Below are 115,343 nucleotides of genomic sequence, written 5' to 3'. Positions count from 1 at the left end.
CGTCAATAGTTCCACTAGTTTTCCTTGACGAAAGCTCTCTAATGCACCTTTTCGTGCAAGTTTGTTTTGATCAGATGCCAGAGATGCCACCGGCAAGCCATGAAACAATAGCTTTTCTTCCGCATTCCCCATTGTGCTTAATTCATTGAAGAAAACCAAGGCTTGAAAGTTTGGTAAATGAGCAAAGCGTCTTAAAGCATCCACGATTCGTCGTTGCGGATAGTTCAAATAGTAATGATGGATGACACCTTTGCTCTGATCTTCTTGGGTAACATCAATGATCAGCGGCTCTTTTGACACGAATGGTCGAATCTCATCGATCACTTCGTTCGCGGTTGCTGAAAAGAAACTACGCTGGATTTGTTTTGGTAATGTTTGATTGATCTTGGCTGCCAGGGTGAAGGCCCCTTCTTTCAATAATTGGTCAACCTCATCCAATACCAACGATTGCAGCTGCTGGGTCTTGATTTTTTTGGCTTTGATCAATTCTAACACTCGGCCTGGAGTACCGATCAAGACCTCGGGTTTGTCTTTTAGTTTTTCCACTTGGCGTTTTGTACTTGCGCCGCCAATTAGCGGCAGAACGGTCAAACCAATGGCTTGGGCCCATTCCCGTGCTACTTCTGTGACTTGCATCGCTAATTCTTGTGAAGAAGTCAAAATCAACAGCTGATTGCCTTGCTTTTTTTCAACCTTGGTTAACAATGGTAAGAGATACGCCAACGTTTTACCTGAACCGGTCGGTGAGATTCCTATGACAGACGCGCCGTCTTTTAAAGGACCAAAGGTTTTTTCTTGGATCAAGGACGGTGCGTGATACCCAGCCGCTTGCCATTTTTCCTGCCAGACGTCTGGCAATTGTGTCAATTCAAATACTGTCATAAATGTTCCATTCCTTATTTTTTATCTGCATCAAAAATGATGTCGGCCTGCTTACGCATCAAAGAGACGGTTTCATTGACACTGCGGGCAAGTTCCACCCATTCCTCATAGCGTTGTCCTTGTTTAGGATCATCTTTGTTTTCAATGATGTCTGCAAAATCTTGCGCTTCTTCGATCATCGGATTGTCTAAAGCAGCGACTGCTAATGGATGCGTTTGTTTTGTTTGGCGTTCAAAAAATGCTGCTTCTTCAATAGCATTGACGGCATTCAAATCTAATGTCCCGTCTTCAAAATAAATTTCTGATCGTAACTCTGAATCAGCGATTTTGCCTGTTTGGATCGTAACATCAAAATCAGCATAGCGTAGCACAGCAGTCCCGATACCATCTACACCGGTCGGTATTTTGCGCGCAAAATAATGAACGTCCTGCGGTTTACCAAACCAAGCGACCGCCGCATATACTGGATACACACCCAAATCCGCTAAAGCTCCGCCAGAAAAATGTGGAGAAAAGATATTTGGTTCCTCCCCAGCTAGTACAGCGTCATAACGAGACGAGTATTTCATATAAGAAAAGTTCGCCCCAAGAATGGCACCGCGTGTCGGTAAGAATTCGGCTACAGTAGAAAAACTTGCTTCATGGATGTTGCGAGCTGCTTCAAAAAATAATACCTGTTGCTGATTTGCCAATTCGATGATCTCCGCCATTTCCTCAGGCGTTGAAAAGGCTGGCTTCTCCACAATGACATTTTTTCCTGCTAAAATCCCTTGCTTGGCTTGTTCAAAGTGCAAACTATTCGGAGACGCGATATAGACCGTGTCCATATGAGCTAAGCCAAAAAAAGTGTCCAAATCGGTCGCATATTCGATGTCCCCGTATTTTTCCCCAAAGCGTTGCGCTGTGGCTAATTTCCTTGAGTATACGGCTACCAATTGATACCGTTTGGTTTCGTGGGCTGCTTGTACAAATTGATCGGTGATCCAATTTGTGCCGATAATCCCTAAATGAATCATGTGTTTTCCTTCTTTCTTCTATAGATTGGGGTCGTCAAATTCGACGTTCAAATCAAAAGGGATCGGTTCTTTGACCTCGATCATCCCTTGGTTTACCTGGCAATTATACGCAAACACTTCGACCCCTTTGCTTTGCGCTTCAGCGATCTTATCAGCCAGATCCAGCTGCATCTGTCGATGGATCGTGGCGATTTGCACCACTTCAAATTGGATCATGAACAAAACCGCCGCATAATAGCCGGCTTCTTTGGCATGGATCAATTCATTGACGTGTTTCAAGCCGCGAATCGTTGGCGCATCTGGGAAAGCGCCGATTTGCTTGTTTTCAAGTGTCATCCCTTTAATTTCTATAAACCCTTTTTCTTGTTCGTCTGTTTCAAAATAAAGATCAAACTTAGACATCCCATAGACGACTTCACGCCGCAAGAGGGCAATTTTCCCTTTGATATTTGGCAACTGGATCGTGCCATCCAAAAGGCCTTCATAGCCTAACCGATTGGGTACTTGACTATCAATATTGATCCATTGGTCTTCTTTCTTGACTGAGATCAAATCGTAATTGGTTTTACGTTTCGGATTGTCCCAATATTGGAGGGTCACGAGTGCCCCTTTGTGCAATAGTTCTTTTCCTCGTCCCGTATTTTTCACATGGACGATCACTTCTTGCCCATCGACTAGACATCGGGCAATGAATCGGTTGTCTCGAACGAGAAACGTGGCTAAGAGGGTATATGGATAATTCATTTTCTCACCTGCTCTTTTGAATCATAGCATATTTTGATAAAAACTTCTAAACTTCAAACTAAAGTACCATGCTTTTTTACCTTCTCATGGTATACTTATGGCAATTATTTTCTAGTGTGCAGAAGCGGGCATCTTGTTCACAAGGTGCAACTAGATGAATCGTAAGTGATAGGACGTGTATAAATGAAGAAAAGGTCTCTATTGATTGGTTTATCTCTAGCAACGGGCGTAGTCAGCTCCTTACTGTTGCGAAAGGAAAAACAAAAAAATGAAAACCGTCAAAATTTCATTGGAAATTGGCGTTTTACTTCAAAGACAAAAGAAGATATCATTTTAGAAATTGCCAATGATTATTCATTGACCATCGAAGGCAAACCGTTGCCTGTTTCCATTGTTGAACTGACTCCGACACGATTAGTGTTACTGGACACATTTGGCTATCATTTAGTCCTGGAACAAAAAGGCTCCGTTATTACTTTATATGATGAAGCAGAAGATTGCCACTATTCTTTGACAAAAATCACCTAAGGGACATGAGAAGATCGAGTTCATGTTTTCTTCACATTTTCTTCGGTCAATTCTCAGACTTTTTATCAGCATTTCCTGGCAATCCATGCTATCATTAACTTAACAAGTGGTTGAACAAGGTGTTCCGTTGAGTGATGTTTGATCGTTCATAGATTAAGGTGTAGGTTCGATTCCTACCTTCCACATTTATTTTAAACAGAAAGAAGGGATTTTTATGTTAACGACCTTTATTTCACTCTTTTCCATCTTTGCTTTAGCTGCGTTACTAGCTGGGACATTCTTTTTAGCAAAATTGGCCATGCAACAAGAAACGAGAGCAGTGAAAGTTCCCGTCAGAGCCCAAAACCAAAACCCGAGAATCCATTCCAATCGTCGCTAAGTGAAATCGTTTGACCCGATGTCAATTCAGAAAAACTTGTCTTCTTTATTAAATAGGAAGGCAAGTTTTTTTTGCTGTCTGTTGCCCTTAGGTCTTCTAGTTTGAAATGGTTTAACAACGCCCATTCCCCCTTTGAGCGGCCTTCCTGCAATTAAATGCTAAGTTTTCTCTTAGAGTATTGCAACAGCGGATACTCTTTGTTAAAATTTTTGCTTAGATACAACTTAAAAGGAGCTACTACATATATGCAGAAAATAACCAAGTTCGGGTATTCCTTCGTTGCTGCTTTGGCAATCCTCTTTGCTGCTGTCGGCATCCCCCTCGTTTCATATGCTGATGATACAGCAATGAGCATCGAAGAGATCCAAGATTTTTCGATTGACGCCAAAGCCGCCTACTCCATTGATTTTGACACAGGGAAAGTGTTGTATGATCAAGATGGCGAGACAGCCATGGGTATTGCCTCCATCACCAAGATCATCAGTCTCTACCTTGTCGCTGAGCAAGTAGAACAAGGAACGATCGCTTGGGATGATCCTGTGCCGATTTCCGATTATGCCGCAAATCTCAGCGTGTCCCCTAACTTATCAAATGTCCCTTTGCATCAAGACGTTACCTATACAGTAAAAGATTTGTATGATGCCAGTTATATCCAATCTGCAAATGCTGCAATCGTCGCGCTCGCGGAGCTGATTGCTGGGTCTGAAAGTGCCTTTGTGGATTTAATGCAAGAAAAAGTGCAATCATGGGGCATCACCGATGCAAAGATCGTCAATGCTTCTGGCTTAAACAATGCTTATCTTGGGGAAAATATTTACCCAGGATCAACTTCCACTGATGAAAACGAACTATCCGCAAAAGATGTGGCATTGATTGCCCGTCATTTGTTACAAGACTTTCCAGATGTTTTGGAAGTAACCAGCCTTTCAACGAAACAATTTGGTGAAGGTTCCTATTCGCCTGTCGAGATGGTCAATTGGAACTGGATGCTTCCAGGTTTTACGAATACGAAAGATGGTGTCGACGGTCTGAAGACTGGTACGACAGATATGGCAGGCGCCTGCTTTGTCGGAACCGCCGTTAAAGATGGCCAACGAATCATCACCGTGGTGCTAAATGTCAATGGTCATGCAGAAAATCCTAGTGTTCGTTTTATTGAAACAGGCCGTTTGATGGATTACTCGTTTGACGCTTGGGAACAAGTAGAGATTTTACCAGAAAATGCGCAACTAGAAGATACCCAGACGGTTGCAGTCAAAGATGGGAAAGAATTGAGTGTGCCCGTTGCCTTAAATCAAGGTTTGACCTTATGGGTACGTGGAGATATGGATGCCACAGCCTTTGAAACAACCATTGACTTTAATGAGCATTATCGTGATTCTGCCCTGCAAGCGCCATTGACTGAAGGCACAGAAGTCGGTACCGTAAGTGCTTCGATTCCAGCTGATACGCTTGGTTATATTGATGATTCCGATCATGACGAGACTGCAGGATTGATCACAACACAAACAGTGGAAAAAGCCAACATCTTTGTTCGTGCTTGGCGCGGCGTGTCCAACTTTTTCAGTAATCTTTTTTAACCTAAACGAAAAAATCTGTCCGAAGCAAAGACTGCTTCTCGGACAGATTTTTTTTATTCTACTGTTTCCACCGTTGCTGTTGCCAATGGCTCCACAGGGAAAAACAATTCAACTTCCCCCTCCTTAAAATGAGGAAGATACCTTTCTTGAATGGCTGCTGACAACTGGACGTTGTTTTCTGGTAAAACTTCCATCAGCATTTTTTCAGTCATCATCGTTAAGTTTTTTTCATCCGTTTTTACAACGAGATAGGTCATTGCGGGCATTTCCCAACGGACCCAACCGACAGGAGGAAAATTTTCTGTCTGGACTTGAACGCCTGCCAAGTAGCGACCGGTTTCTTGCCAAGGCTCTAACCAATTGGTGCCATCACTCATCAAGCCCCAAAATTCCAGTTCTTCTGCCTTTTGATCACTTACGAGAAATTCGATCTCTTCAAAATCCTTTGTTGCAAGTTCCCAAAGCGCTGGTACCCAAGAAGCACCTTCTTCTGCTAACCCCTTGCCCTCTTTTCCAATCACATAAAAAGCGGGTCGTTCGACGCGAATCACTTCACCTAATTGCATGTTCCTTCCTCCTTCTTTACTTCATTTTAGCGAATTGCAAGAAATTCAGCAACTTTGACCTTAGCAACAAGCAATTTCTGCCATTTTTCGGTATACTAAGTGTATCGTTAAAGGAGTGAAAAACATGGATTTTACGCAATTGCTGATTTTTGCCATCAGCTATGTGTCGGGCGTGATCGTCGTTCAAAAATGGCGCAAGAAAAAAGATGATCCGGATATTTTCTTTTTTGAATGTTGTTGGACGATCTTAGCCCTGCTGATTTATTTAGCTGTCTCAGAATTACGGACAGGTAGTTTCTTTATTTTGATACCCGTCGCCTTCGCCGGCCTTTTTTTATTTTCTTATCGGCGCAACAAGCACCAACTCATAAATGGCTTACTTTTTAATTTGTTCGTGCTGGCTTTTGGTGGCTACTTAGTCATTAATTTATACCGAACCCAAGACATACTCGTAGGTGGTCTACTCGCTGTATTACTGGCAATCTTCGTTGCTGTACTATTATTCGGTTTGGCAACACTCGTGGTCTTTCTTTACTGGAATTCCATTATCGTACTACGAAGAGAATCGCGATCGATCGCCAATTTGTTAACCCTGATCTTAGCGGTGGTTTTGACCGTTTTACTATTTTCAGATACCCTTTTGCACTTTTTCCCAGATTGGATCCGAACCTTATTCGGCATTGTTCCCCTAAGTCTTTTGTATCTGTTTGTAGTCTTTTTGAACTTTTTATCCATTTCAGTCATTTATCAGTTCAACCATCCTCGCTATAATCAGGACTTTATCATCGTCTTAGGTGCAGGCCTTTTGAATGGCACCACGGTCTCCCCTTTATTGGCAAAACGCATCAATACAGCGATCTCGTTCTACGAATCGCAATTTAAAGCGAAAAAAACCGCGCCTCGATTACTGATGTCAGGCGGACAAGGAAGCGATGAGCAGCTGCCGGAAGCTGTTGCTATGAAAGAATATGCGATTGCCCAAGGCGTACCAGAAGGTGAGATTTTAGTGGAAACAAATTCCACGACTACTTATGAAAACATGAAATTTTCGAAAGAAATCATGGATTCGCTTAAGCCAAACGGCTACAAAGCAATCTTTGCCTCAAACAATTACCATATTTTTCGTGCTGGTCTCTATGCAGATCAAGCCCAACTTAAAGCGGATGGTATCGGAGCACCTACTGCCTTTTACTATTTACCGAATGCCTTTTTAAGAGAATTTGTGGCAATACTTTTTATGCACAAAAGACGACATTTAACGGTATTGATCACCTTACTGATTCTCTATGCAGGAGCAGCGATCCTCCAACTTATTTTTGGCTAAACAAACAAAAAAAGTTCTTTGAACCAGTTGGTTCGAAGAACTTTTTTCTTATTGAATCGTGCGATGTTTCTTCCAGAAGCGTTGTTGCCATTTTTCTTTCATGCTGTCTGTAAGGGGTTCTGATGCTTCTTTGATCGCACAATATTTGTCCACCATCGTGACGATATAGCTTTCTTTATAGCGTGGCGGTGCAATCGTTGCTCCCCACATATGTTTCAAGATGATATCTTTTTCAAGATCACTAAGTTCAGTGATTTTTTCGGCATTTTTTACTGCGATTCGTGGATGCATGTACGCATGGGTACCTTCGTCAAACTTTGTAGTACGCCAATCGTAATAAAATAAATCATGAAGGAGTCCTGCACGAGCTGTTGCACGAGCATCGCCGCCCCATTTCTTGGCCAATTTGTAACTATAATAAGAGACGCTGATCGAATGTTCCAAACGTGTGGAGTTCATATGCTGCACAAAATTGGCTAATTTTTTTACAGCTTCTGTTTCTAACAGGTCAGCCACGTAAGACATATATTCGCTATCTTCTTGCCATTTTTCTGTCATAAATTTTTGTCTGCCACCTTTTTTGATCTGCTTGATTGTTACAAGACAAAGTATAGCACCTATTCCTGCAAGTTTCTAGGTGAGGTGCAATAGATTCAAATAGTTTAACAGTTCCTTAAAAATCTAGCTGACAGCAAAATACATCAAAATACCTGCCGCAATGGCGACATTCAATGATTCCGCCTGACCATAGATAGGAATATATAGATTTTTATCGGTCAATGCCAACAGTTCCTGATTGACCCCTTGCCCCTCGTTGCCTAAAATGAAGGCAGCCGCTTGTCCTTTAGGAAGCTCGGTATAAGGGACTGCTTCTTTGTTTAACTCGGTGCCATAAATCGCCACGCCAGCTGCCTGCAGCTGCTTTAGAAATGGCGGGATCGCTCCTTCTACGATCGGCAGATGATAGTTGCTACCTTGCATGCTGCGCAAGACTTTGGTGCTGTAGAGATCGGCTGTTCCTTCGCCGAGAAAAACCCCGCTGAATCCAGCGGCATCCGCTGTTCGAATCATGGTGCCAACGTTTCCAGGATCTTGCACATTATCTAAAATCAGCCAATTGCCCGTCAGTGTCTGTAAGTCTTGTTCTTGCTTTTCCACCACGGCAAAAATCCCTTGTGGTGTTGGCAAATCAGAAAGCATCGCTGCGATCTCCTCTGTGATCAAATAGCTTTCTTCCTGATAATCATCGAGTTGCCCGTTGGCTTCACTTAACCCTCGCGGGGTCACCAACAATGCTTTGATGGGTACTTGTGCATGCAATGCTTCTTGCACCAAATGCCAGCCATCGATCAAATAGCTATTGGTTTGTGTCCGATGTTTTTTTTGTGTTAGTTTTTTGATTTCCTTGATAAAGGTATTTTTTTTCGATTGAATTTCTTTCATCTTGTCACCTCGATTCATTATAGCATGAGTCAATCGATCTAACTTGTTCTTTTACTGAAAAAACGCTATCATATAAAGCAGAGGAGGGATTGTCCATGAAGAAACTACGAATCCATGTGCAAGGACGTGTCCAAGGCGTCGGCTTTCGTTATACCACAAAAATGCTTGCCGATCAGTTGGGCGTCACCGGATCTGTAAAAAACGAAGCGGATGGTTCTGTTTCGATTGAAGCATTTGGCGATGACAAAGCCATCGATGCCTTTGTTGCTGGGGTTAAGGATTCTCCTTCACCCGCTGGGAAAGTAAATCAGATCGACGTCCAACCAGACGATGCTATCAAAGAGCGTAGGAGTTTTGATGTAGTGTACTATTAACAATTGAATGTTTTCTAAGTCGAAAGATTGATTTTTCAATGAATTTCTCTTTGTACATTGAAATAGTCGGTCTTTTTTAGTATAGTTATTTTTGTCTAAATTTATTGTGAAGAGGAAGAATAGAATGTCTAAAATGAATAAATGGCTGCTTTCATCAGGATTATTTGGCCTGTTATTAGCATTATCAGGCTGTGTCAGTACCAATGCTGATGGTACGCCGAAAGAAACAGGAATGATTTATCGCTTTTTGGTGAAACCATTAGGGGATATGATCACGATGCTCGTAGAAAACTTCAACTGGTCTTACGGCTGGGCGATCATCGCCGTAACGATCGTTGTCCGTGTCATTATCTTACCATTAGGGATCCATCAGTCTCGAAAAACGATGGTTCAAAGTGAAAAAATGCAGTTTCTGAAACCTCAAGTGGATATTGCACAAGCCAATTTGAAAAAAGCAACCACTCGGGAAGAACAAATGCAAGCGCAAGCGGAGATGCAAAAAATTTACTCTGAAAACAACGTCAGTATGTTTGGCGGTATCGGATGTCTCCCTTTGCTGATTCAGATGCCGATTTTCTCTGCTCTTTATTTCACCGCTCGTTACACACAAGGAATCCAAAACTCTGAATTCTTTGGCGTATCTTTAGGCGACCCAAGCATCCTCTTTGTGGCGATTGCTGGTCTTTCCTACTTGGCACAAGGATATATCTCAACCATCGGGATTCCCGAAGAACAGAAAAAAACGATGAAAACCATGTTGATCGTTTCTCCATTGATGATCGTTTTCATGTCCATGAGTGCACCAGCTGGTGTGACACTCTACTGGGTAGTTGGTGGGGTCTTCAGTTGTATCCAAACGTTTATCACGAATGTCATCATGAAACCAAAAATTCGTGCCCAAGTCGAAGCGGAAATGAAAGCAAATCCGCCTAAAACGGTAGTTACGCCTCGTAAAGACGTAACGCCTGAAAAAACAGAAGCTGTCAAAAAAGCGTTGAACACGACAAAGCCTAACGGAAAAGGTCGTAACGCTGGCAAGCAGCAACGGAAGTAATTCTTGACCAAATCGCTCATTGGGCGGTTTGGTTTTTTGTTGTTTTCAAATGGGAATCAGTTGCTTCTTCTATTGCCTTTCGCTATAGTAAATGAGAGGTGAGCGCATGTTTCAAGCATATATCAATATTTTTGTCATTTTCAGTCTCATGTTTATCGGTTATTGGTTGTCTTACAAACAATGGTTTTCTAATCGAACCGCCGACACGTTTTCAAAACTGGTGTTAAATGTCTCATTACCTGCCAATATGTTTTTGACGATCATTAAAAACTTTACGAAAGACGAGTTTCTCTCATTAGTTTCCGGGATGATCATCCCTTTGCTTTCCATGATGATCACTTACTTCGCCGGTTATTTATGGCGCCGTTTCGCGCAAGTTGAAACCAAACACCAAGGGGCATTTTCCGCCATGTTTACCTTTTCCAATACGATCTTCATCGGCTTACCGATCAATTTAGCCATTTTTGGTGAAAAAGCCGTTCCCTATGTGTTGTTGTACTACATCGTAAATACGACATTATTTTGGACCATCGGTATTTTTGAGTTAGCAAAAGATAACCCCGATTTCGGCGAAGCCCGCATTTCCTTTCATCCATTGGTCATGCTAAAAAAGATTTTTTCGCCAGCCTTGATTGGTTTCATTATCGGCTTGATCTGGATGCTGTTCACATTCCCACTGCCCTCCTTTGTTGATGGACTTGGAAGCTACCTAGCAGATTTAACGACGCCTCTATCAATGTTTATTATCGGGATCATCGTGTACTTTGGCGGGCTCAAGAACTTGCGAATGACCAAAGACATTGCTGGTGTCCTGTTTGGTCGCTTCGTTCTTTCGCCCCTCGTGGTATGGCTATTAAGCAGGATCATCCCTGTTCCTGAATTGATGCTTTCTGTGTTTATTATCCAAGCCTCCATGCCCGTCCAAAACTCTGTCCCAATTCTTGTGAGAAACTATCAAGGGGATGAAGAATTTGCAACTTCTTGTCTGGGCTATTCCGTCTTACTGTACATGGTGTATCTGCCTGTTTTGCTTTTTTTCTTTTTTTAGCTAGTTAACGAACTTTGTCGAAAAATACTCGTTACCAAAGGCATTCGCTTCTTTCGGTAACGAGTATTTTTCTTCTCTTTGTATGGTAAAGGTTCGATTGATTCGCTGTCCGAGCGGCAACTCCCCTTATGATTTTTCACTATAGATCAGATTTTTCTGATTTTCGTCAGATTGTGGCTGCTTAGGTCGATTTCAATCCGTCCTTCAATGGAAATGCGTTCGTCGATTTTTGATTGCTTACTTTGATACAGATTAACCTGCAATTCATCCTTATTGGATTCGATATAATAGGCGATGTTTTGTGGATGATCTACTGTGAGATAAAGTTTGTCCTTTTTCACCTCTACTCGCTTTATTTCCTCTTCTTTGAAATTTGTCATCGGGAAATGATTAGCGACGCTTTCATGGGCAAAAACAATTTCAGGTTTCCTCGTCAAAAATAAATAGATGATCGAACTGACGCCGATAAGTAACAAGAAGACCAAAAGCTTATTGACTTTCTTTAGCTGCTCTTTCTTCTTGTTGTCTTCAGCGAATTTATTTACTAGATCGATATCATCATAAAACAATTCATCCAAAGAAACTTGATACATTTGAGCTAGCTCGATCAATGTAGTGATATCCGGGTAATTTCTTCCAATCTCCCAGTTTGAAATCGCTGAGCGACTGACATTCAATTCTTTCGCTAACTCTTCTTGCGTCATTCCTAATTGTTTTCTTCTTTCTTTTATCATCTGATGGAATGCCATTTTTTCCTCCTTCTGATCTTTTCTTTTCTTATATTAAAACACAAAATCCCTTCTCTTTTGTTGCGAAAATGAAGCATTGACGATTGCCACATTTCGTGACATCCTTGATAACTGCCTAAAGCCTGTAAAAATAGTGACCTTCTTTGTTCACCCCTTTCATACACAAGACAAAAAAAGCCCATCAAGCAGAAACTAGCTATACTAGATGCTGCGATGATGGGCTTATTTTTTTTAAGTGAGCAGCCGTTGGCTTACAACATATCGAACAACGACAACTGATTTTCATCTGGTAGATCTTTTAGAACACCGTTATCCGTCATGTATTCAATCAATGTCTTAGAAACTTTCCCGCGATTGGCGAGGTCTTCTTTCGATAAGAAGGGACCATCTTTTCGTGCTTCCACGATTTGTTTCGCTACGTTCAGCCCTAAACTCGGTACTGCTCGGAACGGTGCGATCAATTTTTTCCCGTCGATCACGAAGTTTTCTGCATCGGATTTATACAGATCGATCATCCCAAATTCATAACCGCGCTCCAGCATTTCATTGGCTAACTCCAGAACCGTCAACAGATTCTTTTCTTTCGTTGACGCATCCAATCCTTTGTCAGTGATTTCTTGCATCCGTTCTTTTACGGCGTCTTTTCCTTTTGACATGGCAATCAAATCAAAATCGTCTGCTCGGACAGAGAAATAAGCACAGTAATAGAGAATTGGGAAGTACACTTTAAAGTAAGCCACCCGCAACGCCATCAAGACATACGCCGCCGCATGGGCTTTCGGGAACATGTACTTGATCTTCGAACAAGAATCGATATACCATTCTGGGACATTGTTCTCCCGCATCGCTTGCAAGTAAGTATCCCGCAAGTCGTCAGGGATCTTGTTCCATTGTCCTTTACGGACCGTTTCCATGATTTTAAAGGCCATGCCGTCATCTAAGCCAGCGTGGATCAAATACACCATGATATCATCCCGACAGCCGATTACTTCCGCTAGGCTGGCATCTCCGCGACGGATCAATTCTTCCGCATTGCCCAACCATACATCGGTACCATGGGAAAGACCAGAGATCTGCAGGAGTTCAGCAAAGGTCGATGGATGGGTTTGATCCAGCATCCCCCGCACAAAGCGGGTACCAAATTCCGGGATGCCTAATGTACCGGTTTTCGAATAGATTTGCTCTTCGGTCACGCCTAACACATCCGTGCCACCAAAAATACGCATCACTTCTGGATCATCGGTGGGGATCGTTTTTGGATCGATGCCTGATAGATCCTGCAGCATCCGAATGACTGTCGGATCATCGTGTCCGAGGATATCCAGTTTCAAGATATTGTCATGAATCGAATGGAAATCAAAGTGGGTCGTTTTCCACTCCGCATTTTGATCATCCGCTGGGTATTGGATCGGGGTGAAATCATAGACATCCATATAGTCGGGAATAACGATGATCCCCCCCGGATGCTGACCAGTCGTCCGTTTGACGCCTGTGGCACCTTTTGCCAGGCGATCGACTTCGGCTGCTCGATAATGAAGATTATGATCGCGCTCAAAGCCTTTTACGAAACCAAAGGCTGTTTTGTCGGCTACGGTACCGATCGTTCCTGCACGATAGACGTATTCTTCACCGAAGAGTACTTTCGTATAGTTATGGGCTTCTGGCTGATATTCCCCTGAGAAGTTCAAATCGATATCGGGTACTTTATCGCCGTGGAAACCAAGGAACGTTTCAAAGGGAATATCGTGGCCATCTTTGTTCAGACGGGTTCCGCATTTTGGACATTTTTTCTCTGGCATATCATAACCAGAACCATACGAACCGTCTTCGTAAAACTCCGAATACTGGCAATCGGGACAATAATAATGAGGAGCTAATGGATTGACCTCAGTGATCCCCGTCATGGTTGCCACGAAACTAGAACCGACTGATCCCCGTGACCCTACTAGATAGCCGTCTTCATTGCTTTTATGAACGAGTTTTTGTGAGATCAAATAGATCACGGAAAAGCCGTTCCCAATGATCGAATCAAGCTCTTTTTTCAAACGTTTTTCCACGATCTCTGGTAACGGATCGCCGTATAACTCTTTGGCACGGTTGTAACTTAAGTCGGTGATCTCTTGTTCTGATCCGGGAATCTTTGGTGTATACAGATCATCTTTTACCGGAATGACTTTTTCACAAAGATCGGCGATTTTATTCGGGTTCGTCACCACGATTTCTTTCGCCGCTTCTGGACCTAAAAATTGAAAAGCGGTCAGCATCTCATCCGTAGTACGGAAGTGCACGTCTGGTAGGCTATGACGATTCAACGGATTGGCGCCTCCCATTGAATTGATCAAGACCTTGCGATAAATGGCGTCTTCTTCGTTTAGGTAATGGGCATTCCCAGTAGCCACAACGATTTTCCCTAACTCTTCCCCCATTTTTACCAGATTCCGAATGATGTCTTCTAGGTCTTTTTCACTTTTCACGAGTTCCGTTTCCAAAAGATGGGCATAAACTGCTTTGGGCATGACTTCGATGTAGTCATAAAACTTGGCAAGTTCTCGTGCTGCATCGACCCCTTTTTGCATCATTGCGACAAAGACTTCTCCTTTATCACAGGCGGTTCCGACTAACAATCCTTCCCGCAATTTCACCAATTCTGAACGTGGGATTCGTGGGACTTTATCATGGAAGTACTTCACATTCGACATCGAGATCAGCTTGAATAAATTCTTCAATCCTGCCTGTGTTCGAGCCAAGATCGTGGCATGGAAAGGTCGAGCGGCTTTGTAGGAGTTCTCGCCCCCCACGTGTCGGTTCAACTCTTCGTGCAGCAGCATCTCATGTTTTTCCATTGCTTCTTTGACAAAGATCCATGCTAAATGACCGGTTGCCTCCGCATCGTAGATCGCTCGGTGATGTTGTTCTAAGCTGACACCGAATTTTTTGGAAAGGACACCTAAACCGAATCGCTTAAACTCTGGATACAAATAACGAGCGAGTTCCAATGTATCAATGACGGGATTTTCCGCTTCTGGAATACCGTATTTTCGATAACTGGTATTTAAGAAGCCCATATCAAATGACGCATTGTGGGCAACTAAAATGGCTCCTTCAGAAAACTCACGGAACAAACGTAAGACTTCTTCTTCTGATTTTGATCCGCGAACCATTTCATCGGTGATTCCCGTCAGTTCTACGGTCGTTCGCGATAAGGGATGACCTGGATCGATAAATTCATCAAAGGATGCCTCCACGTTGCCTTTATGCATCCGCACAGCAGCCAACTCAATGATGGTGTCGTATACTGCAGACAACCCAGTGGTCTCCACGTCAAACACGATATAAGTAGCATCGGTCAGTGGAACAGGCTGAGGATTGTAGGCAACCGCTACGCCGTCATCCACGATATTGGCTTCCACACCGTAAAGAATTTTAACACCAGCTTTTTCTCCTGCATGATGGGCATCAGGGAACCCTTGCGCTCCACTATGATCGGTGATCGCAATCGCCTTATGGCCCCATTTGCCTGCTTGAGCGACAAAATCCGCCACGTTGTTGGTGGCATCCATCGTACTCATATTGGAATGCAGGTGGAGTTCGACCCGTTTCTCGCCTTCAGGTGCATAGTCTTTGCGGTCTTCGTGTTTGACTTCCAGCAAATCTTGCGCATTCATAACGAGATCTCGCATGAAGGTATCTTCTTGGACGCTACCGCGTACTTTGACCCAACTACCTTTGGTGATGGCATCAAAAACTTGTTCATCTTTTTCATTGTTGGAGAATTTTTTCACACTAAACGATGACGTATAGTCGGTGATTTTCAAGATCAAAATCTTCCGTTTTGAACGCAATTCGCGGACTTCTTTATCAAAGACATACCCTTGGATCGTAACTCGGCGTTCTTCCTCGATGATATTGATCATCGGTGTCACAGGTTCATCGGCAGGAATATTACGTCCCAAGGCGATTGGTCCGTCAAATTCGACTGTTTTGACTTCTTTTTTGCGTTGCTCGTGCGCCATTAAGTTCTCAGCAGCTTGTTGTTGGAACGCTGCTGTTTGCTCTTCCTTGCGTGCTTCAAGTTCTTTTAAGGCCGCCTCCGCTTGCTCTTGGTCTAGCTGCGGCAAGATCCGAAATTTTTGAAAGCCGAAGGTACTATAATTTTCCTCAATGATCGGCAAGTACTGCTGCTGCAAAATCGTGATGACCGCATCATTGTTGACTGGCAAAATCACTTTGTTCTCTTGCAGCACAGGCATTTGGTTTTTGATCACTTGATGAACCAATGGTCGATCACAATTTTGATTGGCTAACGCTAATGGCCAATATTCTTGAATGAATTGCTCATCAAAGGAACCATCTTGAGCTTCAATGATGATACGAACTTCCGCAATCTCTTTAAACGCCAATTCAATATGTTGTTTAAAGGACTGATACACCATCACCGGTAATAAACGTTCAAATTGGAAATAAAACGTCCACGCTTTTGATTGTCGATGCACGGTCACTTGTTTGATTTGGGCAGTCTGCATCAACGGATGCTGCCGAAGATTTGGGGCAGCTGCAATTTGGTCTAATAATATCTCAAAGGTCTCTCTTTCTTTTGACAATTGAAGATCCTCCTTTTCTCAGTACTCACTAGTATACCTCTTTTTGCCCTCATTTTCATTAAAAAATCGAGAAAGGATTTCCTCTCTCGATCTGCTATTCATTCTTGTTCGTTCCTGTTTATTCCTGATTGGCTAACAAAATCGTCAGGGTCGAAGCGACTTCTTCTTTTCTCACTTCAACGGTCGCACCAGTATGCTTGATTTTGATCTCTACGATGCCTTCTACGGCTTTTTTACCGATAGTCAAGCGAATCGGACAGCCAATCAAATCGGCATCTGCAAATTTGACCCCTGCACGTTCATTGCGGTCATCTACCAGCACTTGATAGCCGACTTGGTTCATCATTTCTTCTACTTCTTCACTTAAGGCATTTTGATAGCTATCTTCAATCGACGTTTGAATGATATGCACATCAAATGGGGCAATTTCTTGGGGCCAATCGATCCCAAATTCATTGCCGTATTGTTCGACGATCGTTGAAAGCAGCCGAGAAACCCCCAGCCCATAACAGCCCATGATGATTGGTTGCTCATCGCCGTTTTCATCGACAACCGTCGCTTCTTGCGCCTCACTGTACTTGGTTCCTAACTTGAAGATATGGCCAACTTCGATTCCTCGCGTAAAGGTTAAGGTTCCCTTTCCATCTGGGGAAGGATCACCTTCTTGAACCAAGCGAAAATCGGCAAAGGCTAATGGTTGAAAATCACGCCCCACATTCGCATTGAGATAATAGCTTTGTTTTTCTGCCGCTGGAACGATCAGATTCGCCATATCTTGGACATGCTGATCGGCGTACAACTGGATCGAATCAGCAAGCGCAATGGGACTGCGCAGCTGCGTCTCACTCGTCAGATAAGACTCCGCTTCCTCAACAGTCAGCACCTTCACTTGATCAGCGGCTAAGTAATGCTTGACCTTTGTTTCATTGAGGCTGTGATCGCCTCGTAATAACACCATAATGACTTGCTCGTCAACGAGTAATAAAGATACTTGAACGATTTTTTGCAAGTCTGTTTCGTATGCCTGCGCCAGCTCCTCTAACGTTAAAGGCTCATCCTGAACGACTTTTTGTAATTCTAAATAGGTCTCGTGAGATTTTTTGGCGATGTATTGACTGGTTGCTAATTTCCAATTGGCGACATAATCGCTTTCGGTCGAGTAGCAGATCAGCTCTTCGCCGATCCCCGACAATGCCAAAAATTCTTTCGAATCTCTGCCACCCATCAAGCCATTGTCCCCGACCACTGCCCGATACTCGATCCCACAGCGTTTCAATATTGCATGATAAGCCATTTCGTAACGATTATAGGTTTGATCTAAGCTGGCTTCATCGGCATGAAAGGAATAGCCATCTTGCATGATAAATTCGCGGCTGCGGATCAATCCAAAGCGCGGCCGCTGTTCGTCCCGATATTTCGTTTGGATCTGATACAAGCTCAATGGCAGCCGTTTATAAGACGTGATCTCGTTTTTGATCAATGTCGTAAACGGCTCTTCATGAGTAGGTCCTAAAACGATCTCTCGTTCGTTTCGATCTGTTAATCGATACAAGGATTCACCATACAATGAGGCACGTCCTGACTCCTTCCATGGCTCATACGGAAGCAAAGAAGGCATCGCCATCTCTACGGCATCGATTTGTGCCAATTCTTCACGGATGACCCGCTTGATCTTTTCTAACACCCTTTGTGCTAGCGGCAAGTAAACATAAATGCCTGCCGCCACTTGTCGAATATACCCTGCCCTAACTAACAGTTGATGACTTAACGTCTCCGCATCGCTGGGGGTTTCCCGCAATGTCGGAATCAAACATTTTGACTGTTTCATTTTTTTCTCCTTTGCTACAAAAAATCATGTTCACCCGATCAACAATTGATTTGCTTGTGCGTCTTATTTTTAAAAGAAGAAACGTTGGATATCATTCCAGGTAACGAGAACCATCAGCAGCATCAAAAACCCAAACCCAATCAGAGTAATGATGCCTTCTTTTTCTTGGCTGATTGGCTTGCCTCGCAAACCTTCTAAAATATTTAAAACCAGCTTACCGCCATCCAATCCAGGAATCGGTAATAAATTAAAGATCCCCAAGTTGATAGAAATCATCGCCATCATCGCGATCACCGTTGTTACCCCTTGCGATGCAGCTTGAGAAGACAGTTGGAAAATCGCTACCGGTCCACCCAATTTATTGATATCTGGTTGGGCAATCAAGTTGCCGACTGCTCTAAAAATCACCAGTGAATTGTCAATGGTCGTTTGCAAGCCGCCCAGTAAGATATCTCCGATCCCAGTTTTTAAGGAAGCGGTGATCCCTAAGAAACCAATCGTGGTCTCCCCTGATTCTTGACTCGCAGGAGTTGCCGTCAAATCAAGTGTTTCTGATCCTCGTTTGACTGCTAGAGCAATCTGAGTATCTGGGTACTTTTGGATCTCAGTCGTTAATTCTGACCAGTTAGAAACATCGACACCTTCGACAGCTAAGATTTCATCGCCATTTTGCAGCCCTGCTTCAGCTGCCGGTGTTCCTGCTTCGATTCCTGTCACGATGGTTGCATCTTGATTCGCAACACCACCTTGTGCAAACACCAACCCAGTGAATAAGACCAAGGATAAAATAAAGTTGTTCATCGGTCCAGCAAAATTCGTCAGCATTCGCTGCCAAAGCTTTGCGGACTGGAATTGAACGTCTTTAGGTGCGATCCGAACTTCAACGCCATCTTCATGGATGATCGTTGCATCATGATCCACAGCGTACGTAATCGCTTCTTGTTCATTGCCATTGATGAACCCTGTGATCGTCAACTTCTCCTCCAAGTCAAAGTCGGTCACTTCCATAGGGATCGCTTGCGGCAATTGGATCTTTTTGCTCGTATTGATTTTGATAACTTTGCCAGTTGCATCTTGAACCAAGGAGACTGGCATACCTGGTGTTAATTCTGTTTCATCTTCACCCCAGCCCGCCATTTGGACATACCCGCCTAATGGCAGCATCCGAATCGTGTAGGTCGTCCCATCTTTCGCTTGATGCGCGAACAATTTAGGCCCCATACCGATGGCAAACTCTCTTACTAAAATACCTGCCCGTTTTGCAAAGAAGTAGTGTCCAAACTCGTGAATCACTACCACTACGGAAAAGATAATGATAAATACAAGTATCGTTTTCATGCTCGTTCCTCTCTTTCACAGCATCCCTCTCATTCAGGGCAGCCTTTCCTTATTTTATCACACCGATTCCCGTTGAGGAACTCACATTCCCGTTGTAACAAGAATTTAAAAAAAGAAGCGCAAGCCAAGCCTGCACTTCTAAATAATTTCTAAAAAACACCGAATAAATACATGATTGGAAACACAAACAGCATGCTATCGAAGCGATCCAAGATCCCGCCATGTCCTGGCAAAAGATTGCCTGAATCCTTCACGCCATAATGACGTTTGATTGCCGATTCCACTAAATCACCGAATTGACCAGCGATCGAAAAGAGGACCGTCAATAAGATCATGAGGGCACTACCATGTCCAAAATAATCTTTCCCTGGAAATGCTAGCAGATACAAACCGGCTACGACCACCGCAGCAGCAATCCCGCCTAGGGCCCCTTCGATCGTTTTATTAGGGGAAATCTCTGGCCATAATTTTCGTTGACCGTAACGCCGTCCCACCATGTAAGCCCCAATATCTGTTGCCCACACGATAAACAGACCGAAAACTAAAACGACTAAGCCATCTGTTGCTGAACGTGCCGTCAAGAAACGTTCAAACCCGACACCCGTATATAAGCTGACGATCACTGGAAAACCAGCTTCATCGATAGTATACGTATTTTTAGAAATAACCGCGATCCCTAGTAATAAAAGGACGATTACATAATACAAGGCACTTTTATCTGTGCCCTCTGGCAAAAAGAAAAACCAGCGTTCTTGAGGTAAAACTAAAATCACCGCACCGATGATTGAAAGAATTCCTTCAAAACTGAAAACAGCTAGTCCTTTCATCCGAAATAATTCATAAACACCAATCCCTGCCATCGCTGCTGCCAGCAATTCGACGGCAATGCCGCCAACGTAAATAATTGGCAGGAAAAAGGCTAATGCGACGACCGCAGTGATTACACGTTGTCTCACTCTTCTTCCTCCTTCATTTTCAAACCGCCAAAACGCCGGTTTCGTTGTTGAAAGCTCCCGATCGCATCTTCTAGTAAAGCAGCATCGAAATCAGGCCAGAGCGCTTTCGTAAAGAATAATTCGCTGTAAGCAATCTGCCATAACAAGAAGTTGCTGATACGTTCTTCGCCACTCGTGCGAATCACCAATTCAGGATCACGTAACGCGTTTGGCAAAAAACCAGTCATCAAATGTGTCGCCAGCATGTCTTCCGTGAGCTTGGGCAGGGCTTCCTCCGAAGCTGCAAGCTCTTCATAAAGGGCTTGGACCGCAGTCAAAATTTCTGCGCGGCTGCCGTAATTTAAAGCAAAATTCAAGATCATCCCAGTATTATCTTTGGTTTGGTCAATCGCTCGCTTGACCGCTTCTTGTGTGTGTTCGGGTAAAGATTCCGTGAACCCCATCACTTTGACTTGAACATTTTCTTTGATCAGCTCAGGAACAAACGTGTCGAAAAAGTCGACGGGCAGTTGCATCAAAAAGTCCACTTCTTCATTTGGCCGTTTCCAATTCTCTGTTGAAAACGCATAAAGAGTCAATACTTTCACACCAAGGTGTGAAGCATGTTTCGTGATCTTTTTTACCGTCTCCATGCCTTCTTTGTGACCAGCTACTCTTGGCAAGCGCCGGTTTTGCGCCCATCTGCCATTGCCATCCATAATGATCGCGATGTGTTGGGGAATCGGCAGTGATGGATCAAATTCATGTTCAGCCGCTTCTTTGATATATTTGTCTTTTTGTGGAAAAAAACGCAGCATCGTATTCGCTCCTCTTCCAATTCTTGAAATTCATCTTTTACATTATAACAATAATCAGATTTCTTGCCTATGAAAACCAAGAAAAGATTTCCATATTAAGAAAAAACAAAAAAACAGTCGTGTTATTCAAGTACATACGGCACTTTCGACCATAAAAAAAGAGCCGCTGAAGCGACTCTTCGTCATTCCTTTTAAACCTCAAGTAGCTCTTGCTCTTTTTCAGCTGCGATCGCATCGATTTCTTTGATGCTGTTATCTGTAGCAGTTTGCACTTCTTTTTCAGATTCACGCAAATCATCTTCTGTAATATCGCCAGCTTTTTCTTGTTTCTTGTAAGCTTCCATCGCATCACGGCGAATGTTACGGACCGCGATTTTCGCATTTTCAGCTTCTTTTTTCACGTCTTTGGCTAATTCTTTACGACGTTCTTCCGTTAATTGAGGAATCACCAAACGAATGACTGTTCCGTCATTGGCAGGCGTGATACCAATATCACTTTGCATGATGGCTTTTTCTACTTCTTGGATCATTGTTTTGTCAAAAGGTGTGATCATCAAAATTCTTGCTTCTGGAATCGTAATTGAAGCCATTTGGTTCAAGGGTGTTGGTACACCATAGTAAGTAACCATTACGCGGTCTAAGATGCTCGCATTCGCGCGGCCAGCACGGATTTGTCCTAATTCCCGCTGCAAGTTTTCTGCTGCTTTTTTCATTTTGTCTTTTGCTTCTGTTAAAATTTTGTCAGCCATGTTATTTCCCCCTTACTGTCGTTCCAATATGTTCACCTAAAATGGCGCGGCGAATGTTTCCATGCTCATTCAAGTTGAATACGACTAATGGAATATCGTTGTCCATACTTAATGAACTTGCGGTTGAATCCATTACTTGCAATCCTTTAGAAATGACTTCTAAATGGGTCAATTCTTCAAATTTCACAGCACTTTGGTCCGTTTTAGGATCTGCTGAGTAGACGCCATCAACATTGTTTTTCGCCATCAAAATGACATCAGCGTTGATTTCAGCTGCCCGTAAGGCTGCGGTCGTATCAGTTGAGAAATAAGGGTTTCCGGTTCCGCCTGCAAAAATGACGACCCGCCCTTTTTCTAAGTGACGTTCTGCTCTGCGACGAATATAAGGCTCTGCGATTTGACGCATTTCGATCGAAGTTTGGACACGCGTTGGTACACCAGCATTTTCTAGCGTGTCTTGTAATGCTAAAGCATTCATCACAGTCGCTAACATGCCCATGTAATCAGCTTGTGCTCTTTCCATCCCCATTTGCGCGCCGATTTGTCCACGCCAAATGTTTCCGCCGCCGACCACGATCGCCATCTGTACGCCTAATTCGTGGACTTCCTTGATCTCTTTAACGATCTCTTGGATCGTCGGTGGTTTGATCCCAAAGCCTTCGTCACCCGCTAATGCTTCACCACTTAATTTTAATACAACACGTTGATATTTTGGTTTGCCCATCATGATTCCTCCGTACATTCTCCAATACTATTGTAGCATATTGGTGCTCTTTCGTTGAAAATTATCTACACTATTTCTTTAAAAACCGTTTTTGCTTAAAAAAAGGGAGCGCACTTCCATGCGTTCCCATCTGTTCGAGGAACAGAATTATTTTTTCACTTGGCTCATTACTTCTTCAACGAAGTTGTCTTCGCGTTTCTCGATACCTTCGCCGACTTCAAAGCGGACAAAAGATTTCACAGTTGCGCCTTTTGATGCAACATATTTTTCAACTGTCATATCTGGGTCTTTAACGAATGGTTGGTCAACCAAAGCGATTTCTGCTTTAAATTTCTTCAAGCGTCCTTCAACCATTTTTTCAACGATGTTCGCTGGTTTGCCTTCGTTCAATGCTTGTTCTGTCAAGACTTGTTTTTCATGATCCAATTCTTCTTGAGAGATTTGTGCTTCGTTCACGTAGCGAGGGTTGATCGCTGCAACGTGCATTGCAACATCTTTCGCAACTGATTCGTCAGTTGTTCCTTCAAGAACAGTCAATACAGCAATACGTCCGCCCATGTGTAGGTAACCGCCGAAAGCAGCATTGTCATCTTTTTCAACAACTTCAAAACGACGGAAGCTGATTTTTTCTCCGATTACTTGTGTTGCTTCGATCAACGCAGCATCCATTGTGCCTTTAGAAGTTTCTAATTTTAAAGCAGCATCCATATCAGCTGGTTTGTTTGCTGCGATTACTTCAGCGATTTCTTTTACTAAGTCTTGGAACATTTCGTTTTTAGAAACGAAGTCAGTTTCTGAGTTCACTTCAACGATTGCTGCTGTGTTGCCGTTGATCGCTACAGATGCTAAACCTTCAGCAGCAATACGGTCGTTTTTCTTCGCAGCTTTTGCCATACCTTTTTCACGTAATAAGTCTACGGCTTTTTCGATGTCGCCTTCTACTTCAACTAATGCACGTTTTGCGTCCATCATTCCTACACCAGTCATATCGCGTAATTCTTTTACTAATTTAGCTGTTACTTCTGCCATTTTTTGTTTCCTCCTAAATGTTTTTAAACAAGATTGCTTGTCTTTAAAAAAAGCTGTTTCAAAGGAGAGTGAGGCTTGGCGCCTAGCCTTTGAAACAGCTCCATCATTTATTATTCAGCTGATGCGTTGTCGCCTTCGACAACATCAACGATTTCTTCGATTGAAGTTGCGTTTTCTGTTGATTCAGCAGCAAAATCTTCTTCTGCTACTTGGTCTTCGCCTTGGTTACCTTCGATGAAAGCATCTGCCATTTTCGCAGTGATCAATTTAACGGCACGAATAGCGTCATCATTTGATGGGATAACAACATCGATTTCGTCTGGATCACAGTTTGTATCGACCATAGCTACGATCGGGATATTTAATTTGCGTGCTTCTTGGATCGCGATACGTTCTTTACGTGGGTCAACAACGTACATTACATCTGGAATTCTTGGCATATCAGCGATACCGCCTAAGAATTTTTCAAGACGTTCGCGCTCTTTGTTCAAGCCAACGACTTCTTTTTTAGGAAGAACAGCAAATGTGCCATCTTCTTCCATTTTGTTGATTTGTTTCAAACGAGCAACACGTTTTTGGATTGTTTCCCAGTTTGTCAAAGTTCCACCTAACCAACGATGGTTAACATAGTATTGACCTGAACGGATTGCTTCTTCTTTGATTGCTTCTTGTGCTTGTTTTTTAGTACCTACGAATAATGCAACGCCGCCTTCTTCAGCAACATTTTTCATGTAGTCGTAAGCTGCGTCTACTAATTTCACTGTTTTTTGCAAATCAATGATGTAGATGCCGTTTCTTTCTGTGAAGATATATTTCTTCATTTTTGGGTTCCAGCGACGAGTTTGGTGACCAAAGTGTACGCCGGCTTCTAGTAATTGTTTCATTGAGATTACTGCCATGTTGTGTTTCCTCCAATTTGGTTTTTTTGTTTTCCTCTCTTGCTCTTTTACTCCTTGAAGAACTGAATCGATCAGCACCGCTTCGCAGATGGAACAAGATGTGGGATTGACGTGAAAAACTCACGCCTTAAACAGTATACAGTAGCTAAAAAAGAAATGCAACTGATTCAAATGAAAAACTACGATTCGTGGTCCAGATTTTTTTTAACGTTCTAATTCTTTTCTTATTATATCTAGGTTTTTTCGGCTTTATCTGCTATGATAAGGCTGACTTAATCAATCATGCTTAAAGGAGTTTACCTATGCGAAAAGCTGATCGCCATTTACTTATTAGACAAATCATTACTGAACATACTGTACGCACGCAAGAAGAATTATTGCAGCAATTGGAAGCCCAAGGCGTCTCCGCCACGCAAGCGACCATCTCTCGCGATATTCGTGATTTGAAAATCGTGAAAGTGCCCGATGAAACAGGTCAGACAAAGTTTGTCATTTTTCAAGGAATGCAATCGTCAGAAGATGAAAAAGAAGAAGAGCAGCGGTTGATACAGATGATCGAAGACGTTGTCACTAAAGTAGATCGTGTGCAATTTATGACGTTGATCCATACCGTTGCGGACAATGCGCCTTTGCTTTCGGCAGCGATCGATGAAGTGACTATGCCAGAAAAAGTTTGCTCGTTGGCGGGCTTTGATACAGTAGCGGTGATTTCCCGCAGCGACGAAGATGCCGAAACTTTTTATCAATTTATCAGAAACCACGCGGTCTTATAAGACACCGAACAAATGTGACCTATCTGTATTTTTACTACAAAAAAGCTGTGTCCTTGTCGAAACAAGGATACAGCTTTTTTTGTTACATTTTGTCGGGTGCATGTAAACCAAGCAACCGTAAATCTTCTTTTAATAAGGTCGTTACTGCATAAACTAGAGCCAGACGTGCGTCTTTTTCCGCATCTTCAGCCAAGATTTTCACATTGGCGTAATACTTATTAAAGGCCTGTGCCAATTTGATGGCATGTTTAGCAATGACGGATGGTTCATATTTTTCTGCTGCTTGCAGCACGGTTTCTGGGTAGCGCTGAATCAATTTGATGACTTCCCAGCTCTCAGTATCTGCCAATGACAAACTGCTGACAGCAGCAGGATCAAAGTCGGCTTTTTCAAGAATGCTCATGGCACGGGCATGAGAATATTGCACATAGGGTCCGGTCTCTCCTTCAAAACGGACAACTTCTTCTAGCGTAAAGTCGAAATTATTCAAACGGTCATTTTTCAAGTCGTGGAAAACGACTGCCCCGACACCGACTTGTTTTGCAACTTCTTCTTTGTTTTCAAGGGTTGGGTTCTTTTCAGTGATTTGTTCTTTCGCTGAATCGATCGCTTCATTCAATACTTCTTCTAAAAGAACGATCTTCCCTTTTCTCGTAGATAATTTTTTCCCATCTTTGGTGATCAATCCAAATGGTACGTGGGTCATATCATCTGCCCACTCAAAGCCCATTTCCTTCAAAACAGCTTTTAATTGCTTGAAGTGATAACTTTGCTCATTTCCTACCACGTACAATGATTTGGCAAAATTGTAGGTCCGTTTGCGGTATAGCGCCGCAGCCATGTCCCGTGTGATGTAAAGAGTCGCACCATCGGATTTGCGGATCAAGGCTGGATTTAGGTCATACGCAGCCAAATCAACGATCTCTGCCCCTTGGTCTTCTTTCAACAAGTGTTTTTCCTCTAATAATTCCACGACTTCTGTCATTTTATCATTATAGAAAGCTTCGCCATTCAATGAATCAAAGGAAACTTCCAACATATCATAGATTTTATTGAATTCTTTTAATGATTCATCACGGAACCATTGCCACAAATCCATTGCTTCTTGGTCACCATCTTCTAGTTTCTTGAACCAAGCTCTCGCATCATCTTCTAATTGTTTATCTGTCTCGGCAGCTTCGTGAAAATCAACATACAAACGCAACAGTTCGTTGATTGGTTCCGCTTTGACCGCTTCTTCTGACCCCCATTTTTTATAGGCCACGATCAATTTCCCAAATTGTGTGCCCCAGTCGCCTAAATGGTTGATGCGAATTGGCTGGTAACCGATTTTTTCTAAAATAAAGCCGATTGAGTTACCGATCACAGTGGAACGCAAATGCCCCATTGAGATGGGTTTGGCAATATTTGGTGAAGACATATCGATGGGTACTGCTTGCTGATTGCCGATGGTTTGATCGCCAAAATGATTTTTTTCTTTGAGAACCATCTCTAAGACGTGGGCAGAGATTGCTTTTTTATCCATAAAGAAGTTTAAATATGGACCGACCACTTCAATTTTTTCAAAAGACGCTTGATCGATTTTTTCTGCTAAGTCTGCGGCAATTTGCTGCGGCGCTTTCCGATAGACTTTTGCTAGCGAGAAGGCTGGGAATGCCACATCCCCATGGTCAGCTGACTTTGGATTTTCCAGTAATTGCTGAACTTGTTCGATCGATAGATCTTCTTTTACTACTTGATGGATGGCTTGTGCGACGATTTCTTTGTTATTCATAGTATCCCTCCTATAATGACTGAGCCCATGTTTTGATGAAACGTTGTTTGAAGCAAGCAAACAGCTGTATGTTTTTAACGCAAGAAATGATTGATAAAAACAAAAAAAGCCTCTAGCGCATAACATGCACTAGAGACGAGATTTCCCGCGGTACCACTCTGATTGTCCTTTTCGGACCCACTTTTTTCTGATAACGGCAGAATTCCGTTTGCTTGGCAAATTCTCACAAGTGCGTTTCACAATCTGATCAATTCGGCTTCCACCACCCCGAACTCGCTAACTGATACTCGAATCGCTACTTCTCTTGTTTCATCAAATCAAGGCTATTTACTTCCCAGAAAGTATAGCAAAGAAATGTTTGTTTGGCTAGCGAGATTTTGGCATTTTCAAAAAAAATTATTTTATACTTTAGGAATAAATAGATCTCCAGCAGTCACTGCCATGATCGCTTTGATTGAGTGCAAACGATTTTCGGCTTGATCAAATTGACGGGCATACTTACTGCGAAAGACCTCATCAGTGACTTCCATCTCAGAAATTCCATACGCCTGCGCTGCTTTTTTGCCATACGTGGTCTGATCATCATGAAATGCTGGCAAACAATGCATAAAAATCACTTGATCGTTTTGTGTTTTTTTCATCAACGATTGGTTGACTTGATACGGCAGCAACTGTTCGATCCGCTCTTGGAATTTTTCTTCTTCACCCATTGATACCCAAACATCGGTATACACGACATCAGCGCCTAGAACACCTTGATCCACATCATCAGTCACCAAAATCTTTGCGCCCGATTGCTTGGCATAGGCTTGTGCCTGTGCGATGATGGTTGCTTCTGGCTGCAAGGCCTTCGGGGTGACGACATGAATATTGACCCCTAAGATCGCACTGGTCACTAATAAAGAATTAGCGACATTGTTGCGCCCATCCCCACAGTATGCGATGGTCAAGCCAGTCAGCTCACCAAAGTTTTCTTGAATGGTCAAAAAGTCAGCGATCATTTGCGTTGGATGCCATTCATCCGTTAAGCCATTCCAAACAGGTACACCTGAATAGTTGGCCAGATCTTCGACAACCTGTTGACTAAAGCCGCGAAACTCGATCCCGTCGAACATGCGGCCGAATACTTTGGCGGTATCTTCAACAGATTCTTTAGACCCCAACTGAATATCATTGGCCCCTAAAAATTCCGGATGTGCCCCCAGATCCACCGCTGCAACCGTAAAGGCTGCTCGCGTCCGTGTCGAATTCTTTTCAAACAAAAGTGCAATGTTTTTGCCATCTAAATAACGATGTGGTTGATTGTTGGCCTTTATCCCTTTCAAGTGCTGGGAAAAATCAATCAAATATTGTAGTTCTTCTTTTGTAAAATCCTTTTCTGCTAAAAAACTGCGTCCTTTAAAAACCGATGTCATTGCATACCCGCCCTTCAATTAACTAATAATTATACATGATAATATCAAATGACGAAATAAAATACAACAAAATCTTCTATTTGCTCATAAAGAAACCAAAAAAACACCTAAGAACGGATCTTAGGTGCAATCATCTTAAGAAATCGTATGGGCAAAGCTGACACTTGGATCAGCATTCAATGAAAGATCTGCTAAGCGTTGCTTTTTCAACGCAATATGGGCGTAGGCACCAATCATGGCCGCATTATCTCCGCAAAGACGCAACGGTGGAATCAACAATTCCACTTCCGGCAATTCCTGCATCGCTTTTTGTAAAGCGTCACGCAAGCCTTGATTCGCCGCGACTCCCCCAGCAACGATCAGCTGGTTTACAGGATAAGCTTGGCACGCCCGCAACGTTTTGTGAACCAATACTTCGACAACGCTGGCTTGGAAACTAGCTGCTAGATTTTCTACTGACAAAGCTTCCTCTCTTTGCTGTGCATTATGCACAAAATTGATAAAGGAACTCTTTAAGCCGCTGAAACTAAAATCAAAATTATCTTCTTGTATCATTGCTCGAGGAAAGTGATACGTATCACTGCCTAGATGCGCAAGGCGATCAATTTCTTTCCCACTAGGATAAGGCAACCCCAGAACACGACCGACTTTGTCATAGGCTTCACCAGCGGCATCATCTCTCGTTTCACCGATGATCTCAAAAGAGCCATCTTCTGCCATATACACCAATTCGGTATGGCCACCGCTGACCAATAATGCCATTAAAGGAAAAACCAATGGCTTCACTAGGCGAGCTGCATAAATATGTCCTGCCATGTGATTGACCGGAATCAGCGGTAAGCTGTGGGCCCAGGCAAAGGCTTTTGCTGCAGACAGCCCAATCAACAGTGCCCCAACCAACCCTGGACCATAGGTAACAGCAACAGCTGACAACTCTTCAGGTTGGGTGTCGGCCTGTGTCAATGCTTCTTCGATACATAAAGTAATCTGTTCGACATGGTGACGACTAGCGACTTCTGGTACGACACCGCCGAAGCGCTGGTGGCTCTTGATCTGCGAAGCAACAATGTTACTTAAAATGGTGTCGCCGTTTTTAATCACTGCCACACTGGTTTCATCACAACTGCTTTCAATGGCTAAAATCAATTCATTCATTTGATTTTTGTCCGCCTACTTTCTTTTCCATAATCAACGCATCCTCTTCTGGATGACTGTAATATTTTTTTCTACGACCGATGACTGTATAGCCCATACGTAAATAAAGAGCTTGTGCTTGCAAATTCGACACACGCACTTCAAGATAGATGCGCCGACCATCGGTTTGTTCCACGAGCGATTCCATTTGCTTCAACAATTCTTTCGCCAAACCACGACCTTGATACGCTGGTAAAACCGCTACATTAAACAACTCTGCTTCATCCAGCACTTGCTGAAAACAGAGAAACCCAATCAGCTCTTGATTGGTTTTTCCATAACGGAACAAATAGCGACTGTTGCTGTTTTGCAAATCTTGTTGAAATTGCTGCACATTCCAAGGCGAGCCAAAGGGATAGCTCTGATCTGCCAATGACCAGAGCATTTGCGGTGTCGGGATCGTTTGATCTGCTTGTTCGTTAGTCATTTAAAAATTTCACCATATCCAATGCGTCTTCATTGCCTTCGGTGTAGTACGCCGTTTTGATCGCCTGTGAAACAAACCCGAGGGTCCGATACAAACGTTGCGCATCACGATTGCCCAGGCGAACTTCTAATGTCAAACGGTCGCATTTGTTTTTCCGTGCATAACGTTCGATTTCTCCTAGCAAGAAAGAACCGATCCCTTTCCCTTGATAATCAGGAATGATCGCGATATTGGTGATATGGGCATCAGCGCCTAAAATCCGCACCCCGATAAACCCAATCATCCGCTCATTATGCAAGATGCCCAAATAAAGATGTTTGACCCGTGAATAAAGTTCTGACAAAAAGGCGCTCTTGGTCCAAGGCAGTTCCCCCGCATACACGAGACGCTCCACCTGCAGCAGCTCTTTAATGTCATCTCCGACTAATTCACGAACAACGTACGTTTCCCCTCGTATCTCTTTTTTACGCTCTGGGTATTGAATCTGACGGAAAAGAGCCAGCTTTCCCGTCATCGTTTTAAATTTTTTCAACATAGGCATCCACTCCCGGTTCATGCGAGGCTAACCATTTTTCTTCGGCTTCAACTAATTTTAAATAGTCTGGTACAAAATCATGGATCGAAGCGACCGGCGCTTCTTCTTTCGCAATAGCAGCTAAAACAACGCCATTCGGGTAATTCCATAACGACACTTGATTGATATGGGCTGTCGGCAGTTCCGCCTCGATCATGTCTTCAAATTTGATGGTATCGGCGCCGACAAATAGCACTTCTTGACCATCGACTGCTTTTAACTGGGTCAATAATTCAGACAGTGAGATATGCTGGTCTTTGATCCTTTTTTCTAAGGTCCCATTATGCCATTGGTAGGCACCTGCGTAGACATTTTGACGGCGAGCGTCAAACAACGGCACGATCACTTGCGATACGCCCACACAATTGGCAGCGACTGCTTTCAAACTAGAAACACCAATCAGCGGGATGTTCAATGTTTGCGCCAGCGTTTTTGCTGTTGTGACGCCGATTCGCAAACCTGTATACGAACCAGGACCTTTCGCAACAACGATTTGCTCCAGCTCTTTAGGTGCCATCCCCACCGCTTGCATCAATCCATCAATGGCAGGCATCAATGCTGTGCTGTGGTTTTTGATCGCCATCGTCTGGCTTTGTCCCAACACTTCTTGACCATCGACCACCGCAACCGCCAGCGTTTGGTTTGAGGTATCAATCGCTAATGTTTTCATCTATCTTCTCCCCATTCAAAAAACTCTCTCATATTCTACCATATTCTAATCAAATGCCCAACCAAGTCTCCAAAAAGATGCCTGCGTTTAGAAAAAAAGCGATAGGACAACAATACCCGAACCTTTGAAAAAAGCAAGCGCGGCTGCAGCTGCAAACCGACGAGGCTGTTTAAAGGTTCGGGTAAGGCGATAGTCATTTTTTTGTTATTCCATTAAAACCCAGTTGACGTGTGTAACGACATCCTTCGGTGATTCAACTGGTTGCTAAGAAGATTGGCGCGTAATCAGTTCCGTTGCGATCGTAACTTTGCGAGGTACGGGGGCTGCATTCGTAATGATATCCAGCAAGGTCGTCACTGCCAGCTCCCCCAGCCATTCCGTATGAACTTTGATGGTTGACAGCGTCGGAAAGACGTACTTTGCAACACTGACATCGTTGAAGCCGATAATTGCGATCTCCTCAGGAATCTTGATGTTTTTTTCTTGCAAAGCACGCATAGCGCCAATCGCTAAGGCATCACTGGAAGCAAATAAAGCACTTGGCAACTCTTTGTTTTGCTGCAAATACTCTTTCATCGCCTCATAACCGCCCTCGACTGTAAACGGTGCGCTGAGATGATATTGTGGGTGGTGCAGCTTCAACCGACGGAGCCGTTCCTCAAAAATTCGGCGCCGAGGGTCTTCGATTTCTTGGTGATGATCCTTGGTAAACTCAACGCCTGATAACAAGCCGATCCTTTGGTGGCCTTTTGCAATAAAGTCATCGATCACTAAATCCACCGCTTGTTGAAAGTCCACTACTAGAGAATTGACGCCCTGAGCCAATGCGTCAAAATCGACCATCAACAAATTGGCTTGGCTTTTTTTCAATTGTCGAATCTGGTGATCATCGAATTTTCCTAGTGCAATCGTTCCATCGACTGCGGTATCAGTCAATCCTTCGTAGGGTTCTTTCAGCAAACGAATCCCTAATTCTTCGGTTTTGTTTTCAATCCCGATACGGATCGCTAAATAGTAAAGATCCGCTAATTCTTCCTCGGTATCAAACCATTGGATCAAGCGCATACTACTGGTTTCTGGCTGACTCTTTTTTTTATGTTTTGTGTAATTGAGTGCTTCTGCGGCTTTAAAAATTTTCTCTTTGGTTTCAGAACTGACCGATAATTCTGAATCGTAATTCAGCACCCGTGATACAGTGGCTGGCGAGACGCCAGCCTGTTGTGCAATATCTTTAATCGTTGCCATCTTCCAGCCTCCTTTTTTTGCGGGGAACTTTTTTTATAAAGTAGCTATAAAGCGAGCAAAGGCCGCTTGCCCTGTCTGGTCTCGCTTGAAGACGCCTGCATGCGTCAATACTTGTGTAAAGACTTCCCCTAATGCATTACGTAAAATCTGCGACACGTTTTCGGCATTGCATTCTGGGTGCTGGGCTTTGATCGCATCTGCCCAAGGAATATGGTATGCCGCGATTTGATTGGACTGATCCAATAGATAAGCAGTCACTTCTTCTAGTTCCGGAGCTAAACGCGGCGGGAGAACTGCCAAGCCCATGACTTCAATCAATCCGATATTTTCTTTTTTGATATGCTGCACTTCTTGATGCGGATGAAAAATGCCGTCAGGATGTTCTTTGGAAACATTATTATCCCGCAAGACTAAGTCCATTTCAAACAGCTCTCCTTGCTTGCGTGCGATCGGTGTCACCGTATGATGAGGCGTTCCATCTTCTGAAAAGGCATTGATCGAAACACTTGGATCTGAGTACTGTTGCCATTGGGCTAACACATATTGGCAAGCGGCGGCTAATTTTTGTTTGTTTTTCGCTTGTAGTCGTATCACCGACATTGGCCACTTCACGATCCCCGCAGCGACATCAGGAAAACCAGTTAAAGAAAAGCGTTGCTCGATCGGCGCTTTTGCCATGGCAAACGTGTGCCGTCCTCCTTGATAATGGTCATGAGACAAGATCGAACCCCCAACGATCGGCAGATCGGCATTGGACCCGACAAAATAATGCGGCATCACTTCAATGATCTGCAACAAGCGAGCGAAGGTTTGCAAATTGATTTTCATAGGACGATGGTCTAAAGAGAGAAAAATCGAATGCTCATTGTAGTAGGCATAGGGCGAATATTGAAAGCCCCATGCTTCATTATCCAAATTCATGCGGATGATCCGATGATTGGTCCGCGCTGGATAATTGACTCGTCCTTGGTAGCCTTCATTTTCCAAACACAACATGCATTTCGGATAATCTACAGAAGCAGCAGCTCCTTCTTTCGCTATTTGCTTGGGATCTTTTTCAGGTTTTGATAAATTGATCGTGATCTCGATCTCCCCATATTCGGTATCAACTGGGAACACGATATTCTTTGCGATGGCCCGAGTCTTGATGTAATCATTTTGACGGCACAGCTCAAAGAAATAATCCGTCGCTTCTTTAGGATCATTGGCATAATGCTGCGCAAAAAAAGCATTGACTACTGAAGGCGGTGGCGTCAAAAAGTCCATCAACTGGGCTTCAAAGATTTCTCTTTCTGCGTGAGAATCGCCAATTTGCTGATTGCTTAAAGCGCATGCCACCAGCTCGTCCATCAAATCAGTGGAGGACCGATCGACAGAACGAATTTCGCTGGACTCAAAAACAGCTTCCCCGATCATGGCTAGTACTCGGTTTTGCAAATAAATACGATCCATTTCCATCCAGCCGCCAGCCTTGATTGCTAAAGTGACGAAATCGCTGATTGTTTGGCTGATCGTCATTGGTTATTCCTCCTGCCCTTGATACCCATTTGGATGGCTGACATGCCAATTCCAAGCAGTCTCGATGATTGCTTCGACGTCGGTATAGACTGGTTTCCAGCCTAAAACCTTTCGTGCTTTTTCACTCGATGCCACTAAGGTACTTGGATCACCGGCACGGCGAGGCGCCACTCTGGCTGGGATCTCTTTTTTCGTTACATTGCGAGCAGCTTCCACCATTTCTTTCACAGAGTACCCATGATTGCTGCCTAAATTGAAGACATTGCTCTCATTGCCTTTTTGTAAATATTCTAATGCCAACAGGTGAGCAGCGATCAGATCTTCGACATGGACATAATCGCGAACACAAGTACCATCTGGAGTATCGTAATCCTCCCCAAAAATCGCTACCTCTTTACGTTGTCCTAAAGCAGCTTGCAAGATGATCGGTACTAAGTGTGTTTCTGGATCATGGTCTTCACCAATCGAAGCATCCGACTTCGCGCCAGCCACATTGAAATAACGCAATGCGACATACTTCATTCCATAAGCTTCATCGCACCAACGCATCATTTTTTCCATGATCAACTTGCTTTCGCCATATGGATTTTTAGGATTTGTTGGGGTTTCTTCCGTGATTGGACTATGGTCAGGTTCCCCATAAGTTGCTGCTGTAGAGGAAAAGACGATATGTTTCACTTGATGTTCCTTCATCACTTCTAAGAGGACCTGCATCCCATACACATTATTGTTGAAATACTTCAATGGTTTTTCCACAGATTCTCCCACCAAAGAGCTGGCAGCAAAGTGAATCACGCCATCAATCGTTTCTTTTTCAAATACCGATTGTAAAAATGCTTTGTCGCGAATATCTCCTTCATAAAAGGTTGCTGCTGGATGGATCGCTTGGCGATGTCCTGTCAGCAAATTGTCAACGACAACGACTTGTTTTCCTTGTTCGATCAATTGATCGACTGCATGAGAACCGATATAGCCGGCTCCTCCTAATACTAAAATCGCCATATTTTCAGCCTTCTTTCTTCATTCCTTCATCGTTTCTTATTCTACAGTTTTCGTGCACCATCATCAATACTTGCTTGATAAATGTCGGTTGCGTAGCCGATTTCTACTAAATAGGCTGCTTTGACTGACGCTTCGAAATCAGCCCATTCACTTGCTTTGACCAATGCGATCCCGCAACCGCCAAAGCCCGCACCAGTCATCCGCGCACCTAGAACAGCAGGGTGCGCTTGAGCGGCTGCGACTAGTGTATCTAGTTCATGCCCTGTCACTTCATAATCATCTCGCAATGAAGCATGGGAGGCATTTAATAACTGGCCGAATTCTTCAAGATCACCAGCAGTCAAAGCAGCTTTTGCTTTCAATGTCCGTTGGTTTTCCGTCACCGCATGTTTCGCCCGTTTGATCAAGCGTGGATCATCGATCAATGCTGTATTTGCAAAAAAGGTTGCTTCGTCTAATGCGCCCAATGAATCAATGGCTAATGATTTTTGCAAACGAGCCAATGCTTCTTCACATTCTGCACGTCGTTCATTGTATTTAGAATCAGCCAATTCGCGTCGCTTATTGGTATTCATGATCGCTACGACATAATCGCCAAATGCCGCTGGTACGACTTCATAATTTAACGTGTTCGTATCTAAAAGCAGTGCATGGTCTTTTTGACCCATTCCGATCGCAAATTGATCCATGATCCCTGAGTTAACGCCAATAAACTCATTTTCGACTTTTTTGCCAATTTTAACTAAGTCCAAGGTCGTCAGGGTTAAATCAAAGAGATCTTTTAGACAAACCCCCGTCAGCAATTCAATCGATGCCGAAGAAGAAAGACCTGCGCCATTCGGAATGTTGCCATAAAAAGCGATGTCAAAGCCTCGATCGATCACTTGCCCCGCTTCTTTTAGAAAACGAACGACTCCTTTCGGATAGTTTGTCCAATCATCTTCTTTTCGGTAATCCAGCTCATCTAACGAAAAGGAGATCACGCCTTTTTCTGGAAAGTTCTCTGAATAGAGTTGGATCAACTGGTCTTCACGTTTTCGCGCTACTGCATACGTCCCTAATGTGATCGCCGCCGGGAAAACATAACCGCCATTGTAATCCGTGTGTTCACCGATCAAGTTGATTCTCCCTGGTGCAAAATACATGCCTGTGCCTTCTGTTCCAAATTTATCAATAAATATCTGTTGCAATTGCTCCATTTCTCTCACTCCCACTTTCTTTTTAGTAAACTTATTGTAAAATATTTACTAAATTATTTCAAGCGTTTTCAATCCCAAAAGTGATTTTTTTTGATATTTTTTCCGTTTTCATTCATAATGAACCTATAACTAAAGGCGAGGTGTTTAATGATGAAACGATTTCTTTCAGGATTTTTAGTAGGAACAGTCGCAACGGTTGCTGCAGCTGCAAGTGTTGTTATGACGGTCAAGAAACAAGTGATTGATCCAATTGATGAACAACAAGCGGATCATGATGAAAAACGGAAACGTGCGATGCGTAAAAGCGTTGCCCGTTAATCATTTGCTACAAAAGAGCCGTCAGCCTTCAATAGGCTGGCGGCTCTTTTAGGTAATCATTCTTCCTTCTCCAGTAAGTCCTGCAAAATCACGGCTTGATTTTGTTCTTCATTTTTCGCTCCGTATAGTAAGGTCACGGTCTCTTGTTCAGCAACCAACGCGTTTAACTGTGCCAAGGAATCTTTAGCGGGCGCTTTCTCTAATTCTTGTAGATAGCGGTCTTTAAACGCATCAAAACGTTCAGGATCATGCCCAAACCATTTGCGCAATTCAGTACTTGGTGCGACTGCTTTGAGCCATAGATCGATCTGAGCTGTCTCCTTTTTCATTCCTCTAGGCCAGATGCGATCCACCAATACCCGATAGCCATCTGTCGTTTCCGCCGCTTCATAAATTCTTTTTCGCTTGATCAACGCACACTCTCCTTATTGATAGACCTAAGTTCAAATAAAGGCAAAAGCCCACAATGTAAATTGAACAATGACTTACTTGAAACACTCCGTTTGGTGTTTCGTCACTCATTCAAATTTGCTTGTGTTCTTTTGCCTTGAGTTCTCTGTTTTACAAACTATTTTTCTTTTTCGTCTTGCCGCTCCAGCCTTCATATCCTTCTTTTAGGATATAGACATTGGTAAAGCCTTCTTTACGTAATTTATTCGCTGCGCGAATACTCAACGATTTACGCGTGTCATATAAGTAAATCGGTTGATCTTTACGAAATGCGCTGAAGGAATTGGTTAAAACAGTAAAGGGAATATTACGCGCCCCTAAAATATGTCCACTGTCAAACTCATTTTTTTCCCGAACATCGATCACTTGGGCTTTCTTCATTCCTGCTTTGAATTCATCTTCTGAGATGATCGTTGCTGAACGGCGTCCCATGATTTGAAAATACGCCCAGTTCAAAGCGATTGCTAAGATGATTAATCCCAAAACCAAGTTTAGCCACATAATTGGTGTCATTTCTTCTATTCCTCTCTATTGTAACAATCATTCTTTTTTTGATTTATGCTGCTTGAATGTATCATTGCCTAGCAGCTTGGCATCTAAGCTTTTGCTGCAAATTGCAAAGCTAATGATGCTGCCCCGATCACACCGGCATCATTCCCAAGTTCTGCCAATTTGATTTCGGTACTTTCCGTTACCTGTGGGAAGGTAAACTGAGCAAAGTAGGCAGCAACCCGTTCACGTAAAAATTCACCGGCTGCTGATACGCCTCCACCTAAAACGATACTTGATGGATTTAATGTGTTTCCTAAGTTTCCGCATGCCAACCCAAGGTAGAAGCACACTTTATCAACGACCATCAAGCCAAATGGATCGTTTGCTTGAGCCGCTTCAAAAATATCTTTACTTGAAACATCCTCCCCATTGTCCAGCTGCTGTTTCAATGCCGAATCGCCAGCATATTCTTCTGCCAACTGTCGAGCAACTCGCACAACACCCGTCGCACTAGAAACCGTTTCTAAACAACCACGTTTGCCGCAAGTACATTCAAACCCTTCTGGATCAACAGTGATATGACCGATTTCTCCAGCACAACCAGCAACCCCATGAAGCAATTGCCCTTCCATGATGATACCGCCGCCAACACCTGTACCTAGTGTGATAAAGATGACATCAGGATTGTTATCCCCTGCCCCTTTCCAGCGCTCACCTAAAGCTGCTACATTGGCATCGTTATCGATGGCAAAGGGGATTTTTGTGCCTTTTTCAATCAGTTCTTTGACTGGCTGAAGTGTTTTCCAGTTCAGATTGTAGGCACCGATGACGGTTCCTTTGTCACGATCGACACTTCCTGGTGTCCCCATACCAATACCGATAAATGCTTCTGGCTGTAAGCCATATAATTCTAGGCGATGATTGATTGATGCCACGATTTCTGGCACGATATGTGAGCCTTCATCAAGAATATTGGTGTCAATACTCCATTTTTGCTGAATCTCGCCTTCGCTCGTTAAAATAGCGAATTTCACCGTTGTTCCGCCTAAATCAATTCCGATGATTTTTTTGTCCATCACTTGTTTTCCTCCCGGCTTTCTTCAATTCGATGCTCCCGCGTAAGAATTCGCCGGGCAGTCAGATATACATCCCGATCTATCAAGCGACTGTCATAAAAGTTTTTCAGCTCGATTTGCATCAGTTCTATATCGTAGATCCGCTTGCCGACATATACGTAAACACCAAATTGTTTCAGTAATTGTTGTACGTCATATAACGTTTCCATTTAACCACTTCCTGCTTATTATACAAGTAATTAATATTTTTTAAAACCATATATCACAAAAATAGCCAATAAGAAAACAAAGAGTACGCCAGAGAGGATTCTGGTGTGGATCGAATATTTTCCGTAGTTCTTTGGCAATGCCAAAAGATTCCCTAGCAATAACCCACCGAGGATCCCCCCAATGTGTCCCCACATATCGATCGTTTGATCAAACACACCAAAAACCAGGTTCAATCCAACGAATAGGGCAAATTGCCGTACCATTGCTTGGATGCGGTAATCATTTCTAAAATGCCAACCTAAAATCAAAAATGCCCCGAAAAGTCCGAATAAAGAAGTACTAGCGCCTGCTGATTGAACCCCTATTTGGTTGAAGGCAAAACTCATGGTATTGCCCATGATGCCACTTAGCAAATACAAGGCAAAAAAACGGCTATGACCATAGATGGCTTCTACTTGCTGCCCCATATAATACAGAATCACAGAATTGATCGCAAAATGAGCCAAACCGAAATGTAGAAAGATCGGGGTAACGAAACGCCAATATTCATTTAAATAAACGACAAACGGACCAAACATCACCCCGCCTGATTGAATAGAGGGACTAAAATAACCTAAGATAAACACAATTGTTTGGATAGCTAAAAACAGATACGTGAAGACCGGCTGATTCAGCCATCTTTTCATTTGAGAATTCATTGACGTGCTCCTTTACGTGCGAATAAGAGAATCCGTATAGATTTTATCGATTGGGATGTCGAATACATCTGGTGTCCATTGATCGTTGAATTGCTCTCCGAAGACCAAAGAAACGGTCTTGCCATCGAAAGCTGACAAGAAACGATCATAATAGCCGCCGCCAAAGCCGATGCGATAGCCGTTTTTAGAAAACGCCAAACCGGGAACAATCAGCAAATCCAAGTGATGGGCTTCTTGCTCACTGATCGGCTCTTCAACCCCAAATGCGGACGCTTCATAACGCGTTGTCGGCTCCACATGATAAAACTGCAATTTTTTCTGTTGTGCTTTCGGCACTGCGATTCGTTTGTTTTGTTCAAATCCTTTAGCAAAAATAGCCGCTGTGTCAAATTCAAATGGCAACGAACGGATCACACCTACTGACTCAGCTGTTTGCCAAATCTGAGAAGAAAACAGCAACTGCAAAATCACCGTTTCTTTCTGCTGCTTTTGTTTGATTGGCATTTGTTTTAATGTTTGGATCATGTGCTCTCTAATGACTGGTTTTTCCATTGGATCACTCCTCTCAGAAATAGTACCAAAAACTGTGTCCAAATAGCAAACTAGAATCGCACATTTCTTGACAAGATCATGACTAGTTGCTCATCCTTCTTTACGTCGGATCAGCAAAAAGACAAAGTATGGTGCCCCTACGATAGAAATGATGATACCAGCTGGGATCTCGCCGCTTGTCAATAGCAAACGACCGATCGTATCACTGACTAAGACTAGCAGACTGCCGATCATTCCCGCTAAGAAAAAGGCACTGCGAGATTCTCTGCCGATGAGTCCCTTAGCGATATGAGGCGCCAATAAGCCCACAAAGGCTAAATTACCAGTATAGCCAACCGTACTGGCAGCCAAACCAACCGCGATCACTAAAAACCACGTCCGCAAACGGGTCAAAGAAACCCCTAAGCTAATTGCCTGTTCCTGGCCAAAGCCAAGTAAGTTAAGCTTTGGTACGGTCCAGAAAGCTGCGGCAGACAATACGATGACCCAAGGAAGCAGACTGGTGATTTGCTGCCAAGAAGTTCCCCAAATCGAACCAGAAAGCCACGCTGTTACAAAGCGATAGCGGTCTTTTGATAATTCCACCGTAAAGAGTAAGGTAGCCGCCGCCAGCCCTGCATTGACGGCGATTCCCGCCAGCAGTACTCGCTCCATCGATAACAATTGGCGGTGCTTATAGGCAATTAAATAGACCAGTACAGCAGCTAATAAACCACCGATGATCCCAACGACAGGCAAAAGCTGCGATCCTTGGGTATAAAAACCTAAGTAGATCATCACAAAGAGCCCTGCCCCATTGTTGATTCCTACGATACTTGCATCAGCCAACTCATTTCTCGTTACTCCTTGCAAGATAAACCCAGAAAAACCAAAGGCACCACCAGCGATCAGCGCTAGACAAGCCCGTGGTAGTCGAAACTCAGTAAAAGTCAGTACTTGACTCGAAGATGCCGTTCCTTGAAAGATTGCCCCTAATGCCTGAAAGGATAAAATTGTTTTTCCCACCATGACACTTCCTAAAAAAGCGACCATCAGAAGTAGGAAAAAAACAGAGAGTGTTTTTTTCATCAGCCTTCCCTCCGTATCTTGATCAATAGAAAAGGCACACCAATCAATGCCATCAATATCCCAAAGGGTGTCTCAAAGGGCGGATTGATCAGGCGGCCAGCCAGATCAGCGGCCATCACCAGTGTTCCCCCTCCAAGGATCGTCAAAGGCAAAATCAGTTGATAGTTTTTGCCCACCATTCCCCGCACGACATGAGGAACCATTAAGCCGACAAAACTGACCGGTCCAACAAGCGAAACCGCCATTCCTGCCAAAACTACGACTAACAGTAAGGCAGATGCCCGAATCAGATGCGGGTGCTTGCCTAATGAAATGACGGTGTCATCTCCTAGGGCTAACAGATTCAACGCTTTTCCTAGACGTAGCACAAAAACGATGGCAATCAGATAGATGGGGCCCACAAAACGCAGTTGCTGCCAAGTCACATTTGCGGCACCACCGATAAACCAAAAGGCTAGCTCTTGATTTAAATCAAATTGCAGTGACAGGGTCTGACTGATGGCTGAGAAAAAAGAACTTAGTGCCACACCAGCCAAAATCAAACCTGTAGGTGACATACCCAATTTGGCATAGCGAGTCAATAAAAAAAGCAGCGCAGTTGCCGCAAAGGCACCAAAAAACGAAAATAGCGCCGCTTGACTCGGTTGAATACTAGGAAATAGGATAAATGCGATCGCTAATCCCATCGCAGCCCCACTGTTGACACCTAAAAGACCGCCATCTGCCAGAGCGTTTTTCGTAATTCCCTGCATGATAGCTCCCGTAACAGCAAAACAACTTCCTACTAGAAAAGCAGCCAACACACGGGGCAATCGGATATTACGCAAGACTTGATGCAGCTGATTCTCATAGTCAAAAGCAAAAATAGCATGCCAGATCGTTTCAAAGGAAAGGTCTGCAGCGCCTTGGGTGATCGCCAAAAAGAAACAGATAATAAAGCAGCCGCTAAAAAGCAGCAGCAACCAAGGAAACTTTTTCATGCTTGGGCTCCTAACTCATAGGTCAAGAGCAATGGCTTTGTGCTATTAGGAAAGGTTCCTAACATGGCGTCGATCTCAAACAAACGCTGCAGCCACTCTTTGGTCAGCACTGTTTCTGGTGTACCAGAGACCAACAGTTCTCCACCTTTTAATGCATAAATATAATCAGAAAAACGAGAGGCATGATTCAGGTCATGAATCGACATAATGATCGTTTTTCCGTAGGTTTTATTGATTTGCTGTAATAAGAGCAAAATTTCTAATTGATGCGCTGGATCTAAAAAGGTCGTTGGTTCATCTAAAATCACGATATCCGTATCTTGCGCAAGTGCCATGGCGATCCAAACGCGCTGTTTTTGTCCCCCTGACAGCGTGCTGATCGTTTCATCTGCTAGTGCCGTCAAACCCGTTGCCTGCAAAGACCATTCGATCGCCGCAAGATCTTGTTCCGATAAACTATTTAGTCCTTTTTGATAGGGAAAACGACCATAAGAAACAATTTCGCGAATCGTCAAGCCAATCGATGAATCGCTAACTTGTGAGAGCAGCGCAATCTTTTTCGCTACTTCTTTGGTTTTGATGTTTTGCAGGTTTTGTGCATCTAAGAGGACCTCCCCAGACAATGGCTGTAAAATTCGGGCAAGTGCCTTTAAAAACGTCGATTTCCCACTGCCGTTCGGACCAATCAAGCCGATGATTTTCCCTTCTGGCATCTCAATTGTTAGATTTTGCACAATTTTTTGTTTTTGATAGCCGACACTCAAGTCAACTGTTCGTAATTTCGCCATATTCGTCCCCAAAATAAATGATTGATAATGCTTATCAATTATGAATGTAATCCTACTATTCGTCAATAGTTCTAAAAAAAGGAAATAAAAAAATAAGATTGACAAAGGCGCGTTTCTTCGTGATAATAGCTATCAGCAAATGAGAACTATTCTCAATTAAAATAATAATTGCTCAACATGTAACAAAGGAGGAAGTGTTTCTATGAAACAATGGTCAAAAAGAAGTACTTGGCTTACCCTGCTAGCTGCCTGCTCCCTTACCCTACTGGGTGCTTGCAGCACGAATAATGACTCAACGGATAGCAGTGGATCAGCCACTACTTCTTCAGAAATAGCAACAACCTTTACCGATGCGATGGGAAATGAAGTCACTGTTCCCGAAAACCCACAGCGGGTGATCGGTAGTTATTTGGAAGATTATTTGGTCGCTTTAGGGGTAACACCGGTTGCTCAATGGACCGTCGGCAATGACAGTGATCAAGCATACTTGCAAGACAAACTGGCGGAGGTTCCAAGGATTAACTACGATCTGCCCTTTGAAGATGTCTTGAGCTTTGAGCCAGACCTGCTGCTGATGGATAGCAATTCCATGGTGGAAGGCGACAAATATGATCAATACAGTAAAATCGCGCCGACCTATGTGGTCACAAATGGCGAAGACGTGACCTGGCGGGAACGTCTGACAGATATCGCAAAGGTGTTACACAAAGAAGAGCAAGCTGCCCAAGTAGAAGCTGATTATGATGAATTAGTCGCTGCTACCAAGGAAACGTACGCTGATCAAATCCAAGGCAAGTCGATCGCTGTTTTATGGGTGGTCAATAACTCTGTCTTTATGGTTTCAGAAACAAAATCAAGCGGTCAGCTGCTGTATCACGAACTCGGGTTTGAAGTTCCCGCACTGGTTTCGGAAATCAGTGAGAGTGCCACTGCTGATTGGTCTGCCGTTTCTCTGGAAAAATTAGCAGAATTGGATGCCGATTACCTGATTTTAGTGAATAGTGATAAAGGCGCTGATTTTTTCAGTGAACAAGTATGGCAAAATCTTGATGCAGTCAAAAACAATCATTTATGGGAATTCGGCCCTGAATCAAGCTGGCTCTACAACGGTCCGATCGCCTATACCAAAATGATCGAAGATATCCAGAGCAAATTGGACTAATGCGTTTCAAGAAATTCGTCAAGTAAAACTACTTAACAAATTTCAGGAAAAAGCTAGCATTCCCTCACGAAACATGCTATTATATTTTAGTCTGAGAGATTTCTTAGAGGATTCTTGTATCGTTAGGGGGGAAAATCATGCGCGTAAACATCACATTAGAGTGCACTTCTTGTAAAGAACGCAACTACTTATCAAACAAAAACAAACGTAACAATCCTGATCGTTTGGAAAAGAAAAAATATTGCCCACGCGAAAGAAAAGTTACTTTACACCGCGAAACAAAATAATGCTATTTAAGAAGTTCGCAAACGCTGATAACCAAGGCGTTTGCGAACTTCTTTTTTTGTAAAAACTAGCTTTGAGGTGATGGTTTTGAATGGAACTCCCCTTCTATTAGCCCTTGTTCTTTCAAACTTAGATAGTAATTGCATCGTCTCCTTGATTACTCTTTGTTTTAGCTGCTTCTTGACTTCTCTTCTTTGGACTTTTAAGCCAATTCTTTGTAAAGTCACAAAAATAAATTTTAATGTATAATGTATAGAAAAAAGGAGAAATTAAATGTTTAACAAAGAAGGAAAAGAGTTTCGTTGCAACCATTGCAAAAAAGTGATCGACACAGGGGAAGTCGTTTGGACAAAATGGCCGTTTCCGCCGAAAGCTTCTGCTTACCAACTAAAACCCAGAAAAGAATTAGCACTGATAAACGCGCCGATCCTTTGCCTAAATTGCTCAGAAAAGCTTCTCCTGGAACACCTCGAGTAACTATTCTTTTCATCGTTTTATTGTCTCTCTTTGTCCATCATAAAAAAGAGCAGGCAGTAGCCAAATTCACTTAGTGAATGTATTGCTGCTTTTTTGAATAAGCATCAGGAGAACGCATGAGCAGCAACAAAGATTTCAGGGGCGATTAAGCGGCAGCTTTATTTTCCGAAATTTTTTGCAGTATCTCTCCCGCGATTATGCGCGAGATGATTTTGGCAATAACCATAATATGAGCCGCTCTCTCCCGTTGCCACCTTTTCTGTACACTTTGATCTCCGATCGACCCTTTCATGCTATACTGCCTATAGGAGGTGAACCCATGCTTGGCAATTTTGCGTATCTACCTAGTAACTATCGTCTGTTTTATGGCGCTTTTCTTTTTGCACTTATTGGAAATATGCTTTTCATTTTCATCAAACACCCTGCTTGGACCTTTAGCCTACCGACGGTGATTGTCCTCTTCTTGATAAATGTCTTCTTTTGGACAAAATACACGAAGAAACTTATTCCTTGCGCAACAGATGCACTGTTTTATGTTCTGCTCTTCCTCTTGGTATTTCACAATCACTAACATAATGCTTCTTTTGATACTGATTGTTTCTCTTTCCCCTATTTCGTCATAACAAAGGAGTGTTGATGCGATGGAGATTTCCCATATCACGTTGATCGTACAGAATTTAGCAAAGACGACAACGATGCTGGAAACATTGTTTGATGCAGAGGAAGTTTATGATAGTCAGGACCAGGCCCATTCTTACTTCCCAGAAAAATTCTTTTTGATCGATGGCTTATGGCTTGCTGTTATGGAGGATGCCTCCCAGAAGCTGCCAAAAACGTATAACCATATTGCCTTTAAAATCGATCAAGCTCAAATCGATTCCTTGATTACGCGCATCCAAGGACTAGGATTGAAGATCGAAAAAGATCGTTCCCGCAGCAAAGGCGAAGGTGCTTCTATTTATTTTTATGACGATGACAACCATTTATTTGAATTGCATACTGGTACGTTGGCTGAACGGTTGCACCATTACCGTCTGACAAAAACGAGGTGATCTTCATTGCTAGCAACTGCATTGACTGTTATGTAAAGAACGCCCACATGAAAGGAAGAAAACAATGAAACTAGATATGGTCGGTATTATCACAAAAAACATGGAACAGGCACTGGCTTTTTATCAAGTACTTGGCTTCACGCCATTAGGTCAGCACTCAGAAGATTATATGGAATTAGCAAACGACGGGGTTCGCATCTCCTTGAATAGCCGCCAGATGGTTGCTGGGATCTACGGACATGCACCAATGACTGTGGGTGATACGATTGAATTAGCCTTTTTATGTGATTCTCCTGAAGAAGTTGATGCCCTTCATGCAAAAGTCGTTGCTGCCGGGTATCAGTCTTTCAAAGAACCTTGGTCTGCCTTTTGGGGGCAACGCTATGCCATTGTCAAAGATATAGACGGCAATCTCTTAAGTTTGTTTGCAACCCTACCTGCCGAAAATTGATTTAAGCTACGACAGTCGGTCCAATGGAGCGGCTGTTTTTTTATCCGTTTTTCGGGTAAAAAGACAAAACCCCGTATGTATGTCCAATCGAATTCTGATAATCTGAAATGAATGTATTCCTTATAAACCAACGTTTCCCATCATTATAAAACAAAAATAACTTCTCTATAAAAAAACAAATCCCCCTCATCCGCTCCTGTTCGCTTGACAAAAAAGAACAAACGTTCGTATAATTTCGGTAAGGAGTGATAAAAATGGGTGGTTTTAATTATGCGCTCGAGCCAAAACGCGATATCTTATTTATTGATGTCAAAAGTTTTTATGCTTCTGTAGAATGCATCTCTCGTGGATTAGATCCTATCCAAGCGATGCTGGTCGTCATGTCACATTCTGACAATACTGGTAACGGCTTAGTCTTAGCAGCTTCCCCAAAGGCAAAATCGGTATTGGGAATTTCAAATGTGACTCGCAATGACAACCTGCCGACACATCCCGATTTGTACAAAGCATCGCCGCGTATGAGTTTTTATATCAAAGAAAACACCAAAGTCAATAATGTCTTTCGCAAATATGTTGGACAAGACGACTTGCTGCTCTATTCGATCGACGAAACGATGATGGATCTGACCCGTACATTGGATCTTTTCATTCCCGATAAAACGATCTCTCGCGAAGAAAAACGTTGGTTGATTGCCCAGCAAATTCAAAAAGACATTTACGAAACAACGAAATTGTATGTCACCATCGGCATTGGCGACAATCCGTTGTTAGCAAAACTAGCTTTAGATAACGAATCCAAACACAATCGTTCCTTGATCGCTGAATGGACCTATGACGATGTACCGACAAAAGTTTGGCAGATCGCCCCTATGACAGAGTTTTGGGGGATCGGTCGGCGCACAGAAAAACGACTTCACTTGATGGGGATTGAAACGATCGAGCAATTGGCTCACGCCAGTCCTGATCTTTTACGCAGTCGCATGGGGATCATTGGCGAGCAGCTCTATCATCACGCCCATGGCATTGATCGCACGATTTTATCTGAACCGACACCACAAGTGATGGAAAAAAGCTACGGCAATAGCCAAGTCCTACATCGCAATTATTATTTACAAGAAGAAATCGAGATCGTCATCAAGGAAATGGCGGAACAAGTTGCCGCTCGGATTCGCCGTCATCATTGTCAGACCGCTTGTATCAATGTTTACATCGGCGTAGCCTTTGGTGAAACTGCCTCTGGTTTTTCCCGACAAATGAAGATCCCGCCAACTGACAATACCCGCAAACTTGTAGCTCATTGCCTGTTTCTCTTTCGAAAATTTTATACGGGGCAAGTCGTTCGCCACATTGGTATTACCTATTCAAAATTGGTTTATACAGAAAATGTCCAGCTGGATCTTTTTGAGCAAGCAGAAGCGCAGTTGCGCCAGCGTAAATTAGATTTGATCATCGATAAGATTCGTGAGAAATATGGCTTCACTTCGATCGTTCATGCCACAAGCCGAATGGAAGGCGCTCGCGCCATTGCTCGCAGCAAATTAGTCGGCGGACATGCCGGTGGTCTAGATGGGATCGCTAATATAGGACCCGTCCATCAGCAAAAGGAAAAAGAACCGTTTGCTGATGGTTCGAAAAATACTGGCACTTGATTCGTTTTTCTTTCCTTTTTGCTGACAAATCTTAAGATAACATTAACAAACGGTCCATTTTTTAAAGATTTATGTAATTTCGATTCGCCCACCTCCCCCTTTGTTCTTTTCTAAGGTACTTTAATAGCAAGGAGTGTGAGCAGATGAAAATTGACAAAATCGAATACAAACGAGTCATCAACGGTGCGGGACACCTTGAGTACGATTTGCTGCAATATTTAGAAAAGAATCGGGCGACTGCTGCACAAAACCTGAAACAGTCTGAGATCGATTACCTTTTAGAAAAAGATATTCAGCATCGTATCATCCAACATGCGCGTAAGAGTTTCTTTGGCGATACGATCGTTTTAAAAGATGAATATGCCGAAGATTATCTTTTATTAAAAAAGTATACGGATATGTTCCAAGAATCATTCTAAAAAAAAACGCAGAACCAACTGGTTCTGCGTTTTTCTTATTCTTCGAAATGTTCTTTATAAACATCATCGACTGTCTGGTTCGGGTCGATCACGATATAAAGGCTCTTCGTTTTCTCACTGATTTTTGTTGATTGGTATACGTTATCCAATCCTTCCGTATCTTTGTCCTTATATGGGAAATACACAAGATCCGGTGTACCGTTACGGTAAAGAATTTCCATCCGTTCGATATCTTCATATTTCAACGCACGGGCAAACATCCCTAATTCAAGCCCACCTAAGTTGATGTCATGCGTTGCCACATGATCGCCTTCTTGGAAGATTTCAATTTTGAACCCAGCACATGGATGAATCTCAACAAATTCGCTTCCGTGGATGCGGCCAAAACTGGTCGTGATTTGTTTGATCCACAAGTCACCGATGTAACGGCGCTCAATCGTCCATGTTTCTCCATTACGGAAATAAAATTTTAAAGCTTTCATTTCTCTAGCCATGACAAAACGCTCCTTTTTATTAGTAATACACTTTAATTCTAACACATAGTCGCCATCGGGACACAAATTAACTTTGTTTTTCGTTGACTTTTTTCATGAACCGAGAGATTTCCACTGCTGCTCGTTGATGCGTCCCATTGGCAATGATCTGTTGTTTCGCGTCTATTACCTGATAATGAAATTGGAGCCCCTGTTCTTTTTCCCACTGCACAAGAACTGTGATTGTCGCTCCAACTGGTGAAGGCTTCAAATGATTGATCGAAAACTTTGTACCGACGGTAGTAAACCCTTTATCTAAAGTAGGCTCAAGGGCTTCCCAACAGGTGTTTTCCACCATTGCTACCAATCGTGGGGTTGCTAAAACGTCTAATCCCCCAGAACCCAAAACAGCCGCAGTGTCTTGCTGTCCCACGATAAATTCTTTTTTGCTTTCCATTTTTCAGTTATCCCTCCTTTGCTAAATACGCTTGGACAAACGCTAATAGTGCTTCTTTTTCATTAGGGATTTTTCGTGTGATGACTGCAGCTTCGGCAGCGGTCAAGACTTCTTTGAGCCACGGACCAGAAGAACGATCGATCGTTTGTAGTAAATCACGTCCATTGATCGCCAACTCCTTCAGTGAATGGATCGGCAGCTGCTGATAGCGCTGACTGATTTTTGCTGGATCGTTGGGCTGATTGTCATAACGCAATAATCCTTCGGCTAAACAGGTTGCTTCTAGACCGAACTGATACAACACTAGGTCATTCCATTCGCCGTTTCGACGCGCGAGCAGTGCTTGATAAGCCGTGTGTACTTGGCGGATGCAGTCATTGGAACATTTCCAAGCTTTTAAAAAGCTGCGGACTGCCTCTGGCGCTAAACCCATTTGGTCAATGAGCAAAACCCAGGCCGCCGTTTCGTTTTCTAATGGGATCGCTGGCAGGTCTGCCATCCGCAGTAACGCCTCACCGTATTCCCGCAAGCCTGGGCAATAGATATAGCATTCGGTTTCTACTAGCGCCCGTAGTGCTTGGTTCCGATGATTGCCTAACAGCAATTTCACGAATTCAATCATGATCCGTTCAACAGAGATTTTTCCCAACAAGGCATGATTCGCATGGATAGCAGCCAATGTTTCTGTTTCTAAAACAAAGCCCAATTGACTGACAAAACGCAGCCCCCGCATCATTCGTAAGGCGTCCTCATGGAAACGTTCCTGGGGGTGACCCACTGCTCGTAAGATTTGATTATCGATATCTGCCAGACCATCGAAAAGATCAATGATGACACCATCTTCTTGAAGTGCCAACGCATTGATGGTAAAGTCCCGCCGTTTTAGATCTTCTTTCAGGGAACGGACAAAATCCACTTTGTCGGGTCTGCGGTAATCTTGATAGGCTGCTTCCGTTCGAAACGTAGTGATCTCATACTGCGCCTGCTCCCACAAAACCAACACCGTCCCATGCTCGATGCCAATGTCAATGGTTCGAGGAAAAAGCGCCTTGATTTCGGCTGGAAATGCACTGGTAGCAATATCGACATCATGAATCGGCTGGCCTAAGATCGTGTCTCGCACGCTGCCGCCGACAAAGTATGCTTCATAGCCTGCGGCTTCGATTTTTTTTAAAAGCGGTGCAGCTTCTGCAAATTCTTTTGGTAGTTTAGTCAGTTTCATTTACTTTCCCATCTTTTCTTTCAAAACGATACGCATCCCGCTGATTGAATTTTGCCATATTTTCCTCAAACACTTCAGTCAGGTCGATGTCTAGTGAATTGGCCATGATCATCGTCACAAAGAGTACATCACCGAGCTCTTCTGCCACTGTTTTTTCAACTTCATCGCTTTTTTTATTTTTTTCCCCGTAATAGTGATTCACTTCTCGCGCCAATTCGCCGACTTCTTCGGTCAAACGAGCCATTTGGGCGAGGGGGCTGAAATAGCCAGTTTTGAATTGCTGAATATACGCATCGACTTCTTCTTGCATCGATGCCAAAGAACGTTTTTCTGTCATTTTCTCCACCCTTTCTCGTTTATCTTACCAAAAGAATGGCTGCCTGCCTAGATAGAGCCCCCTTCAGGATTTGTTGTGCATTCAATGATTTCGTGCTACATTGATACTTGTGGAAGTTGAATAACGGAGGAAACAGGATGCGGGCATTTTTTTCATGGCGAACGATTCGCGATATTGTTTTGATTATTTTTGGTACAAGTATCTATGGCTTCGGTCTAGTCTATCTAAATATCCCAAATGACTTAGCAGAAGGCGGTGTGACGGGGATCACCTTGATCATGCGAGCCTTATGGGGAATCAATCCTGCCATCAGTACACTGATCTTAAATATTCCGATCATTTTGATCGGTGGCAAAATTCTTGGGCGACGCTCATTAGTGTATACGATTTTAGGAACTTTTGGTTTGTCTTTTTGGTTGGCATTATGGCAGAGTGTTCCCCTGTTGATCGATCTGCAGCACGATCTGCTGATCGTTGCGCTCTTGGCTGGTTTGATTGCAGGGATCGGTAGTGGGATCGTCTACAAAGTCGGGGGAACGACTGGCGGAGTCGATGTATTGGCACGTATTTTAGAGAAAAACTTTGGGGTGACGATCGGTCGTTCGCTTTTGATCTTTGATGTGTTCGTCCTGTTGCTTTCTTTGACTTATATAGATTTGAACCGCATGATGTATACCTTGATTTTTTCTTATGTCTTCACTCGCGTGATCGATTCGATCCTAGATGGCGGCTATTCAGCCAAAGGGATCTTAGTGATCAGCAATCACAGCGAAGAGATGGCTCCTGTTTTAATGGATGAATTAGAACGAGGCGTCACGTTTTTACAGGGCGAAGGGGCTTACTCAAGAGTGTCGAAACAAATCATTTATATGGTGGTCAGCGGGCGGGAGATTTCTGAAGTCAAGCGCATCGTTCATGACTTTGATCCGCAAGCGTTTGTTTCTGTCATTAATGTCCATGAAGTCGAAGGTGAAGGCTTTACCTACTTAAGACCTAAGTCGCGGTTCTTACAGCGCAAAACCGCTGTTTCTAAAAAAAAATAGAGACTGAAAAAAGCAGCCCCGGTTAAAGGGCTGCTTTTTGCTTGTTACCGGCTTTCTTCTTTTTGCTGGAGCAAGTGTCGATTTACTTCATCGGAAAGTTCTAAGAAGGCATCACGATCCCCATTTTCCAAGGCTAGATCGATTTGCCGATACAAGGTATCGATTTTGGTTTTTGTTTCTTCTTTTTCAAGATACTGAGTAACATGTTGGGTCATTTCTTGATCCAAGTGGTCGTTCCAACGTTCATAAGGATTGTCTTCTAAAACTGCTAAATAAAAGGATTGCGACCAAGAATCTGGGAAGAGACATTCAAGATACAAGGGTTGTTTCCAATTCATGCGAATCTCATGAAAAATCTGATCAATGTCATAAAAGGTCTGCCCTTCGATGCTCAAGACAAACGGTTCGCCCCCAATTTCTGTACTGCGGACACTCAAGCCCCGTTTGGCTGCGGCTGCCCCTTCTACAAAATGAACATTGGTCAAGATCGCTTCATGGTTCGCCAGATAGTTTAACACCCAAGAGACTTCTCGGCGGCTGAAGGAAACGGTCGAAACTAACCAATTAAGAAACTTTTTCTTTTCTTGTACATTGATGTTCATTTCTCTCACCTATCTTTCTAATAAGTCCTCCACGATCGACTGTACTTCTAAATCACCTGGCTCATGCGCCAAATAATGTTGCAGCAAATGAAGTGCTTCAGGTAAACGCCCTTCTTCACGTAAGAAAATGCCATATTCTTTCATAAATGCTGGCTCATGGTGCAAATCAGCATTGGCTTCTTCGTAATAGTTTGCTGCTTTGTCAAAATCTTCCAGCGCATTATACGCTTGCGCCAAATTCCAAAGGGCATGCGGCTGCTCATTGTCTTCCATTCGTTCGATGGTCAAGATCGCTTCTTGCCAACGCTCTTCATTCAAGTATAAATTACTTAAGGTCAGTAACGTATCATCTTCTTTGTCACCAGTCTCCAATGCTTTTAGTAAAAATGATTCTGCTGCTTCACTGTCATGAAGTCGGTAAGCATTCTCGGCAGCAAAATGATAGAAATCCACTTGATATGGATCTTCATGAATCCCTTCTTCGATCACACGCTGCGCTTCTTCCAGCTGCTCTTCTTCTTGCAATGCTTCTGCAAGATAAAGATACAAGGCACGGTATTGCGGATTCATGACCCGCAACTGCTGCAAGTAGCGAATCGCTTGTTCATTTTCTTTTAGCTGCAAATAGACTAAAGCTGTTTGAAAAAGACGCTCATCGGTCTGTTCGTCTTCTAGGCTTGCTTCAAAATATTCCAATGCCTCTTCAAACTTGCCCGCCATACTCAATGATGTACCAGTCCGTTCAACGATCGAGATCCCCGAAATATCCGTGATTTCTTCTTCCAGCAATCCTTGATAAAGGTCGACGGCTTCTTGATAGCGATCAGTCGAAAAGGCTAACTCAGCTAAGGCAAACCGTATCAAAGGTTCATCTGGCACAATGCTTTGCGCTTCTTTTAGTTTGGCTTCACTAACTTCAGGGATACCGATCAATTGGTAAAGATCCGCACTCAATAGCAAGGCTTGCAAATACGCTTCACTGGTCGGTGGTATTTGATCAATATAGGCAAAAGCCGTTTCGATCTGGTCTTCTTCCATCGCAATTTCTGCTAAAGGAAGCAGCAAAGCTTCATTATCAGGATGTCGTTGCTGCAAGGTTTCAAATAACGTTTTCGCCTCTTCCAAAAAGCCGATCTGCAATAGTTCATCACCTAAAGCGCCTAATGTCTCATCATCATCTTTTTGCAGAGCTTCGGTAAAATTTAATTGTGCTTCAGCCAGTTCTTCCGCGGCTAATGCTTTTAACATTTTTTCACTATATGTTTCCATTTAAACCCCTCGAATCTCATTGATTAATCGCTGATAAGTCTCCATCGTCTGGACGAGATCTTTTTCCTCGATTTTCGTTCTGCCCCCTATTGTACCAACTTTTGCCAAAAATAACAGTTTTTTTTCTTTTTGCTGCAATTCTAGTACATGACTGAAATATTCGCTTAATGAAAAAGACTCGGGCAATTCGATGGGAAAGCCTAATCGGGCAAGCCATTGGCAGAACACGGGCAGATCGACAGTCAATTGCTGCTGCTGGACGGTCCACATAAAATGAAACAAAAAGCCAAAGAATAATTTCATTGCATCAGACAGCAAGTGCCCATTTTCCGTTCGATAAGCAGCATCAGCAAAAAGTTGGCCAAACTCCTCCAATTCGCTGCCTGATTGCTGGTATAGTTGGATCAACCGATCGGTATACGCAGCCAACGAATGTCTCATCAACGCCTGATGACTGGGATAGGTTCGATAAAGCTCTTTTAAAAACTCACTATCGGCCAGCACGCCACAACGAATCAGAGTCAAAAAATCGACCAATTTCCCATCGATCTGTTTTTCTGCGATCGTCTGATCGTAAATAACAAATTCGGGTGTATTAGGATTTTCCAGCATCGGGATATCTGGCTTTTTCACAACGATCGCTGTTTCTTTCACACTTTTAGCTAAGGCCCGCAAGGAAACGGGAATCAGCCAAAGCTGTGTCGTCAGAACCGACGTCGCGTGGATAAAACTGCTCAATGCCAACACGCCTTCATTCCCAAAACCGACGATCAACAGCGGCTCTTGTTTTGAAAAGCGACCGAAGAAATCCATTGCAGCTTTAAACTCGCTAAAGTTGTTGCAATACATTTGATTGGTACAAATATACCAATTGACCTCTCGTGGCAAAAACAGGCGGGTCAATTTTTCTGAAAAGCGGTCATAATAGCGCTGATTCGTCAAAATGATCACCTGCTGCGGCTCGATCGACTGTTCTCTCATGACCGATGCTAGTGTTTCACCATAAGAAATTTGGGTTTCTTGTTCATTTCGGAAAAAAACAGCTTCCATCGGCTCACTCCTTTGCTACTACTTCCTATTATAACAAGAAGCCGCTTAAACACCTACTAAATCGCTAATGATTAGGAAGTATTTTCCTGTGATTGGTTCAATGATCCGATAAAAAGCAAAAAACATGATTTCCTCTTCTTCCAAAGGAAAATCATGTTTTTTCTTAAACCAAAAGTGAGTAGAGTGATTGATTTTGCTGAAGGTTGATATAGTTTTTGTCAAACTGTTCAATTCGTGACAGTAATGCGGGGAGATCTTTTTTGTGTTTCAACAAGATTCCCAGCATTACTGGTCCTGTTCCACGATTGATTTTTTTTGTATATTCAAACCTAGTGATATCATCATCGGGACCTAATACATGGCTAACAAATTCCTTCAACGCACCGGGACGTTGTGGGAAATTGACGATAAAATAATGTTTCAATCCTTGATAGATCAGTGATTTCTCTTCGATCTCTGCCATACGGGAACTATCATTGTTACCGCCACTCACAATACAGACGACTGTTTTGCCTTTGATTTGCTCTTTGATCAGATCCAAAGCTGCCACACTCAAGGCACCAGCTGGTTCAGCGACGATCGCTTGCTTGCTGTACAATTCCAGAATCGTTTGACAGATTGCGCCTTCTTCCACAGCTACCAATTGATCCACGTAGCGTTTGGCATGGGCATAGGTTTGAGCTCCGACTTGTTTGACCGCTGCACCATCCACAAAGGTTTCAATATGCTCCAGTGCCACTGGTCCTTGATGATCAAAGGCGGCTTGCATCGAGGCTGCCCCTACAGGTTCTGCTCCAACAACTTTTATCTTCGGTTGCTTTTCTTTCAAATAGGCTGCGGTTCCGCTGATCAAGCCGCCCCCGCCAATCGCTGCCACGACCAGATCGATCGTTACTTGTTTTTTTTCAGCATCGGCCAGCATCTCCACAGCAACGGTTCCTTGTCCTGCGATAATATTAGGATCGTCAAAGGGAGCAATGAAGGCCATTTGCTGTTCTTTTGCAAAGTGTTTAGCCGCTTGGGCTGCCGCATCAAACGTATCTCCCACCAATTCGATTTTGACATAATCTCCACCGAAAAAGAGGACTTGCGCGATTTTTTGCTGTGGCGTCGTTGTCGGCATGAAAATAACCGCTCGGATCTGCTGTTCTTGACAGGTATAAGCAACACCTTGCGCATGGTTTCCGGCACTGGCACAGACGACGCCACGACGAGTCAGTTCAGGATCTGCCTGGGTGATCGCATAGTAGGCACCGCGTAATTTGAAGGAGCGGACTTTTTGCAAGTCCTCTCGCTTCAACAAGACCGTCGCTTGATACTTCTCAGATAAAAAGCGATCATACTGCAGCGGCGTATGACTAACTGCTCCCCGCAGTCGCTCGTAGGCTTGTTCGATTGCAGAAACTGTCACCAACAAACGCGTCCCTCCTAATCTTTCGCAACAAACGGCATCATTTTCCGTAACTCGCTGCCGACTTTTTCAATTTGATGATTGCCGTTTTCCTCACGCATTTTATGGAATTCAGGGAAGCCGTTTTGATTGTCTTCAATGAATCCTTTCGCAAATTGGCCGTTTTGGATGTCTGTCAATACGGCTTTCATGTTTTCTTTGGCTTGTGCAGTGATCACCCGAGCACCAGAAACGTAGTCACCATACTCAGCCGTATTCGAGATCGAATGGCGCATTTTTTTGAAGCCTCCTTCATAAATCAAATCAACGATCAGTTTCAATTCATGACAAACTTCAAAATAAGCCAATTCCGGTTGGTACCCCGCTTCTACCAATGTTTCAAAGCCCGCTTCGATCATACTGGTCAAACCGCCACAAAGTACGGCTTGCTCACCGAAAAGATCGGTTTCGGTCTCTTCTTTAAAGGTCGTTTCCAAAACGCCGACCCGTGTGGCACCAATGCCTTTTGCATAGGATAAAGCCGTTGCTTGTGCGTTACCAGTCGCATCTTGATAAACTGCAAACAAGGCTGGTACCGCAAACCCTTCGGTAAAGGTTCGACGCACCAAATGACCTGGTCCTTTTGGCGCAACTAGAAAAACATCCACCTCTTTTGGTGGCGCGATCACATCAAAATGAATATTGAAACCATGAGCAAATGCCAATGCATTGCCCGCAGAAAGATTCGGTTCGATCTCATTTTTATACAACGATCCTTGGATCTCATCGGGTGCCAAGATCATGACTACATCCGCTTTTTGAACGGCTTCAGCTACTGGGAAAACCTCAAATCCATCGTTTCTTGCGGCTTCCGCTGATTTTCCTTCACGAATGCCGATAAAGACTTCATGACCTGTGTCCCGTAAATTTTGCGCATGAGCGTGCCCTTGAGAGCCGTAGCCGACGATCGCAATCTTCTTGTCTCCTAAATTATCTGTAACTTCCTCGTTGTAATATACTTTTACCATACTTGTTTCCTCCGAATTCTTTCTTTATTTTAAGCAATTCAAAATTGCACTTACCCTCTTGTAAAGCCAGTGACACCCGTCCGTGCCAATTGTTTGATGCCGTATGGACGTAAAACCTCGATGCACGCTTCTACCTTTTTCGTATCGCCAGCAACTTGCACAACGATTGTTTTTAGTGCCACATCGACAATGTGTGCTCGAAATGGATCGATCACTGCTTGGATCTCCGAACGGCTTGTGGTTGGCGCATTGACTTTGATCAGCACCAGCTCCCGTTCGATATGAGGAACTTCTGTAATATCAGAAACCTTCAAGACATCGATCTGCTTGTTCAGATGCTTAGTCACTTGTTCTGTTTCTGCCAAATCGTTCACGTTGACAATGATCGTCATACGTGAAAACTCTGGTCGTTCTGTCGTACCGACAGAGATACTCTCGATATTGACTTGACGACGGTTCAAGACACTCGTGATACGGCTCAAAACACCTGCTTCATTATGGACGATTGCTGCTAATACCCGTTTCATCCTCTTAGACCCCCATCATTTCATGATTGGCTTTCCCCGGTGGGATCATCGGCAGCACATGCTCAGATGGCGAGACCATTACTTCGATCAGCTGCGGCCCTGCTTGAGAAAAAGCTGCTGCCAATTGATCAACCAGTTGCTCTGGGGCATCGATCCGACAGCCTTCAATGCCATAAGCCTGTGCCAGTTTGACAAAATCAGGCTGCTGCGCAAAAACGGAGGCAGAGCGCCGCTTGCCATGGAATGTTTCTTGCCATTGGCGAACCATTCCTAAAGAGCAGTTGTTCAATAACACAAATTTGACATTCAAGCCATACTCATTCAAAATCGCAAATTCTTGGTTCGTCATTTGAAATCCACCATCGCCAACGAACACCACGACCATTTTTTCTGGATGAGCAAATTGAACGCCGATTCCTGCAGGGATGCCATAGCCCATCGTCCCTAGTCCGCCACTGGTGATCAATTGTTTGGGAAAGTGAAAAGGATAATACTGCGCGACCCACATTTGATGCTGACCAACATCGGTGATGACGTAAGCCTCTCCTTTGGTCAAACGCCCTACTTCTTCGATGACTTTTTGAGGTTTGATCTCTTGTGTCTGAGTGCGATCATAGCGATAAGGTTTTTCCTTTTTCCGTTTTTGGCATAGATCCAACCAAGTCGTCCAGGTTCCTCTTGTTGGTGGGTACCGCAGCATTTGCTGCAAAGCAGCCTTGGCATCGCCGACGATTGGGATCTTTGTCGTTACGATCTTGCCGATCTCCACTGGGTCAATATCGATATGAGCAACGATCGCCTGCTTGCCGAACTGACTGCCGGCCGTTGCTAGGCGATCATCGAAGCGAGAGCCGATATTGATAATCAAATCGGCTTCTGATAAAGCCATGTTCGCCGCATAGGTGCCATGCATACCGCCCATGCCTAAGAAAAATTGATGATCACTTGGCAGTAAGCCTAAGCCAAGCAACGTTGTCACTGTCGGCAACTTGTACTTGGCAATAAATGCATTTAGTTCAGTTGCAGCTTCAGCAGCGATCACGCCTGCACCCGCCAGTACCACTGGTCGCTGAGCTTTTTCCAAGACTTGCATCAGTTTTTCGATTTGCAGACGGGATGGCTCTGCCGTCGGCTGATAACTTTTCCTTGTGATCGGCAATGAGCAGGTTTCAGCGGTTTCTTGCAATGTAATATCTTTCGGAAGGTCGATCACAACAGGTCCCTTACGCCCAGTTGAAGCGATGTGAAAGGCTTCAGCGATCACTTTCGGTAAGTCATCCACACAACGGACTTGGTAATTGTGTTTCGTGATCGGCAACGTGATACCTAGAATATCCGCTTCTTGAAAAGCGTCTTTGCCAATTCCTGGTACGGCCACTTGCCCCGTGATAACCACCAACGGTACGGAATCGCTCATAGCATCGGCAATGCCCGTGACGACATTTGTAGCACCTGGTCCGCTAGTCACTAAAACGACCCCAACATGGCCAGTAGCTTTGGCATAGCCTTCAGCGGCGTGGATCGCGCCTTGCTCGTGACGCGTCAAAATATTCGGAATCGCTGCATCATATAATTGATCATATAACGGCAGGACGGCGCCGCCGGGATAGCCAAAGATCATTTCGACGCCTTGCTCTTGTAAGCTGTCCACTAATACTTGTGCGCCAGTCCTTAGATGCGATGCTTGATACTCGATATTTTCCATTGCTACTCCTCCTCATCAGGTACTCGCATAATCCCGCCCGTATTGGCAGAAGTCACTAAAGCGGTATAACGTGCAAGCCATCCTTTTTTCACTTTTGAACGAAACTTCGGTCGTTCTTGCGCACGCTGGGCAAGCTCTTCATCAGATACTTGCAGATTCAGCGTTCGATTTGGTAAATCGATAATGATTTCATCGCCATCGTTGACAAGGCCTAATGGACCGCCTGCAGCGGCTTCTGGCGAAATATGGCCAACGGCGATTCCTCGGGTCGCTCCTGAAAAGCGACCATCGGTGATCAAGGCGACATCTTTGCCTAACCCACGTCCAACGATGCTTGAGGTAGGCGCCAACATTTCTGGCATACCTGGTCCTCCTTTTGGTCCCTCATAGCGGATCACTACAACATGTCCTTTTTGTACGGTATGATTGTCGATGGCAGCAACTGCTTCATCATGTGAATCAAAACAGATCGCTTTGCCTTTGAACACTTGGACACTTGGATCGACCCCACCGACCTTGATGACACTGCCTTCTGGGGCGATATTACCGTACAAGATCGATAGACCACCCACAGGACTATACGGGTTTTCTTTGGGATGAATAACTTCTTCGTTGTGGATCTTCGCTTCAGCGACATTTTCTCGTAACGTCTTGCCTGTGACAGTCGGTCGATCAGGATGAATCGCTCCCTCGATATCACAAAGCTCCCTTATGATTGCGGAAACGCCGCCAGCTTCATGAACATCGTGCATCGAATAGGCTGATGATGGCGCGATTTTTGAGAGATAAGGCACTCTTTTAGCGATTTCATTGACCCGTCTTAAGTCATAATCGATCTCAGCTTCATTGGCGATCGCTAAGGTATGCAGCACTGTGTTGGTGGACCCCCCCATCGCCATGTCTAAAGCGAAGGCATCATCAATAGCTTCTTTGGTCACGATGTCTCGAGGTTTCACTTGTTTTTCAACAAGATCCATCAACTTAAAGGCGGCTTGTCTAACTAGTTCTCGTCGTTCTTCAGACACGGCAAGAATCGTACCATTGCCTGGCATTGCCAATCCTAAGATCTCTAAGAGACAGTTCATTGAATTGGCAGTAAACATCCCTGCACAGGAACCGCAAGTCGGACAGGCATTTTGCTCCATAAATTCAAAGTCTTCTTTCGTCATGTTGCCAGTCTTGTAAGTCCCCACGGCTTCAAACATGGAAGACAAGGTTATCTGGTGGCCCCGTGGATCAATACCGGCTTTCATCGGACCGCCAGAACAAAAGATCCCCGGTACGTTCGTCCGCATCGCTGCTAAAATCATGCCAGGAGTGATCTTGTCGCAATTCGGGATATAAAATACGCCGTCAAACCAGTGAGCATTGATCACGGTTTCTGCGGAATCAGCGATCAATTCTCGGCTGGGTAGCGAATAACGCATGCCAATATGGCCCATCGCAATGCCATCATCCACACCGATCGTATTGAACTCAAAAGGGATGCCGCCAGCTTCACGAATCGCTTCCTTAGCGATATCTGCTAACTCCCGTAAATGCACATGTCCAGGCACAATATCGATATAGGAATTACATATCGCAATAAATGGCTTGTTCATGTCATGGATATTTTTTACTTGTCCTGTGGCATAGAGCAGACTCCTAGCTGGCGCCGCATCGATCCCTTTTTTAATCTGATCACTTCTCACACTCATCATCTCCTGCATTTTGGAATAAAAAAAAGCATCCCGGTTATAAAAAACTGGGATGCTTTGCCAGAATCCCATTTTACTTACGCAAATAGGACTCAAACAAACGGATAATTTTTGCTTCCGTGTTCTAAGTCCTGGTATCAATAATAATGACTAATAAATATTGATTAAAATTGCGCATAGAAAATGGCTCCTTCATTAGAAATAGTAACGTTCTTGTAATTGTTTACCAATATACCCTTTGCAAAAACACTTGTCAACGAATTTTCTGAATTTTTTTTCAATAATGACAATTCCAAGGAACCCTTCCTCACATTAGATGTCATTTAATCGCTTGCTTCTTTTGATAAAAATGACTTTTAAATCACCTTTATTCTTGCTTGAGAATTAAAGTGTGCCCGCAACCCTTGTTTTTTTTAGACCAAAAGAAAAACAAAAAATATTTTTGAATTTTCTGACAATAATAACCGTTTCTTTTCCCATTCGATCCGCCTGCATGGTGGCAGTCCCTAGTTAGACAAAAGAAAAAACCCTTGATTACTCAAGGGTTTCTACAAGACTCAATTATTTCACTGCGTCTTTAAGAGCTTTACCTGGTTTGAATGCAGGTACTTTGCTAGCAGGGATCTTGATTTCTTCACCAGTTTGTGGGTTGCGTCCTTTGCGTTCTGCACGAGAACGAACTTCAAAGTTACCAAAGCCGATCAATTGAACTTTTTCACCGTTAGCTAAAGCGTCTTGAATTGTTGAGAATACAGCGTCTACTGCTGCAGTTGCGTCTTTCTTAGTTAAGTCAGTAGCTGCTGCAACTTTTTCGATTAATTCTGCTTTATTTGCCATGGATGGTTTCACCTCCTGATATTTTTTTTGATGTCATGCATCAACAAAAATCTTGAGTGGTCCAAGGTTTTTGTCAAATATTGATTACCATCAATATTCTGATATAACGTTATCATAAGAACCTTGTAATATCAAGGATTTTAACGTTTTTAGGGGGTTTTTTTTTGGTTTTTTCCCATTTTTCTAGAAAAGGACAGATTTCTTTGTAAAAAGAAACAAAGTATGATAAAATCTCTATTTTCTTCTGCGAGGAATGATCCGAATCGGCGTTCCTTCAAAAGTGAATGCCTTGCGGATTTGATTTTCTAAGAAACGTGCATAAGAGAAATGCATCAGTTCTTCTTCGTTGACAAAAATAACAAAAGTTGGCGGTTTGACAGCTACTTGCGTCGCATAAAAAATCTTCAAACGTTTGCCTTTGTCTGTTGGGGTTGGGTTGATCGCCACAGCGTCCATAATGACGTCATTCAACAACGCAGATGGAATACGCATGTTTTGATTCATGCTGACTTCTTCAATCAATTGCGGCAGCTTATTCAAGCGCTGTTTCGTCACTGCGGAAACAAAAATGATTGGCGCGTAATCCAAATATTGGAATTCATCTCTGATTTCTTCTTCAAAATCACGCATCGTATTCGTTTCTTTTTTCAATGTATCCCATTTATTGACAACAATAATGATTCCACGGCCTGCTTCATGGGCATAGCCAGCGATCCGTTTGTCTTGCTCGCGAATCCCTTCTTCGGCGTTCAAGACCATCAAGACGACGTCTGAGCGTTCAATGGCCCGCATCGCCCGCATCACACTGTATTTTTCAGTAGACTCGTAGACCTTCCCTTTTTTACGCATCCCTGCCGTATCAATCATGGTAAATTCTTGACCGCTTTCGCTGGTAAAATGGGTATCGATCGCATCACGAGTCGTTCCTTCGATATCAGAAACGATCACTCGCTCTTCCCCTAGAATTGCATTGATCAAAGAGGATTTACCGACATTTGGTCGACCAATCAAACTAAACTTGATGATGGAATCATCTTCTTCTTCTGCTTCATTGGTGAAGTGTTTGACAGCTTCATCAAGAACATCCCCGATCCCTAATCCATGACTTCCTGAGATTGGGTATGGATCGCCTAGACCCAAACCATAAAATTCATAGATGTCGGTACGCATCTCGGGATTATCAACTTTGTTGACGGCTAAAATCACGGGTTTGTTGCTTTTGTACAGCAAACGAGCCACAAGCTCATCAGCATCTGTTACTCCTTCACGAGCACTCGTAATAAAAACAATGACATCTGCTTCATCGATGGCGATTTCTGCTTGATGCTTGATTTGATCCATAAACGGCTCATCACTTAAATCGATCCCACCTGTATCGATTACGCTAAACTCACGGCCTAGCCATTCACCAGTGGCATAAATACGATCTCTGGTCACTCCTGGAGTATCCTCAACGATCGAAATTCGTTCTCCAGCTATCCGGTTGAAAATGGTCGATTTCCCCACATTCGGACGTCCAACGATCGCTATTGTTGGATTTGACATTTTTTACCCTCCATTTAAAAAAGCAGTCCTTGTACGCTGCTTCTTGTATTCAATCTTACTTAGTTTACCTAAAGCCATGGAAAGTTGCAAGCTTTCCTGGCAAACAAAAAACCAGCTTATAACAAATTCAAACATCGAATCGTTATAAGCTGATGGCATACAATTACTCTTCGTCGCTGTCTTTTAAGGCATCACCTAAGATATCACCCATAGTAAAACCAGTTGATTCTTCTGGCAATTGATAGTCGTCCTCTGAAACCTCTTGTGTTTCATTGGTGTTTTCGGCTTTTTCTAATGCTTTGATACTTAATGCAATTCGGTGTTCTGAAGGGTTCACTTCAAGCACTTTCACTTGCACTTCATCGCCTTCTTGTAAGACTTCATGTGGTGTCGCAATGTGTTTATGGGAGATTTGTGAAATATGGATCAGCCCTTCAACACCTGGGAAGACTTCCACAAACGCACCGAAGCTTGTCAAGCGTTTAACAGTCCCTGTCAAGACACTGCCAACAGCCGCTTGCTCTTCAATATTGGTCCAAGGTCCAGGCAATGTGTCTTTGATTGAAAGTGACACACGTTCTTTGTCTGCATCAACAGATAAGATCCGGACATTGACGGTATCGCCAACAGATAAAACGTCACTCGGTTTGCCAACATGCCCATGTGAAATTTCAGAGACATGGACAAGTCCATCGATGCCGCCTAGGTCTACGAAGGCACCAAAATCGGTCAAACGAGCTACTTTTCCTTCTACTTCTTGTCCTTCATATAAATCAGCTAATAAAGCTTCTTTTTGTTTTGCTTTTTCTGCTTCGACAACTGCTTTATGAGAAAGGATCAAACGGTTTTCTGAAGGCTCGATCTCAACGATTTTGAAGGTCAATGTTTTCCCTTTGTAATCTTCGAAATCCGCAACAAAATGGTCTTCGACCATTGATGCTGGGACAAATCCACGAACACCTACATCAACCACTAACCCGCCCTTAACGACGTTGGTGACTGGTGCTTCAATGATTTTTCCTTCTTGGAAATCTTTTTCGATATCTTCCCAAACTTTTTTCGCGTCTAAGCGACGTTTAGAAAGGAGATAGCTGCCGTTTTCTTTGTCTTTACCAATTGCTGAAATCACAACCAATTCTAAGACATCCCCAACTTTGACTGCTTCGTTGATGTCTTCAACAGGTAAAGTTGATAATTCTTTTGCAGGAACAACGCCTTCAACGCCGGCGCCTTCGATCCCTACGATCGCTTGTTTATCCTCAATGGCCAATACCTCACCTTTAACGATATCTCCAACTTTTACTTCTTGGAAATTGTCTAAAGCGGCTTCCATTGATTCATTTCCACTCTCAACCTGATTATTTTCAAATTCTGTCATCTCTCATGTCCTCCTAACCAACAATTCTGCAATAATTGCACTACATCTTTTAGTTTAAAATAGAATGAAAAAAAAATAAAGCGATTTCTCTTATTTTCCTAAAAAACTACGGTTTTTTCGTTAAAAAAGTCTTTTCACCTCTGTTTTCTTACTCACTTTCATCTTTTGGTTTCGAAAAATAAAAAAACAATGGGGAACACCCATTGTTTTTGTTAATCAATTTTTTCTTTGATGGTTTTTTTGATTGCTTCGACGACTTGCTCGATCGTTAAACCAGACGTATCGATTCGAACCGCATCCTCCGCTTGTTTCAAAGGGGAGACTTCTCTGTGAGAATCCAGATAATCTCTTTGCTGGATCTCTTCTTTCAACGTCTCATAATCGGTTTTGATCCCTTTTTGCTGATTTTCTTTAAAACGGCGCTGTGCGCGTTCTTCCACACTTGCTACCAGAAAAATCTTAACTTCTGCTTGTGGTAAAACCGCCGTGCCAATATCGCGGCCATCCATCACGACACCGCCATCTTTAGCGATCAACTGCTGTTGTTGGACGAGTTTTTCACGAATCGCAGGGTATGCCGACACCTTCGAAACTGCGTTGGTTACTTCTGGCTGACGGATCGCTTCGGTGACTTGCTCTCCTCCTACAAAGACCTCTTGACCGTGTTCAGTCGGTTCAAAAGTGATGGGGTATTGATCGATCAAAGCAGCGATCGCCGCTTCATCTTCAAGTGAACAGCCCGTTTTTAAAGCTAAATACGTGATGCTTCGATACATGGCACCAGTATCCGTATAAATAAATCCCAGGTCATTCGCGATGATTTTTGCCACTGTGCTTTTCCCAGATGACGCAGGACCATCAATAGCGATGTTGATTTTTTTCATTTTTCTTACTCCTCGTTTCCCAACGATGTGTATTCCTTCATCGTTTCTGCTTATCGTCCACCTTGGCTTATCTCTTTCAAGAAAAAAAACCGCCAAAGCGGTTTTTTATTTAACTCTTAACGTGTCGCCAGGGTAAAGCATGTAGTTGTTCGGATCAATCCCATTTAATTGATATAGGGTTTCAACTGAGATGCCTGTACGGGCTGCCACTTGTTCAGGACCTTCACCTGCTTGCACAGTGGTATACTGTTCAGTACCAGCAGCGCCTTGCCCTTGGTTATTTTGGGTAGTATCTTGTCCAGCATTGTTTTGTTCTTGTGCCGGCTCACTGCTTGAAGGTGTTGATGAAGCTGGCGCAGAAAAACTGCTAGAAGAACTTGATTCACTTGTTGACGAACTCGTTTCACTTGTCGATTCCGTAGTGGATGATTCCGTCGTTGATGATTCGGTTGTTGAAGACTCTGTCGTACTTTCTACAGCACTGCTCGAACTTGCTGTGGTTGGGGCATCATTGTTATGGTTCAATACCCAAATACCGGCACCAACCGGAATTGCCACGATCAAGAAAAGCAAAACTAAAACGATCGTCAAAAAGAGTGAATTCCCACGCTTTTGTTTTCTTTGTTGGGATCTTGATGCAGAATCATCGTATTCTGTATCATAGATTGGTTGTTCCCACGGTTCTTGATTTTCTGAATTGTAGTCATTGTCTTTCTTGCTCACTCGTATTCCCTCCTAGTTTCCTTCCGATGTATTATACCATAGGTAAATAAAAACTGTCCTACAAAATACGATTCAATTTATATCTTTAAAAATTTTTATTAAACGTTCCTGCCAATGATGAGCCTCCTTTTTCTCGGGCAGCTGTTCTTCACCCGCTATTTCGATCCCGTCATTGTCGCAACAATAAGTATCCTCCTGGGCTTCCTCTTCGAAATGCGCCAGTAAAAATTGTCGGCGACAACCTGTAAAATGAATATAAGCCAACATTTTCTGTAATTGTTCTTGTTTTTGCTGTTCATTGCGTTTTAATGTTTCCAGCCAAAAGGAAGTTCCCAACTCTTTCATTTTTTGCTGCCACTTTTCTTGCAACGGTGTCAAGGGTTCTTTCCTCTTCTCCTGAACCATTCGTTCTAAAGCAAGGCGTTCTTCTTTATTTTCTCGCTGAAAGAAGTAATGGATCTGCTCATCATGTTCCTGATAAAGCAAAATCGCATTGCTTTGTTTGCCATCACGACCAGCTCGCCCGATTTCTTGACTGTAATTCTCTAACGAATCAGGTAGATCATAATGAATCACAAAGCGAATATCTTCCTTATTGATCCCCATCCCAAAGGCATTGGTAGCAACGAGTAATTTTAATTTATTCTGAGAAAACTGCTGCTGCAACGTTTTTCTTTGATCACTCGCGAGACCACCATGATAATAGCCTACCAAATAGCGCTGACGCAGTTTGTTATAGACTTCTTCGACTTTGCTTCTTGTGGAACAGTAGATGATCCCAGCCCCGCCTAAGCGGCTGAGATAGTCTGCTAATGCCGCATCTTTGTCTGTCGTTTGCTCTACGAACAAGCCGATATTGCTGCGGTTCATCGAATAACGGTAGACATTGGCGTTCTTTGCTAATAATACTTGCCGTATGTCTGCTTCCACTTGTGCTGTTGCAGTAGCCGTCAAGGCTAATGTGACGGGTGCCTTCAAGCGTTTCTTTACTTCACCAAGCTGCAAGTACTCTGGTCGAAAATCAATGCCCCATTGCGAAACACAATGGGCTTCATCCACCACGAGCATGGCGATCTTAACCTGTTCCAATTGATGCAAAACAGCTTCTTGTACGATCATTTCTGGACTTAAAAACAAAAACTTGTACTTCTGCAAATGCTGCATCACATACTGGCGATCAGCAAGGTCCAATTGACTATTAAACGCAATCGCGCGTTTTTCCCCTTGCTTTTGTAAGCCGTAGACTTGATCTTCCATCAAAGAGACTAACGGCGAGATAATGATCACGATCCCGTCTACTAGGTACCCTGGCAGCTGATAGCACAGACTTTTGCCATTCCCAGTAGGCAGAATCGCTAACGTATCTTGCTGCGCTAAAACACTTTCGATGACTTCTTTTTGTCCTTGGCGGAATGTTTTGAAACCAAAATACTGATTCAGTGCATCTTCTAACATCGAATCCCCCGCTTCTGAGCAATCTGTAACAAACGAATCGTCAAAAAATCAGTCGTAAGAAGCGCCTGTAATTCTTGATAGCTATTTTTCCAAGAAGCTTCTGGCAGCTTTTTCAGCAACGCTGTATCAAGGCGCTGAAAAGGAAACGTTGGATCAAGCAATGCCCACTCAATCAAATGATCATTAACAGTTCCTCGTTTGATCCTTCTTTTTTCCATAATCTGCTCGACAGAATCGCCTCGCAAAAACAATGCTCGGCTTTCCACCATGCTTTGGTTTAAATTTCTCTTTAGAAAAGGCGACAATCCTCGAAACAGGATCGTCTGGGGCGTTTTTTCGATCAAGGTTAAAAATTGATGGATCGAAGCTCCTACATAAAGAGTGTCCCAAGGCTTACTTTGAACATTTTCTGGTAAAAGCTGAAAAAACGCCTGCCCTAGAATATCTGGACCAGATAAGGTGCCCGCTAAAAAATCTGCCATTTCTGCGGGAAGCTGGTCAAAAATTGCTGATAGCTCTTGATACAGGCACTTTTTGATGTCAGGATTGTGACGGATCAGCTGACGGACAGGTTCTGTATAGAATGGCGTGTTTTCAACGGGAATATACTGATTGGTCACCCCTTGATACGCAGCTGCTTGAACCAGCAGCCGAACAAAACGCCAAGCCTCCTCCGTCGTTCGCCCATAACGAAAGTAATTCGCATAACGCAACAATCGTTCTCCTGGCTGCTGGCTGTTTATAGCGGTCGTTTTGAGCAGCAGACCATCTGAATCTCGACTTAGAGCCCCTCGTCGGATCAAGTCAGCGAGCGTCTGTTGATACGCTTTCTCATTCAACTGGGGCAACGATTGAAAGAGACCTAAGCGATCATAAAAAAAGGCATAACTCAAGACAGAGCTAGTACGCTTACCAATGAGAATTTGATAAAGTGTTGATGGGCGCAGCTTGTCAGTATCAGAAAACAGCGCTAAAATAAAAGAATCCATATTTCCCCTCCAGAAAGGACTAAAAAATGTCACAACGCTGTAAAATTATTCCTGAGCGCTGCATTGCTTGTGGCCTATGTGCGATCTATGCCCCCGAGATCTTCGATTATGATGAAGACGGGATCGTTTTATTTGCCCAAGAACCGAATGCTCGGCAACAGTTTATCATAGAAGACCAACAAGAAAAAGTCAAAACTGCTTATCGCAAATGCCCTACCCGTGCGATTATCATGGAAAAATAAAAATGAGCCGACTTGCCATTAACAGACCTTTCGTCTGCAACAGCAAGTCGGCTCATTTTTTTATTTTCCTACAGCAGAATGATGGGGCTGCTTACGAGCCAACCATGGCAGCAGTTTGGCGTGAAGTGCTAAAAAGACGGCACTGACGATTGCGCCTTTGACCAAATTGAAAGGTAAGATCCCGATCGCCACATATTGCGGCAAAGACATTCCTAAAAATTGATCGGCTGTGACCCCGAAAAAGCGCAGGTAAAGCGGTGTGATCACAAATAGGTTCGCCACACTCATAAAAATCGTTACCGACAAGATACCGCTGATGACACCAACCATTTTGTTTTTGGTGTGAATACCTTTGCGGAAAAAGTAGTACATTGGCAAAGTAAAGGCACATGATGCTAAAAAGCTTGCCGTATCCCCCACCATATCAGCAGGTGAAAAACCAGATAAGAACAAATGCAGCACCGAACGAATGAAAGCAGTCAATACCCCGCTCCAAGGACCAAATAAAAACATCATGATCATCACGGGAATATCACTAAAATCGATCTTTAAAAAGCTGAATGCTGGGAAAATCGGAAAAGCGATAAATTGCAAAATTGTTCCCATAGCAGCACACATGGCGATCGTCACCATTTTTCTTGTTTTGTTGTTCATCAGTATAAATCCTCCTAAGTTCAGGATTCCTCTTCAAACGAACCTATTAAATTTCCTCGGCTTTCTTGTCGGCGCCAGACAAAAAATACCCTCTTTTTTCCACAGGGAAAAAAGAGGGTATTCGAAATAGCCATAAGCAAATCAAATACGCTCTATCTTCTTTATCCAGACTGTACTGTCGGTATCGGAATTTCACCGATTCAGCTATTTCCGAAGAAATAGGTCGTGGACTATAACCACCGGTCGGGAATTGCACCCTGCCCCTGAAGACGAACCTTTATTCTATTTATTACATGTTCTATTATACACAAAATCTAAAAATTAACAATAGTTACGTTTTCAGATACTTTTCAATTATTTTGCAGTGTTTTTCAGCTGGCTGACTTCCTTCTTCGTCAGCTCTCGGTATTCCCCTGGACGAAGACCTTTCAAATCTAACGGACCATAATTTTCCCGTTTTAATTTTTGCACAGGCAAACCAACTGCTTTTAACATATTTTTGACTTGATGGTTGCGTCCTTCGTGGATCGTCAATTGCACAATACTAGATTGCGCTGTTTGGTCTGTCGACAAGATCTCAAAGCGAGCAGGTGCCGTCTTACGACCTTCGATCCGAATCCCTTTTGTCAATGGGAGCAGCTGCTTTTTATCCGCAATCCCTTTGACTTTGGCAACGTACACTTTGTCGACTTCGTGTTTCGGATGCATCAGTGTCTGTGACAATTCCCCATCATTTGTCAGCAATAACAAACCAGAGGTATCATAGTCCAAGCGCCCGACGGGATACACCCGTTCAGGAACTTCAGCAAAATAATCCAAAACGACTTTGCGCTTTTTATCATCCGTTACAGCTGAGATCACACCACGAGGTTTGTAGAATAGATAATAGACGTGTTGTTCTTGTTCGATTGGTACACCATCGACTTCAACAACATCTTTTGAGCTAACTTGGACCCCTAATTCTTTGATCACTTGCCCGTTGACACGCACTCGGCCTTCGGTTATCAATCCTTCAGCTTTTCTTCTTGAGGTGATGCCAGCATGGGCAATCACTTTTTGCAAACGTTCCATCTTCATTCTCCTTCTGTTTCTGCTTGTTTGTAGCGGTCGTAAAAAAGATCAAACGGTGCATCTTCTTCAAGTTCATCTTCCATGGATTGGATATCGGGTAATTCAGCCAAACTTTTTAAGCCAAAATAATCCATAAAGTATTCCGTCGTACCATATAGGATCGCTCGTCCTGGTCCGTCAACGCGGCCTTTTTCTTCAATCAGTCGTTTTGCCACCAATTTTTGAACCGATCCGCTAGATTGGACGCCGCGGATCTCTTCTACTTCCATCCGAGTGATCGGCTGCTTGTAAGCAATGATCGACAACGTTTCTAAAGCGGCCTGCGACAACGAGCTGCCCATCGGTGATTCAGCATATTTCTTCAATAAAGGGGCAAATTGTTTCTTGGTGGTCAAAATAAAATGATTGCCCACTTCAAGAATATGCAACGCAGTATGTTCATTTTCTTCATATTGCTGATTTAGTTCCTGCAAATGCTGATAGACACTGGCAGTATTGCTTTTGACTAAGTAACTCAATTCTTCAAGTCCGATCCCCTCATCACCGACGACGAATAAGATCGCTTCTAATTCACTATATTTACTCATCTTCTTTACCTGTTGGATAGAGCAGAATCGACGCATAATTGTCTGTTTGCTCTACTCGAATCGTTCCTTTTTTCATTAATTCTAATAGTGCCATAAAAGTTACCACAACTTCTGTTTTATTGTAGGTCGTAAAAAACGAATCAAAGCTGCGGCCTTTTTTGGCACTGACATGTTGCATCTCCAGCTGAATCGCCGCCATCTTTTCATCGATGGTGCTTTCATCAGGAGAAATTTTGGTTTCTAGTACTTGGCGATTTTTCTTTTTCTCGATCATTTTTTGAAAAGCCAAAAAGAGATCGATCGTATTGAATTGATTGGCTCTTAACTGATCTTCTTCCTCTTTGTATTCATCGACATCCATCGGATCTTTCGTATAATACAAACTTCGCTCTTCCGCTTTTTCGGAAAGCTGCTCGGCTGCATACTTAAATTTGCGGTATTCTAGCAGCTGTGCCACCAGCATATCCCGTGGATCTTCTTCGTACTCTTCCACTTCAGCAATCAGCTCTTGTTTCGGTAACAGCATCTGGCTTTTGATCGCCATCAGAGTTGCCGCCATGACTAAATATTCACCAGCGACTTCTAATTCTAAAATTTTCATGGCATGGATATACTGCATGTATTGTTCGGTGATGGTTGCAACTGGAATGTCATAAACATCGATTTCCAGTTTTTTGATCAAATGAAGCAGCAAATCCAACGGTCCTTCAAAGACAGCTAATTTTATTTTGATTTCTTCCATTCCATCCTCGATTTCTAGGCGCGCGGAAAGTGCTGCTTGTACACTTCCGTCATCCGTTTCTTCGTTATATGCGTGTAAATCTGAGTGGTCGAGATATCTGCGTGTCCTAACAGCTCTTGAACCGTTCGCAGATCTGCGCCGTTTTCTAATAGATGAGTCGCAAAACTATGGCGCAACGTATGGGGAGTCACATTTTTGGTGATCCCAGCTTGTCGAACCAAGGCTTTTAAATTTTTCCAGATTCCTTGACGAGACAGCTGTGTGCCATGGTTGTTTACAAACAGGTGGCTTTCATCCGGTGTTTTTCTCGTCAAATACGGACGTGCATCGCTGAGATACGTTTCGATCCATTGAATCGCTAGATCCCCTAATGGGACGATCCGTTCTTTGTCGCCTTTCCCGGTTGTTTGCAACAAGCCCATACTTAAATGCAAATCATTCAATTTCAAACCGATCAACTCGCTGACGCGCAAACCTGTCGCATACATCACTTCCAAAATCGCTCGATCGCGAATGCCCAACACCGCTCGAGTATCTGGTGTTTCGATCAAGCGCTCCACTTCCTGCAAACTCAAAGTGTCAGGTAGCTTCTGCTGTTTTTTCGGCGAATCAATATGCTGCATCGGATCATGATCTGTCAATCGTTCTTGACGCAAATATTGATGGAATCTTCGCAAACTGGAAACCATCCGAATCACGGTTGCCGAGGATTTTCCCGCATCTTGCAGACTTTGCAAAAAAGACAAAACGATCACTCGGTCGATCTGTTGCCACTGCGTCACTTGTTTTTTTTGTAAAAACGCAAGATACTGTTGCAGATCCCGCTGGTAGCTGGCACGGGTATTTTGGGATAGCCCGCGCTCAATGGTCAAATAATGAAGATAATCAATAATTTGTTCGTTCATGGGGCTTCCTCTACTTTCAGCTTTTTTATCATATCAAATTCTGGCTCGTTTAGATAGTAGCTTGCCAACAAAAAAAGAGGCATTTACCCGTATCTTTTGCCCAAGGAAACACCCGAATCATAGCAGATTTTTTGGTTTCTTTCAAATCGGAAAAAAGGACACTCTTCCTATTGAAACCATCTGACTATCATTCGGGTGATAACAAAATCTTTTCAAATTGCCCAGCTACAGACACTAGGCTTTGTTTTGGCATTTTTGGCAGACACCATGAAATGTCAACCGATGATCCTTTACTAAAAAATGGTACTTTTGTTCGACGATCTCTTCGACTGTGCCCAACAGATCCTCTTCAACCTCTTCGATATTGCCGCATTCCAAACACAACAAATGATGATGGAAATGTTTGGCGCCTTCTTTACGTAGGTCATAACGAGCGACACCGTCATTAAAGCTGACTTTATCGACGATTTTCAAATCCGTCAAAATCTCCAATGTTCGATAGACGGTTGCTAAGCCAATCTCAGAATTTTTTTTGCGCACAAAGAAGAAAATCTCTTCGGCGGATAAATGATCTTTCTCATTTTCTAATAAGACCAACAACGTCGCTTCTCGCTGAGTAGTTAATTTGAACCCCGACTCGTGCAATTGTTTCTTGGTCTTTTTTAACGCTGCTGTTGTGTTCATAGTTGCCTCCGTATGCCGTTAATTTATAACGATTCTAATTTGAGTGAGAATCACCCAAGACAAACATTGTAATCATTATAAATTAGAACAGCAAAAGAAACAAGTATTCTCAATTAGGTTTTTTAACAAGAATCGTAAAGCCATCTTTTTGCTCAATCAAACGCTGTTTCATCAAGGTTCCTAACGCCCGTTTAAATTGGCCTTTACTAATACCAAACGTTTGTAAAATCTCTTCTGGTGCTGATTTATCGGTAAAAGGAATTTTATTTTCTGGTGCTCGTTCTAAAAAGGTTAGGACCATGGCGGCATCATTTGAAATCGCCTCGTGGGCTCTTGGTTTCAACGAAAGGTTCAAGACCCCATCTGGACGAACCCCGATCACTCGTCCTTTGACAACTTCCCCAAGACGCGGCTCTTGATAGCGCTCTGATGGGTGGACGAAGCCAATATAAAAATCATCCGTCAATAAGTAGGTTCCCGCTAGTTTTAAGCGATACACGGTACCTGTAACATCTTGATTCTTCATCTGTTCCGTACCATTCTTACTCAGTGCCTTGAAGATTTTCTCATCTGCTAACGAAGCCCATATACGCTCTTTGTCGTCGACGCGCAAGCTGACCATCAAACGATCGCCTTTTTTGGGCCAAAGTTCCCGCATTGTTGGCAATTCATCTAATGAAACCACCATGTCCTTGTCTTTTAAACCGATATCGACGAAAACGCCTAAGTCGCGACGGCTTCCTGTGACTGTACCAAAGGCATAATGCCCTTTGCGGCTTTTCGGAATATTCGTAGTGAGCACATTTTCTTGCTTTTGGTTTTGATAGCCAAACCCTTCGACGGCTTCACCTAAATGATGTTCGCCTTCTTCCTTGGCTAGTCGGAAGGTAACCCCGCCTTTTTGAACAAAATAATTCTGTTCATTTTCATCAATGATCAATCCGCTAAATACGGATGCTAATAAGTCTTTCATCTATTCTCTCCTTCTTCATAAAAACTGCCCGTTGCTAGAAAAAGAAACGCAGCAGTGCCATAGCAATAACGCCTGTGATAACGATCTTCATCAAATCTTTTGTATAATACCCCACCAACAATGCTGGGATACAGGCAACAGTTTCTTTGACTTTCAAGATGGGAAATTGCCCTTCTCGAAAGCTCAGCAAATTTTGAACCAACAATGCCGCCAAAATACACAACGGCAAGTAACTCAAAAAGATGGTGAAAGGTTTTGGAAATACGAGCTTTTTAGAAAATAAAAAAGGAACGATCCGCGGAATCCAAGTAACCAACCCACATGCTAGCATTAGTATAACAAAATTAGTCATGATGTGTCACCGTCCCAACCAAACATCCTGCCAAGGTCGCAGCAATTACCGCGATCTCAGCAGTAGAAAAACGCATAAATAAAATCAATGTCCCCACAACTGCCCCGAGTACTAAGAGCGTTTGCTGGGTTTTCTTCTTGAGGGGTCGCTCTACTTGAAATAAAAAAAGACCAACAAACATGGCTACCAAGGCAAAATCTAAGCCTAACGCTTCTGGATCTGGAATAAACGAGCCTAATAGTCCGCCCAAAAAGGTTGCGAAGATCCAACTCAAATACGCCATCACGTTCAACCCATGGGTCCATTTCGCTGTGACTGGTTTGTCTTGTTGCAGTGCCGTCGTCAAAACGCCATAGGACTCATCAGTCAAAAGCGTCCCAATCCCAATAGCAGAAAGCAAAGGAGTCTTTTTAAAATAGGAAGCCACTGATAAGCTCATTAAGAAATGTCGTAAATTCACTAAAAAGACGGTTGCGACGATCGTCATGAAAGGTGCTTGAATCGCGAGTAATGCACAAATAATAAATTGAGCACTGCCTGCATAGACAATAATAGACATTAAAATAATTTCAAGAATAGATAACCCAACACCTTTTCCTACGACCCCCATCGCAAAACCAATCCCTAAGTACCCAAGAATCGTTGGTATACAAGCAATGACCCCATCTTCAAAGCGATCATATCTTTCTATTTTCTGCACAAAAAACCCTCCCTGTTTGAACGATTATCTTTCATCATATCGAAAACAGGGAGGGGAAACAAGTGTTTTTCACATGTGCATGTAATAACTCTGAAAATTTTCTAGCGACTCATGTGACTTAGCGAACGGTGTGATCGTTCCCATTGCCTCTGAAATAGCCAGTTTTGGCGTTTACCGTAAATAAGTATAGCGGGAACGCTGAATCATCCGTTCCTTTAAGCAAGCTGCCTTGGGCATTTGTCGCATAAAAATTGTAATAGCCTTCGCCGTTGACGATCCGCACGCGTTCAAAAGTATAACCACCTTCAACCACGTAACCACGAGCAATCGCTGTGGCGATGATTTTTTCTTGGACACCATCTGCCCATACCCAAGCGCTATTGTTTACATCATTCAAATCACTTTGACGGGCTGGAATAATTGGCTGATTATTGGTATTTGTTGGCGTATTTGGCGAAAGCACATACTCTTCTTCAGACGTGCTTTGTGCAGGCGTCGCAGCGCTTGTAGAACCGCCGCTTGAAGCGGAAGCGTTGTTCTCAGAAGCCGCCGCTTGTGCTGCTTCTTGGGCCGCTTGTTGTTGTGCCGCTGCTTCTTGCGTAGCGGTTTCACGCTTCGTCAACGCAGTATCGACTTTGCGCAGATCAGCAGTGAGACTTTCCACCAATGAATCGATCGGTAAAGCTTGGACTTTTTTCATCAAGGCATTGTAGTTCTCACGGGTGACACTTGCAGGTGCTTCACCATCACCACTTAAAGCTACCATGCTCTTCACCGCATTTTGAACTTCCTCGATCGCACTGAACTCTTTTTGCCCCATATCGATCGCTTGATTGATCAACTCATCAAAGGCATCCCCGTTCTCACGCTTCGCCATTGTGACAGCAGCTGCTTCTTTCAATGAAACTTCTTCCAACTGATCCTCCACAACGGCAGGACTGCTAAAATAGCTGTTGATCTCGGTCAAAGCTGCTAGTTTGTCAGCGATCGTCGCAGCTTCTTGTGACAAGGCATCGTACCGTTCATGGTCTTGAAACTCTGCCAGCTGATTCGTCACAGCCGTCAGCTGTTCTGATGTTTTGTCGTTTTTAATGAACACTCGTTCATCATTTGTATAAAAATCATTCAGCTCATTTTCAATTTGATCGAGTATACGGTTTTCCTGCGCCAGTTGCGTTTCTCGGGCTGTTTCTTGTTGCTGCTGTTGATAGTAATACGCCCAACCGCCACCAGCTGCCACTAATAAACAAGCCGCTGTAATATAGAGTGCTTTGCGAGGACTCTTCTTTTTTTCGCTAGGCGTCGACGTTTTTTCTTCAGTAGTCGCCTTTTTCGGTGCTTCATCCGCTGCGGTGATCGGCTCAGGAATTGGATCGATCACTGGTTCTGGCTGCTTTTTCGCTTCTTCAATGACTGGATCCGTCACTGGTTCATCTTCGCTTATCATTAGAGGTTCCTCACTGGCTTGTTCCTGACTTTCTTCTTCAGTAGCAGACAAATCATCAGTGGCGGCTTCTGCTTCTAGAGCAGCGGCTTTTTCTTCTTCATCAAGTTTGTGTTGGCGGATATAAGCAGCCAAAATATCAGCGTCATGCTGTTCCTCCGTACTTAATGCATCGGTTTCACTTGCTTCCTCACTGGCTGATGTCGCATGCTCTTGCGTTGCGCTAGAACTTTCTACTTCCGTTTTTTCCTCAGCTTCTTTCTTAGAGGCTGGTGTGGGGGTTACATGTTGCTCATCGGAAAAAGTCCCTTGCTGCGCGAGGTCGATCGTTTCTTCATTTGAGGATGGCCGATCACCTAAGTGCTCCTCCATTTTTCCGATCGGGACGTTTTTAAAGTCTGACCAGCGAATATCATCATTTTTATTCTGTGGCTCTTCTGGCGTAACGGAAGAGTCAGATGTTGGTTCCAGTTCATTCTCCTTTGCCTGGTTCCATTGGAACCCGCAATTGGGACAAACGGGTGTTTCTTCTATTGCTTGAAATCCACATTCAGGACATGTCTTCTTCATTGATTCAAACTGACTCCTTTTGTTTTTTGCATTTCCTTTTATGAAGCAGTCGCCTCTTTCATCAGACGCTTGCTGTACCTACTGCTTCTTTTTTTAGACCAGCAAATAATGGGTCTTTTTTGACACTTCGTTGTTTGTTACGTTTTGATGCAGATGCACAAAATTAAATTTATCACATTCTTGGCAATTAGCCAACACTTGCTTGGTTACGTTTTTATTAAGTTCTTTACCAATCTTGTGTCGAGAAGACAAAATCTGAATAAAAAAGACTTTCCAAAGGGTTCCTTTGGAAAGTCGATAAACCTTGATTATTCTAAGAAATCTTTCAATTGTTTTGAACGAGATGGATGGCGTAGTTTCCGTAATGCTTTTGCTTCGATCTGACGAATCCGTTCTCTCGTTACCCCAAAGACTTTGCCGACTTCTTCTAATGTCCGAGTACGACCATCATCGATTCCGAAACGCAAGCGCAGCACGTTTTCTTCACGGTCAGTCAACGTATCCAGTACATCTTCTAGCTGCTCTTTCAACAGCTCATAAGCCGCATGCTCTGCTGGACTTGTGGCATCTTGGTCTTCAATAAAATCACCTAGATGAGAATCGTCTTCTTCACCGATCGGTGTTTCTAATGAAACAGGTTCTTGAGCGATCTTCAAGATTTCACGAACTTTTTCCGTCGGCAGATCCATTTCTGCGCCGATTTCTTCTGGTGTCGGTTCGCGCCCTAAGTCTTGCAGCAATTGCCGTTGAATACGGATCAATTTGTTGATGGTTTCCACCATATGCACAGGAATACGAATGGTTCGCGCTTGGTCAGCGATCGCACGGGTGATCGCTTGACGGATCCACCAGGTCGCATAGGTCGAGAATTTGAACCCTTTGCGGTAGTCGAATTTCTCAACGGCTTTCATCAAGCCCATGTTTCCTTCTTGGATCAAATCAAGGAATTGCATTCCTCGACCCACATAACGTTTGGCAATACTAACGACCAAACGTAGGTTGGCTTCTGCCAAACGCTGTTTTGCCTCTTGGTCGCCTTCTTCGATTTTCAGTGCGAGAGCCACTTCTTCTTCTGCGGTCAATAACGGCACACGACCGATTTCTTTCAAGTACATCCGAACGGGGTCATTGATTTTCACACCAGTTGGTGCAGACAGATCTTCTTGAGGTTGTGTTTCTTGTCGTTTTTCATTGCTCTTTAGACTATGGACTGAAGGCTCTCCATTTTCATCCACGACACTGATGCCTGAATCCTCCAGTTTTTGAATTAATTTGTCCATTGCATCAGCATCCAAAGTATACGGCGTTGCTAAACGATTCGTAATGTCATCGTAAACAACTTGCCCCTTTGTTTTGTTTTCTCGGATGTATTCGGCAACTGCTTTGTCATACGTTTTTTTTGTTTCTTCTGCCATGAAAGAAAGCCCCTTTCAGTTCGCTATTTAGCTTGTTTCAACCGTTTGGTCAAATCAATGATTTCGATCGCAAGTTCAAGTTCTAATTGCTGGTTTCCTTTTTGTCTTGCTTCTTGCTGCTGGATTCGTTTTTGATTGATTTCTTCAGCAATGCCCGACTTTTGAAATACCTGCAGAATGTCCTGAAATTCTTGTTCAGTCCCTTCCTCAGAAGCTTTAAGATCTGCAATATCGATCACCATTTTTTTCATTGAATCTTCTTTTAAAAAATCTAAGAACTTTGCTAAAACAAAGTGTTCTTCTGTTTCCATATACGCATCAAACAGCAGATAAAGCTGTTGGTAACGATCATGGATAAAGGATATGCCACTCGCTCGAAAGCGATGGTTTAACGTACTGTCATGAAACAAACGGTACAATAATAATTCTTGTGCTTTTTCTACCTGTGTTTTGGGCTGCTGCCGCGTTGGCGGCGTAAAGACCATAGGATTGGTTGTTGGCGCTGGCGGCGGTGCATCTTGCCGCGGCTGCTGCTCTTGCCGGTTTTGCTTGAGCTGCTGCTGCAAGGTCTCACGGCTCAAGTTGAACTCTGTGGACAACTGAGTCAAATAACGGTCTTGCTCCAGCAAAGAATCCACCCGCTGTAATTCCTTTAAAACGACTTGGACATAATCTAGCTGCTCTTTCTCATTGGCCAAATTTCGATTTGCTCGATGGTAATCCATTTTGAAAGCAAAGACGGTTTCTTTCCCATGTACAGCTAATTTATAAAAAGCTTCTGTCCCATATTTGCGCAAATAGTCATCTGGGTCCATCCGTTCCGGCACTCGAACCACAGATAATTTCAAGCGGCTATTGTTTTGCAAAAGATCGATCCCACGGTTCGTGGCTTCAACCCCTGCACTATCTCCATCGTAACAAAGAATCACTTCTTGTGCCACTCGCTCGATGTGAGCGATCTGCTGATTGGTCAGGCTGGTCCCCATCGAGGCGATCCCATTTTCGATCCCTGCTTGCCAAGCGGCGATCACGTCCATAAATCCTTCAAATAAATACACTTGGCCATCTTTACGCATCGCTCGTCGCGCTTTGTCAAAGTTGAAAAGAACCTCGCGTTTATTGAAAAGAATCGTTTCAGGACTATTTAAATATTTTGGTTGGTCTTGATCACCGACTTTTTCGCTTGCTAACCACCGACCAGAAAAACCAATCGTTTTCCCCTGAGGATTGCGGATCGGAAACATGATTCGCTGGTAAAAGCGATCCGCCAGTGAGCCATCGTTGCGCTGAACAAAGAGTCCTGTATCAGGAAAAAACTCTGCTTTGGCTTTTTCATTCAAAAAAACTTTCTCCAAAAACGAGCGTTCATTCGGTGCAAAGCCAATATTGAACTCTTCGATCAGCGCCATCGTCAATCCACGATCTAATAAATAGTCAAGCGCTTCTTGTCCAGCAGCTGTATTCACCAACATGTGATGATAGACTTCGGCGGCTTTTTCATGTAACGCAATCAATTGACTCGTTTGTGAGGTCGCTTCATTGATGCCTTCAGACTGCTGATATTGCGGATCAAGAGGAATATCGTTCATTTCTGCTACTTTGACGACTGCTTCTGGAAAACTGATCCCTTCAAGCTCCTGTAAGAAACCATACACATTTCCACCACGACCACAACCAAAGCAATGAAAAATTTGTTTGTCCTCTGCAACGGAAAAAGAAGGTGATTTTTCATTATGGAACGGACACAAACCAAAATAATTTTTTCCAGACTTCTTTAACTGGACATACTGTCCCACGATATCGACGATATTGCTACGTTCGCGAATGTCGTCAATGACCGTTTGAGGAATTCGTGCCATCCACTCACCTCCATTTGATAAGTATTCATCGGTTTACTAGGTAAAAAAACGCACTAATAGATATCAGTGCGAAGAATAATTAGACAGAATCACTCATAATGATTTTACCATATTTTATTTGTATTTCAAGCTTTTTTGTTTCACTTATTTTACAACGCTTATGAAAAGAAACGCGCCGTAACATTGATCTTCCATTGATTCATTTTTATTAAATCAGCGTAGAATAAATTGCCGCCGTTATGATACAGGTGACCACCATTATAAAAAACGGATTGGATGCCCCAGTAACGATAGGTTTGTTCCGTATCATTGCCTAACAATGGAGATAAAACCTCTCTGGAATATGTTTCTGCTAACTCTAAGGTGTTCACTCCCCCTCGGGCAGCGACATAATCAATATAATCTGTACCAAAATTATACGCTTGTACGGCGGTCCAAAGATCACAGTTCATTTGCTCGGCTTTTTCAATCAACTCTGCTAAATAGGAAACACCTTGTTCGATGCTTTGTTCTGGCGTATCGAACTGATTTTGTTTTCCATAAACACTTTCAGAACTTTGCATCGGGTCGTTGCCTTGTCCTTTTGACTCCGTCAGCATGATGCTCATGGCTAATGACTGATATTCAGAGATGTCGTGGGCTTGCGTCTGTTGCGCGATTGCTTCTTCATACGCATAGACAGCTTTCAATGCCGTATAGTTTCGATAGACCCAAACCCCTGCCCCGATCAGCAACAGCACGAGGGCCAGCTTCAGTATAAATCCTAGGAAACGTCGAATTTTTCTCATCACATACATCCCATCTTTTCTAAGTCAGAATCTATCGTACTATGAAATGAACGGGCTGACTAGAATTTTTTCTCTCCTAAAAAATCCTTAATAAAATCACAAGATTATTTAGAAAAAAACAAGCAATCCTAAGCTGACCGAGGGATTGGCGATCTTTCGACAAGAAAAAGGAAACAGCGCTTCTTCAAAAGGAAGCACTGTTTCACTCATCATTATTTTTCGATCGTGGTAACAATACCAGAACCGACTGTTCGTCCACCTTCACGAATCGAGAAGGTCGTTCCATTTTCTACAGCGATCGGATGGATCAATTCCACATCGATCGTTACGTTGTCACCAGGCATCACCATTTCCGTTCCTTCTGGTAAAACGATATTCCCAGTTACGTCCGTTGTACGGAAGTAAAATTGTGGGCGATAGTTATTAAAGAATGGGGTATGGCGACCGCCTTCTTCTTTTGTCAACACATAGACTTCCGCTTGGAATTTCGTATGCGGTGTGATAGAACCTGGTTTTGCTAACACTTGGCCACGTTCAATTTCATCACGGGTGATGCCCCGTAACAATACCCCTACGTTATCGCCAGCTTCTCCGAAGTCCATCGTTTTGCGGAACATTTCTACCCCTGTCACGACTGCTTTTTGTGTTTCAGGTTTGATTCCGACGATTTCTACTTCATCCCCGACTTTTACCATGCCGCGATCGATCCGACCAGAAGCAACGGTTCCCCGTCCTGTGATCGAAAAGACATCTTCGATCGGTAACAACAATGGTTTGTCAGTATCTCGTTCAGGCGTTGGGATATATTCATCTACTGTATCCATCAGCGTTAAGATCGCTGCTTCAGCATCTGGGTCCCCTTCCAAGGCTTTTAACGCAGAGCCCTTGATCACAGGAATGTCGTCGCCAGGAAAATCATATTCAGTCAGCAATTCTCTGACTTCCATTTCAACTAAATCGATCAACTCGTCATCATCGACAAGGTCCGTTTTATTCAAAAAGACGATCAAATGTTTCACACCCACTTGACGAGAAAGCAAAATATGCTCCCGTGTTTGTGGCATTGGGCCATCTGTCGCTGATACGACCAAGATTGCGCCGTCCATTTGAGCAGCCCCTGTAATCATATTTTTCACATAATCCGCGTGTCCCGGTGCATCGATATGGGCATAGTGCCGTTTTTCCGTTTCATATTCCACATGAGCAGTATTGATTGTGATACCACGTTCGCGTTCCTCAGGAGCCGCGTCGATACTTGCGTAATCTTGCGGATTGGCAAGCCCTTTTTTCCCAAGAACTGTGGTAATTGCAGCAGTCAAGGTGGTTTTCCCATGGTCGACGTGTCCAATCGTTCCGATGTTGACATGGGGTTTGCTACGATCATAATGTTGTTTTGCCATATTTTTTCCCTCCTAGAGAAAGTTGAGTCGTTGGTTGACTCGAATCATATTTTTGCGATTTACGCTTCCAAAGAGATAAGGATTAACTTATTTTTTGTAAGTTTAAATCTACCCTTATTATAGGTCAAAATTAGTCAAAGTCAAGCAAGAGGTCTCGGCAGCTAATCCCTAAGAATTTCTTTGCTTTTTGTGATCCATTGGACGCAAGCCTGGTTTTTATGAATAATAGAAGATGAGGTGAGAAATGTGAAGAAAATCATTGCAGCGCTGGTTTTTACAGCAATTTTTCTTAGCGGCTGCTTCCTTACTTATGACTATTACTATGGTGGAAGTGACTACTATACAGTTATCAACGATGCGGGGGAACACGATACCGAAGTCAGTGACGAGGGGGTAGTTGAAAACATCTATCGTTACACACAAACAGCCTACAGCGCCTCTGGTGACGTCAAAACGGTCAAAATGAATGAACACCGTTCCGCTCCTTTGAAAGAAGGCGCCTATTTGAAACTATTGGTCAATCCAAACAAAGGCGTTATAAGCTGGGAAGAAGTTTCTGAAGAAGACGTTCCTCAAGCGGCTCTTGAAAAGTTGACCCCTCAATAATTGCTGCTATCAAGCAAGCGTCTGTAAAAAAGCAGGGCGTCCTCTTTCTAAATGAGGACGCCCTGCTTTTTGTGCTCTATAATTTATGGGCCTGATGAATCAGAATTGATTCTTCAGCCCTATTTTCATTATTGACAAAGAGCCGCTTTTTTGTACTTGTTTTGCCATCGTCTGCTTAGAAACAGCTCTTGTTACATCCGATTAATCACTTCTTCTACATTTTTGATCGTTACGGAAATCGTGCCATCGGGGTTATTGATAAATTCGATCAAATTCGGATCTCGGTAAACATCCAAAGGAACGATCAATTCGATTCCATTCGATAATTTTAGTTTTTGCTTACCAAATTTTTTCTCCGAGATCTCACGAACATCCCGCATCATCGGTGCTTGATTGACGAATCCTTTTTCAACCACTTCTTCTTGAAATGAAAGCTGAGCAGTAATATTGTCTTTAAAGACTTTTTGCGCCACTTCACTCACATCGATATGACCAGACTCTTCGATCGTATCGTAGACCGCTTCTTTCAAATCGGCAACAACGTTATAGGTGGGTGTTTCAAATTTCTGACCAATTTTTTCGGCTACTTTTTTGATGACTTTGACATTTTCTTCTAAAGATGGGATCGGTTCGGCATCAATGACTTTTGTTGAAAAGTAGGCGTATTTTTCACCTGAAAAGCTATATTTCTTTTCAATCAGTTCAAAGTCTAAGCTCTCCAAATCGATCGTGATCCCTTCATCTGCCTTTTGGGTTTTACCAGCTAGTAAGGCACGATGCAAAATCAAATTATTTTCGATCCCAGCCTCCCCATTATCAATAAAATGCGTATAACCATCTTGATAATTGACCTTCAAAAAAGCCAGCTGCATTCTTGTATCTAATTCATATAAGACGACAAACGCATCCGCACTTGGCGCATCTTCACTTTCCTTGTACGCTTCATACCAGCGTTGCACGATCGCTTCACTGGCTGCGATAAAGTCGTCTGGTGCTTGTTTGACCAATTGAGCGATCGTTGAAGTTTCGAGTAAACGACCTGTTTTGGTTTGCGGTGTAGCAAGTTTCTGTATTTTCTTCGTCAAATAATCACGAATGTATTCTGTTGTTAAATCAAGTTCAACTTGAGAAAAAACTGGATCGCCTGTTTGACGGTCCACAATGTGTAAAATCGCATGTTTCAAATAAATATCCATTGGTTACGCTCCTTATCCATTTGTCTAGTGTACAAAATAAATAGGCGAACTGACAAGAGCGAATCGGCATTTTCCTTCAACATTCGCTTTCTTTTTAAAAGGTGCAATCATTGGAAATTCCTGCCTCGTCTGCTAAACTAGAAGTATCACAGAAAACGGAGGAATGAACATGAACAGCTATACGTTATCAAACAATGTGACCATCCCTGAGCTAGGCTTTGGCACATGGCAAACACCAGACGGCGACGTTGCCGTAGCATCAGTCAAAAAAGCACTAGAAGTAGGTTACCGCCATATTGATACAGCACAAGGCTATAAAAACGAAGCCAGTGTTGGTCAAGCGATCAAAGAAAGCGGCATTCCCCGTGAAGAGCTTTTCTTGACTACAAAATTATGGAATGCGAACCATTCTTATGATCTTGTGATGTCCTCTTTTGAAGAATCTTTAGAAAAATTACAAACAGACTATATCGATCTTTTCTTGATCCATTGGCCAAATCCAGTGGCTTTTCGCGACAATTGGCAAACAGCGAACGCAGAAACATGGCGTGCTTTTGAAGAGTTGTATCAAGCAGGCAAAATCAAAGCGATCGGCGTCAGCAACTTCTTACCACATCATTTTGAAGAATTAAAAAAAACAGCGACTATCTTCCCAATGGTCAATCAAATTTTCCTTGCACCTGGCGAGTTACAAGAAGAAGTCGTGACTTATTGCCAAGAACACGATGTATTGCTTGAAGCATACAGCCCATTAGGTACTGGGAAGATCTTTGATGTACCAGAAATGAAAGCCTTAGCTGAAAAGCATCAAAAATCAATCGCTCAAGTTGCATTACGCTGGTCTTTACAACATGGTTTCTTGCCATTACCAAAATCAGTCACACCAAGTCGGATCGAAGAAAACATTCACGTCTTTGATTTTGAGCTATCTGAAGAGGACATGAAAACGATCGATCAATTAGATGGTGTGGTTGGGAAAGCGACCAATCCAGATACGACAGGGTTTTAATTTCACTCTCTATAAAGGAGAAGCCTATGAAAAAAACTGATTTGAATCATCTCTCCCCTGCTGTTCAAAAAGCCTTACATGCTGATTTTGTTTTTCTCGTTTGGCCAGACAAAGTCCAACACTTTCCAGCACGTCAATGGACGACCAGCGACTATCAGCAGATGCTGACCGAGAAACTTACTGGGGAACCACGCTTTTTTCTTTGGGAAAACTACTTAGTCGCAACTGGAGAAAATGACCTTTTGGTCCTGATACCCAAGTACCATCAAATCAATGATCTAGTAGAAACACCAGCGCCGCTTTTTTAGCAGCGTTGGTGTTTTTTCAGGAAGTATATAAATTTTTTTGTATTTTTTCATGAGAATCACTGTTCTTTTCTGCAAATTTTCCTTATAATCGATAGTGATCGAGAGGAGAAGATTATGAAAAAGAAACAATTAGCAAAATTGAAACAACAATTCCGCCCGTCTTATGAAACAGCTCGACAACAGTTGTTTACAGCGATCGAGCGCAAAACAGCAGATAAGTTTGACCTTCCGACGACTGTGTATATCAATCCTAAAAACCAAGAGGAATTATTGATTGAATTGTTGAAGGAAACGCCAAAAGAACAAAAAATCGCTGTTCCTTTAGATGAGAACTTCAAGATCGTCGTGAAACGAATCCAACGCTTAGAAGCTGGTTTGCTTGATCGTTTCAGCGATAACTTAGTCGATGAGATCGCTGCTTACTGGTTGCCGACCAATCCGCAAGAAAGTACGGCACCCGCTCCTGCAAAAGAACCAGCGAAAGTGAAGGAAGAATCAGCACCAGCTGAAGCAGCTGCACCGACTACCTCTGCATCAACTAAAGAAGTAGAAAAAGCAACTGAAACAATGGCTGATACTGCTGACAACACAATGACTTTTTCAGCATTTGCTGAAAAAATCGCAGCATTCCCTAAATTTTCTGCCAAACAATCTTCAGGAGAAACGATCGTGATCGAAACTTCCCCGAAAGAAGATCGTGTTCTAGCAACGATTTCTGAAACAGAAAGTGATACTTTTACCATCGAAACTGCGCTAGAGCGCAAATACAAAGTAAAATTAGAAGTCATTCCATTGATCGAGGCGTATGCCCACACGGCGATTTCGAAACGATAAAAAGACTGGGAGAATGGTTCATTCTCCCAGTTTTTTTATATCCCGACGATAGTGAATAAAAATATAGCTGATTGATTTTTACTCTTTGCTTAAAATCAGTAAGAATTACCACAATTTATTAAATTTGTCCTTCTCCACAGACGAAATTAATGGGATACTTTAGTATTCCTTTGCTTCTTTTGCGTCAATCCTTCTTCCTTAAACACTAGCTTCTCTTCCTTCTTCAATAAACTAAAGTACTCTGCCAAGATTTGCGGTGACTCTGAAAATAAAAGCGAGAAGCGGCTATTTTGGCTTTTATAAAAGGTTACAAAAGTTTGATTATTTACTGTTTGTTCAATCTCTATTGCGGTATATTGATCATATTCACCTTTTAAAACACCCAGTTTGATCAGCTGATCTGCTCCTAAGCCTTCTTTTGAAAAACCAACTAAACAGACTAAGCCGATCAGTGCAAACAATTTCAACTGGTCACTCAACTGATCTGTCCAAAAAATGACGAAAAGAAGCGCAGACAGAATGAAAGCAGTTGCCTTTTTTATAGAGCTCGCTTTTGCCTGCAAAAGAATTTTGCGCTGCTCTTTGAGTTGTATCACTAACAGAACGAGTAAAAATAAGTTGATCATAATTGCTTCCGCCATGAGTAACTTCCTTTCAGACTACCATTCTGCAATAGTGCCATCATAGTTCTTCCATTTAGGGTTAGTCCAAATCAACCCTTCTTGTGAAATATCTCTAACTCTATCCTCATCCATCTCCAACCCTAAACCGGGCTTGCTTGGTATTTCTACATAGCCATCCTTATACTGAAATACTTCTTTGTTTTTCACAAAATCTAACAGATCAAAGCCTTTATTGTAATGGATTCCTAAGCTTTGCTCTTGAATAAAAACATTTGGGGTACAAGAATCAACTTGCAGTGTTGCTGCTAAAGCAACGGGACCATATGGTGCGTGCGGGGCAACAGCCACGTCATAAGCTTCAGCCATGGCAGCTATTTTTCGCATTTCCATGATCCCTCCACATAATGCCACATCAGGCTGGATCACATCTATTGCTCCTTGCTGAAAAAGTGTTTTAAACTGCCAGCGAGTATACAGTCTCTCCCCAGTGGCTAAAGGCGTTGCCACAAGCTGGGCAACTTCTTTAAAATGTTCCTCATTCTCAGGAAGAACAACTTCTTCTAAAAACATTGGATGATAAGGTTCTAATGCCTTAGCTAAAACTTTTGCCATCGGCTTGTGGACTCTCCCATGGAAATCAATTCCAATATCCAATTTATTACCAAAGCGTTCCCTAATCGAAGCGACACGTTCCACCACTTCCTCTATCTTTACATAAGAGTCAATATAGTGCAGTTCCTCTGTTGCGTTCATTTTAACTGCAGTAAACCCACGGTCAACACGATCTTGTGCTTGCTCTGCGACATCATCCGGACGATCACCGCCGATCCAAGAATATACTTTGATTCTGTCACGAGCAGCACCGCCTAATAGTTCGTAGATAGGAACATTCAATGCTTTTCCTTTAATATCCCACAAAGCCATCTCTAGACCAGAAACGATTGTTCCATGTATGGGACCGCCACGAAAGAAAGATCGGTGCATTTCTTGGAACAATCGCTCAATCTCAAACGGGTTTTGTCCTAACAGAAATCTTTCCCCTACCTCATAAGCTCCTGCAACAACTGTTTCGGTTTTTGTTCCAGAAATCATCTCTCCCCAGCCATCGATTCCTTCATCTGTTGACAATTTTACAAAAATCCAGCGGGGTTTTACTTTATATACTGTAATTTTAGAAATTTTCAAAACAATCTACTCCTCTTTTTCGACAATATTTTATTCAATTGCTGCTTCACGATTAATTTTTTTGTTTCCTTCAAAGAAATACCATACACCGCCAAATCCTAGAAGAAGAACTGGAATACCAATCATCGGTTCATAGGTGAATGCAATGAAAACCAGGTAACTTTGAATCATTGAAGTTGCTGCAAAAGAAGAAATAAGCATGGCACTGGACCCAAGATCAATCCCTACCTGTTTGGCTATTTCGGTTAGAATAGGTGAAGTGACTGTTCCACACCAAAGCAAAGAGGCTGTGACAACTAAACCGATAATAATGTTTTTCAACAAGTTTCCTCTAGTCAATGCAACAACCATTGCTACTCGAAATGGAACTACAGCTAAATCGGCAAATGGTAACACACGATTTCCGGGTAAGACCAAAGCCATAGCAATTGTTAAAGGAATAATAATCAGTGCAGTTGTTATAACATCTGGATTGCCCACAACAACCGCTGCATCTAGTCCAATAAATAAACGGCGACCTTTAAATTTCTTCTGAGACCATTTTTGCGCTGCGTCTGAAATAGGCATTAATCCTTCCATAAAAAGAGAGGTCATTTTTGGTATCAGAACAAGGACAGCAGACATACTAACCCCTAATTGAAGAATCTGAGTGATATCATAGCCAGCTAAAAAGCCGATTGCGATACCTATGACACCGCCCATAATCATAGAGTCCCCAAAGAAGCCCAAATATTTTTGTGCATCCTTAATGGTAAACTTGGAATTTCGAAAAAGAGGAATGCGGTCTAAAAGCCAGTTTAACGGCCATGCAATTACTAAAGAAGATAAGGCTGAAACCGTGGGTAATGAAACCCCTGGAATTCCAAAAAAGTCTTCAACCAAAGGCTGTGACCAATCAGACATTTTAAATGTGACAATTGCCATTACAACTGATGCGCCCACACCTAACGCTACGTTTTTAGTCACAAAATAAACCATTACACCAACAATAGCCATATGATGATAATTCCAAATATCAACATCCAACGTTTGAGTTCTTTTGAGAACCAACAAGATGATATTAACGATCAATATAGCAAATATAAGCAGTGCAATAATTGGAGATGCCCAAGTAACCGCCGCGATTGAGCCCCATCCTACGTCCAAGGCATCCAGCTGTACGCCGGTCCGCTCTACCATAGCACGGGCTGCTGGTCCGACATTGGTTGTCATAAAATCCAGAATCAGACGAATCCCTGCAAATCCGATTCCTAGTGTTAGCCCAGACTTAAATGCTCTTGAGATTTTCAAACCGAAAATCATGCCGATAATTGTAATAATGACAGGAAGCATCACTGTAGGACCAGCGTCAATAAAGAAATTGAATACATTCATTACGTAATTCATTCTTTTTTCTCCTTAACTTTTTTATTTTAAATAATTCAAAATTTCTTCCATAGTTTGTTCAGAACCAATTCCCGTTAAAATAGGCATTCCCTTTACCACAGGAACTTCACCAGTCTGACCTTCAAATTGACCAGTTGTCACTAACAAGTCATAATCTTGAACTTTACTAGGTACTTCCATCAGTTTGGTTTGGGTTGTGGAAGCCTCAACTCCATGTTCATTCAGATAATCCTTCACTTTTGATGCTACTACGGTTGAAGTCGCAATCCCATTCCCACAAGCAATTAAAATTCTTTTCATTTTCATTTCCTCCTATTTTTTAGGCTATCGCCTTTTTTAATAATGTTAGCAATTTTAGATCCGAATTCGCCGCCGTCATTTGTTCACGAAGTGGCTCATCTTGAATAATACTGACAATCTTTTGTAACATCTCCACTTGGCCGTGCGGTTCACCGATGGCCATCATGATAACGATTTTAGTAGGTAAAATGACTTGATTATCTTCCATATTGCGAAACCCTACAGCTGTTTCTAAGGTTGCAATCGCCAAAGTTGTTTGATTGACCAAATCAAAATTTGCATGAGGAATTGCTACGCCGGGCTGTGTCGAAGGTAAACCGGTTGGATATTCGGACTCGCGTAACTGTATTGCTTCGATATAATCTTCTTTGACATAGCCTCGTTGGTATAGTTCATTCGCTAAAAAAGCAAGGACTTCTTTATCACTGCCTGCTTTTATATTTCGAAATACTAGTTCTTCGTTCAGTTGCAATTCCATTTGTTTTCCTCCTTAAATCTCTGTCGCTAATTTCTGTAGTGATAGCGCTAGTTTTGCTGGGTCAGCAGCTTGCAAGTCTTGCGATTGAAAAAGATTGGAACCTAAACCAAGATAACTCGCTCCATGGTCAAAATATTCCTTGGCGTTAGAAATCGAAATTCCACCAACACCCATCAAAGGTAGCATGCCCAATGGAGCTTGCACATCTGTGAAAAAGCGTGGTGTCACAACTGCAGCGGGGAAAACTTTAACGATATCCGCTCCATCTGTAAACATCTCATTGATCTCAGAAGGGCTCATTGCCGCCGGTACTGAGAGCACTTGCTCTTTCCTTGCAAAATCCATTATTTGCTTCGTAAAACGATGGGGACCTAATAAAAAACGAGCCCCAGCTGCGACGGCTTTTTGGGCGTCAGGTAACGTTCTTACTGTTCCTGCCCCAATGAGAATAGTTTCACCAAATAATTTGCTTAACTTGTTGATATGTTCTAGAGCCCCTAAAGTGTTTAATGTGATTTCAACTGCAAACTCTTTCTCAAGCCCACTCATTGCCGTTAAAACTGCATAAGCTTGTTCATATGTGTAACCCCTCATAATAATTGTAAAGCGTGGGTAATCTTCTACTTTCATCGTTTTCCTCCTAAGTCACTTGTCTAATTAGCTGATAAGCTGTTTTCGTATCTGAGCTTTCCTTCAAACGATTTAAAAACGTAGAATCATTACTAATATCTGCTAACTGATTCACAGCTTTCAAATGTTTCGTCAAATCATAAAACGATAATGGATAAATAAAATGGATTTTTTTACCGTTTGGAAAAGCGATTGGCTCAGCAGCAATCAATAGACTTATCCCGTCTTTTAACACGCCATTTTGTGGTGCTGTATGCGGGATACACGTTTGACTCCCTAAATACCCAGCGTATCCTTGTTCTTCGATTTGATCCAAACAATCTTGAATAAACAGCTCTGTAATCATCTGATTTTCTAACAAAGGATGGCAAGCAAATTTCACTGCTTGTTGCCAAGTTAGCTTCTCTGACGTTTTTCTTATAAAATCGGGTTTCAAATAATCAGTCAATGATGGTAACGCTTTAAAATTTTCTAAAGGTGAATCTTGCTTTTGCTTCAATAAAAAGTACTCTAACTCTTCCCTTAGTTGCTTCGTATCATTTACTTGAGCATATGTGCGAATCACCGAAAACAACTCATCAACTGAGCGGTCTACTTCATTTAATCCTAACTCTTTTAACACACGGTATCGCAGACTGATCTGCTGCTTATAAGTCATGATAGGATCAATAATAAATTGCGGTAATTCACTGTTTAATGCAGTAGTTGTAAAAACCAAGTCATAATCCGTTCCAAATTTATAAAAATCTCTTACTGAAAATGAAGCTAAAAAATGCAACTCGGGAAATAGTTTTTTTAAATTTTCTCTCATCAGTTTTGAAACCATAACCCCATTTGCACAGACAACTACTGCCCTTGGTAATTGCGCTGCTATTTGACGAGGACTCATTAATTGAAAACCAAAGTAATAAGATAGAAGTGCCAACTCATCATTTGGAAACGCTCGGCCTAACCAGTTTTCTGTGGGAACAATCAGCTCCTTCATAAGATCCTTCAAAATTGCATGGTTGCTATCTTGAACTAAGCTATCAAGGGAGTACATACCCAAGCTCAAATTGTATTTTATACGAAAACATGCTGGACGCAGATGGCCCAAAATCCGACGTTCAAATGCCTCTCTATCTTCAATCATAATTAGTGTTTGGTTTTGAAAACTTGTAACCATTTCACTGATCAAACATCTTAATTCACTATCTGAATCAAATACTTGAGTCGTCTTACGTTCAAAAATATTAGATGTCAAAAATAGCAGAGCTAGCCAAGAAAGATAGTTAGGAGACATGCTGGACCAAGGTGTATCTTGAAGCAAAATAGTCAGAACTTTATATTCTGGAGTTTTTCGAATCTCTATTTGTACCATTTCATCTTTTGAAGCAATCGGTGAAGTTGCACGTTGCAAGGTCATTCTTACAGCTGATTGCAGATAATCAATAGATTCATCTGAATACCTTAAATGAAGCAATTGCTCCATGTTGTGTATCAAATGAACAACCTCTTCTTCGGGAATAGTCGGTGCCAATTTTCCTTTAATATCATCAAGACGAAATAATGAATGCTGCTTAATTAAATCAGAGAGCAGTTGTAAGATTCTCCTTTCCAATCCTTGCAGTTGATAACCGCTTTGACGATCATAGTGAATGGACAGGGCGTATTTGCTAACAAACTGCTTCGCTTTCTTTAAATCTTCTTGAATCGTATTGCGACTTACCGATAAGAGCTGTGTAAAATGATCCATGCCAATGTAACCGGTATTAGTACATAAATAACTTAACATGATGGCAATCCGCTCATATTCAGAGAAAATTGTAACCATGGCAGAAGAATCTTCTTTATTTTGTTCAAGAGAAATCATTCGTAACATTTCTAAAGGAATAATAAAATCTCCCATATGGTTACGCCTGATTTGAGGCAAACCGTTTTCAAGTAACTCCTCATTAAATTGCTTAATGGAATAATTAATCTGTCTTCTTGTTAAAGAAAGTGATGTGGTTAACTCTGCCATCTTTGTCTCGGGTTTTTTTACCAATCGTGTGAGAATTCTTAGGATCCGTTCATTCATTTGATTCCCTCCTGATGAAATCATTATAGCTTTGATTCTTCGTAAAAAGATGTATAATTGAAAGCGTTTATTGTCATAGTTGTTTTTTCTTTTTGTCCTAGTAAAACTAGTTTTGATAAATCGCTGCTTGGAACCGACAAATAAAAAAAGTCCTCTATCAGCAAAAGTACAGCGAGATTTTTTATCTATTGCATTATTATCTCCAAAACAAAAAAAGGACGAACTCCCTTTAGTAAGGGGATTCGTCCTTTCCATTTATTGATTAGGATAAAAAGTTTTAAAAACTAGAGAACCTTTTTTAATTGCGTATTTCGGTTAAAAATTTACGGGCTTGCTCTTGGTTCATTTGAGTCGCAGCTCGCAGCTTAGCTGCCAGCTGTTCAATCTCGGTTCCTTTTGCTCCAACTGAAATAGCTAATGAACGGGCTTGCATGCTCATATGGCCTTGCTGGATACCTTCTGAAACCAATGCTCGCAACGCGGCCAGATTCTGAACCAACCCGACACTTGCCGCCAGCGAAGCTAACTCACTCGCCGTTTCAACACCAGTCAATGCCAACGCAGCTTGGGCTTTTGGTAATATTTTTGTGGCACCCCCGACTGTGGCGATCGCCAACGGCAGTGTGATACTACCAATCAAACGGTCTTCTATGATGGTCCAGGAAGTCAACCCTTGCATGCGGCCATTACGGGCAGCATAGCCATGACAAGCGGCAGAAACGGCGCGAGTGTCGTTTCCGGTAGCCAAAATCAGCGCTTCAACCCCATTCATGATCCCTTTGTTATGGGTAGCGGCACGATATGGATCGATCTTGGCAAAATCAGCTGCATGAACAATTTTTCCGGCAACTTGTCTGCCATTTCCGGTCTTGCTCAATTTGTCAAAAGGTACCGAGCAAGTGGCTGTTACTAACGATTCCGTAGCGAGATTGCTTAAAATACTAAAGAGAATTTCTTCTTCTGGGAACCATTTTCGAAAAAGCTCTGCCACTCCTTCTAAAATCGAATTGATGATATTGGCGCCCATCGCATCTTTGACATCAACCATTAAATCGATCGACACATAAGCGGTTGCTAAGTCAGATTCTGCTGGCGAGAAGTTCCGACCGATCACTCTTCGCAATCCACCGCCGCGTTTCACAATGGAAGGATACGTCTCATTCGCCACTGCAAAGATCGTTGCTTGCTCGGATTCAACTTTTGCCAAAATCGCTTCCGGATCCTGAACATCCATAAAGACGATCTGGCCTCGAAGCAAACGTTCTTGACTGGTCGTCGTAATGGGCCCAGCCATTTTTGCTCCATTGCTCATCGCTGCGATCACCGAGGGTTCTTCTGTGGCTAACGGGACATTGTATGCTTTGCCATTCACCTGCAGGTTCAGCCCTACGCCTAACGGGATCTCCACTTCACTGATTTGGTTTTCGATCAAGTGATTAGCAGTTTCCTTGTTTAGCGTCATTTCTTGAAAAACCAAGGTTTCTGCTGCTGTGATCGCTCCTTGTGCTTCAAGAAAGGCTAATCGTTCATTAGGCGCGAGGGCGTAAAACTTTTTTTTTTCTGTTTTTTCTGATGCCGACTCTTCATCAAAATTCGTTTGACTTGCTGTCGCCGAAGGATTTTCTAACAGCATCGCTAGCCCTAATCCGCCACCGACACACAAAGAGGCGATTCCATAGCGCTCTTGGGTGTCTTTTAGCTGATAAGCGACGGTCGTTGCGATCCGCGCGCCAGTCGCTCCAATGGCATGTCCCAGTGAAATGCCCCCGCCGTAACGGTTGACTTTCTTCGGATCCAAACCAAGTTCACGTTCTACTACGATCGAAGAAGCTGCAAAGGCTTCATTGATCTCAAAAATACCAATATCTTCAATCGTCAGTGCTTGGTTTTTCAGTAACGTATCGATTGCTTTGATTGGTGAGATTCCCATGATCTCTGGGGCGAAACCGACTTCGACGATCTCTTTGATCACTGCCAGATAAGGAATCTGATGCTCTTCACAATAGCTTTTTGACGCGATCAAGACCATGGCCGCCCCATCATTGATGGTTGAGGCGTTCCCAGCAGTCACCGTACCGTCTTTTTTGAAAACTGTTTTTAATTCAGCTAATTTTTCGACTGTCGTAGCGGCGCGAATGCCTTCGTCCTGTAAAACGGTTCCTGATTTTTCAGTCAACGGCACGATCTCTTGATCAAATTTCTTTGCTGCTTGCGCTTTGGCAGCTTTCATTTGTGAGTGGTAGGCAAACTCATCTTGCTCTTTGCGAGTGATCCCGTATCTTTCTGCTACCGTCTCAGCCGTCAGTCCCATTGGCTTGCTACTGAATGCATCTGTCAATCCGTCATGCATCATTGTTGACACGGGGGCTGAATACTGATCTTCCGCCTTGTTATAATAACTAAAGAGCGGCGCATTCGTCATACTTTCAATCCCACCAGTCAATACGACGGATGCCTTGTTCAATTGAATTTGCTCCATCCCCATTAGAATCGCTTTCATTCCCGAACCACATACTTCGTTGATCGTTGAGGCTGGAATATCTGAGGAAAGCCCACTTTGCAAGGAAACTTGGCGTCCTGGATTTTGACCACTGCCTGCTTGTAGCACATTTCCGATAATCACTTGTGCGATATGTTCTTTTGCTTGTTGGTTTCTTGCCAACAAGGCTTTTGCAGCGACTGTTCCTAATTCTACCGCTGTATAATCTTTTAATGACCCATGGTATTTGCCAATTGGCGTTCTTAGTGCGTCGATAATGACAACTTCTTCCACGTACGTCACCTCCTCTTGAAATATATCATTAAATCCTCCAAAAAAGAATACCCCACATTCGGTTGTCGCACCCTTTTCTTCTTTCTTTAATAAAGTTTAAATTCTAATCAATTCTTTTTCATTTTTTTCAAAAAATATGATACCTTAGAACGTGTAGCCTACTAAGTATGTAGAACATAAAGGAGCGACGGAATGAACGTTGGTATTGATAAAATAAATTTTTTTGTCCCCCCCTATTTTATAGATATGGTTGATCTAGCTCACGCCCGAGAGGTAGACCCGAATAAATTTACGATCGGGATCGGTCAAGATCAAATGGCGGTCAATAAAAAAACACAAGATATCGTCACCTTTGCCATGCACGCGGCAAAAGATATCCTTACGAAAGAAGATTTACAAGCAATTGATATGGTGATCGTCGGAACAGAATCTGGCATCGATGAATCAAAAGCTTCGGCAGTGGTTTTGCATCGCCTATTAGGTATCCAGCCATTTGCACGGTCCTTTGAAATCAAAGAGGCGTGTTACGGCGCAACGGCGGGCTTACAATTTGCCAAAGCCCATGTACAAGCCAATCCACAAAGCAAAGTTTTGGTCGTGGCTTCAGATATCGCCCGTTATGGCTTAGCTTCTGGTGGCGAGCCCACTCAAGGTGTGGGCGCTGTTGCTATGTTGATCTCGGCGGATCCAGCAATTTTGCAGCTTGAAAATGATAATTTGATGTTGACGCAAGATATTTATGATTTTTGGCGTCCAGTAGGACATCAATATCCAATGGTAGATGGTCATTTGTCAAATGCCGTTTATATCGATTCATTCAAACAAGTTTGGCAAGCCCATTGCGAAAAAAATCAGCGGACAGCAAAAGATTATGCGGCTTTGAGCTTCCATATCCCTTATACAAAAATGGGTAAAAAAGCCTTGTTGGCTGTTTTTGCCGAAGAAGATGAAACAGAACAAAAACGCCTGATGGCTCGCTATGAAGAATCGATCGTTTACAGCCGTCGTACCGGCAACTTGTATACTGGTTCACTGTATCTGGGCTTGATCTCTTTATTGGAAAATTCCTCTAGCCTGCAAGCAAATGATCGAATCGGATTATTTAGCTACGGATCAGGAGCGGTTGCTGAATTTTTCAGCGGCTTGTTGGTACCTGGCTATGAAAAACAGTTGGCGCAAGCGGCACACCAAGCGTTGCTCGATGACCGTCAAAAGCTAACGATCGCTGAATACGAAGCGATGTTCAATGAGACGATCGATATCGATCAAGATCAATCCTTCGAAGATGATCTGCTTTATAGTATTCGTGAAATCAAAAATACCATTCGTTATTATAATGAAGAAAACGAATGACCCTGAAAAAAACTTTGCTTCTTTTTTAGCTGAAAAGCTTGAAGGAACAAAGTTTTTTTCTTTCTTTGAAAATGATTGAAACAAAACTTGTTTTCCAAACATTTTCTGCATGTTATTCAAAAATTTTCAGATAATTCAGGAAAAACATTTGACAGTCCGCTTTTTTTTGTCTATACTAAAATCAATTCAAGTTTGGAGGAACTTTTTATGTTAAACACGACCGTATCCCCACAACTGAATACCTTTTACTTTAGCTACTTTAGATAGTTTGTATTCATATCACATTATGGATGCAAACCAAAAACGAGTTTTGTTTGTATCTATGATGGCTAAAGCATTTTAACTTGAACTTGCAGCCATGTAGAAAATCTTCTAAATGGTTGCCAATAGACGTTTACGCTTGGTATAGGATCGAATCCATTTAGACGATTGTCTGAATGGATTTTTTTGTTCAGGTAAACCCCCATAAAAAAAGAGACGATCATAGGAGGAATTACAATGAAAATGAAAAAATGGATCACGACTGGGTTACTGACAGCTTCACTACTGGCATTGGCAGCTTGCGGAGAATCAAGCAACACTTCGGAAGAAAACGACGGAACAAAAACAGTCGGTGTCTTACAATTGGTCGAACATGGCTCCTTGAATGCAGCCTATGAAGGGTTCAAAGAAGGCTTAGCAGAAGCGGGCTACACGGAAGGTGAAAACCTAACGATTGAATACCAAAATGCGCAAAACAGTCAAGACAATTTAAAAAGTATGAGCGAACGCCTAGTGAATGCCTCACCAGATCTTTTATTAGGCATTGCCACCCCTGCTGCTGTATCTTTAGCAAATGAAACCACCGATACCCCAATCGTAGTTACCGCAGTCACTGATTTAGTTGGAGCGAAATTGGCCGATTCAAATGAAGAACCTGGTCGCAACATCACCGGTACTTCAGACATGGTGCCGATTGAGCAACAGATCAACTTGCTGTTAAGCATCGTGCCTGATGCCAAAACGATCGGCATTATGTATAACGCAGGTGAAGCCAACTCAAAAATCCAAGCTGACTTGGCAGAAGAAGCCTTAAAAGCTGCGGGCGTTGATGTAAAAGTATTGACCGCCAATACAACCAATGATGTGCAACAAGTAACCACCAGCCTTGCAAAAGATGTTGACGGCATTTATGTTCCAACAGATAATACCTTTGCCTCTGCTGCTGCAATCGTCGGCGAAGTGTCCAAAGAAACCAAAACACCGATCGTCGCTGGTTCCGTAGAACAAGTCGATGATGGTGCCCTAGCAACTTACGGTATTGATTATAAATCCCTTGGCATTCAAACAGGGAAACTAGCAGCGAAGATTTTGGATGGCGATGCAGAGCCAGCAACGACACCCGTTGAAACAGCGGATAATTTAGAGTTAGTCGTCAATGAAGAGATGGCTGCTGCTTTAGGGATTGACCCTTCCAGCATCACTGCACCAGAATAACCATACTAACTTAGATTTGAGGAAATCATATGAATTTAGTCGACACATTCTTGCTCTTACTACAATCTGCCACCTCTCAAGGGATCCTTTGGGCATTACTGGCGATTGGTGTATTTTTAACCTTTCGTATTTTAGATATCGCTGATTTAACTGCAGAAGGGAGTTTCCCCTTAGGCGCTGGGATCGCAGCAATCAGTATTACGAATGGTCTCTCGCCTATTTTAGCGAGTCTGATGGGCTTTGGCGGCGGCATGGTAGCCGGCTTAGTATCTGGTCTGCTGCACACAAAACTAAAAATCCCTGCCTTATTGGCGGGGATCATCACGATGACTGGACTGTATTCCATCACAAATCGTGTGATGGGTGCTCCCAACATCGCCTTGCTGGGGCAAGACACGGTCTTCACCCAATTTCAAGCCATGGGACTGACCAAAAACAATGCCGTGATTCTTGCAGGCTTTCTCTTCGCGGCAATCGTCATTTTGTGCTTGTTCCTCTTTTTCCGTACAGAGATCGGCTTAGCATTGCGAGCGACGGGCGACAATTTAGCTATGAGCGAGGCCAACGGCATCAACACTGATAACATGAAGATTATCGGCTATATGATCTCTAATGGCTGTATCGCCCTCTCTGGTGCCCTCTTAGCCCAAAACAATGGCTTCGCTGATTTGAACTCAGGGATCGGTACGATCGTGATCGGTTTAGCATCGATCATTATTGCAGAAGTTTTATTTGCCAATAAATCTTTGCTTTTGCGATTGATCACCATCGTGATCGGGGCAATCGTTTATCGCTTTATCTTGGCCGTCGTATTCGAATTCAATGTCGAGGCCAACGATATCAAATTGGCATCTGCAATCGTCTTAGTCATCTGCCTCTCCTTACCGCAGCTTCGTTCAAAACTAGGACTTAAAAAGATGCTGCCAAAAACCAAAGGAGGCCAATCCTAATGACTTCAGTCTTAACAATCGAGAATCTACACCAAACCTTTGAAAAAGGAACGATCAATGAAAACCATGTCTTGCGAGGCATTGACCTGACGATGAATGCCGGTGATTTTATTACGATCATCGGTGGGAATGGTGCTGGAAAATCGACCCTCTTAAACAGTATCGCAGGAACGATCCCAACAGAACAAGGAAAAATCACCTTAGGTGGGAAAGACATTACCCGTTTATCCGTGACCAAACGGTCAAAAGATATTAGTCGGGTCTTTCAAGATCCACGTATGGGGACCGCGGTTCGTTTGACCGTTGAAGAAAATTTAGCATTGGCTTACAAACGCGGCCAAGTCCGCGGATTTGCAACAGGCGTCAAAGCGAAAAACCGCGCGTTTTTCCAAGAGAAGTTAGCCAGCCTAAACTTAGGCTTAGAAAATCGCCTTTCTGCTGAGATCGGATTGCTATCAGGCGGACAGCGGCAAGCCATCACCCTCTTGATGGCGACGTTGCAGCAGCCTAAATTGATTTTATTAGATGAACATACCGCAGCCCTTGATCCTAAGACCTCATTGACGGTCATGGCATTGACCGATCAGTTGATTCGGTCCCAACAGTTGACGGCTTTCATGGTCACTCATGACATGGAAGATGCCATTCGTTATGGCAATCGCCTGATCATGCTTCATCAAGGCAAGATCGTCGTAGACATTGCCGGTGAGCAAAAGCAGCATTTGACGGTCCCTGAATTGATGGAAATGTTCCATCAAAATAGTGGTGCTGAGTTGAAAGATGACCAACTGCTCTTACGCTCTTAATAAGCAAAAAAGGCACGTAGAAAGAATCTCCTTTCTACGTGCCTTTTTGCTGTAATCACACTGCTTGCAAAAGCCTTACTTCGCTTCGTTTTCTGCAATGATGTCCGTTACCTTCATCAAGCGAGTCAATGTTGCTCGTTCGTCTTCTGCCAGATTGCTTTCGATGTATTGAATGGTTTCTGTCAGCTTGGGAATCGTCATATACTCTAACGCATTGACTCTTCGTCTCGTCCGTTCGATCTCATTGGCCATCAGTTGACAGGTTTTCTCGATCTCGGCCAACTGCAGCATCACTGGCAGCATTTGATCCAGATGGGACAACGAGAGATCCAGCTCACTGGTGGTACTCACAAAACCGTAGGAAAAATCATCATCCGAGCTTTCTTCTTCGTAAACAGGGTTCAACACTGGCACATCCATATTCATGATGGTTCGGCTTTGCACATCTAAGGTCACTTTATTCAAAGGGATCATAAAGGCTTCTTGCAAAACGACATCGGGAATACTACTAGAAGCCAGCACATACTCTTCCATTCCTGCTTGCAATGCGGTCTCCATCTTTTTACGAAGTTCCTGGTTTTTCTTTACTAGCTGAATGAACTGACGTACTAGCTCATCTTGCTTGTCTTTCAATAATTTGTGACCACGGGTTGCCGTCGTCAGCCGCTTTTTCAAACGAGTTAGTTCCATCCGTGTCGGATTGACATTTAAGATCGCCATTAAGAACTCACATCCTCGTCCGTTGGGTAATAGGCGTCGATAAATTCTTCTTTGATACGGCTCAACTCTTGTTTTGGCAAGGTAGCTAATAGCTTCCAGCCTAAATCTAACGTTTCTTCAATCGTCCGATTGGTTTCAAATCCTTGATTGACGTACTCTTTTTCAAAAAGATCAGCAAAGCGCGCGTACTTTTTATCAAGGTCAGATAAGGCAGACTCCCCTAAAACGATCGATAGCTCTTTGGCAGCTTTCCCATCGGAATAGGCGGAATAGATTTGATTCATCGTTGCCGCATGATCGGCACGGGTCTTACCTTCTCCCGTTCCTTTGTCCTTCAACCGTGAAAGACTTGGTAAAATATCCACTGGCGGGTTGATATTGCGCTTGTAAAGGTCCCGCGACAAAATAATTTGTCCTTCCGTGATATAGCCGGTCAAATCAGGAATCGGGTGGGTTTTATCGCCATCTGGCATCGTTAAGATCGGTATTTGTGTGACCGATCCTTCTTTGCCCATCAAACGTCCTGCCCGTTCATACAGCGTCGCTAAATTGGTGTATAGATACCCTGGATAGCCGCGACGTCCTGGAACTTCTCGGCGGGCAGCGGAGATTTCTCGCAACGCTTCACAGTAATTCGTCATATCGGTCATGATCACTAAGACGTGCATGCCTTTTTCAAATGCCAAATACTCTGCTGCGGTCAATGCCATCTTAGGTGTAGCGATCCGTTCGATTGCTGGATCATTGGCAAGGTTCATAAACAAAACAGAACGATCTAACGCACCGGTTTTGCGGAATTCATCCACGAAAAATTCAGCTTCTTCAAAAGGGATCCCAATTGCTGCGAAGACGATCGCGAAATTGCCTTCTTGGGTAGGTACTGTTGCTTGTCGTGCGATTTGAGCAGCGATCTCTTTATGAGGCAAACCAGACGCAGAAAAGATTGGTAGTTTTTGTCCACGAACTAATGTATTTAAATGATCGATCGTTGAGATCCCCGTTTGGATAAATTCATCTGGGAAGTCCCGCGCCATCGGATTGATGGCTTCACCGTTTACATCGATGCGTTTTTCTGGCAAGATTCTCGGGCCATTATCTTTTGGTTTTCCTAAACCGTCAAACACCCGACCCATCATATCTAGAGAAACTCCTAGAGTCAAACCAGTCCCTAGAAACCTTGCTTTGCTTTCTTCTGCACTCAAATTACTGGTACCTTCAAAGACTTGGACAACAGCATTGTCATCACTGACTTCCAGTACTTGTCCTTGACGGATCTCACCTGTGTCCATGCGGACCTCAACGAGTTCGTCGAATTTCACGCCTCGAACATTTTCGACCACCATTAAGGGGCCAGCAATTTCGGAAACTGTACGATATTCTTTTAACATCAATGAACACCTCCAGTTTCAATGATTCGTTGTAACATTTCTTTGATGTCATGCTTGATCGTATCCAAGCGAGTCAATTCTTCTTCAGGAATGTATTTGCTGCGGGCGATGCGCTCACGCAGATCGACCGTTCCTTTAGTGATCTCATCTAAGTAAGCACCTAGCTGCAATGCACGCTGTGCTTGTTGATTAAAGTAGAGAATGTTTTCCAGCATTTTGAACTGCTTGTTGCGGGAAGTGTACGTATCAACGTCATCGAAGGCGTTTTGCTGCAAGTAGTCTTGTCTTAAAGAACGAGCAGTCATCATCGTCAAGCGGTCTTTCTGGGAAAGAGAGTCCATCCCTACCAGCTGAACGATTTCTTCTAATCGGCTTTCCTCTTGGAGAATCGCCATGGATTCATTGACTAGCTCCGACCAGCGATCACCTAATAATTGATCCAAATAAGAATTGATTTGATCCTCATAAAGGGAATAGGAATTCATCCAGTTGATGGATGGAAAATGCCGCTTTTGCGCCAACATACTATCCAATGCCCAAAAGACTTTCACGATTCGCAAGGTATTTTGAGTGACCGGTTCTGAGATGTCTCCTCCAGCAGGTGAAACCGCACCAATTGCGGTAATGCTTCCTTCTCGAGGCTGCGTGCCTAATGAATGGAAACGCCCTGCTCGCTCATAGTATTCCGCAATTCGACTTCCAAGGTAAGCCGGATAGCCTTCATCTCCTGGGATCTCTTGCAAGCGCCCACTCATTTCCCGCAGCGCTTCTGCCCAACGAGAAGTTGAATCTGCCATGATGGCAACACTATAGCCCATGTCACGGTAATATTCCGCGATCGTGATTCCTGTATAGATCGAGGCTTCCCGAGCAGCAACTGGCATATTCGACGTATTGGCGATCAATACCGTTCGTTCCATGATCGACTTGCCGGTATTCGGATCGATCAACTCAGGAAATTCGTTCATGACATCCCGCATTTCGTTGCCCCGCTCACCGCAACCGACATAGACCACGATATCCACATCTGACCATTTAGCGATCTGATGCTGAACGACTGTTTTTCCAGCACCAAAAGGTCCAGGAACAGCAGCTGAGCCGCCTTTTGCCACTGGAAAATAGGTGTCGATGACTCGCTGTCCAGTGACTAGCGGTTCGCCTGGATTTAATTTAGCAGTAACTGGCCGCGGTTGACGCACTGGCCATTTCTGAACCATCGTCAAGGATTTTTCACCATCGATGGTTTCTAAAACACAGATCACTTCAGTAATCGCAAAATTTCCCACCATAATTTCTTTGACGGTTCCTTCATAGTTTGGTGGCACCATGATCTTATGCTCGATCACCGAAGTTTCTTGTACTGAACCTAAAATATCACCGGCTTGTACAGTATCGCCGACTTGTACTTGTGGGACGAAGGTCCATTTCTTTTGGCGATTCAGTGGATCGATGGTGACCCCCCGCTCCAAAAAATCACTCTCTGTTTGCGACATAAATGTATCTAATGGTCGTTGGATCCCATCAAACATCTGAGTCAACAAACCTGGTGCTAGTTCGACAGACAATGGTGCGCCTGTCGTTTCTACGGGCTCGCCTGGTCCGATCCCCGCTGTTTCTTCGTATACTTGGATCGAAACCAGCCCTTTTTTGATCTCAATGATCTCACCGATAAGGCCCTTGTCACTGACTTTGCAGATTTCGTGGATTTTTGCCCCACTTAATCCTGAGGCGGTGACCAGTGGTCCCGATACTTTTTCAATTGTGCCAAATGCCACATTTATTCCTCCTAGCTGGCTGACTTGTCTGTTATGAATCTAATATATTCATTCCTACCGCTTTTTCCACATTTTGCTGAATGCGTGCCATGCCGATCCCTAAACTACCCGTACTACTTGGAATCGGAATGATCGCTGGTGTCGGTACTTCTTCGTAACGACGAACGATCGGTTCTAATTGCTCGATCAACCGCTCGGTCAAAAAGATCACACCATACGCTTCAGCCATCTCTTCTAATTGTTGGGCGGCTTCATCCAAATCGCTGACTGGAAAGATATCGATCCCCAGCCCTTTGAAAGGCAAGATCGAGTTCTTACCACCCATCATTGCTATTTTTTTATGCATAACTATCACGCACCCGACTTCTTAAAATCTCTTCTGGCACCTTATTGATTTTACCAATCAAGAGAATACGCAAGTTCTTGCTTTCAATTTCCTTGGCATACAAATACCCTGCCAATGCTGACGGCCCAAAAGGCACGATTTTTTGTTCTTTGAGCTTCGCCATTAGAAAATTGTCTTTACGTATATCAAAGGTATTCAAGGTCTTCTTTTCTACCAATTCTTCATAACTATGATTGATCAGCTCTTTATAAGGGGTTCCTTGCAAGTATCCCACAAACGCCTCAAGAGAAGTCGTGATTTCTGCTAACAACTCACTTGCAGGTAAATTCCCATGGTCGGCTAAAACTGCGCTGATAAAGCCGCGCTTGCGTTTCATCGCGTAACTGCGCAACGTTGTTGAAATATTGAAGATATCGATTTGACGGCGAATCAAGCTTTGCAGCAACTCGTCTTGGTATTCTTTACCGATCGTCCATAATTGCTCCCAATAATGGTTGTCAAAGATGATATCGATGGACTGGACTTCATGATAGTTCTCAATATAAGAAAAGACTTCTTCCACACAGGCAACCATTTCTTGCGCGACCTGAGTACTTTTTCTGGTCTTGACCAGATCTTTAAGGACGGAAAGTGGCTGGGTGCCGATTGGGACGAGATACGCCGAAAAATCTTCTTGCATATACGCCGCTTTTACTAAAACTTTCAGATTTTGATAGTCATATTTCAAAGCAAAGAAATCAACGATCGCTTTTTCTGGTGTCAACTGATACATCGTTTCGTATACCCGTTTCAACTCAGCCATCAGGACTTGTTCAAAATCGTGTACACGATCATCTTCATTGATGAAGTCACCATAAACCGTTTCTTGCAGCATCCCATAGATTTCCTCTGCGCTGGCAGCTGAGAGCATTCGCTCATAGCGACTACGATCGAATAATTGCGATTCATACGTCCGAATTCTCGTATTCAACGTATTATATTTGATGTCATTCATCTGTTTGCACCTGCTTACTGTTCAAAAATCAATTGCAGTAACGTATTGCTTAACTCTTCTTTGTTGGCTTCTAGTAGCGCATCAAAGGTAAAATTCAACTCAATTGCTTCTTGTCGCAACAAAAAGCCACCCTTGCGAGGAATCGTCTTATTTACCAGTTTCAGCTGAACCTCAGGGACCGATGCTTGCAACTTTGTAAGGAATTCCTCATCTACAAAATGACGGGACTTCTCACCTAAAAGTAACTCGACCTCACCAGTTAACCGTGCATTCGCCAAGCCTTTCGCGATAAACGTATAAAATGCTGCCTGATCCATCGTGTTTAAACGGGTCAGAGCCTCAGAAAACAGCTCATCTAAGACGGACTGCTTTGCTGCCAAGACCTTGTTTCTTGATTGGATATGCACATCTGAGATTTCCAAATACATCGCAGCACGTTTTTCTTTTTCATAAAAAGCTAACCGTTCATTAAGCTCTTTTTCTAACTGTGCTCGTTTTAAATTTTCTTGGTTTTCACTTTCTTTTTGTGCTTCTTTGATTTGAAGCTGGTATTTCTTTTCCGCATCAGCGGTTATTTTGTCAGTTAAACGTGTAATATCAGACATTCACTTTTCCCTCCTCTTAATTCAAGACAAGCAAGAAGGAAATCACGAACCCTAAAATACAATACGTTTCCATCATCGCTACCAAGATAATTCCTTTGGTCACATGTTCTGGTTTTTTTGCTAAAATCTGCATCGCAGCACTTGCGGCACGTCCTTGCCATTTACCGGCGATAATTGCTGTTAACGCGATCGGTAATGAAGCGATAAACAAATACAACCCGCGATCGAATGAGATCGAACCACTGATCTGACCAAAAATCATAAAGGAGATTACAAAGCCGTATAGCCCCTGGGTACTAGAAAGCAATTCCAAAATCAACGCTTGCCCGAATTTCTCTGGCTGCTCTGAGATCAAGCCTGATGCTGCTTCACTGGTCATCCCCACACCGATCGTTGATCCGATACCACCACAAATCGTTGCGGTCGCTACACCTAAAGCTGCAAAAACAATTCCACCATTTTCGTAAAAGAAACTAATCCAATTTTCCATTATTATCCTCCTGTAACTTTTCTTCTGAGATGATCTCTACATAATTTTCATTTGATTTGAACGGGTCAAAGGCACGTCCGCCCCCCGTAAAGAATTTTCCAAAATACTCCAAATACTGCAAGCGAATACCATGAACATACGCACTAAGGTAACTTAAGAAAATATTCAGGCCATGTAGCGCCACAAATAATAAGATACCGACGGTAAACCGGGCTGCTGGCGGCAAGTAGCTAATGATCAAGTTGAAGGCTGAGGCGATACTTCCGCCGGCAACCCCTAACGCCATCAGACGGGTGTAACTGATCAAGTCACCAACATAATTGGTCACATCCATCAATCCGTACAATCCAGAACCGATTTTTCCTGCCAACGTTTTTCCTTCTAAACTGCCTCCGATTGCCACTGCTAAAAGACTGGCAGCGATCATTACGATCCCAATCGTTTGTAACGGGGTGTCAGGGAAAAGCAGCATTCCTGCGGCGACAAAAACGACACTGATCAAAAACACGATCCACGAACCGGCTTGGAACATCGCAGCCAGTTTCTGGTCTTTTTTCTTCCATAAAATATAGAATTTCAGTGCCAAGCCAAACATGATCTGAATGTACCCAAAGATCACGGATAAGACTAAGATCTGATTGACATCATCCTGGGCAGACAACAGTTGGAATGAGAATTCAAATCCAAAGAAGTTGCCATAGATCAAGCCCCAAATAATCGTAGGGATTGAGCACAACTGAAAGAGGGTCAAATTTTGTTCCAGCCCTTTGCTGAGGTGGAACAGCTTTTTCCCCAGGAATGTCGCCAGAAACAAGAGCAACCCATAGCCAAAATCGGCAACCATCATCCCGAATGCCACCATGTAAAAAGGCGCCATAAATGGTGTCGGATCTAACTCGTCATATTGCGGCAAGCTGTACATCCGAACAAGTCCTTCAAAAGGTTTGATCCAACGTGCGTTTTCTAATAAAATCGGCACATCAGCCAGCTCTTTTTCCGTCACTTCTTGGTATTCGAGGTAATAGTTATCCGTGGTCCCTTTTTTGATACGTTTTTCTAATTCGGCCGCCCCATCAACAGGAACCCAGCCAGAAATTGATACCGCATGAGTCGAACGCAAAAGCATTTTACTGCTTTTTAAGCGGGTGATCGCTCCATCTAAATACTCGGCAACGATCCGCAAGGTTTCTTGCTCTTTTGTCATCGCACCAAGAGAAGCTTTGATTTCTTTTTCTTCATCAATTAGACGTTGGGATTTTTCTTTCATCATTTGCAGATCTTCTTCTGGAATCCCCTCATAAGGGTAGATGTATTGCTCGAAGGCTGCTTTCTTTAGAAGAGTAGTTACTTTTTCTTTTACATCTTTATGGAAAAGTACCAATAAGTAAGTTGTCGTTTGTGATTGATAAATGGTTTCGACATAAACAAGCGGCAGCTTTTCACTGTTGTTCGTAAAGTCAGCCATTTCAGAAGTAGGAATCGATCCTAACAAGCCACCTGATTTTTTTAATTCTTTTAAAACAGCTGGTCGTTCTTTGAAATACTTCCAGATCGACAGTTCTGCTTCTTGTGCTAATACATCGCGTTTTTCTTGATCAATCAAGCGAAGACGTTTGTCTTGTTTACGAAGGGTTTGGCATAATTCTTGCCAAGGATAGGTGTGGGCTGTTTCAGCCAATTCTTGAAGGGTATATTTTTTGATTGGTTGCCGCAGTTGTGCCAGCATTCCTTTTTTGGGTACATATTCTTCTAAAAAATTTAAGCTCCAGTTGACTTGACCAAACTGGTTCTCCATTTCTTCTTCAGACTGTTCCTCGCGAACCGGTGTCAAAACACCCGTCGTTTCTTCAGAATCATAATATTTTTCCGAAGAAAGCAGTTCTACGCCTTGAAAGTCTTGCAGCTGCTCTAAAACAGCTTCTTTCTGATCGTAAAAGGTCAACAGACTGAACTTTTGCATTTTTGCAATTGCCATTTATGTCACAACCTTATTTATTATTATTGCTAATGCTTCTTCTTTCAATTCATTAGGGATCGTTCGCAGTGTTTCCACTTCTGCTTGGGTCTTAGCCAAGAGTGGTTCCTTAGACTGTACCAACTCAGCTGCGATTTTTTGGTTGATTGCTTCTTTTTGTTGGGCTTCTTTTTCTGCCAACTCTTTTTTAAACGCCTTCAACCGTTCTTCTCTTGCTTGTGCCAATTGTTTTTTTTCTGCTTCTGCTTCTTTATTTTTATTTTCCGCAAATTGCTCTGCTTCTTGTAATAATCGAATGGCATCTACTGTCATTTTCTCACCTGCTTTCACTTTTTTTCCGAAAAAAAAACCACTACAAATCAAGCATATGGCATTCGCTGATCGTAGGGTGTCAAAAATCAATAAGTGGCAAATACCTTCACCTATTTCCGTTTTCTAATATAACCGTAACATAAATTTTGCGATAGAACAAGGTTCCTAGCGTTTTTTTATAGTCTTTACATATAAAAGTCACAAAAATTACACATTTTCACAAAAAGAAATCCTTTTCATTTTATTGGGGGTTAAATGATGACAAAAAAGAAAGATTAGAAACAAAATGATGTTTCAAATCTTTCTTTTAGTTTTTTCTCGTCTTTTTCTTAACTTAAATGCTTCTAAAGAAAAGACAAGCATTTAAAATAACAAAGCATCGACCTACTCACGTATAAACGGCATACTCATACAGCGGGGGCCCCCGCGTCCGCGAACCAATTCGCTGCCCGAGATTTCATTCAAAATGACTCCTGCCTCTTTTAACAGCCCATTGGTAATGGTGTTGCGGTCATAGACCACGACTTCTCCAGGTGCAATCGCCAAGGTATTAGACCCATCATTCCATTGCTCTCTAGCTGCCGCTGCTAAATCGTCGCCACCACAGCGGATCAAGTGGACTTCAGGCAAATCTAAATAACGGCAAAGAATGTTTTCCAACGTATCTTTTTCCTCATATACTCGCACACCGTCCTTGTGTTTAGTGATTGAATACAGCGAAAGTTCTCCCTCGATTTCTGGATGGATCGTGAACTTATCATGATCCACCATCGTGAAGACCGTATCTAAATGCATAAATTTTCGTTCTTCGCCGATATTAAATGCCAAGATATGTTCGAAACTCGGTTCTGTGGCAAAAATCGTTTCGGCAATTTTTTCAATTGAGGCAACTTCTGTTCGTTGAGAGATCCCGATCGCCACGATTTTATCAGATAAAATCAGCTGATCGCCGCCTTCCATCCGCGTCGTTTCGTCCCGATGATACAAAAAGTTCGTCTCATTGAGGGCAAACATCGGATGGTGCGTAAAAATTTGTTTTCCGTAGAGGGTTTCCCGTCTTCTCGTTGCAGAATACATTCGATTCAAGGAAACACTGTGACCAATCGTCGCAAACGGATCTCGCGTGAAATATAGGTTTGGCATTGGATCGATCAAGAAAGGATATTCTGTTTCAACGATTGCCGTTAAGTTACTGGCTTTTGAAATTTCTACCTCACTTTTTTTCAAGCCCGCCATCGTATGATCGATAAAGGCGCGATTGTCTTTAATCGACAGGAAAAAGTTGCGCACTTCGTTGCGAATCTCTTCATCAAGGATCGTTGTTTCATTTAAATAGTCTTCTAAAAAGGCCTCTTTGGCACCAGTTGTTGTCAATGTTTCAGCAGCTAGATCCTCCAAATAAAGGACTTCCACCCCTTTGCTTCTTAACGTATCCGCAAAAAAATCATGTTCTTTTTGCGCTTGGGTTAAAAAAGGAATATCATCAAACAACAATCGATCAAGATAATCCGGCATCAAGTTTTCTAATTCTGCGCCTGGACGATGCAGCAGCACCCGTTTTAAAGGGGCAATCTCAGAAAAAATCTGTATTGGCTGGTTCATGAGCTTGTCTCTCCTTCTTGGCAATTTTGTTGAATAACTTATGTCATTCATTTTTTTGATTCCTCATCACATAATTATTCATTTCTCTGACTCATCGTGTTTTTTCTACTCGTGATTCAAAGTTTTTTTGGATCATATAGTTATAAACATGCATTTCAGCAAAAAGAAACCTCCGATAAAAAAACAACTAGATAAGAATATAAATTCTAGATACTTTAATTTACCGCCTTTTTCAATTGTATATTTTTGTTAAAAAAACAGCAAGGCAAAAGAACTGATGGACGATAGTCCTAGCTGCGAAACCAGATTGAATTATTTTTGTTTTTTTGGATCATTTCATGATTTTCAAATGATACCGCTATCAAACAGATAAATATTTGCTATGATTCAAGTATCTTGATGCTAAAGAAACGTCTATAAAGGAGCGATTTGATGAAAATGCAACGTCAACTTTACTATGGTGCCGACTACAATCCTGAACAATGGTCTAAAGAAGTCATTCTTGAAGATATGCGCTTAATGAAAGAAGCAGGTGTGAACTATGTAAGTATCAATATTTTTGGCTGGGTCAATCTGCAGCCAGATGAATCCACCTATGATTTTGATTTTCTGGACTGGTTGATGGATCTTTTATATGAAAACAATATCATGATCGACCTAGCCAACGGAACGGCTTCGCCTCCCGCTTGGCTTGTTCAAAAACATCCTGAGATGCTGCCTGTGACCATTCATGGCAATCGACTGGTTCATGGGGCGCGCCAGCACTACTGTCCGACTTCCCCTATCTATCGTCAATATGCCACCGATTTGTCGGAAGCAGTCGCAAACCGTTATGCCAATCATCCAGGGCTAGTCATGTGGCATATCAATAATGAATATACCTGTCACATCCACGAGTGTTATTGCGATCATTGTCGGAAAAGATTTCAGACATGGTTAGCAGAGAAATATCAGACCATCGCTGGATTGAATGATGCTTGGTCAACCAAGTTTTGGAGTCAATCCTATGGCAGCTGGGAGGAAATTTTTCTACCTGAAGCGATGCCGACCTTCAAAAATCCTGCGCAGCAGTTAGACTATCGCCGTTTTCTTTCCGACATGAATCTGGAGCTCTATCAACTCGAAAAGGCGGCGATCGCAAAATATTCACAAGGCATCCCTTACATGACCAATCTGATGGGCTTGCACAAATACGTGGATGGGTTTAAATGGGCACCCGAAATGGATGTAGTCAGCTGGAATTCGTACCCGAATCCCTTTGAAAAGATCCCTTACCCGCAATTTCTTGCTAACGATCTAACTCGTAGTTTAAAGAAAAAACCTTTTTTGATCATGGAACAAGCCACCAGCGCCGTTAATTGGCGGCAAATCAATGGTGCCAAGACACCCAACCAGCTGCGTCTATGGAGTTATGAAGCGCTCGCTCATGGCGCTGATGGCATCATGTTCTTCCAATGGCGGCAGTCTCGTGGCGGTGCGGAAAAATTTCATAGTGCGATGGTGCCTCACGGAGATCCTCATTCAAGCCGTATCTTTCGTGAATGTGCGCAATTAGGCAACGAATTTTCGCAACTGTCGGAAATTGTTGGGACGCGCTTCTTGGCTGATGTCGCGGTTGTCTTTGACTGGGAAAATTGGTGGGAGCTGGAATTGGATGCCAAACCAAGCACCTTAAAGTACATTCATCAGTTACGCAGCCTGTATGGCGCGCTAAGAGCGTTAAATCTGAACGTAGACTTTGTCCATCCTTCCGAATCCCTAGACGGCTATCCTTTAGTGATCGCCCCAAATCTCTATTCAGCACCAGAAGCCTTCGGTAAGAAAATCAATGATTACGTGCGACAAGGTGGCATCTTCTTGACGAATTTCTTTAGTGGGATCGTCAATGAATATGACCAAGTCTATCTTGGGGGCTATCCAGGACTGTTTAGGGACACCTTAGGGATCATTGTAGAAGAGTTTTACCCAATGAAAGCAGCTACCCATCACCAAATTGACTTCCAAGGTCGTCGGTACGACAATTCTCTATGGGAGGAAGTCATTCATCTAAATGGTGCGAAAGCTTTGGCAACCTTCCAATCCGGTTATTTGTCCGATAAACCAGCCATTACTATGAATCAGATCGACGATGGGTATGCGTACTACGTGGGAACAGAATTGTCTCTTGAAGGGCTAACTACATTTTTAGCGACCATTCTGGAAAATCATAAATTAGCGACTCATGCCCAGCACTTCTTGGCTGCTCCTACTGAGGTCTCCGTTACCTGTCGCAAAGGTGCTGGCTATACACTCGTCTTTTTCTTAAACCATACGGAGCAGACAACCAAAGTGAAGCTGAAAGCCCCTGGAGCAGACCTTCTAACCAAAGAAACCAGACAGTTGGTAGTTCTGAAACCAAAAGAAGTCGCAGTTCTTAAGTATGTTGATTGATCTAAGGAAAAAGAACCTCCATGAAGCGATCGCTTCATGGAGGTTCTTTAATAGACGTTACTAGATTCAGGGAGAGTCATTAGACTAGCGATAGGCATTTTCTAAATAAGAGGCTATCTTTTGTCTTCGCTCTCCATCTCTTTTTTCTGAATAGTGATACTCTGGATTAGTCCAATGGGATTTGTCGTACAACCAAACAGGCATTTTTTTCGCTTCGTCGGTTTCCCATTCATAACGGAGGAACAAATGTGCATGAAGAAAGTTATCAGTATTTCCCAATAGTTCATAATTGATTCTCAATGGAGAACAATCTTGTATTATAGCATCTCCTAAAAGAGTCATATCAGTTAAGAAAATCTGTCGCTCGCTTAAATCTAGATCATTTAAAGAAGCCACCTCTCTTTTAGGTAATAATACACAATATCCGGGAAGAAATTGGACATCGCCATAAACAGCAAAACTGCCAGACAATTCTTTGATCACCATTGGATTTGTCCCATCTATCGCTGATTTGATTCTATTCTCATACCATTTCAATTTGATCCCCCCTCTTTCCTGTTCCTTGCAGCTATTCATGTAAAAACTATACAAGATTAAGGAAAGGCTTTCAATAGTAACAAAACAAAAAAATCTTTGCTATATGAGTGGTCCTTCAAAATCGTATTTGTAGACTTTTATAAACAAAAAAAATGTATCAATCTTATAAAAGACTGATACATCAATGATACCGGCGGCCGGGGTCGAACCGGCACGCCCTCAACGGGCACTGGATTTTGAGTCCAGCGCGTCTGCCAATTCCGCCACGCCGGCATGTTGAAAGGTTAGTATTTAGTACTAAGGCGGTAACCGGATTTGAACCGGTGATGAAGGTTTTGCAGACCTCTGCCTTACCACTTGGCTATACCGCCATTATACTATTGTTGCAATCTACAATCAAGTGAAGATTGTACTGGGGTAGCTGGATTCGAACCAACGCATGACGGAGTCAAAGTCCGTTGCCTTACCGCTTGGCTATACCCCAAAAATGAAAGGGCGAGTGATGGGAATCGAACCCACGAATGCCGGAGCCACAATCCGGTGCGTTAACCACTTCGCCACACCCGCCGTGATAAGAAACTGTTGAAATATATAATGGCAGGGGCAGCAGGAATTGAACCCACACTAACGGTTTTGGAGACCGCTGTTCTACCTTTAAACTATGCCCCTATAAA

At 43.0% G+C, this 115,343-nt stretch carries 116 protein-coding genes, 5 tRNA genes and 1 riboswitch (1 of these 122 running past the window's edge); of the genes, 28 read left to right on the top strand and 93 right to left on the bottom strand.

The window, feature by feature from the left end; translation table 11 throughout:
• The 3 genes in view from Q1X33_RS08635 to sfsA are tightly spaced (at most 18 nt apart) and all read right to left on the bottom strand, a layout consistent with a single transcriptional unit that may run on beyond the window.
• Nucleotides 1-882, bottom strand: the 5' portion of a protein-coding gene (locus Q1X33_RS08635; protein ID WP_005229467.1) for a DEAD/DEAH box helicase. 393 nt of this gene lie to the left of the window's left edge; 882 of the gene's 1,275 nt are visible here — the first part of the coding sequence; its start codon is at nt 880-882; its stop codon lies beyond the left edge, outside the window.
• Between the two features lie 14 nt (nt 883-896).
• Nucleotides 897-1,898, bottom strand: coding sequence for a Gfo/Idh/MocA family protein (locus Q1X33_RS08630; protein ID WP_005229465.1), 1,002 nt, complete (start codon nt 1,896-1,898; stop codon nt 897-899).
• Nucleotides 1,899-1,916: 18 nt separating this feature from the next.
• A complete protein-coding gene (sfsA, locus tag Q1X33_RS08625) occupies nt 1,917-2,642 on the bottom strand; it encodes a DNA/RNA nuclease SfsA (RefSeq protein ID WP_005229464.1) in 726 nt (241 codons plus the stop codon).
• Nucleotides 2,643-2,825: 183 nt separating this feature from the next.
• Here sfsA and Q1X33_RS08620 point away from each other — a divergent pair, with 183 nt between their 5' ends.
• The 3 genes from Q1X33_RS08620 to Q1X33_RS08610 all read left to right on the top strand — a co-directional run bounded on the left by Q1X33_RS08620 (nt 2,826) and on the right by Q1X33_RS08610 (nt 5,129).
• Nucleotides 2,826-3,170, top strand: a complete 345-nt coding sequence (locus Q1X33_RS08620; RefSeq protein ID WP_005229462.1) for a DUF4828 domain-containing protein — start codon at nt 2,826-2,828, stop codon at nt 3,168-3,170.
• A gap of 214 nt (nt 3,171-3,384) precedes the next feature.
• On the top strand, nt 3,385-3,549 hold the full coding sequence (locus Q1X33_RS08615; RefSeq protein WP_005229460.1) for a hypothetical protein: 165 nt from the start codon (nt 3,385-3,387) through the stop codon (nt 3,547-3,549).
• A gap of 245 nt (nt 3,550-3,794) precedes the next feature.
• A complete protein-coding gene (locus Q1X33_RS08610) occupies nt 3,795-5,129 on the top strand; it encodes a serine hydrolase (RefSeq protein WP_010749328.1) in 1,335 nt (444 codons plus the stop codon).
• 53 nt (nt 5,130-5,182) lie between these two features.
• Here Q1X33_RS08610 and Q1X33_RS08605 read toward each other — a convergent pair whose 3' ends face one another.
• Nucleotides 5,183-5,695 carry a GyrI-like domain-containing protein gene (locus Q1X33_RS08605; RefSeq protein WP_010749327.1) on the bottom strand — a complete coding sequence of 171 codons (513 nt, stop codon included), beginning with the start codon at nt 5,693-5,695 and terminating at the stop codon, nt 5,183-5,185.
• 124 nt (nt 5,696-5,819) lie between these two features.
• Between Q1X33_RS08605 and Q1X33_RS08600 the strand changes: the two genes are divergently transcribed.
• Nucleotides 5,820-7,019, top strand: a complete 1,200-nt coding sequence (locus Q1X33_RS08600) for a YdcF family protein (protein WP_010749326.1) — start codon at nt 5,820-5,822, stop codon at nt 7,017-7,019.
• A 48-nt stretch (nt 7,020-7,067) separates the two neighbouring features.
• Here the strand turns inward: Q1X33_RS08600 and Q1X33_RS08595 are convergent, their stop codons facing one another.
• Nucleotides 7,068-7,577, bottom strand: coding sequence for an HD domain-containing protein (locus tag Q1X33_RS08595; protein ID WP_005229452.1), 510 nt, complete (start codon nt 7,575-7,577; stop codon nt 7,068-7,070).
• Between the two features lie 123 nt (nt 7,578-7,700).
• On the bottom strand, nt 7,701-8,462 hold the full coding sequence (locus Q1X33_RS08590; protein WP_015510047.1) for an RNA methyltransferase: 762 nt from the start codon (nt 8,460-8,462) through the stop codon (nt 7,701-7,703).
• Nucleotides 8,463-8,557: 95 nt separating this feature from the next.
• On the opposite strand from Q1X33_RS08590, the gene Q1X33_RS08585 reads away from it, so the two are divergent.
• From Q1X33_RS08585 to Q1X33_RS08575, 3 genes are all read left to right on the top strand, one after another.
• Nucleotides 8,558-8,836 (top strand): acylphosphatase, encoded by a 279-nt coding sequence (locus Q1X33_RS08585; protein WP_005229448.1) that lies wholly within the window; start codon nt 8,558-8,560, stop codon nt 8,834-8,836.
• Nucleotides 8,837-8,960: 124 nt separating this feature from the next.
• Nucleotides 8,961-9,890, top strand: a complete 930-nt coding sequence (gene yidC / locus Q1X33_RS08580; RefSeq protein WP_010749323.1) for a membrane protein insertase YidC — start codon at nt 8,961-8,963, stop codon at nt 9,888-9,890.
• 106 nt (nt 9,891-9,996) lie between these two features.
• Complete coding sequence (locus Q1X33_RS08575) at nt 9,997-10,938, top strand: AEC family transporter (RefSeq protein ID WP_005229444.1); 942 nt, start codon at nt 9,997-9,999, stop codon at nt 10,936-10,938.
• A 146-nt stretch (nt 10,939-11,084) separates the two neighbouring features.
• Here Q1X33_RS08575 and Q1X33_RS08570 read toward each other — a convergent pair whose 3' ends face one another.
• From Q1X33_RS08570 to rpsB, 10 genes are all read right to left on the bottom strand, one after another.
• A complete protein-coding gene (locus Q1X33_RS08570; RefSeq protein WP_005229442.1) occupies nt 11,085-11,687 on the bottom strand; it encodes a helix-turn-helix domain-containing protein in 603 nt (200 codons plus the stop codon).
• A gap of 251 nt (nt 11,688-11,938) precedes the next feature.
• A complete protein-coding gene (locus Q1X33_RS08565) occupies nt 11,939-16,288 on the bottom strand; it encodes a PolC-type DNA polymerase III (protein WP_118215486.1) in 4,350 nt (1,449 codons plus the stop codon).
• Between the two features lie 118 nt (nt 16,289-16,406).
• Nucleotides 16,407-18,116: a proline--tRNA ligase gene (locus tag Q1X33_RS08560; protein WP_005229438.1), complete on the bottom strand. Its 1,710-nt coding sequence runs from the start codon at nt 18,114-18,116 to the stop codon at nt 16,407-16,409.
• Between the two features lie 69 nt (nt 18,117-18,185).
• Nucleotides 18,186-19,454 carry an RIP metalloprotease RseP gene (gene rseP / locus Q1X33_RS08555; protein WP_005229437.1) on the bottom strand — a complete coding sequence of 423 codons (1,269 nt, stop codon included), beginning with the start codon at nt 19,452-19,454 and terminating at the stop codon, nt 18,186-18,188.
• 149 nt (nt 19,455-19,603) lie between these two features.
• On the bottom strand, nt 19,604-20,410 hold the full coding sequence (locus tag Q1X33_RS08550; RefSeq protein ID WP_005229436.1) for a phosphatidate cytidylyltransferase: 807 nt from the start codon (nt 20,408-20,410) through the stop codon (nt 19,604-19,606).
• Entirely contained in the window at nt 20,407-21,207 is an 801-nt protein-coding gene (locus tag Q1X33_RS08545; RefSeq protein ID WP_005229435.1) for an isoprenyl transferase, read from the bottom strand. The genes Q1X33_RS08550 and Q1X33_RS08545 overlap by 4 nt, the downstream gene beginning before the upstream one ends.
• Nucleotides 21,208-21,398: 191 nt before the next feature.
• Nucleotides 21,399-21,956, bottom strand: coding sequence for a ribosome recycling factor (gene frr, locus Q1X33_RS08540; protein WP_005229434.1), 558 nt, complete (start codon nt 21,954-21,956; stop codon nt 21,399-21,401).
• Nucleotide 21,957: 1 nt separating this feature from the next.
• Entirely contained in the window at nt 21,958-22,680 is a 723-nt protein-coding gene (pyrH, locus tag Q1X33_RS08535; protein WP_005229433.1) for a UMP kinase, read from the bottom strand.
• A 147-nt stretch (nt 22,681-22,827) separates the two neighbouring features.
• Nucleotides 22,828-23,709, bottom strand: coding sequence for a translation elongation factor Ts (gene tsf, locus Q1X33_RS08530; protein WP_005229432.1), 882 nt, complete (start codon nt 23,707-23,709; stop codon nt 22,828-22,830).
• A 110-nt stretch (nt 23,710-23,819) separates the two neighbouring features.
• On the bottom strand, nt 23,820-24,608 hold the full coding sequence (gene rpsB / locus Q1X33_RS08525; RefSeq protein WP_005229426.1) for a 30S ribosomal protein S2: 789 nt from the start codon (nt 24,606-24,608) through the stop codon (nt 23,820-23,822).
• A 302-nt stretch (nt 24,609-24,910) separates the two neighbouring features.
• Between rpsB and Q1X33_RS08520 the strand changes: the two genes are divergently transcribed.
• Entirely contained in the window at nt 24,911-25,381 is a 471-nt protein-coding gene (locus tag Q1X33_RS08520) for an arginine repressor (protein ID WP_005229424.1), read from the top strand.
• A gap of 82 nt (nt 25,382-25,463) precedes the next feature.
• On the opposite strand, the gene argS is transcribed toward Q1X33_RS08520, so the two are convergent.
• The 10 genes from argS to Q1X33_RS08470 all read right to left on the bottom strand — a co-directional run bounded on the left by argS (nt 25,464) and on the right by Q1X33_RS08470 (nt 36,399).
• On the bottom strand, nt 25,464-27,155 hold the full coding sequence (gene argS / locus Q1X33_RS08515; protein WP_005229423.1) for an arginine--tRNA ligase: 1,692 nt from the start codon (nt 27,153-27,155) through the stop codon (nt 25,464-25,466).
• 401 nt (nt 27,156-27,556) lie between these two features.
• The gene (gene argF, locus Q1X33_RS08510) at nt 27,557-28,570 is read right to left on the bottom strand and encodes an ornithine carbamoyltransferase (RefSeq protein WP_301969630.1); all 1,014 of its coding nucleotides are present in this window, start codon (nt 28,568-28,570) and stop codon (nt 27,557-27,559) included.
• A 135-nt stretch (nt 28,571-28,705) separates the two neighbouring features.
• On the bottom strand, nt 28,706-29,725 hold the full coding sequence (tsaD, locus tag Q1X33_RS08505; protein WP_005229419.1) for a tRNA (adenosine(37)-N6)-threonylcarbamoyltransferase complex transferase subunit TsaD: 1,020 nt from the start codon (nt 29,723-29,725) through the stop codon (nt 28,706-28,708).
• The gene (rimI, locus tag Q1X33_RS08500) at nt 29,718-30,191 is read right to left on the bottom strand and encodes a ribosomal protein S18-alanine N-acetyltransferase (protein WP_005229417.1); all 474 of its coding nucleotides are present in this window, start codon (nt 30,189-30,191) and stop codon (nt 29,718-29,720) included. The genes tsaD and rimI (Q1X33_RS08500) overlap by 8 nt, the downstream gene beginning before the upstream one ends.
• Nucleotides 30,184-30,726: a ribosomal protein S18-alanine N-acetyltransferase gene (gene rimI, locus Q1X33_RS08495; RefSeq protein WP_005237007.1), complete on the bottom strand. Its 543-nt coding sequence runs from the start codon at nt 30,724-30,726 to the stop codon at nt 30,184-30,186. Before rimI (Q1X33_RS08495) ends, rimI (Q1X33_RS08500) begins: the two co-directional genes overlap by 8 nt.
• Complete coding sequence (tsaB, locus tag Q1X33_RS08490) at nt 30,710-31,435, bottom strand: tRNA (adenosine(37)-N6)-threonylcarbamoyltransferase complex dimerization subunit type 1 TsaB (protein WP_005229414.1); 726 nt, start codon at nt 31,433-31,435, stop codon at nt 30,710-30,712. Before tsaB ends, rimI (Q1X33_RS08495) begins: the two co-directional genes overlap by 17 nt.
• 264 nt (nt 31,436-31,699) lie before the next feature.
• Nucleotides 31,700-32,680, bottom strand: coding sequence for a LacI family DNA-binding transcriptional regulator (locus tag Q1X33_RS08485; RefSeq protein ID WP_005229404.1), 981 nt, complete (start codon nt 32,678-32,680; stop codon nt 31,700-31,702).
• A 33-nt stretch (nt 32,681-32,713) separates the two neighbouring features.
• Nucleotides 32,714-34,198, bottom strand: coding sequence for a UDP-glucose--hexose-1-phosphate uridylyltransferase (gene galT / locus Q1X33_RS08480; protein WP_005229402.1), 1,485 nt, complete (start codon nt 34,196-34,198; stop codon nt 32,714-32,716).
• A gap of 3 nt (nt 34,199-34,201) precedes the next feature.
• Complete coding sequence (gene galE / locus Q1X33_RS08475; RefSeq protein ID WP_005229400.1) at nt 34,202-35,200, bottom strand: UDP-glucose 4-epimerase GalE; 999 nt, start codon at nt 35,198-35,200, stop codon at nt 34,202-34,204.
• Between the two features lie 41 nt (nt 35,201-35,241).
• Nucleotides 35,242-36,399 carry a galactokinase gene (locus tag Q1X33_RS08470; protein WP_034869292.1) on the bottom strand — a complete coding sequence of 386 codons (1,158 nt, stop codon included), beginning with the start codon at nt 36,397-36,399 and terminating at the stop codon, nt 35,242-35,244.
• Nucleotides 36,400-36,549: 150 nt separating this feature from the next.
• Here Q1X33_RS08470 and Q1X33_RS08465 point away from each other — a divergent pair, with 150 nt between their 5' ends.
• Nucleotides 36,550-36,717 (top strand): DUF3042 family protein, encoded by a 168-nt coding sequence (locus Q1X33_RS08465; protein WP_017144401.1) that lies wholly within the window; start codon nt 36,550-36,552, stop codon nt 36,715-36,717.
• A gap of 56 nt (nt 36,718-36,773) precedes the next feature.
• On the opposite strand, the gene Q1X33_RS08460 is transcribed toward Q1X33_RS08465, so the two are convergent.
• The 9 genes from Q1X33_RS08460 to Q1X33_RS08420 all read right to left on the bottom strand — a co-directional run bounded on the left by Q1X33_RS08460 (nt 36,774) and on the right by Q1X33_RS08420 (nt 43,031).
• Nucleotides 36,774-37,130, bottom strand: coding sequence for a DUF488 domain-containing protein (locus tag Q1X33_RS08460; RefSeq protein ID WP_005229397.1), 357 nt, complete (start codon nt 37,128-37,130; stop codon nt 36,774-36,776).
• Nucleotides 37,131-37,278: 148 nt separating this feature from the next.
• Nucleotides 37,279-37,680 (bottom strand): rhodanese-like domain-containing protein, encoded by a 402-nt coding sequence (locus Q1X33_RS08455; RefSeq protein WP_005229396.1) that lies wholly within the window; start codon nt 37,678-37,680, stop codon nt 37,279-37,281.
• 83 nt (nt 37,681-37,763) lie between these two features.
• Entirely contained in the window at nt 37,764-38,735 is a 972-nt protein-coding gene (locus Q1X33_RS08450) for an ROK family glucokinase (RefSeq protein ID WP_005229395.1), read from the bottom strand.
• Nucleotides 38,735-38,944, bottom strand: a complete 210-nt coding sequence (locus tag Q1X33_RS08445; protein ID WP_005229394.1) for a YqgQ family protein — start codon at nt 38,942-38,944, stop codon at nt 38,735-38,737. The genes Q1X33_RS08450 and Q1X33_RS08445 overlap by 1 nt, the downstream gene beginning before the upstream one ends.
• A gap of 30 nt (nt 38,945-38,974) precedes the next feature.
• Nucleotides 38,975-39,643 carry a rhomboid family intramembrane serine protease gene (locus Q1X33_RS08440; RefSeq protein WP_005229393.1) on the bottom strand — a complete coding sequence of 223 codons (669 nt, stop codon included), beginning with the start codon at nt 39,641-39,643 and terminating at the stop codon, nt 38,975-38,977.
• Between the two features lie 12 nt (nt 39,644-39,655).
• Nucleotides 39,656-40,195 carry a 5-formyltetrahydrofolate cyclo-ligase gene (locus Q1X33_RS08435; protein WP_005229392.1) on the bottom strand — a complete coding sequence of 180 codons (540 nt, stop codon included), beginning with the start codon at nt 40,193-40,195 and terminating at the stop codon, nt 39,656-39,658.
• A 90-nt stretch (nt 40,196-40,285) separates the two neighbouring features.
• Nucleotides 40,286-41,263 (bottom strand): iron ABC transporter permease, encoded by a 978-nt coding sequence (locus tag Q1X33_RS08430; RefSeq protein ID WP_005229391.1) that lies wholly within the window; start codon nt 41,261-41,263, stop codon nt 40,286-40,288.
• Nucleotides 41,263-42,243, bottom strand: a complete 981-nt coding sequence (locus Q1X33_RS08425) for an iron ABC transporter permease (protein WP_005229390.1) — start codon at nt 42,241-42,243, stop codon at nt 41,263-41,265. The genes Q1X33_RS08430 and Q1X33_RS08425 overlap by 1 nt, the downstream gene beginning before the upstream one ends.
• Nucleotides 42,240-43,031: an ABC transporter ATP-binding protein gene (locus tag Q1X33_RS08420; protein WP_034869290.1), complete on the bottom strand. Its 792-nt coding sequence runs from the start codon at nt 43,029-43,031 to the stop codon at nt 42,240-42,242. The genes Q1X33_RS08425 and Q1X33_RS08420 overlap by 4 nt, the downstream gene beginning before the upstream one ends.
• A 202-nt stretch (nt 43,032-43,233) precedes the next feature.
• Here Q1X33_RS08420 and Q1X33_RS08415 point away from each other — a divergent pair, with 202 nt between their 5' ends.
• The 8 genes from Q1X33_RS08415 to Q1X33_RS08380 all read left to right on the top strand — a co-directional run bounded on the left by Q1X33_RS08415 (nt 43,234) and on the right by Q1X33_RS08380 (nt 48,526).
• Nucleotides 43,234-44,193 carry an ABC transporter substrate-binding protein gene (locus Q1X33_RS08415; RefSeq protein ID WP_034869288.1) on the top strand — a complete coding sequence of 320 codons (960 nt, stop codon included), beginning with the start codon at nt 43,234-43,236 and terminating at the stop codon, nt 44,191-44,193.
• A 137-nt stretch (nt 44,194-44,330) separates the two neighbouring features.
• Nucleotides 44,331-44,480 carry a 50S ribosomal protein L33 gene (gene rpmG / locus Q1X33_RS08410; RefSeq protein ID WP_005229384.1) on the top strand — a complete coding sequence of 50 codons (150 nt, stop codon included), beginning with the start codon at nt 44,331-44,333 and terminating at the stop codon, nt 44,478-44,480.
• A gap of 271 nt (nt 44,481-44,751) precedes the next feature.
• Nucleotides 44,752-44,955: a hypothetical protein gene (locus tag Q1X33_RS08405; RefSeq protein ID WP_005229382.1), complete on the top strand. Its 204-nt coding sequence runs from the start codon at nt 44,752-44,754 to the stop codon at nt 44,953-44,955.
• A gap of 319 nt (nt 44,956-45,274) precedes the next feature.
• Nucleotides 45,275-45,526 carry a hypothetical protein gene (locus tag Q1X33_RS08400; RefSeq protein WP_005229381.1) on the top strand — a complete coding sequence of 84 codons (252 nt, stop codon included), beginning with the start codon at nt 45,275-45,277 and terminating at the stop codon, nt 45,524-45,526.
• Nucleotides 45,527-45,596: 70 nt separating this feature from the next.
• Complete coding sequence (fosX, locus tag Q1X33_RS08395) at nt 45,597-46,007, top strand: FosX/FosE/FosI family fosfomycin resistance hydrolase (protein ID WP_005229379.1); 411 nt, start codon at nt 45,597-45,599, stop codon at nt 46,005-46,007.
• Nucleotides 46,008-46,071: 64 nt separating this feature from the next.
• A complete protein-coding gene (locus tag Q1X33_RS08390; protein ID WP_086338038.1) occupies nt 46,072-46,458 on the top strand; it encodes a VOC family protein in 387 nt (128 codons plus the stop codon).
• Nucleotides 46,459-46,712: 254 nt separating this feature from the next.
• On the top strand, nt 46,713-48,107 hold the full coding sequence (locus Q1X33_RS08385; RefSeq protein WP_015510066.1) for a Y-family DNA polymerase: 1,395 nt from the start codon (nt 46,713-46,715) through the stop codon (nt 48,105-48,107).
• Nucleotides 48,108-48,250: 143 nt separating this feature from the next.
• A complete protein-coding gene (locus Q1X33_RS08380) occupies nt 48,251-48,526 on the top strand; it encodes a hypothetical protein (protein ID WP_005229370.1) in 276 nt (91 codons plus the stop codon).
• Nucleotides 48,527-48,561: 35 nt separating this feature from the next.
• On the opposite strand, the gene Q1X33_RS08375 is transcribed toward Q1X33_RS08380, so the two are convergent.
• The 4 genes from Q1X33_RS08375 to Q1X33_RS08360 form a co-directional block, all read right to left on the bottom strand.
• Entirely contained in the window at nt 48,562-49,020 is a 459-nt protein-coding gene (locus tag Q1X33_RS08375; protein ID WP_005229368.1) for a hypothetical protein, read from the bottom strand.
• A 67-nt stretch (nt 49,021-49,087) separates the two neighbouring features.
• Entirely contained in the window at nt 49,088-49,456 is a 369-nt protein-coding gene (locus Q1X33_RS08370; protein WP_005229366.1) for a thioesterase family protein, read from the bottom strand.
• 7 nt (nt 49,457-49,463) lie between these two features.
• Entirely contained in the window at nt 49,464-50,678 is a 1,215-nt protein-coding gene (locus Q1X33_RS08365) for a CCA tRNA nucleotidyltransferase (protein WP_005229364.1), read from the bottom strand.
• The gene (locus tag Q1X33_RS08360; protein ID WP_005231912.1) at nt 50,665-51,015 is read right to left on the bottom strand and encodes a nucleotide pyrophosphohydrolase; all 351 of its coding nucleotides are present in this window, start codon (nt 51,013-51,015) and stop codon (nt 50,665-50,667) included. The genes Q1X33_RS08365 and Q1X33_RS08360 overlap by 14 nt, the downstream gene beginning before the upstream one ends.
• Nucleotides 51,016-51,152: 137 nt before the next feature.
• Here Q1X33_RS08360 and Q1X33_RS08355 point away from each other — a divergent pair, with 137 nt between their 5' ends.
• Nucleotides 51,153-52,058 carry a YitT family protein gene (locus Q1X33_RS08355; protein ID WP_005229360.1) on the top strand — a complete coding sequence of 302 codons (906 nt, stop codon included), beginning with the start codon at nt 51,153-51,155 and terminating at the stop codon, nt 52,056-52,058.
• 44 nt (nt 52,059-52,102) lie between these two features.
• Here the strand turns inward: Q1X33_RS08355 and Q1X33_RS08350 are convergent, their stop codons facing one another.
• The 15 genes from Q1X33_RS08350 to Q1X33_RS08280 form a co-directional block, all read right to left on the bottom strand.
• The gene (locus Q1X33_RS08350) at nt 52,103-52,660 is read right to left on the bottom strand and encodes a YpiB family protein (RefSeq protein ID WP_005229358.1); all 558 of its coding nucleotides are present in this window, start codon (nt 52,658-52,660) and stop codon (nt 52,103-52,105) included.
• Nucleotides 52,661-52,669: 9 nt separating this feature from the next.
• The gene (locus Q1X33_RS08345; protein WP_005229356.1) at nt 52,670-53,929 is read right to left on the bottom strand and encodes a tetratricopeptide repeat protein; all 1,260 of its coding nucleotides are present in this window, start codon (nt 53,927-53,929) and stop codon (nt 52,670-52,672) included.
• Nucleotides 53,930-54,979, bottom strand: coding sequence for a hypothetical protein (locus tag Q1X33_RS08340; RefSeq protein WP_005229354.1), 1,050 nt, complete (start codon nt 54,977-54,979; stop codon nt 53,930-53,932).
• Between the two features lie 163 nt (nt 54,980-55,142).
• Complete coding sequence (gene ilvA, locus Q1X33_RS08335; protein ID WP_005229352.1) at nt 55,143-56,396, bottom strand: threonine ammonia-lyase IlvA; 1,254 nt, start codon at nt 56,394-56,396, stop codon at nt 55,143-55,145.
• An 11-nt stretch (nt 56,397-56,407) separates the two neighbouring features.
• Nucleotides 56,408-57,397: a ketol-acid reductoisomerase gene (gene ilvC / locus Q1X33_RS08330; protein WP_005229350.1), complete on the bottom strand. Its 990-nt coding sequence runs from the start codon at nt 57,395-57,397 to the stop codon at nt 56,408-56,410.
• Nucleotides 57,398-57,447: 50 nt separating this feature from the next.
• Complete coding sequence (gene ilvN, locus Q1X33_RS08325; RefSeq protein ID WP_005229349.1) at nt 57,448-57,924, bottom strand: acetolactate synthase small subunit; 477 nt, start codon at nt 57,922-57,924, stop codon at nt 57,448-57,450.
• 4 nt (nt 57,925-57,928) lie between these two features.
• On the bottom strand, nt 57,929-59,629 hold the full coding sequence (gene ilvB, locus Q1X33_RS08320; RefSeq protein ID WP_118215489.1) for a biosynthetic-type acetolactate synthase large subunit: 1,701 nt from the start codon (nt 59,627-59,629) through the stop codon (nt 57,929-57,931).
• A 2-nt stretch (nt 59,630-59,631) separates the two neighbouring features.
• Nucleotides 59,632-61,320 carry a dihydroxy-acid dehydratase gene (gene ilvD / locus Q1X33_RS08315; protein WP_015510070.1) on the bottom strand — a complete coding sequence of 563 codons (1,689 nt, stop codon included), beginning with the start codon at nt 61,318-61,320 and terminating at the stop codon, nt 59,632-59,634.
• A 567-nt stretch (nt 61,321-61,887) separates the two neighbouring features.
• Nucleotides 61,888-62,163: an HU family DNA-binding protein gene (locus Q1X33_RS08310; protein WP_003126821.1), complete on the bottom strand. Its 276-nt coding sequence runs from the start codon at nt 62,161-62,163 to the stop codon at nt 61,888-61,890.
• 234 nt (nt 62,164-62,397) lie between these two features.
• Nucleotides 62,398-63,708, bottom strand: a complete 1,311-nt coding sequence (gene der / locus Q1X33_RS08305; protein ID WP_005231911.1) for a ribosome biogenesis GTPase Der — start codon at nt 63,706-63,708, stop codon at nt 62,398-62,400.
• A 163-nt stretch (nt 63,709-63,871) separates the two neighbouring features.
• Complete coding sequence (gene rpsA / locus Q1X33_RS08300) at nt 63,872-65,086, bottom strand: 30S ribosomal protein S1 (RefSeq protein ID WP_005229333.1); 1,215 nt, start codon at nt 65,084-65,086, stop codon at nt 63,872-63,874.
• A 212-nt stretch (nt 65,087-65,298) separates the two neighbouring features.
• Entirely contained in the window at nt 65,299-65,970 is a 672-nt protein-coding gene (cmk, locus tag Q1X33_RS08295; RefSeq protein WP_005229330.1) for a (d)CMP kinase, read from the bottom strand.
• A gap of 105 nt (nt 65,971-66,075) precedes the next feature.
• On the bottom strand, nt 66,076-66,693 hold the full coding sequence (locus Q1X33_RS08290; protein WP_005229328.1) for a LysM peptidoglycan-binding domain-containing protein: 618 nt from the start codon (nt 66,691-66,693) through the stop codon (nt 66,076-66,078).
• 72 nt (nt 66,694-66,765) lie between these two features.
• A complete protein-coding gene (locus Q1X33_RS08285) occupies nt 66,766-68,148 on the bottom strand; it encodes an ATP-dependent DNA helicase RecQ (RefSeq protein WP_005229326.1) in 1,383 nt (460 codons plus the stop codon).
• Entirely contained in the window at nt 68,142-69,137 is a 996-nt protein-coding gene (locus Q1X33_RS08280; RefSeq protein ID WP_301969629.1) for a helix-turn-helix domain-containing protein, read from the bottom strand. Before Q1X33_RS08280 ends, Q1X33_RS08285 begins: the two co-directional genes overlap by 7 nt.
• A gap of 26 nt (nt 69,138-69,163) precedes the next feature.
• Between Q1X33_RS08280 and Q1X33_RS08275 the strand changes: the two genes are divergently transcribed.
• Nucleotides 69,164-69,379 carry a ferredoxin gene (locus Q1X33_RS08275; protein WP_005229322.1) on the top strand — a complete coding sequence of 72 codons (216 nt, stop codon included), beginning with the start codon at nt 69,164-69,166 and terminating at the stop codon, nt 69,377-69,379.
• Between the two features lie 60 nt (nt 69,380-69,439).
• Here the strand turns inward: Q1X33_RS08275 and Q1X33_RS08270 are convergent, their stop codons facing one another.
• The 14 genes from Q1X33_RS08270 to tuf form a co-directional block, all read right to left on the bottom strand.
• A complete protein-coding gene (locus Q1X33_RS08270; RefSeq protein ID WP_080542676.1) occupies nt 69,440-70,033 on the bottom strand; it encodes an ECF transporter S component in 594 nt (197 codons plus the stop codon).
• Nucleotides 70,034-70,183: 150 nt separating this feature from the next.
• Nucleotides 70,184-70,308: riboswitch (FMN riboswitch) on the bottom strand.
• 79 nt (nt 70,309-70,387) lie between these two features.
• On the bottom strand, nt 70,388-71,104 hold the full coding sequence (locus tag Q1X33_RS08265) for a pseudouridine synthase (RefSeq protein ID WP_034869281.1): 717 nt from the start codon (nt 71,102-71,104) through the stop codon (nt 70,388-70,390).
• Nucleotides 71,105-71,106: 2 nt separating this feature from the next.
• Nucleotides 71,107-71,691 carry an SMC-Scp complex subunit ScpB gene (scpB, locus tag Q1X33_RS08260; protein WP_005229316.1) on the bottom strand — a complete coding sequence of 195 codons (585 nt, stop codon included), beginning with the start codon at nt 71,689-71,691 and terminating at the stop codon, nt 71,107-71,109.
• The gene (locus tag Q1X33_RS08255; RefSeq protein WP_005229314.1) at nt 71,684-72,433 is read right to left on the bottom strand and encodes a segregation/condensation protein A; all 750 of its coding nucleotides are present in this window, start codon (nt 72,431-72,433) and stop codon (nt 71,684-71,686) included. The genes scpB and Q1X33_RS08255 overlap by 8 nt, the downstream gene beginning before the upstream one ends.
• 14 nt (nt 72,434-72,447) lie before the next feature.
• Nucleotides 72,448-73,338 (bottom strand): site-specific tyrosine recombinase XerD, encoded by an 891-nt coding sequence (xerD, locus tag Q1X33_RS08250; protein ID WP_005229311.1) that lies wholly within the window; start codon nt 73,336-73,338, stop codon nt 72,448-72,450.
• 234 nt (nt 73,339-73,572) lie between these two features.
• Entirely contained in the window at nt 73,573-74,022 is a 450-nt protein-coding gene (locus Q1X33_RS08245; RefSeq protein WP_005229307.1) for a Fur family transcriptional regulator, read from the bottom strand.
• A gap of 109 nt (nt 74,023-74,131) precedes the next feature.
• Nucleotides 74,132-74,995 (bottom strand): S1 RNA-binding domain-containing protein, encoded by an 864-nt coding sequence (locus Q1X33_RS08240; RefSeq protein ID WP_015510077.1) that lies wholly within the window; start codon nt 74,993-74,995, stop codon nt 74,132-74,134.
• A gap of 34 nt (nt 74,996-75,029) precedes the next feature.
• On the bottom strand, nt 75,030-75,347 hold the full coding sequence (locus Q1X33_RS08235) for an AzlD domain-containing protein (RefSeq protein WP_005229303.1): 318 nt from the start codon (nt 75,345-75,347) through the stop codon (nt 75,030-75,032).
• The gene (locus tag Q1X33_RS08230; RefSeq protein WP_005229301.1) at nt 75,340-76,047 is read right to left on the bottom strand and encodes an AzlC family ABC transporter permease; all 708 of its coding nucleotides are present in this window, start codon (nt 76,045-76,047) and stop codon (nt 75,340-75,342) included. The genes Q1X33_RS08235 and Q1X33_RS08230 overlap by 8 nt, the downstream gene beginning before the upstream one ends.
• Before the next feature lie 118 nt (nt 76,048-76,165).
• Entirely contained in the window at nt 76,166-78,061 is a 1,896-nt protein-coding gene (locus tag Q1X33_RS08225) for a cell division site-positioning protein MapZ family protein (protein ID WP_005229299.1), read from the bottom strand.
• 308 nt (nt 78,062-78,369) lie between these two features.
• On the bottom strand, nt 78,370-79,476 hold the full coding sequence (gene rpoD, locus Q1X33_RS08220; RefSeq protein ID WP_005229298.1) for an RNA polymerase sigma factor RpoD: 1,107 nt from the start codon (nt 79,474-79,476) through the stop codon (nt 78,370-78,372).
• A gap of 23 nt (nt 79,477-79,499) precedes the next feature.
• Entirely contained in the window at nt 79,500-81,335 is a 1,836-nt protein-coding gene (gene dnaG / locus Q1X33_RS08215; protein WP_060792343.1) for a DNA primase, read from the bottom strand.
• Between the two features lie 158 nt (nt 81,336-81,493).
• Nucleotides 81,494-82,123 carry a lysozyme family protein gene (locus tag Q1X33_RS08210; RefSeq protein ID WP_005229291.1) on the bottom strand — a complete coding sequence of 210 codons (630 nt, stop codon included), beginning with the start codon at nt 82,121-82,123 and terminating at the stop codon, nt 81,494-81,496.
• Nucleotides 82,124-82,335: 212 nt separating this feature from the next.
• Nucleotides 82,336-83,523, bottom strand: a complete 1,188-nt coding sequence (tuf, locus tag Q1X33_RS08205; protein WP_005229289.1) for an elongation factor Tu — start codon at nt 83,521-83,523, stop codon at nt 82,336-82,338.
• Nucleotides 83,524-83,769: 246 nt separating this feature from the next.
• Between tuf and Q1X33_RS08200 the strand changes: the two genes are divergently transcribed.
• Complete coding sequence (locus Q1X33_RS08200; RefSeq protein ID WP_005229287.1) at nt 83,770-84,129, top strand: YxeA family protein; 360 nt, start codon at nt 83,770-83,772, stop codon at nt 84,127-84,129.
• A 191-nt stretch (nt 84,130-84,320) separates the two neighbouring features.
• Here Q1X33_RS08200 and Q1X33_RS08195 read toward each other — a convergent pair whose 3' ends face one another.
• Complete coding sequence (locus Q1X33_RS08195; RefSeq protein WP_301969628.1) at nt 84,321-85,325, bottom strand: nucleoid-associated protein; 1,005 nt, start codon at nt 85,323-85,325, stop codon at nt 84,321-84,323.
• 169 nt (nt 85,326-85,494) lie between these two features.
• Between Q1X33_RS08195 and Q1X33_RS08190 the strand changes: the two genes are divergently transcribed.
• From Q1X33_RS08190 to Q1X33_RS08180, 3 genes are all read left to right on the top strand, one after another.
• A complete protein-coding gene (locus tag Q1X33_RS08190) occupies nt 85,495-86,334 on the top strand; it encodes an aldo/keto reductase (protein WP_015510083.1) in 840 nt (279 codons plus the stop codon).
• A gap of 26 nt (nt 86,335-86,360) precedes the next feature.
• Nucleotides 86,361-86,642 carry a hypothetical protein gene (locus Q1X33_RS08185; RefSeq protein ID WP_005229280.1) on the top strand — a complete coding sequence of 94 codons (282 nt, stop codon included), beginning with the start codon at nt 86,361-86,363 and terminating at the stop codon, nt 86,640-86,642.
• Nucleotides 86,643-86,756: 114 nt separating this feature from the next.
• Nucleotides 86,757-87,476, top strand: a complete 720-nt coding sequence (locus Q1X33_RS08180) for a hypothetical protein (protein ID WP_034869279.1) — start codon at nt 86,757-86,759, stop codon at nt 87,474-87,476.
• A 146-nt stretch (nt 87,477-87,622) separates the two neighbouring features.
• Here the strand turns inward: Q1X33_RS08180 and Q1X33_RS08175 are convergent, their stop codons facing one another.
• The 8 genes from Q1X33_RS08175 to Q1X33_RS08140 all read right to left on the bottom strand — a co-directional run bounded on the left by Q1X33_RS08175 (nt 87,623) and on the right by Q1X33_RS08140 (nt 96,910).
• Nucleotides 87,623-88,117: a hypothetical protein gene (locus Q1X33_RS08175; protein WP_301969627.1), complete on the bottom strand. Its 495-nt coding sequence runs from the start codon at nt 88,115-88,117 to the stop codon at nt 87,623-87,625.
• An 18-nt stretch (nt 88,118-88,135) separates the two neighbouring features.
• Nucleotides 88,136-89,284: a galactonate dehydratase gene (gene dgoD, locus Q1X33_RS08170; protein WP_005231910.1), complete on the bottom strand. Its 1,149-nt coding sequence runs from the start codon at nt 89,282-89,284 to the stop codon at nt 88,136-88,138.
• A gap of 30 nt (nt 89,285-89,314) precedes the next feature.
• The gene (locus Q1X33_RS08165) at nt 89,315-90,670 is read right to left on the bottom strand and encodes a PTS galactitol transporter subunit IIC (protein ID WP_034869275.1); all 1,356 of its coding nucleotides are present in this window, start codon (nt 90,668-90,670) and stop codon (nt 89,315-89,317) included.
• A 21-nt stretch (nt 90,671-90,691) separates the two neighbouring features.
• Nucleotides 90,692-90,970, bottom strand: coding sequence for a PTS sugar transporter subunit IIB (locus Q1X33_RS08160; protein ID WP_005229267.1), 279 nt, complete (start codon nt 90,968-90,970; stop codon nt 90,692-90,694).
• A 19-nt stretch (nt 90,971-90,989) separates the two neighbouring features.
• Nucleotides 90,990-91,448, bottom strand: coding sequence for a PTS sugar transporter subunit IIA (locus Q1X33_RS08155; RefSeq protein ID WP_005229265.1), 459 nt, complete (start codon nt 91,446-91,448; stop codon nt 90,990-90,992).
• A 12-nt stretch (nt 91,449-91,460) separates the two neighbouring features.
• On the bottom strand, nt 91,461-92,078 hold the full coding sequence (locus tag Q1X33_RS08150) for a bifunctional 4-hydroxy-2-oxoglutarate aldolase/2-dehydro-3-deoxy-phosphogluconate aldolase (protein WP_005229263.1): 618 nt from the start codon (nt 92,076-92,078) through the stop codon (nt 91,461-91,463).
• Between the two features lie 10 nt (nt 92,079-92,088).
• Nucleotides 92,089-94,137, bottom strand: a complete 2,049-nt coding sequence (locus tag Q1X33_RS08145; RefSeq protein WP_034869272.1) for a BglG family transcription antiterminator — start codon at nt 94,135-94,137, stop codon at nt 92,089-92,091.
• A 298-nt stretch (nt 94,138-94,435) separates the two neighbouring features.
• Nucleotides 94,436-96,910: a hydroxymethylglutaryl-CoA reductase, degradative gene (locus Q1X33_RS08140; protein WP_005231909.1), complete on the bottom strand. Its 2,475-nt coding sequence runs from the start codon at nt 96,908-96,910 to the stop codon at nt 94,436-94,438.
• Between the two features lie 192 nt (nt 96,911-97,102).
• Between Q1X33_RS08140 and Q1X33_RS08135 the strand changes: the two genes are divergently transcribed.
• The 4 genes from Q1X33_RS08135 (at nt 97,103) to Q1X33_RS08120 (ending at nt 101,495) form a co-directional block, all read left to right on the top strand.
• Nucleotides 97,103-98,263 (top strand): hydroxymethylglutaryl-CoA synthase, encoded by a 1,161-nt coding sequence (locus Q1X33_RS08135; protein ID WP_005229247.1) that lies wholly within the window; start codon nt 97,103-97,105, stop codon nt 98,261-98,263.
• Nucleotides 98,264-98,761: 498 nt separating this feature from the next.
• Nucleotides 98,762-99,739, top strand: a complete 978-nt coding sequence (locus Q1X33_RS08130) for an ABC transporter substrate-binding protein (protein ID WP_005229246.1) — start codon at nt 98,762-98,764, stop codon at nt 99,737-99,739.
• Nucleotides 99,740-99,768: 29 nt separating this feature from the next.
• Nucleotides 99,769-100,689 (top strand): ABC transporter permease, encoded by a 921-nt coding sequence (locus Q1X33_RS08125; RefSeq protein WP_005229245.1) that lies wholly within the window; start codon nt 99,769-99,771, stop codon nt 100,687-100,689.
• Nucleotides 100,689-101,495 (top strand): ABC transporter ATP-binding protein, encoded by an 807-nt coding sequence (locus tag Q1X33_RS08120; protein WP_005229244.1) that lies wholly within the window; start codon nt 100,689-100,691, stop codon nt 101,493-101,495. The genes Q1X33_RS08125 and Q1X33_RS08120 overlap by 1 nt, the downstream gene beginning before the upstream one ends.
• Nucleotides 101,496-101,570: 75 nt before the next feature.
• On the opposite strand, the gene Q1X33_RS08115 is transcribed toward Q1X33_RS08120, so the two are convergent.
• The 10 genes from Q1X33_RS08115 to arcA all read right to left on the bottom strand — a co-directional run bounded on the left by Q1X33_RS08115 (nt 101,571) and on the right by arcA (nt 111,702).
• The gene (locus tag Q1X33_RS08115) at nt 101,571-102,215 is read right to left on the bottom strand and encodes a V-type ATP synthase subunit D (RefSeq protein WP_301969626.1); all 645 of its coding nucleotides are present in this window, start codon (nt 102,213-102,215) and stop codon (nt 101,571-101,573) included.
• Nucleotides 102,215-103,603, bottom strand: a complete 1,389-nt coding sequence (locus Q1X33_RS08110) for a V-type ATP synthase subunit B (RefSeq protein ID WP_301969625.1) — start codon at nt 103,601-103,603, stop codon at nt 102,215-102,217. Before Q1X33_RS08110 ends, Q1X33_RS08115 begins: the two co-directional genes overlap by 1 nt.
• Complete coding sequence (locus tag Q1X33_RS08105; RefSeq protein ID WP_005229241.1) at nt 103,603-105,378, bottom strand: V-type ATP synthase subunit A; 1,776 nt, start codon at nt 105,376-105,378, stop codon at nt 103,603-103,605. Before Q1X33_RS08105 ends, Q1X33_RS08110 begins: the two co-directional genes overlap by 1 nt.
• Before the next feature lie 31 nt (nt 105,379-105,409).
• On the bottom strand, nt 105,410-105,724 hold the full coding sequence (locus tag Q1X33_RS08100; RefSeq protein ID WP_005229240.1) for a V-type ATP synthase subunit F: 315 nt from the start codon (nt 105,722-105,724) through the stop codon (nt 105,410-105,412).
• Complete coding sequence (locus Q1X33_RS08095; RefSeq protein ID WP_005229238.1) at nt 105,717-106,718, bottom strand: V-type ATP synthase subunit C; 1,002 nt, start codon at nt 106,716-106,718, stop codon at nt 105,717-105,719. The genes Q1X33_RS08100 and Q1X33_RS08095 overlap by 8 nt, the downstream gene beginning before the upstream one ends.
• 14 nt (nt 106,719-106,732) lie before the next feature.
• Complete coding sequence (locus Q1X33_RS08090; RefSeq protein ID WP_005229237.1) at nt 106,733-107,323, bottom strand: V-type ATP synthase subunit E; 591 nt, start codon at nt 107,321-107,323, stop codon at nt 106,733-106,735.
• A gap of 16 nt (nt 107,324-107,339) precedes the next feature.
• Nucleotides 107,340-107,813, bottom strand: coding sequence for a V-type ATP synthase subunit K (locus tag Q1X33_RS08085; protein WP_005229236.1), 474 nt, complete (start codon nt 107,811-107,813; stop codon nt 107,340-107,342).
• Nucleotides 107,797-109,788: a V-type ATP synthase subunit I gene (locus Q1X33_RS08080; protein ID WP_005229234.1), complete on the bottom strand. Its 1,992-nt coding sequence runs from the start codon at nt 109,786-109,788 to the stop codon at nt 107,797-107,799. Before Q1X33_RS08080 ends, Q1X33_RS08085 begins: the two co-directional genes overlap by 17 nt.
• Nucleotides 109,789-110,100, bottom strand: a complete 312-nt coding sequence (locus Q1X33_RS08075) for a hypothetical protein (protein ID WP_015510092.1) — start codon at nt 110,098-110,100, stop codon at nt 109,789-109,791. It lies immediately after the preceding gene.
• Between the two features lie 384 nt (nt 110,101-110,484).
• On the bottom strand, nt 110,485-111,702 hold the full coding sequence (gene arcA, locus Q1X33_RS08070) for an arginine deiminase (RefSeq protein WP_005229232.1): 1,218 nt from the start codon (nt 111,700-111,702) through the stop codon (nt 110,485-110,487).
• 432 nt (nt 111,703-112,134) lie between these two features.
• Here arcA and Q1X33_RS08065 point away from each other — a divergent pair, with 432 nt between their 5' ends.
• On the top strand, nt 112,135-114,132 hold the full coding sequence (locus tag Q1X33_RS08065) for a beta-galactosidase (RefSeq protein ID WP_270788190.1): 1,998 nt from the start codon (nt 112,135-112,137) through the stop codon (nt 114,130-114,132).
• 84 nt (nt 114,133-114,216) lie between these two features.
• Here the strand turns inward: Q1X33_RS08065 and Q1X33_RS08060 are convergent, their stop codons facing one another.
• From Q1X33_RS08060 to Q1X33_RS08035, 6 genes are all read right to left on the bottom strand, one after another.
• Complete coding sequence (locus Q1X33_RS08060; RefSeq protein ID WP_080542675.1) at nt 114,217-114,708, bottom strand: HIT family protein; 492 nt, start codon at nt 114,706-114,708, stop codon at nt 114,217-114,219.
• Nucleotides 114,709-114,857: 149 nt separating this feature from the next.
• Nucleotides 114,858-114,942, bottom strand: a tRNA-Leu gene (locus Q1X33_RS08055).
• Nucleotides 114,943-114,969: 27 nt separating this feature from the next.
• Nucleotides 114,970-115,040: transfer RNA gene (locus Q1X33_RS08050), tRNA-Cys, on the bottom strand.
• Between the two features lie 41 nt (nt 115,041-115,081).
• A tRNA-Gln gene (locus Q1X33_RS08045) sits at nt 115,082-115,153 on the bottom strand.
• A 10-nt stretch (nt 115,154-115,163) separates the two neighbouring features.
• Nucleotides 115,164-115,236 (bottom strand) — tRNA-His (locus Q1X33_RS08040).
• A 28-nt stretch (nt 115,237-115,264) separates the two neighbouring features.
• Nucleotides 115,265-115,338: transfer RNA gene (locus Q1X33_RS08035), tRNA-Trp, on the bottom strand.
• Nucleotides 115,339-115,343 lie beyond the last annotated feature (5 nt).

The organism is Enterococcus sp. B2E4 (assembly GCF_030499455.1).
Classification (GTDB): Bacteria; Bacillota; Bacilli; order Lactobacillales; family Enterococcaceae; genus Enterococcus_D; species Enterococcus_D casseliflavus.
Note: the sequence above shows the minus strand (reverse complement) of the source record. Positions and strands in the feature narration are given on the sequence as shown.

Excerpts from the sequence above, each read along its gene's own strand:
- Q1X33_RS08630 (WP_005229465.1), bottom strand. The coding sequence starts at position 1,898 with ATGATTCATTTAGGGATTATCGGCACAAATTGGATCACCGATCAATTT.
- sfsA (WP_005229464.1), bottom strand. The coding sequence starts at position 2,642 with ATGAATTATCCATATACCCTCTTAGCCACGTTTCTCGTTCGAGACAAC.
- Q1X33_RS08620 (WP_005229462.1), top strand. The coding sequence starts at position 2,826 with ATGAAGAAAAGGTCTCTATTGATTGGTTTATCTCTAGCAACGGGCGTA.
- Q1X33_RS08615 (WP_005229460.1), top strand. The coding sequence starts at position 3,385 with ATGTTAACGACCTTTATTTCACTCTTTTCCATCTTTGCTTTAGCTGCG.
- Q1X33_RS08610 (WP_010749328.1), top strand. The coding sequence starts at position 3,795 with ATGCAGAAAATAACCAAGTTCGGGTATTCCTTCGTTGCTGCTTTGGCA.
- Q1X33_RS08605 (WP_010749327.1), bottom strand. The coding sequence starts at position 5,695 with ATGCAATTAGGTGAAGTGATTCGCGTCGAACGACCCGCTTTTTATGTG.
- Q1X33_RS08600 (WP_010749326.1), top strand. The coding sequence starts at position 5,820 with ATGGATTTTACGCAATTGCTGATTTTTGCCATCAGCTATGTGTCGGGC.
- Q1X33_RS08595 (WP_005229452.1), bottom strand. The coding sequence starts at position 7,577 with ATGACAGAAAAATGGCAAGAAGATAGCGAATATATGTCTTACGTGGCT.
- Q1X33_RS08590 (WP_015510047.1), bottom strand. The coding sequence starts at position 8,462 with ATGAAAGAAATTCAATCGAAAAAAAATACCTTTATCAAGGAAATCAAA.
- Q1X33_RS08585 (WP_005229448.1), top strand. The coding sequence starts at position 8,558 with ATGAAGAAACTACGAATCCATGTGCAAGGACGTGTCCAAGGCGTCGGC.
- yidC (WP_010749323.1), top strand. The coding sequence starts at position 8,961 with ATGTCTAAAATGAATAAATGGCTGCTTTCATCAGGATTATTTGGCCTG.
- Q1X33_RS08575 (WP_005229444.1), top strand. The coding sequence starts at position 9,997 with ATGTTTCAAGCATATATCAATATTTTTGTCATTTTCAGTCTCATGTTT.
- Q1X33_RS08570 (WP_005229442.1), bottom strand. The coding sequence starts at position 11,687 with ATGGCATTCCATCAGATGATAAAAGAAAGAAGAAAACAATTAGGAATG.
- Q1X33_RS08560 (WP_005229438.1), bottom strand. The coding sequence starts at position 18,116 with ATGAAACAGTCAAAATGTTTGATTCCGACATTGCGGGAAACCCCCAGC.
- rseP (WP_005229437.1), bottom strand. The coding sequence starts at position 19,454 with ATGAAAACGATACTTGTATTTATCATTATCTTTTCCGTAGTGGTAGTG.
- Q1X33_RS08545 (WP_005229435.1), bottom strand. The coding sequence starts at position 21,207 with ATGCTGCGTTTTTTTCCACAAAAAGACAAATATATCAAAGAAGCGGCT.
- frr (WP_005229434.1), bottom strand. The coding sequence starts at position 21,956 with ATGGCTGACAAAATTTTAACAGAAGCAAAAGACAAAATGAAAAAAGCA.
- pyrH (WP_005229433.1), bottom strand. The coding sequence starts at position 22,680 with ATGGGCAAACCAAAATATCAACGTGTTGTATTAAAATTAAGTGGTGAA.
- tsf (WP_005229432.1), bottom strand. The coding sequence starts at position 23,709 with ATGGCAGAAGTAACAGCTAAATTAGTAAAAGAATTACGCGATATGACT.
- rpsB (WP_005229426.1), bottom strand. The coding sequence starts at position 24,608 with ATGGCAGTAATCTCAATGAAACAATTACTAGAAGCCGGCGTACACTTT.
- Q1X33_RS08520 (WP_005229424.1), top strand. The coding sequence starts at position 24,911 with ATGCGAAAAGCTGATCGCCATTTACTTATTAGACAAATCATTACTGAA.
- argS (WP_005229423.1), bottom strand. The coding sequence starts at position 27,155 with ATGAATAACAAAGAAATCGTCGCACAAGCCATCCATCAAGTAGTAAAA.
- argF (WP_301969630.1), bottom strand. The coding sequence starts at position 28,570 with ATGACATCGGTTTTTAAAGGACGCAGTTTTTTAGCAGAAAAGGATTTT.
- tsaD (WP_005229419.1), bottom strand. The coding sequence starts at position 29,725 with ATGAATGAATTGATTTTAGCCATTGAAAGCAGTTGTGATGAAACCAGT.
- rimI (WP_005229417.1), bottom strand. The coding sequence starts at position 30,191 with ATGACTAACGAACAAGCAGATCAAACGATCCCGACACCGCAAATGCTC.
- rimI (WP_005237007.1), bottom strand. The coding sequence starts at position 30,726 with ATGTTGAAAAAATTTAAAACGATGACGGGAAAGCTGGCTCTTTTCCGT.
- tsaB (WP_005229414.1), bottom strand. The coding sequence starts at position 31,435 with ATGAAAACATTAGCGATTGATACCTCAAACCAAACGCTGGCGGTTGCG.
- Q1X33_RS08485 (WP_005229404.1), bottom strand. The coding sequence starts at position 32,680 with ATGGCAACGATTAAAGATATTGCACAACAGGCTGGCGTCTCGCCAGCC.
- galT (WP_005229402.1), bottom strand. The coding sequence starts at position 34,198 with ATGACGATCAGCCAAACAATCAGCGATTTCGTCACTTTAGCAATCAAG.
- galE (WP_005229400.1), bottom strand. The coding sequence starts at position 35,200 with ATGGCGATTTTAGTATTAGGAGGAGCCGGCTATATCGGTTCTCATGCA.
- Q1X33_RS08470 (WP_034869292.1), bottom strand. The coding sequence starts at position 36,399 with ATGGAGCAATTGCAACAGATATTTATTGATAAATTTGGAACAGAAGGC.
- Q1X33_RS08465 (WP_017144401.1), top strand. The coding sequence starts at position 36,550 with ATGAAACGATTTCTTTCAGGATTTTTAGTAGGAACAGTCGCAACGGTT.
- Q1X33_RS08455 (WP_005229396.1), bottom strand. The coding sequence starts at position 37,680 with ATGACACCAATTATGTGGCTAAACTTGGTTTTGGGATTAATCATCTTA.
- Q1X33_RS08450 (WP_005229395.1), bottom strand. The coding sequence starts at position 38,735 with ATGGACAAAAAAATCATCGGAATTGATTTAGGCGGAACAACGGTGAAA.
- Q1X33_RS08445 (WP_005229394.1), bottom strand. The coding sequence starts at position 38,944 with ATGGAAACGTTATATGACGTACAACAATTACTGAAACAATTTGGTGTT.
- Q1X33_RS08440 (WP_005229393.1), bottom strand. The coding sequence starts at position 39,643 with ATGAATTCTCAAATGAAAAGATGGCTGAATCAGCCGGTCTTCACGTAT.
- Q1X33_RS08435 (WP_005229392.1), bottom strand. The coding sequence starts at position 40,195 with ATGGAAAAACCAGTCATTAGAGAGCACATGATCCAAACATTAAAACAA.
- Q1X33_RS08430 (WP_005229391.1), bottom strand. The coding sequence starts at position 41,263 with ATGAAAAAAACACTCTCTGTTTTTTTCCTACTTCTGATGGTCGCTTTT.
- Q1X33_RS08425 (WP_005229390.1), bottom strand. The coding sequence starts at position 42,243 with ATGAAAAAGTTTCCTTGGTTGCTGCTGCTTTTTAGCGGCTGCTTTATT.
- Q1X33_RS08420 (WP_034869290.1), bottom strand. The coding sequence starts at position 43,031 with ATGGCGAAATTACGAACAGTTGACTTGAGTGTCGGCTATCAAAAACAA.
- Q1X33_RS08415 (WP_034869288.1), top strand. The coding sequence starts at position 43,234 with ATGAAACAATGGTCAAAAAGAAGTACTTGGCTTACCCTGCTAGCTGCC.
- rpmG (WP_005229384.1), top strand. The coding sequence starts at position 44,331 with ATGCGCGTAAACATCACATTAGAGTGCACTTCTTGTAAAGAACGCAAC.
- Q1X33_RS08405 (WP_005229382.1), top strand. The coding sequence starts at position 44,752 with ATGTTTAACAAAGAAGGAAAAGAGTTTCGTTGCAACCATTGCAAAAAA.
- Q1X33_RS08400 (WP_005229381.1), top strand. The coding sequence starts at position 45,275 with ATGCTTGGCAATTTTGCGTATCTACCTAGTAACTATCGTCTGTTTTAT.
- fosX (WP_005229379.1), top strand. The coding sequence starts at position 45,597 with ATGGAGATTTCCCATATCACGTTGATCGTACAGAATTTAGCAAAGACG.
- Q1X33_RS08390 (WP_086338038.1), top strand. The coding sequence starts at position 46,072 with ATGAAACTAGATATGGTCGGTATTATCACAAAAAACATGGAACAGGCA.
- Q1X33_RS08385 (WP_015510066.1), top strand. The coding sequence starts at position 46,713 with ATGGGTGGTTTTAATTATGCGCTCGAGCCAAAACGCGATATCTTATTT.
- Q1X33_RS08380 (WP_005229370.1), top strand. The coding sequence starts at position 48,251 with ATGAAAATTGACAAAATCGAATACAAACGAGTCATCAACGGTGCGGGA.
- Q1X33_RS08375 (WP_005229368.1), bottom strand. The coding sequence starts at position 49,020 with ATGGCTAGAGAAATGAAAGCTTTAAAATTTTATTTCCGTAATGGAGAA.
- Q1X33_RS08370 (WP_005229366.1), bottom strand. The coding sequence starts at position 49,456 with ATGGAAAGCAAAAAAGAATTTATCGTGGGACAGCAAGACACTGCGGCT.
- Q1X33_RS08365 (WP_005229364.1), bottom strand. The coding sequence starts at position 50,678 with ATGAAACTGACTAAACTACCAAAAGAATTTGCAGAAGCTGCACCGCTT.
- Q1X33_RS08360 (WP_005231912.1), bottom strand. The coding sequence starts at position 51,015 with ATGACAGAAAAACGTTCTTTGGCATCGATGCAAGAAGAAGTCGATGCG.
- Q1X33_RS08355 (WP_005229360.1), top strand. The coding sequence starts at position 51,153 with ATGCGGGCATTTTTTTCATGGCGAACGATTCGCGATATTGTTTTGATT.
- Q1X33_RS08350 (WP_005229358.1), bottom strand. The coding sequence starts at position 52,660 with ATGAACATCAATGTACAAGAAAAGAAAAAGTTTCTTAATTGGTTAGTT.
- Q1X33_RS08345 (WP_005229356.1), bottom strand. The coding sequence starts at position 53,929 with ATGGAAACATATAGTGAAAAAATGTTAAAAGCATTAGCCGCGGAAGAA.
- Q1X33_RS08340 (WP_005229354.1), bottom strand. The coding sequence starts at position 54,979 with ATGGAAGCTGTTTTTTTCCGAAATGAACAAGAAACCCAAATTTCTTAT.
- ilvC (WP_005229350.1), bottom strand. The coding sequence starts at position 57,397 with ATGGTAAAAGTATATTACAACGAGGAAGTTACAGATAATTTAGGAGAC.
- ilvN (WP_005229349.1), bottom strand. The coding sequence starts at position 57,924 with ATGAAACGGGTATTAGCAGCAATCGTCCATAATGAAGCAGGTGTTTTG.
- ilvB (WP_118215489.1), bottom strand. The coding sequence starts at position 59,629 with ATGGAAAATATCGAGTATCAAGCATCGCATCTAAGGACTGGCGCACAA.
- Q1X33_RS08310 (WP_003126821.1), bottom strand. The coding sequence starts at position 62,163 with ATGGCAAATAAAGCAGAATTAATCGAAAAAGTTGCAGCAGCTACTGAC.
- der (WP_005231911.1), bottom strand. The coding sequence starts at position 63,708 with ATGTCAAATCCAACAATAGCGATCGTTGGACGTCCGAATGTGGGGAAA.
- rpsA (WP_005229333.1), bottom strand. The coding sequence starts at position 65,086 with ATGACAGAATTTGAAAATAATCAGGTTGAGAGTGGAAATGAATCAATG.
- cmk (WP_005229330.1), bottom strand. The coding sequence starts at position 65,970 with ATGAAAAAAATCAACATCGCTATTGATGGTCCTGCGTCATCTGGGAAA.
- Q1X33_RS08285 (WP_005229326.1), bottom strand. The coding sequence starts at position 68,148 with ATGTTAGAAGATGCACTGAATCAGTATTTTGGTTTCAAAACATTCCGC.
- Q1X33_RS08280 (WP_301969629.1), bottom strand. The coding sequence starts at position 69,137 with ATGGATTCTTTTATTTTAGCGCTGTTTTCTGATACTGACAAGCTGCGC.
- Q1X33_RS08275 (WP_005229322.1), top strand. The coding sequence starts at position 69,164 with ATGTCACAACGCTGTAAAATTATTCCTGAGCGCTGCATTGCTTGTGGC.
- Q1X33_RS08270 (WP_080542676.1), bottom strand. The coding sequence starts at position 70,033 with ATGAACAACAAAACAAGAAAAATGGTGACGATCGCCATGTGTGCTGCT.
- Q1X33_RS08265 (WP_034869281.1), bottom strand. The coding sequence starts at position 71,104 with ATGGAACGTTTGCAAAAAGTGATTGCCCATGCTGGCATCACCTCAAGA.
- scpB (WP_005229316.1), bottom strand. The coding sequence starts at position 71,691 with ATGAGTAAATATAGTGAATTAGAAGCGATCTTATTCGTCGTCGGTGAT.
- Q1X33_RS08255 (WP_005229314.1), bottom strand. The coding sequence starts at position 72,433 with ATGGAAGAAATCAAAATAAAATTAGCTGTCTTTGAAGGACCGTTGGAT.
- xerD (WP_005229311.1), bottom strand. The coding sequence starts at position 73,338 with ATGAACGAACAAATTATTGATTATCTTCATTATTTGACCATTGAGCGC.
- Q1X33_RS08245 (WP_005229307.1), bottom strand. The coding sequence starts at position 74,022 with ATGAACACAACAGCAGCGTTAAAAAAGACCAAGAAACAATTGCACGAG.
- Q1X33_RS08240 (WP_015510077.1), bottom strand. The coding sequence starts at position 74,995 with ATGAAAGACTTATTAGCATCCGTATTTAGCGGATTGATCATTGATGAA.
- Q1X33_RS08235 (WP_005229303.1), bottom strand. The coding sequence starts at position 75,347 with ATGACTAATTTTGTTATACTAATGCTAGCATGTGGGTTGGTTACTTGG.
- Q1X33_RS08225 (WP_005229299.1), bottom strand. The coding sequence starts at position 78,061 with ATGAAGAAGACATGTCCTGAATGTGGATTTCAAGCAATAGAAGAAACA.
- rpoD (WP_005229298.1), bottom strand. The coding sequence starts at position 79,476 with ATGGCAGAAGAAACAAAAAAAACGTATGACAAAGCAGTTGCCGAATAC.
- dnaG (WP_060792343.1), bottom strand. The coding sequence starts at position 81,335 with ATGGCACGAATTCCTCAAACGGTCATTGACGACATTCGCGAACGTAGC.
- Q1X33_RS08210 (WP_005229291.1), bottom strand. The coding sequence starts at position 82,123 with ATGAGAAAAATTCGACGTTTCCTAGGATTTATACTGAAGCTGGCCCTC.
- tuf (WP_005229289.1), bottom strand. The coding sequence starts at position 83,523 with ATGGCAAAACAACATTATGATCGTAGCAAACCCCATGTCAACATCGGA.
- Q1X33_RS08195 (WP_301969628.1), bottom strand. The coding sequence starts at position 85,325 with ATGGATATTTATTTGAAACATGCGATTTTACACATTGTGGACCGTCAA.
- Q1X33_RS08190 (WP_015510083.1), top strand. The coding sequence starts at position 85,495 with ATGAACAGCTATACGTTATCAAACAATGTGACCATCCCTGAGCTAGGC.
- Q1X33_RS08185 (WP_005229280.1), top strand. The coding sequence starts at position 86,361 with ATGAAAAAAACTGATTTGAATCATCTCTCCCCTGCTGTTCAAAAAGCC.
- Q1X33_RS08180 (WP_034869279.1), top strand. The coding sequence starts at position 86,757 with ATGAAAAAGAAACAATTAGCAAAATTGAAACAACAATTCCGCCCGTCT.
- Q1X33_RS08175 (WP_301969627.1), bottom strand. The coding sequence starts at position 88,117 with ATGGCGGAAGCAATTATGATCAACTTATTTTTACTCGTTCTGTTAGTG.
- Q1X33_RS08165 (WP_034869275.1), bottom strand. The coding sequence starts at position 90,670 with ATGAATTACGTAATGAATGTATTCAATTTCTTTATTGACGCTGGTCCT.
- Q1X33_RS08160 (WP_005229267.1), bottom strand. The coding sequence starts at position 90,970 with ATGAAAAGAATTTTAATTGCTTGTGGGAATGGGATTGCGACTTCAACC.
- Q1X33_RS08155 (WP_005229265.1), bottom strand. The coding sequence starts at position 91,448 with ATGGAATTGCAACTGAACGAAGAACTAGTATTTCGAAATATAAAAGCA.
- Q1X33_RS08150 (WP_005229263.1), bottom strand. The coding sequence starts at position 92,078 with ATGAAAGTAGAAGATTACCCACGCTTTACAATTATTATGAGGGGTTAC.
- Q1X33_RS08145 (WP_034869272.1), bottom strand. The coding sequence starts at position 94,137 with ATGAATGAACGGATCCTAAGAATTCTCACACGATTGGTAAAAAAACCC.
- Q1X33_RS08135 (WP_005229247.1), top strand. The coding sequence starts at position 97,103 with ATGAACGTTGGTATTGATAAAATAAATTTTTTTGTCCCCCCCTATTTT.
- Q1X33_RS08130 (WP_005229246.1), top strand. The coding sequence starts at position 98,762 with ATGAAAATGAAAAAATGGATCACGACTGGGTTACTGACAGCTTCACTA.
- Q1X33_RS08125 (WP_005229245.1), top strand. The coding sequence starts at position 99,769 with ATGAATTTAGTCGACACATTCTTGCTCTTACTACAATCTGCCACCTCT.
- Q1X33_RS08120 (WP_005229244.1), top strand. The coding sequence starts at position 100,689 with ATGACTTCAGTCTTAACAATCGAGAATCTACACCAAACCTTTGAAAAA.
- Q1X33_RS08115 (WP_301969626.1), bottom strand. The coding sequence starts at position 102,215 with ATGGCGATCTTAAATGTCAATCCGACACGGATGGAACTAACTCGTTTG.
- Q1X33_RS08110 (WP_301969625.1), bottom strand. The coding sequence starts at position 103,603 with ATGTTAAAAGAATATCGTACAGTTTCCGAAATTGCTGGCCCCTTAATG.
- Q1X33_RS08100 (WP_005229240.1), bottom strand. The coding sequence starts at position 105,724 with ATGCATAAAAAAATAGCAATGATGGGTGGTAAGAACTCGATCTTGCCT.
- Q1X33_RS08095 (WP_005229238.1), bottom strand. The coding sequence starts at position 106,718 with ATGAATGACATCAAATATAATACGTTGAATACGAGAATTCGGACGTAT.
- Q1X33_RS08090 (WP_005229237.1), bottom strand. The coding sequence starts at position 107,323 with ATGTCTGATATTACACGTTTAACTGACAAAATAACCGCTGATGCGGAA.
- Q1X33_RS08085 (WP_005229236.1), bottom strand. The coding sequence starts at position 107,813 with ATGGAAAATTGGATTAGTTTCTTTTACGAAAATGGTGGAATTGTTTTT.
- Q1X33_RS08080 (WP_005229234.1), bottom strand. The coding sequence starts at position 109,788 with ATGGCAATTGCAAAAATGCAAAAGTTCAGTCTGTTGACCTTTTACGAT.
- Q1X33_RS08075 (WP_015510092.1), bottom strand. The coding sequence starts at position 110,100 with ATGACAGTAGATGCCATTCGATTATTACAAGAAGCAGAGCAATTTGCG.
- arcA (WP_005229232.1), bottom strand. The coding sequence starts at position 111,702 with ATGAACCAGCCAATACAGATTTTTTCTGAGATTGCCCCTTTAAAACGG.
- Q1X33_RS08065 (WP_270788190.1), top strand. The coding sequence starts at position 112,135 with ATGAAAATGCAACGTCAACTTTACTATGGTGCCGACTACAATCCTGAA.
- Q1X33_RS08060 (WP_080542675.1), bottom strand. The coding sequence starts at position 114,708 with ATGAATAGCTGCAAGGAACAGGAAAGAGGGGGGATCAAATTGAAATGG.